Source organism: Peribacillus sp. BM1 (assembly GCF_056679975.1).
On record NZ_CM155259.1, the window covers coordinates 3,114,264 to 3,229,606 of the forward strand.

The 115,343-nt window shown below is 35.9% G+C and carries 106 protein-coding genes, 5 pseudogenes, 3 riboswitches and 1 other annotated feature (2 of these 115 cut by a window edge); of the genes and pseudogenes, 35 read left to right on the forward strand and 76 right to left on the reverse strand.

Translation table 11 applies throughout. From position 1 onward, the window contains the following. Positions 1–572 carry the 3' portion of an MBL fold metallo-hydrolase gene (locus AC1MGI_RS15065; RefSeq protein WP_480345950.1) on the forward strand. 355 nt of this gene lie to the left of the window's left edge, so the window shows 572 of its 927 coding nt (coding positions 356–927); its start codon lies off the left edge, out of view; it ends in the stop codon at positions 570–572. Positions 573–665: 93 nt separating this feature from the next. Then, on the forward strand, positions 666–1,817 hold the full coding sequence (locus AC1MGI_RS15070; RefSeq protein WP_480349801.1) for an acyl-CoA dehydrogenase family protein: 1,152 nt from the start codon (positions 666–668) through the stop codon (positions 1,815–1,817). A gap of 602 nt (positions 1,818–2,419) precedes the next feature. Here AC1MGI_RS15070 and AC1MGI_RS15075 read toward each other — a convergent pair. The 7 genes from AC1MGI_RS15075 to AC1MGI_RS15105 all read right to left on the reverse strand — a co-directional run bounded on the left by AC1MGI_RS15075 (position 2,420) and on the right by AC1MGI_RS15105 (position 9,216). Beyond that, positions 2,420–2,707: a hypothetical protein gene (locus AC1MGI_RS15075; RefSeq protein ID WP_480345951.1), complete on the reverse strand. Its 288-nt coding sequence runs from the start codon at positions 2,705–2,707 to the stop codon at positions 2,420–2,422. 899 nt (positions 2,708–3,606) lie between these two features. After that, entirely contained in the window at positions 3,607–4,503 is an 897-nt protein-coding gene (locus AC1MGI_RS15080) for a carbohydrate kinase family protein (protein ID WP_480345952.1), read from the reverse strand. A 1,019-nt stretch (positions 4,504–5,522) separates the two neighbouring features. Further along, positions 5,523–6,539 carry a ThiF family adenylyltransferase gene (locus tag AC1MGI_RS15085; protein ID WP_480345953.1) on the reverse strand — a complete coding sequence of 339 codons (1,017 nt, stop codon included), beginning with the start codon at positions 6,537–6,539 and terminating at the stop codon, positions 5,523–5,525. Beyond that, complete coding sequence (locus tag AC1MGI_RS15090; protein ID WP_480345954.1) at positions 6,536–7,303, reverse strand: thiazole synthase; 768 nt, start codon at positions 7,301–7,303, stop codon at positions 6,536–6,538. The genes AC1MGI_RS15085 and AC1MGI_RS15090 overlap by 4 nt, the downstream gene beginning before the upstream one ends. A 3-nt stretch (positions 7,304–7,306) precedes the next feature. Next, positions 7,307–7,510, reverse strand: coding sequence for a sulfur carrier protein ThiS (thiS, locus tag AC1MGI_RS15095; RefSeq protein ID WP_062179599.1), 204 nt, complete (start codon positions 7,508–7,510; stop codon positions 7,307–7,309). A gap of 4 nt (positions 7,511–7,514) precedes the next feature. Then, positions 7,515–8,633, reverse strand: coding sequence for a glycine oxidase ThiO (gene thiO, locus AC1MGI_RS15100; RefSeq protein WP_480345955.1), 1,119 nt, complete (start codon positions 8,631–8,633; stop codon positions 7,515–7,517). Then, complete coding sequence (locus AC1MGI_RS15105; protein ID WP_480349802.1) at positions 8,617–9,216, reverse strand: thiamine phosphate synthase; 600 nt, start codon at positions 9,214–9,216, stop codon at positions 8,617–8,619. Before AC1MGI_RS15105 ends, thiO begins: the two co-directional genes overlap by 17 nt. A gap of 164 nt (positions 9,217–9,380) precedes the next feature. Then, positions 9,381–9,491: riboswitch (TPP riboswitch) on the reverse strand. Positions 9,492–10,185: 694 nt separating this feature from the next. On the opposite strand from AC1MGI_RS15105, the gene AC1MGI_RS15110 reads away from it, so the two are divergent. After that, positions 10,186–10,446 (forward strand): transposase, encoded by a 261-nt coding sequence (locus tag AC1MGI_RS15110; RefSeq protein WP_480345956.1) that lies wholly within the window; start codon positions 10,186–10,188, stop codon positions 10,444–10,446. Positions 10,447–10,680: 234 nt separating this feature from the next. Beyond that, entirely contained in the window at positions 10,681–11,544 is an 864-nt protein-coding gene (locus tag AC1MGI_RS15115; RefSeq protein WP_480345957.1) for an IS3 family transposase, read from the forward strand. A gap of 572 nt (positions 11,545–12,116) precedes the next feature. Here the strand turns inward: AC1MGI_RS15115 and AC1MGI_RS15120 are convergent. The 6 genes from AC1MGI_RS15120 to AC1MGI_RS15145 form a co-directional block, all read right to left on the reverse strand. Next, complete coding sequence (locus tag AC1MGI_RS15120) at positions 12,117–13,700, reverse strand: SagB family peptide dehydrogenase (RefSeq protein WP_480345958.1); 1,584 nt, start codon at positions 13,698–13,700, stop codon at positions 12,117–12,119. A gap of 24 nt (positions 13,701–13,724) precedes the next feature. Continuing rightward, on the reverse strand, positions 13,725–15,665 hold the full coding sequence (locus AC1MGI_RS15125; protein WP_480345959.1) for a TOMM precursor leader peptide-binding protein: 1,941 nt from the start codon (positions 15,663–15,665) through the stop codon (positions 13,725–13,727). Further along, the gene (locus tag AC1MGI_RS15130; RefSeq protein WP_480345960.1) at positions 15,665–17,605 is read right to left on the reverse strand and encodes a putative thiazole-containing bacteriocin maturation protein; all 1,941 of its coding nucleotides are present in this window, start codon (positions 17,603–17,605) and stop codon (positions 15,665–15,667) included. Before AC1MGI_RS15130 ends, AC1MGI_RS15125 begins: the two co-directional genes overlap by 1 nt. Then, positions 17,544–17,897, reverse strand: a complete 354-nt coding sequence (locus AC1MGI_RS15135; RefSeq protein ID WP_480349903.1) for a hypothetical protein — start codon at positions 17,895–17,897, stop codon at positions 17,544–17,546. The genes AC1MGI_RS15130 and AC1MGI_RS15135 overlap by 62 nt, the downstream gene beginning before the upstream one ends. After that, positions 17,779–18,021 carry a heterocycloanthracin/sonorensin family bacteriocin gene (locus AC1MGI_RS15140; protein ID WP_480345961.1) on the reverse strand — a complete coding sequence of 81 codons (243 nt, stop codon included), beginning with the start codon at positions 18,019–18,021 and terminating at the stop codon, positions 17,779–17,781. The genes AC1MGI_RS15135 and AC1MGI_RS15140 overlap by 119 nt, the downstream gene beginning before the upstream one ends. A gap of 567 nt (positions 18,022–18,588) precedes the next feature. Next, positions 18,589–19,305, reverse strand: a complete 717-nt coding sequence (locus tag AC1MGI_RS15145; RefSeq protein ID WP_480345962.1) for a YczE/YyaS/YitT family protein — start codon at positions 19,303–19,305, stop codon at positions 18,589–18,591. Positions 19,306–19,423: 118 nt separating this feature from the next. Here AC1MGI_RS15145 and AC1MGI_RS15150 point away from each other — a divergent pair, with 118 nt between their 5' ends. Then, positions 19,424–20,299: a LysR family transcriptional regulator gene (locus tag AC1MGI_RS15150; protein ID WP_480345963.1), complete on the forward strand. Its 876-nt coding sequence runs from the start codon at positions 19,424–19,426 to the stop codon at positions 20,297–20,299. A gap of 309 nt (positions 20,300–20,608) precedes the next feature. Further along, positions 20,609–21,328: a class I SAM-dependent methyltransferase gene (locus AC1MGI_RS15155; protein WP_480345964.1), complete on the forward strand. Its 720-nt coding sequence runs from the start codon at positions 20,609–20,611 to the stop codon at positions 21,326–21,328. 941 nt (positions 21,329–22,269) lie between these two features. On the opposite strand, the pseudogene AC1MGI_RS15160 reads toward AC1MGI_RS15155, so the two are convergent. Beyond that, positions 22,270–22,404 (reverse strand): annotated as a pseudogene (locus AC1MGI_RS15160) (LLM class flavin-dependent oxidoreductase); the annotation flags it as partial. 19 nt (positions 22,405–22,423) lie between these two features. Between AC1MGI_RS15160 and AC1MGI_RS15165 the strand changes: the two are divergent. Then, positions 22,424–22,717 (forward strand): hypothetical protein, encoded by a 294-nt coding sequence (locus AC1MGI_RS15165; RefSeq protein WP_480345965.1) that lies wholly within the window; start codon positions 22,424–22,426, stop codon positions 22,715–22,717. A 345-nt stretch (positions 22,718–23,062) separates the two neighbouring features. Here the strand turns inward: AC1MGI_RS15165 and AC1MGI_RS15170 are convergent, their stop codons facing one another. Further along, on the reverse strand, positions 23,063–23,389 hold the full coding sequence (locus AC1MGI_RS15170; RefSeq protein ID WP_480345966.1) for a MazG-like protein: 327 nt from the start codon (positions 23,387–23,389) through the stop codon (positions 23,063–23,065). A gap of 421 nt (positions 23,390–23,810) precedes the next feature. Here AC1MGI_RS15170 and AC1MGI_RS15175 point away from each other — a divergent pair, with 421 nt between their 5' ends. After that, entirely contained in the window at positions 23,811–24,029 is a 219-nt protein-coding gene (locus AC1MGI_RS15175) for a hypothetical protein (RefSeq protein ID WP_049681469.1), read from the forward strand. Positions 24,030–24,317: 288 nt separating this feature from the next. Here the strand turns inward: AC1MGI_RS15175 and AC1MGI_RS15180 are convergent, their stop codons facing one another. Continuing rightward, the gene (locus AC1MGI_RS15180) at positions 24,318–25,109 is read right to left on the reverse strand and encodes a hypothetical protein (protein WP_480345967.1); all 792 of its coding nucleotides are present in this window, start codon (positions 25,107–25,109) and stop codon (positions 24,318–24,320) included. A gap of 1,108 nt (positions 25,110–26,217) precedes the next feature. Here AC1MGI_RS15180 and AC1MGI_RS15185 point away from each other — a divergent pair. After that, positions 26,218–27,336: a tyrosine-type recombinase/integrase gene (locus AC1MGI_RS15185; protein ID WP_480345968.1), complete on the forward strand. Its 1,119-nt coding sequence runs from the start codon at positions 26,218–26,220 to the stop codon at positions 27,334–27,336. Between the two features lie 774 nt (positions 27,337–28,110). Here AC1MGI_RS15185 and AC1MGI_RS15190 read toward each other — a convergent pair. Further along, positions 28,111–28,791, reverse strand: a complete 681-nt coding sequence (locus AC1MGI_RS15190; RefSeq protein ID WP_480345969.1) for an HAD family hydrolase — start codon at positions 28,789–28,791, stop codon at positions 28,111–28,113. A 515-nt stretch (positions 28,792–29,306) separates the two neighbouring features. Here AC1MGI_RS15190 and AC1MGI_RS15195 point away from each other — a divergent pair. Together AC1MGI_RS15195 and AC1MGI_RS15200 are read left to right on the forward strand one after the other, a co-directional pair. After that, the gene (locus AC1MGI_RS15195; protein WP_480345970.1) at positions 29,307–30,281 is read left to right on the forward strand and encodes a hypothetical protein; all 975 of its coding nucleotides are present in this window, start codon (positions 29,307–29,309) and stop codon (positions 30,279–30,281) included. Positions 30,282–30,339: 58 nt separating this feature from the next. Beyond that, on the forward strand, positions 30,340–30,525 hold the full coding sequence (locus tag AC1MGI_RS15200; RefSeq protein WP_480345971.1) for a hypothetical protein: 186 nt from the start codon (positions 30,340–30,342) through the stop codon (positions 30,523–30,525). Between the two features lie 35 nt (positions 30,526–30,560). Here the strand turns inward: AC1MGI_RS15200 and AC1MGI_RS15205 are convergent, their stop codons facing one another. Continuing rightward, complete coding sequence (locus AC1MGI_RS15205; RefSeq protein WP_480345972.1) at positions 30,561–30,731, reverse strand: hypothetical protein; 171 nt, start codon at positions 30,729–30,731, stop codon at positions 30,561–30,563. Positions 30,732–30,870: 139 nt separating this feature from the next. Between AC1MGI_RS15205 and AC1MGI_RS15210 the strand changes: the two genes are divergently transcribed. Further along, the gene (locus AC1MGI_RS15210; protein WP_480345973.1) at positions 30,871–30,987 is read left to right on the forward strand and encodes a transposase; all 117 of its coding nucleotides are present in this window, start codon (positions 30,871–30,873) and stop codon (positions 30,985–30,987) included. Positions 30,988–31,100: 113 nt separating this feature from the next. Continuing rightward, positions 31,101–32,441 (forward strand): branched-chain amino acid transport system II carrier protein, encoded by a 1,341-nt coding sequence (gene brnQ / locus AC1MGI_RS15215; RefSeq protein WP_480345974.1) that lies wholly within the window; start codon positions 31,101–31,103, stop codon positions 32,439–32,441. Between the two features lie 599 nt (positions 32,442–33,040). On the opposite strand, the gene AC1MGI_RS15220 is transcribed toward brnQ, so the two are convergent. Genes AC1MGI_RS15220 through AC1MGI_RS15235 form a run of 4 tightly spaced genes read right to left on the reverse strand, consistent with a single transcriptional unit; the run spans position 33,041 to position 36,129 of the window. Then, positions 33,041–33,607: an NADPH-dependent FMN reductase gene (locus AC1MGI_RS15220; RefSeq protein ID WP_480345975.1), complete on the reverse strand. Its 567-nt coding sequence runs from the start codon at positions 33,605–33,607 to the stop codon at positions 33,041–33,043. 12 nt (positions 33,608–33,619) lie between these two features. Continuing rightward, positions 33,620–34,678, reverse strand: coding sequence for an LLM class flavin-dependent oxidoreductase (locus AC1MGI_RS15225; protein WP_480345976.1), 1,059 nt, complete (start codon positions 34,676–34,678; stop codon positions 33,620–33,622). A gap of 15 nt (positions 34,679–34,693) precedes the next feature. Continuing rightward, a complete protein-coding gene (locus tag AC1MGI_RS15230; protein WP_480345977.1) occupies positions 34,694–35,635 on the reverse strand; it encodes a ring-cleaving dioxygenase in 942 nt (313 codons plus the stop codon). Positions 35,636–35,685: 50 nt separating this feature from the next. Beyond that, a complete protein-coding gene (locus AC1MGI_RS15235; RefSeq protein ID WP_480345978.1) occupies positions 35,686–36,129 on the reverse strand; it encodes a MarR family winged helix-turn-helix transcriptional regulator in 444 nt (147 codons plus the stop codon). A 304-nt stretch (positions 36,130–36,433) separates the two neighbouring features. On the opposite strand from AC1MGI_RS15235, the gene AC1MGI_RS15240 reads away from it, so the two are divergent. Continuing rightward, entirely contained in the window at positions 36,434–37,687 is a 1,254-nt protein-coding gene (locus AC1MGI_RS15240) for a DUF445 domain-containing protein (RefSeq protein WP_480345979.1), read from the forward strand. 62 nt (positions 37,688–37,749) lie between these two features. Here the strand turns inward: AC1MGI_RS15240 and AC1MGI_RS15245 are convergent. After that, positions 37,750–38,186 (reverse strand): annotated as a pseudogene (locus AC1MGI_RS15245) (SRPBCC family protein). A 267-nt stretch (positions 38,187–38,453) separates the two neighbouring features. Between AC1MGI_RS15245 and AC1MGI_RS15250 the strand changes: the two are divergent. Then, a pseudogene (locus tag AC1MGI_RS15250) lies at positions 38,454–39,575 on the forward strand (RNA-guided endonuclease InsQ/TnpB family protein). A 156-nt stretch (positions 39,576–39,731) separates the two neighbouring features. On the opposite strand, the pseudogene AC1MGI_RS15255 reads toward AC1MGI_RS15250, so the two are convergent. The 17 genes and pseudogenes from AC1MGI_RS15255 to purT all read right to left on the reverse strand — a co-directional run bounded on the left by AC1MGI_RS15255 (position 39,732) and on the right by purT (position 59,004). Further along, positions 39,732–40,687: pseudogene (locus AC1MGI_RS15255) on the reverse strand (DMT family transporter). Between the two features lie 638 nt (positions 40,688–41,325). Beyond that, positions 41,326–42,525 carry a phosphoglycerate dehydrogenase gene (locus tag AC1MGI_RS15260; protein ID WP_480345980.1) on the reverse strand — a complete coding sequence of 400 codons (1,200 nt, stop codon included), beginning with the start codon at positions 42,523–42,525 and terminating at the stop codon, positions 41,326–41,328. A gap of 170 nt (positions 42,526–42,695) precedes the next feature. Further along, positions 42,696–42,774: riboswitch (ZMP/ZTP riboswitch) on the reverse strand. A 383-nt stretch (positions 42,775–43,157) separates the two neighbouring features. Further along, on the reverse strand, positions 43,158–43,859 hold the full coding sequence (locus AC1MGI_RS15265) for an ABC transporter ATP-binding protein (RefSeq protein WP_480345981.1): 702 nt from the start codon (positions 43,857–43,859) through the stop codon (positions 43,158–43,160). A 12-nt stretch (positions 43,860–43,871) separates the two neighbouring features. Continuing rightward, entirely contained in the window at positions 43,872–44,711 is an 840-nt protein-coding gene (locus AC1MGI_RS15270; protein WP_400628258.1) for an ABC transporter permease, read from the reverse strand. Between the two features lie 25 nt (positions 44,712–44,736). After that, the gene (locus AC1MGI_RS15275) at positions 44,737–45,720 is read right to left on the reverse strand and encodes an aliphatic sulfonate ABC transporter substrate-binding protein (protein ID WP_480345982.1); all 984 of its coding nucleotides are present in this window, start codon (positions 45,718–45,720) and stop codon (positions 44,737–44,739) included. A gap of 130 nt (positions 45,721–45,850) precedes the next feature. Next, a riboswitch (SAM riboswitch) is annotated at positions 45,851–45,960 on the reverse strand. A gap of 669 nt (positions 45,961–46,629) precedes the next feature. Next, a complete protein-coding gene (locus AC1MGI_RS15280; protein ID WP_062179528.1) occupies positions 46,630–46,935 on the reverse strand; it encodes a hypothetical protein in 306 nt (101 codons plus the stop codon). Beyond that, positions 46,936–48,003 (reverse strand): EamA family transporter, encoded by a 1,068-nt coding sequence (locus AC1MGI_RS15285; protein WP_480345983.1) that lies wholly within the window; start codon positions 48,001–48,003, stop codon positions 46,936–46,938. Between the two features lie 322 nt (positions 48,004–48,325). Further along, positions 48,326–48,886: an NADPH-dependent FMN reductase gene (locus AC1MGI_RS15290; protein ID WP_062179523.1), complete on the reverse strand. Its 561-nt coding sequence runs from the start codon at positions 48,884–48,886 to the stop codon at positions 48,326–48,328. 455 nt (positions 48,887–49,341) lie between these two features. After that, positions 49,342–50,562, reverse strand: a complete 1,221-nt coding sequence (locus tag AC1MGI_RS15295) for an acyl-CoA dehydrogenase family protein (RefSeq protein ID WP_480345984.1) — start codon at positions 50,560–50,562, stop codon at positions 49,342–49,344. Positions 50,563–50,652: 90 nt separating this feature from the next. Further along, a complete protein-coding gene (locus AC1MGI_RS15300; protein ID WP_480345985.1) occupies positions 50,653–51,420 on the reverse strand; it encodes a hypothetical protein in 768 nt (255 codons plus the stop codon). 96 nt (positions 51,421–51,516) lie between these two features. Beyond that, on the reverse strand, positions 51,517–51,930 hold the full coding sequence (locus AC1MGI_RS15305) for a cupin domain-containing protein (RefSeq protein WP_480345986.1): 414 nt from the start codon (positions 51,928–51,930) through the stop codon (positions 51,517–51,519). 68 nt (positions 51,931–51,998) lie between these two features. Next, positions 51,999–52,412 (reverse strand): cupin domain-containing protein, encoded by a 414-nt coding sequence (locus AC1MGI_RS15310; RefSeq protein WP_480345987.1) that lies wholly within the window; start codon positions 52,410–52,412, stop codon positions 51,999–52,001. 29 nt (positions 52,413–52,441) lie between these two features. After that, a complete protein-coding gene (locus AC1MGI_RS15315) occupies positions 52,442–53,329 on the reverse strand; it encodes an adenylyltransferase/cytidyltransferase family protein (RefSeq protein ID WP_480345988.1) in 888 nt (295 codons plus the stop codon). A 633-nt stretch (positions 53,330–53,962) separates the two neighbouring features. Then, positions 53,963–56,053 carry a sensor histidine kinase gene (locus AC1MGI_RS15320; protein WP_480345989.1) on the reverse strand — a complete coding sequence of 697 codons (2,091 nt, stop codon included), beginning with the start codon at positions 56,051–56,053 and terminating at the stop codon, positions 53,963–53,965. Between the two features lie 43 nt (positions 56,054–56,096). Continuing rightward, entirely contained in the window at positions 56,097–56,792 is a 696-nt protein-coding gene (locus tag AC1MGI_RS15325; protein ID WP_480345990.1) for a response regulator transcription factor, read from the reverse strand. 436 nt (positions 56,793–57,228) lie between these two features. Further along, positions 57,229–57,678, reverse strand: a pseudogene (locus tag AC1MGI_RS15330) (ATP-binding cassette domain-containing protein); the annotation flags it as partial. A gap of 168 nt (positions 57,679–57,846) precedes the next feature. Then, complete coding sequence (gene purT, locus AC1MGI_RS15335; protein ID WP_480345991.1) at positions 57,847–59,004, reverse strand: phosphoribosylglycinamide formyltransferase 2; 1,158 nt, start codon at positions 59,002–59,004, stop codon at positions 57,847–57,849. Between the two features lie 523 nt (positions 59,005–59,527). Between purT and AC1MGI_RS15340 the strand changes: the two genes are divergently transcribed. From AC1MGI_RS15340 to AC1MGI_RS15355, 4 genes are all read left to right on the forward strand, one after another. Then, on the forward strand, positions 59,528–60,679 hold the full coding sequence (locus tag AC1MGI_RS15340; RefSeq protein ID WP_480345992.1) for a DUF2515 family protein: 1,152 nt from the start codon (positions 59,528–59,530) through the stop codon (positions 60,677–60,679). Continuing rightward, positions 60,606–61,061, forward strand: a complete 456-nt coding sequence (locus tag AC1MGI_RS15345; protein ID WP_480345993.1) for a CBO0543 family protein — start codon at positions 60,606–60,608, stop codon at positions 61,059–61,061. Before AC1MGI_RS15340 ends, AC1MGI_RS15345 begins: the two co-directional genes overlap by 74 nt. A gap of 401 nt (positions 61,062–61,462) precedes the next feature. After that, positions 61,463–62,386, forward strand: a complete 924-nt coding sequence (locus AC1MGI_RS15350) for a MerR family transcriptional regulator (protein WP_480345994.1) — start codon at positions 61,463–61,465, stop codon at positions 62,384–62,386. Between the two features lie 615 nt (positions 62,387–63,001). After that, complete coding sequence (locus AC1MGI_RS15355) at positions 63,002–64,153, forward strand: glycosyl hydrolase family 18 protein (protein ID WP_480345995.1); 1,152 nt, start codon at positions 63,002–63,004, stop codon at positions 64,151–64,153. A 264-nt stretch (positions 64,154–64,417) separates the two neighbouring features. On the opposite strand, the gene AC1MGI_RS15360 is transcribed toward AC1MGI_RS15355, so the two are convergent. From AC1MGI_RS15360 to AC1MGI_RS15370, 3 genes are all read right to left on the reverse strand, one after another. Further along, a complete protein-coding gene (locus tag AC1MGI_RS15360; protein ID WP_480345996.1) occupies positions 64,418–64,756 on the reverse strand; it encodes a hypothetical protein in 339 nt (112 codons plus the stop codon). Positions 64,757–65,061: 305 nt separating this feature from the next. After that, entirely contained in the window at positions 65,062–65,304 is a 243-nt protein-coding gene (locus tag AC1MGI_RS15365) for an indolepyruvate ferredoxin oxidoreductase subunit alpha (protein ID WP_480345997.1), read from the reverse strand. An 894-nt stretch (positions 65,305–66,198) separates the two neighbouring features. Further along, positions 66,199–66,504 carry a monooxygenase gene (locus AC1MGI_RS15370; protein WP_480345998.1) on the reverse strand — a complete coding sequence of 102 codons (306 nt, stop codon included), beginning with the start codon at positions 66,502–66,504 and terminating at the stop codon, positions 66,199–66,201. A gap of 637 nt (positions 66,505–67,141) precedes the next feature. Between AC1MGI_RS15370 and AC1MGI_RS15375 the strand changes: the two genes are divergently transcribed. The 3 genes from AC1MGI_RS15375 (at position 67,142) to AC1MGI_RS15385 (ending at position 70,028) form a co-directional block, all read left to right on the forward strand. Then, positions 67,142–67,549, forward strand: coding sequence for a VOC family protein (locus AC1MGI_RS15375; RefSeq protein WP_480345999.1), 408 nt, complete (start codon positions 67,142–67,144; stop codon positions 67,547–67,549). A 316-nt stretch (positions 67,550–67,865) separates the two neighbouring features. After that, the gene (locus AC1MGI_RS15380) at positions 67,866–68,993 is read left to right on the forward strand and encodes an MGDG synthase family glycosyltransferase (protein WP_480346000.1); all 1,128 of its coding nucleotides are present in this window, start codon (positions 67,866–67,868) and stop codon (positions 68,991–68,993) included. Between the two features lie 12 nt (positions 68,994–69,005). Next, positions 69,006–70,028, forward strand: coding sequence for a metal-dependent hydrolase (locus tag AC1MGI_RS15385; RefSeq protein WP_480346001.1), 1,023 nt, complete (start codon positions 69,006–69,008; stop codon positions 70,026–70,028). 242 nt (positions 70,029–70,270) lie between these two features. On the opposite strand, the gene AC1MGI_RS15390 is transcribed toward AC1MGI_RS15385, so the two are convergent. Continuing rightward, positions 70,271–70,843: a protein kinase domain-containing protein gene (locus AC1MGI_RS15390; RefSeq protein WP_480346002.1), complete on the reverse strand. Its 573-nt coding sequence runs from the start codon at positions 70,841–70,843 to the stop codon at positions 70,271–70,273. A gap of 605 nt (positions 70,844–71,448) precedes the next feature. Here AC1MGI_RS15390 and AC1MGI_RS15395 point away from each other — a divergent pair. Further along, positions 71,449–72,054: a DedA family protein gene (locus AC1MGI_RS15395; protein WP_480346003.1), complete on the forward strand. Its 606-nt coding sequence runs from the start codon at positions 71,449–71,451 to the stop codon at positions 72,052–72,054. 156 nt (positions 72,055–72,210) lie between these two features. Here the strand turns inward: AC1MGI_RS15395 and AC1MGI_RS15400 are convergent, their stop codons facing one another. Together AC1MGI_RS15400 and AC1MGI_RS15405 are read right to left on the reverse strand one after the other, a co-directional pair. After that, positions 72,211–72,567 (reverse strand): GIY-YIG nuclease family protein, encoded by a 357-nt coding sequence (locus tag AC1MGI_RS15400; protein WP_480346004.1) that lies wholly within the window; start codon positions 72,565–72,567, stop codon positions 72,211–72,213. A gap of 23 nt (positions 72,568–72,590) precedes the next feature. Further along, on the reverse strand, positions 72,591–73,346 hold the full coding sequence (locus AC1MGI_RS15405) for a DUF2087 domain-containing protein (RefSeq protein ID WP_480346005.1): 756 nt from the start codon (positions 73,344–73,346) through the stop codon (positions 72,591–72,593). Between the two features lie 183 nt (positions 73,347–73,529). Between AC1MGI_RS15405 and AC1MGI_RS15410 the strand changes: the two genes are divergently transcribed. Further along, positions 73,530–73,826: a hypothetical protein gene (locus tag AC1MGI_RS15410; RefSeq protein ID WP_480346006.1), complete on the forward strand. Its 297-nt coding sequence runs from the start codon at positions 73,530–73,532 to the stop codon at positions 73,824–73,826. A gap of 464 nt (positions 73,827–74,290) precedes the next feature. Here AC1MGI_RS15410 and rocF read toward each other — a convergent pair whose 3' ends face one another. The 8 genes from rocF to AC1MGI_RS15450 all read right to left on the reverse strand — a co-directional run bounded on the left by rocF (position 74,291) and on the right by AC1MGI_RS15450 (position 84,875). Beyond that, complete coding sequence (rocF, locus tag AC1MGI_RS15415; protein WP_480346007.1) at positions 74,291–75,190, reverse strand: arginase; 900 nt, start codon at positions 75,188–75,190, stop codon at positions 74,291–74,293. Between the two features lie 193 nt (positions 75,191–75,383). After that, positions 75,384–76,580 (reverse strand): ornithine--oxo-acid transaminase, encoded by a 1,197-nt coding sequence (locus AC1MGI_RS15420; protein WP_480346008.1) that lies wholly within the window; start codon positions 76,578–76,580, stop codon positions 75,384–75,386. 491 nt (positions 76,581–77,071) lie between these two features. Continuing rightward, complete coding sequence (locus AC1MGI_RS15425; RefSeq protein ID WP_480346009.1) at positions 77,072–78,799, reverse strand: glycine betaine ABC transporter substrate-binding protein; 1,728 nt, start codon at positions 78,797–78,799, stop codon at positions 77,072–77,074. A 4-nt stretch (positions 78,800–78,803) separates the two neighbouring features. After that, positions 78,804–80,009 (reverse strand): quaternary amine ABC transporter ATP-binding protein, encoded by a 1,206-nt coding sequence (locus AC1MGI_RS15430; RefSeq protein WP_480346010.1) that lies wholly within the window; start codon positions 80,007–80,009, stop codon positions 78,804–78,806. Between the two features lie 886 nt (positions 80,010–80,895). Continuing rightward, on the reverse strand, positions 80,896–81,537 hold the full coding sequence (locus AC1MGI_RS15435; protein ID WP_480346011.1) for a hypothetical protein: 642 nt from the start codon (positions 81,535–81,537) through the stop codon (positions 80,896–80,898). Between the two features lie 176 nt (positions 81,538–81,713). Next, positions 81,714–83,237, reverse strand: coding sequence for an osmoprotectant update ABC transporter permease/substrate-binding subunit OpuFB (gene opuFB, locus AC1MGI_RS15440; protein ID WP_480346012.1), 1,524 nt, complete (start codon positions 83,235–83,237; stop codon positions 81,714–81,716). Continuing rightward, on the reverse strand, positions 83,230–84,195 hold the full coding sequence (locus tag AC1MGI_RS15445) for an ABC transporter ATP-binding protein (RefSeq protein ID WP_480346013.1): 966 nt from the start codon (positions 84,193–84,195) through the stop codon (positions 83,230–83,232). The genes opuFB and AC1MGI_RS15445 overlap by 8 nt, the downstream gene beginning before the upstream one ends. 50 nt (positions 84,196–84,245) lie before the next feature. Next, the gene (locus AC1MGI_RS15450; RefSeq protein WP_480346014.1) at positions 84,246–84,875 is read right to left on the reverse strand and encodes a flavodoxin family protein; all 630 of its coding nucleotides are present in this window, start codon (positions 84,873–84,875) and stop codon (positions 84,246–84,248) included. Positions 84,876–85,177: 302 nt separating this feature from the next. Here AC1MGI_RS15450 and AC1MGI_RS15455 point away from each other — a divergent pair, with 302 nt between their 5' ends. Beyond that, complete coding sequence (locus AC1MGI_RS15455; protein ID WP_480346015.1) at positions 85,178–85,822, forward strand: YczE/YyaS/YitT family protein; 645 nt, start codon at positions 85,178–85,180, stop codon at positions 85,820–85,822. Positions 85,823–85,926: 104 nt separating this feature from the next. Here AC1MGI_RS15455 and AC1MGI_RS15460 read toward each other — a convergent pair whose 3' ends face one another. Next, positions 85,927–86,529 carry a branched-chain amino acid aminotransferase gene (locus AC1MGI_RS15460; protein ID WP_480346016.1) on the reverse strand — a complete coding sequence of 201 codons (603 nt, stop codon included), beginning with the start codon at positions 86,527–86,529 and terminating at the stop codon, positions 85,927–85,929. A gap of 147 nt (positions 86,530–86,676) precedes the next feature. Here AC1MGI_RS15460 and AC1MGI_RS15465 point away from each other — a divergent pair, with 147 nt between their 5' ends. Beyond that, positions 86,677–87,795, forward strand: coding sequence for an NAD(P)/FAD-dependent oxidoreductase (locus AC1MGI_RS15465; RefSeq protein ID WP_480346017.1), 1,119 nt, complete (start codon positions 86,677–86,679; stop codon positions 87,793–87,795). Between the two features lie 140 nt (positions 87,796–87,935). On the opposite strand, the gene AC1MGI_RS15470 is transcribed toward AC1MGI_RS15465, so the two are convergent. Both AC1MGI_RS15470 and AC1MGI_RS15475 read right to left on the reverse strand, forming a co-directional pair. Next, positions 87,936–90,056 (reverse strand): ATP-dependent Clp protease ATP-binding subunit, encoded by a 2,121-nt coding sequence (locus AC1MGI_RS15470; protein ID WP_480346019.1) that lies wholly within the window; start codon positions 90,054–90,056, stop codon positions 87,936–87,938. Between the two features lie 294 nt (positions 90,057–90,350). Then, positions 90,351–90,743: a thiol-disulfide oxidoreductase DCC family protein gene (locus AC1MGI_RS15475; protein ID WP_480346021.1), complete on the reverse strand. Its 393-nt coding sequence runs from the start codon at positions 90,741–90,743 to the stop codon at positions 90,351–90,353. 299 nt (positions 90,744–91,042) lie between these two features. Here AC1MGI_RS15475 and AC1MGI_RS15480 point away from each other — a divergent pair, with 299 nt between their 5' ends. From AC1MGI_RS15480 to AC1MGI_RS15490, 3 genes are read left to right on the forward strand one after another with little or no spacing between them, the layout of a single operon-like run. After that, positions 91,043–91,810, forward strand: a complete 768-nt coding sequence (locus AC1MGI_RS15480) for an SDR family oxidoreductase (RefSeq protein WP_480346023.1) — start codon at positions 91,043–91,045, stop codon at positions 91,808–91,810. A 19-nt stretch (positions 91,811–91,829) separates the two neighbouring features. Continuing rightward, the gene (locus AC1MGI_RS15485) at positions 91,830–92,264 is read left to right on the forward strand and encodes a hypothetical protein (RefSeq protein ID WP_480346025.1); all 435 of its coding nucleotides are present in this window, start codon (positions 91,830–91,832) and stop codon (positions 92,262–92,264) included. Beyond that, positions 92,251–93,297, forward strand: coding sequence for an alpha/beta fold hydrolase (locus AC1MGI_RS15490; RefSeq protein ID WP_480346027.1), 1,047 nt, complete (start codon positions 92,251–92,253; stop codon positions 93,295–93,297). The genes AC1MGI_RS15485 and AC1MGI_RS15490 overlap by 14 nt, the downstream gene beginning before the upstream one ends. A gap of 31 nt (positions 93,298–93,328) precedes the next feature. Here AC1MGI_RS15490 and AC1MGI_RS15495 read toward each other — a convergent pair whose 3' ends face one another. The 5 genes from AC1MGI_RS15495 to AC1MGI_RS15515 form a co-directional block, all read right to left on the reverse strand. Beyond that, entirely contained in the window at positions 93,329–93,733 is a 405-nt protein-coding gene (locus AC1MGI_RS15495; protein ID WP_480346029.1) for a sensor histidine kinase, read from the reverse strand. A gap of 161 nt (positions 93,734–93,894) precedes the next feature. Further along, entirely contained in the window at positions 93,895–95,754 is a 1,860-nt protein-coding gene (locus AC1MGI_RS15500) for an ABC transporter ATP-binding protein (protein ID WP_480346030.1), read from the reverse strand. Beyond that, the gene (locus tag AC1MGI_RS15505; RefSeq protein ID WP_480346032.1) at positions 95,751–97,475 is read right to left on the reverse strand and encodes an ABC transporter ATP-binding protein; all 1,725 of its coding nucleotides are present in this window, start codon (positions 97,473–97,475) and stop codon (positions 95,751–95,753) included. The genes AC1MGI_RS15500 and AC1MGI_RS15505 overlap by 4 nt, the downstream gene beginning before the upstream one ends. Continuing rightward, positions 97,472–97,954 (reverse strand): MarR family winged helix-turn-helix transcriptional regulator, encoded by a 483-nt coding sequence (locus AC1MGI_RS15510; protein ID WP_480346034.1) that lies wholly within the window; start codon positions 97,952–97,954, stop codon positions 97,472–97,474. Before AC1MGI_RS15510 ends, AC1MGI_RS15505 begins: the two co-directional genes overlap by 4 nt. Positions 97,955–98,172: 218 nt before the next feature. Then, positions 98,173–99,426 carry an MFS transporter gene (locus AC1MGI_RS15515; protein ID WP_480349803.1) on the reverse strand — a complete coding sequence of 418 codons (1,254 nt, stop codon included), beginning with the start codon at positions 99,424–99,426 and terminating at the stop codon, positions 98,173–98,175. A 485-nt stretch (positions 99,427–99,911) separates the two neighbouring features. Between AC1MGI_RS15515 and AC1MGI_RS15520 the strand changes: the two genes are divergently transcribed. Continuing rightward, on the forward strand, positions 99,912–100,316 hold the full coding sequence (locus tag AC1MGI_RS15520; RefSeq protein ID WP_480346036.1) for a phage holin family protein: 405 nt from the start codon (positions 99,912–99,914) through the stop codon (positions 100,314–100,316). Between the two features lie 373 nt (positions 100,317–100,689). On the opposite strand, the gene AC1MGI_RS15525 is transcribed toward AC1MGI_RS15520, so the two are convergent. Beyond that, the gene (locus AC1MGI_RS15525; protein WP_480346038.1) at positions 100,690–101,571 is read right to left on the reverse strand and encodes a LysR family transcriptional regulator; all 882 of its coding nucleotides are present in this window, start codon (positions 101,569–101,571) and stop codon (positions 100,690–100,692) included. A 146-nt stretch (positions 101,572–101,717) separates the two neighbouring features. Between AC1MGI_RS15525 and AC1MGI_RS15530 the strand changes: the two genes are divergently transcribed. Then, a complete protein-coding gene (locus AC1MGI_RS15530) occupies positions 101,718–102,725 on the forward strand; it encodes a YeiH family protein (RefSeq protein WP_480349804.1) in 1,008 nt (335 codons plus the stop codon). 234 nt (positions 102,726–102,959) lie between these two features. Here AC1MGI_RS15530 and AC1MGI_RS15535 read toward each other — a convergent pair whose 3' ends face one another. Then, positions 102,960–104,525, reverse strand: coding sequence for a 2-isopropylmalate synthase (locus tag AC1MGI_RS15535; RefSeq protein WP_480346040.1), 1,566 nt, complete (start codon positions 104,523–104,525; stop codon positions 102,960–102,962). A 57-nt stretch (positions 104,526–104,582) separates the two neighbouring features. Then, positions 104,583–104,821 (reverse strand) — a binding site (T-box leader). 253 nt (positions 104,822–105,074) lie between these two features. Here AC1MGI_RS15535 and AC1MGI_RS15540 point away from each other — a divergent pair. Continuing rightward, complete coding sequence (locus AC1MGI_RS15540) at positions 105,075–105,197, forward strand: hypothetical protein (RefSeq protein ID WP_480349905.1); 123 nt, start codon at positions 105,075–105,077, stop codon at positions 105,195–105,197. A 182-nt stretch (positions 105,198–105,379) separates the two neighbouring features. On the opposite strand, the gene AC1MGI_RS15545 is transcribed toward AC1MGI_RS15540, so the two are convergent. The 4 genes from AC1MGI_RS15545 to AC1MGI_RS15560 are packed head-to-tail and all read right to left on the reverse strand — an operon-like array spanning position 105,380 to position 107,390. Beyond that, complete coding sequence (locus AC1MGI_RS15545; RefSeq protein WP_480346042.1) at positions 105,380–105,982, reverse strand: hypothetical protein; 603 nt, start codon at positions 105,980–105,982, stop codon at positions 105,380–105,382. Between the two features lie 32 nt (positions 105,983–106,014). Continuing rightward, entirely contained in the window at positions 106,015–106,653 is a 639-nt protein-coding gene (locus AC1MGI_RS15550; RefSeq protein ID WP_480346043.1) for a hypothetical protein, read from the reverse strand. Positions 106,654–106,665: 12 nt separating this feature from the next. Next, complete coding sequence (locus AC1MGI_RS15555; protein ID WP_480346045.1) at positions 106,666–107,064, reverse strand: permease prefix domain 1-containing protein; 399 nt, start codon at positions 107,062–107,064, stop codon at positions 106,666–106,668. Next, positions 107,061–107,390 (reverse strand): PadR family transcriptional regulator, encoded by a 330-nt coding sequence (locus AC1MGI_RS15560; protein ID WP_480346047.1) that lies wholly within the window; start codon positions 107,388–107,390, stop codon positions 107,061–107,063. Before AC1MGI_RS15560 ends, AC1MGI_RS15555 begins: the two co-directional genes overlap by 4 nt. 367 nt (positions 107,391–107,757) lie before the next feature. On the opposite strand from AC1MGI_RS15560, the gene AC1MGI_RS15565 reads away from it, so the two are divergent. Further along, a complete protein-coding gene (locus AC1MGI_RS15565; RefSeq protein ID WP_049681663.1) occupies positions 107,758–107,976 on the forward strand; it encodes a hypothetical protein in 219 nt (72 codons plus the stop codon). A 152-nt stretch (positions 107,977–108,128) separates the two neighbouring features. Here AC1MGI_RS15565 and AC1MGI_RS15570 read toward each other — a convergent pair whose 3' ends face one another. From AC1MGI_RS15570 to AC1MGI_RS15590, 5 genes are all read right to left on the reverse strand, one after another. Then, entirely contained in the window at positions 108,129–109,376 is a 1,248-nt protein-coding gene (locus tag AC1MGI_RS15570; protein WP_480349805.1) for a multicopper oxidase family protein, read from the reverse strand. Positions 109,377–109,390: 14 nt separating this feature from the next. Continuing rightward, positions 109,391–110,230 (reverse strand): hypothetical protein, encoded by an 840-nt coding sequence (locus tag AC1MGI_RS15575; protein WP_480346049.1) that lies wholly within the window; start codon positions 110,228–110,230, stop codon positions 109,391–109,393. Between the two features lie 318 nt (positions 110,231–110,548). Then, positions 110,549–111,103, reverse strand: coding sequence for a thioredoxin family protein (locus AC1MGI_RS15580; RefSeq protein WP_480349806.1), 555 nt, complete (start codon positions 111,101–111,103; stop codon positions 110,549–110,551). Positions 111,104–111,444: 341 nt separating this feature from the next. Beyond that, the gene (gene speD / locus AC1MGI_RS15585) at positions 111,445–112,254 is read right to left on the reverse strand and encodes an adenosylmethionine decarboxylase (protein ID WP_480346050.1); all 810 of its coding nucleotides are present in this window, start codon (positions 112,252–112,254) and stop codon (positions 111,445–111,447) included. Positions 112,255–112,617: 363 nt separating this feature from the next. Beyond that, positions 112,618–112,830: a hypothetical protein gene (locus tag AC1MGI_RS15590; protein ID WP_480346052.1), complete on the reverse strand. Its 213-nt coding sequence runs from the start codon at positions 112,828–112,830 to the stop codon at positions 112,618–112,620. A 469-nt stretch (positions 112,831–113,299) separates the two neighbouring features. Between AC1MGI_RS15590 and AC1MGI_RS15595 the strand changes: the two genes are divergently transcribed. Both AC1MGI_RS15595 and AC1MGI_RS15600 read left to right on the forward strand, forming a co-directional pair. After that, complete coding sequence (locus AC1MGI_RS15595) at positions 113,300–113,503, forward strand: hypothetical protein (protein ID WP_403071250.1); 204 nt, start codon at positions 113,300–113,302, stop codon at positions 113,501–113,503. After that, on the forward strand, positions 113,503–113,700 hold the full coding sequence (locus AC1MGI_RS15600; RefSeq protein ID WP_062179375.1) for a YwbE family protein: 198 nt from the start codon (positions 113,503–113,505) through the stop codon (positions 113,698–113,700). Before AC1MGI_RS15595 ends, AC1MGI_RS15600 begins: the two co-directional genes overlap by 1 nt. 40 nt (positions 113,701–113,740) lie before the next feature. Here AC1MGI_RS15600 and AC1MGI_RS15605 read toward each other — a convergent pair whose 3' ends face one another. The 3 genes from AC1MGI_RS15605 to AC1MGI_RS15615 form a co-directional block, all read right to left on the reverse strand. Continuing rightward, positions 113,741–114,190, reverse strand: a complete 450-nt coding sequence (locus tag AC1MGI_RS15605) for a GNAT family N-acetyltransferase (RefSeq protein ID WP_480346054.1) — start codon at positions 114,188–114,190, stop codon at positions 113,741–113,743. A gap of 201 nt (positions 114,191–114,391) precedes the next feature. Continuing rightward, a complete protein-coding gene (locus AC1MGI_RS15610) occupies positions 114,392–114,790 on the reverse strand; it encodes a cytosolic protein (protein WP_480346056.1) in 399 nt (132 codons plus the stop codon). Between the two features lie 55 nt (positions 114,791–114,845). After that, a protein-coding gene (locus AC1MGI_RS15615) for an exodeoxyribonuclease III (RefSeq protein WP_480346058.1) crosses the window boundary here: on the reverse strand, positions 114,846–115,343 show its 3' portion. 261 nt of this gene lie beyond the right edge of the window; 498 of the gene's 759 nt are visible here — the last part of the coding sequence; its start codon lies beyond the right edge, outside the window; the stop codon is at positions 114,846–114,848.

A 115,343-nucleotide genomic window follows, 5' to 3' on the forward strand; every position in this document is an offset into this window, starting at 1 on the left:
TTGGAACAATTCGTAGATTGCCAGGTAATCCGATTTATTACGTTCCCTATGGTCTGAAACAGCTTTTTTTGAAAAAAGGGTACAAGAATGTTATTGAGGCGAATTGGTGGGACTCGTTTCAGTGCCAAAACCTGAAACTGAGTTTCGTTCCTGCGCAGCATTGGACACGTCGCAGTTTACTCGATACAAATTCATCACATTGGGGCGGTTGGATTATCGAAGCAATTGAAGCGGACCATTCTATCTATTTTGTAGGTGATACTGGTTATTTTCGTGGGTTTAAAGAAATCGCTGAACGATTTAATCTCAAGCATATATTAATGCCAATCGGAGCATATGAGCCTGAATGGTTTATGAAAGATTCTCATATTAATCCGGAAGATGCAGTGAAAGCTTTTCAGGAACTACGAGGCATTTCCTTCATTCCAATGCACTATGGTACTTACCGTCTTGCTGATGATACAGGACCAGAAGCTTTGGATCGATTAAAGTGGGAATGGAGAACGAAAGAGCTACCCGAAAAGCAATTACAAGTATTGGATATTGGTGGAACACTTTGGTTGGAAGTTTAATCAAAATGTACGGATTTTACTTAGGTGAATGAAAAAAAACATCAATACAATGCAATGCGCTAACGTGAGGCAAAGTATAATAGAGGAGAGGGAATACCGTTGTCATTTTTTCAAACTGATAAACAAAAAACATATATTGAACAATTAGGCGAATCAATTTCGGACTTTGCTTCACGTGCAGGAACGTTAGATGAAACGAGAGGATTTCCTTATGAAAATATCCAGGAATTAAAAGATTTCGGTTACACCAAGCTAACATTAGGGAAAGAATATGGAGGACATGGAGGTTCGTTATACGACTTTATTTTGGCACAGGAGCGGATCGCGATGGAATGTGGTCCTACTGCGCTTTCTATTGGTTGGCATGTTGGAACAGTTCTTAGCTTAATGGAAAAAAAGTCTTGGGATGAAGTCGTAATGGATGAATTTTTTAAAGAAATCGGTAACGGAGCATTAGTAAATACCGCAGCAACTGAACCAAAAACGGGAAGCCCAACGCGAGGAGGGAGACCTGAAACAACTGCTGTAAAGGATGGGGATAGCTGGATTATTACGGGGAGAAAAACGTTTACGACATTATCACCTGTCCTAGATATTTTTCTCGTTACTGCCTGGGTGCCGCAAGAAGAATGTGTGGGAACTTTTTTCATCCATCGAAATCTTACAGGTGTTCGAATTGAAGAGACATGGGATATGATTTCTATGCAAGGAACAGGTAGCCATGATTTAATCCTTGAACATGTGAAAATTCCTGACCGTTATTTTGTTGAACATAAGCAAACAGCCAATAAACCTGGAACCGGTTGGATGTTACATATTCCGGCATGTTACATAGGCATTGCAACTGCAGCAAGAAACTATGCAGTGCAATTTGCCAAAACTTATGCTCCTAATAGTATAAGTGGACCCATCAGAGATTTACCCAATGTACAGCGCACAATCGGTGAAATTGAATTGGAATTAACGGAAGCTCGTCATTTTCTTTACTCAGTAACGAATAAATGGCAATCACAACCAGAAAATAGAGAAATACTAGCAACGGATTTAGCGGCTGTAAAAGTAGCGGTAACAAATAAAGCAATTCGAATTGTTGATCTAGCCATGCGTGTTGTAGGAGCAAAAAGTTTACAAAGAACGAATCCTTTGCAACGTTATTATCGAGATGTCCGAGCTGGCCTGCATAATCCGCCTATGGAAGATATGGCAATAATCACATTAGCTAAACAAGCATTGTATGATAAATAAAGTTAAGAAGTCTGTATAAGAGGAATAATTCCTTTATGCAGACTTTTTTTGGACAAACACTTTATGTATGAGTAGGACGTGTTGGATTAATTAAATCGTATCAATTACGTTTTGATTACGGAATATATGAAATAGATATAATATAAGTAGACTCAAGATAATTATCATTGAATATGCAATTCCGATCGTAAATCAGGATTAGATTTTCGGTAATTAAAATACATGATTTAAACTTAATTACAAAATATCATGTTTAATTAAGGAAGAATTTTATTAAATAAGTTTCAATTTTTCTTTCCGTTGTATAGTTAATTTATTTTGCAATTGTATAAAATGATTTGAACTTAATAAAAAGTAATTTAGTACAAATCACAAACCATTAGAAAATTAGAAAAAATTCTTCTTCCGTCTCATTTCATTAAGTATTCTTAGTATATGAGACGGAATACAAAGAAATAAAATGACTTCCTATAATATATATTATGTAAACTAGAAAAAATAATTAAAGTAAAAGTAAACCCCTTTATCTATGTGCTTCCCTTTTTATAGCTAAATGCGCCATTTGGTAAATAAAAAAAGGAATTGATTTATTTACTTATAAATCAATTCCCAACAACTGCTTCTTTATCCAGATCAACAAACACCGTAAGTTTTCCTGAAGAATCTGTCTCGGTATTATTAAATGTAACAGAATAAACTTGATCTTTGTCATAGTCCTTATCAATTTTTGAATCTTTTGGACTTACAGGAATTAAATCCTGTTCTTCATCTGTAAGTCCATTGAATGCTATCATTTCAATCGACAAATTGTTCTTAGATGGAATCAAATTACAACCCATCAAAACAATAAATAAAAGAATCAACATTGGAGTTAATACTAACTTTTTCAATATTTTCTTCCTCCTTTCCAGAATTGACGGATATACTTGTTGTTTAGTTACTTTATATCTAATAACATTTACAACGTTCGTGTTTTTCCTAAAGTATGTTGTGTTCCGCTGGTGAAGGAATCGCATTTTTGATATATAAATACGAATGTTATTATTATATATTGTAAATTTAATTCGTTATTTTTTTGGAGCTATGTTAAACAATCAAATAAAATCATTCATTTCAAGCAAACTTAACAATATTAATATTAATTAGGGAAACCTGGTTGTAATCACACAGTAATTTAACTATATTCTAAAATCTATTCATAAAAAATCAGTGATTTACTGCTATTTCTTATGACGCTAACATTCCTCGTTTCAGATTAAGATTTAACTACTTGAATTCACGAAAAAGACAAAAAGGAACGGTTATTGCCGCTCCATTCGAACTTTGTACCAATTTTGAAAGCTTACAGAGATTCTTTTTTAGCCAATTTAAGTCCCTTATGTAATTCGTTTTGTAGAAGTAATAACCTATAATACAGTTATTGAATTTGAACATTTCACACCAATATCTAGATTTATGTTTCTGAAAAATTGCTTAGGACCAATTTTTCTCTATGTAATACGGTTACTTCGAGAGTAATCGTAGCCAATGCTCATTTTCATTTGGATAATGAATGTGATATTTCTTGCAACGCAAAGGCGTTTATTTGAACTTCTTGGTTGTGATGGTTTTTGATTTATTTTCAACGATAAGAACACATCCTTTCGCTTTGTTGGTATAACTTATTCTTCATCCTTTTGGCAGCTAGATCTATAAGGAAAGCTGCCCTTTAGTTTGAATGTAATACTTTATCATTAGGTCGTGTAGAAGAAATCCCTTCAATAATTAGCCTTTTCCTTGATCAGTATAATTACAATGAACCAATTTTTGTCGTCGCAATTGCACCTATTTCATTGGCAAAACGAACATACTCCTTTAATTGGCTATCGTCCACTGGCACTCCCTCTTTGTGAAAATGAGATAAAATAGCTGCAAAAAAAGCGTCTCCCGCACCAGTTGTATCTACAGCCTTAACTTTGATTCCTGGAACATCCATTATGTTTCCATCATGTAAAACACATGCTCCCGCTTCCCCCATTGTAATGAACAGAAACGGAATGTTCAGGCTAGACATTTTAACTAGACCTTCCTCCATTGTTCTTGCTTCTGTCAGGAACAGCAATTCATCCTCCGTCACCTTCACAAGATCAGCTCGTTTCATAAAAGAAGAGACCCGCTCTCTGCATTCTTCTTCACTTTCCCAACGCTTTAAGCGAATGTTCGCATCAAACGCCACCAGCATGTGATATTCTTCTGCATATGCTAACGCCTGTTCTGTCGTTTTTCGTGCTTTATCATTGAAAAGTGTCCCAGAGCTAAAATAAAAGATTTTCCCAGCATGAAAAAGTTCTTGCTCTAATTCATCAACGGTTAACCATTCATCCGGAGTCTCGTTCACATATTTATGAAAATATCTGTCACCATCCTCGTTAAGATGTATATACACACTACATATCTTTTTCTCAAAGGAAGAAACACAATAGTCAATATTGATGTTTTCCTTTTTCAGTGCCTTTGCGACAAACAAGCTGTTGGCATCTGTTCCTAATTTACATAAATAATAAGAAGGAATGCCAAGTCTACTTGCCCTCACTGCAACATTCACTGTTGCCCCTCCTACAAACTGTTGATACCTTGTATTTGTCTGATCAGCGGAAATAAGATCAACAAATGCCTCACCTAAAGAAATGATTCCTTCTTTGCTCAAACTACTAGTCCCACCTTTTAAACATTCTATAAATTCGATGATTATCATTCTACCAGCATTTTTAAAATTATTCATTATAATTCTGTATCAATATCGGCACGCCTATTGTAAGCGAATTTTACTGACCTATAAAACGAGTGTCTATGAAAGGGTCATAGGCATTCTTCAGAGTTATAAATGCAACCCCACTATAGTAGCGCTCAAGTAGCATAAAATAAAAAAAGCTATTCACACGTATCAGGTGAGTAGCTAAATTCTTTTTCTAAAACATTCATTGATCATAGATGTCTAGATGATTTTTCAATCGCAGGAATATATGCCGGTGCCCAATCCAATGATTTCAACTCATCTGGTGACAACCATTTAATTGATGTATGCTCAGTTCAGCTACTTCTATCTTCCCGACTGGAAACTCCCATTTTAGCGATAATGATTTAGTTAGCTTTTCTTTATTAATTTGGCTCTACATGGACATAAACATCGTATACTCCATAATCTTTTAATAACTAACGTAGAATTAACAAGGATCACAAATCAATAATCACAAGGAATTTGATCCTTGCTAATACTTCCACTTTCCTTCACTAACATTTCCTCGTTTCGGTTAAAGTAAAACTTTGACGGGGTATATTTATCTTCTAGTTGAATGAAAGAAGAATAATCCTTTATTTGTAATTGCGACATTTTAACGCCCTTAACTACACTTAATGAAGATATCACCTTCTGCATCTCTTCAGTGAATGCTATTGTTTTATCGCGAGGCTCACTAAACCCCCTTGAATCATCTTTGTTTAATCGGATTAAGGTCGCCTTCTCATTATTGATAGGTCATTCTTTCAAATGGATATCTAATAATGCCAGGAGTATTAAATTCTACACCTAATTCCATATATACAATCTTCTTTCCCTCTGAATCCTGAAGGAAAATTCAGGATTTTCCATGCTAGCTAGCTAACTACATGGGTAAAAAGCATTCTCCAGCGGTTCCATTTCGCCAACGTTAAACCAAATAATAAACCCTAATAAAATTGAATGAATCGGTTATAGACAGCTCGCGCTTTTTTTGCTTCATTCGTACTATGAATAATCGCACGGCCATCCTTAAAGAAAACGATTCGATAATCCTCAAATTTACAGGATAGCAAATAACGATTTAATACAGGATTAGTAACATGATTCCCCAATCTCTCTAACAAGTGAGGAAGGGAATAAGTTTTCTGCTTCAGCCCTGGTCGAAGCTGGACGGCATCTCTTCCACATAATACATCTGTTTTTATTTGGTTTTCAAACAGTAAAAACGGATAGGATGGATGTTCTCCACATGTTGGACAAAGTTTATTTTTTAACTGAGTCACATTGATCTCCGCTTTTTCATTTTTCCAAATATCCATTGATTGAAGCATCGGAGAAAGTGTTTCTCCTGAAAGAATCTGTAAAACTTGTGTAACTTGTAATGCCGCAGTAATTTGAACGATCGGACTTATCACGCCAACGGTATCACATGTCATCCCATCCATTGGCAAATGATTTAACAAACAGTGTAAACAAGGTGTTTCTCCCGGAATAATCGGATATGTAAGTCCATAACTTCCAACACATGCTCCAAATAGAAATGGAATCCCATGTTTCACAGCTGCATCATTCACAATTAAACTAGTTTCAAAATTATCAGTAGCGTCCACAATCACTGAATGATCTTTTATCAATTCTTCAATATTCAGTCCGTTAACATCCTCTATGAAACTATTAATAATAATTTCGCTGTTGATTTGTTCAAGTCTTGTTTTGGCAGCAATGGCTTTTGGTAATTGATTTCTTACGTCTTCTTCCGTATATAATTGCTGCCTTTGTAGATTACTCAGCTCGACATAATCTCGATCGACTATCGTCAGACGCCCGATCCCAGCTCTTACTAACATTTCAGCACTTGCAGATCCAAGAGCTCCAGCACCAATGATGATTACACTCGCCTCTGTTATTTTGGCATGTGCCTTACTTCCTAAAAATAACTCCTGTCTTGAATACCGATTCGTCAAGATGTCACCATCCCAGTTGTTGGACTGCTCGCTACCGCATACTCTTTTTCTTCTATTCTTCCAGCTTCGAATCCTAATCTCCCTGCTCCTACTGCCAGCTTCATTGCCTGAGCCATTTTAACAGGATCTTTCGCACCTGAAACAGCTGTATTTAGTAACACTCCGTCCGCACCAAGCTCCATCGCAAATGCTACATCTTTAGGAGAACCAATACCCGCATCAATGATCACCGGAACCTGCGACTGTTCAATAATAAACTTTAAGTTAAGTGGGTTGATAATTCCCTTACCAGAACCAATCGGTGATGCACCTGGCATAACAGCGTGTACCCCAAGTTCTTCAAGACGTCTTGCTAACACAACATCATCGGATGTATAGGGCAAAACAATAAATCCTTCTTCCAATAACATTTCAGAGGCTTTTAATGTTTCAACAGGATCTGGTAAAAGTGTTCGATCATCTCCAATTACCTCTACTTTAATCATGTCACATAATCCAGAAGCTTTTGCCAGTTTCGCAATCCGCACCGCCTCTTCAGCTGTTTTTGCACCAGCCGTATTAGGAAGAAGCGTATATTTAGACAAATCTAGTTGTTCAAGAAAATTGGGCTGCTCATCTGAAAAAATATTCATTCTTCTAACAGCAAAGGTTAAAATTTCTGCTTCCGATACTTCTACCGCCTTTTTTTGCATATCAAATGATGGATATTTACCAGTTCCTAATAAAAGTCTTGATTGAAACGTACGATCGGCAATTTTTAACATGTTTCATCCTCCTCCTACAAAATGAATAATTTCAACGACATTCCCATGTGAGAGACTCATTGTTTTATAGTTTTCTTTCATGACAATTTCCTTGTTGACCTCAACTACGACAATACGGTTTTCTAAATGATAGTGGGAAAGTAATTGTTCAACCGTATTGACTCCCTCTTGAAGATCAATATTTTTTCCATTTAATGTAATGGGCATTTTTTCACCTCCTTAACAGCAATGGCTGGCGGCGGTCGATTTTAAAGGCCTCCACCCATTCGTTTTTTATTTGTCTTTTAAGTATCAAATCACGAATCATTTGCCCCGTTGCAGGAGCAAGTAGGATTCCATTTCGATAATGCCCTGTAGCAAATAAAATCCCTTCTTCTTCAGGATGGTGCCCGATGAATGGTTTTTGATCAAATGTTTGCGGACGTAATCCAGCCCAAAAAGAATCCATTTTCATATCTGCAACAGTCGGAAGCATCGTTTTTGCCTTCGCAATTAAAGTGTCAATCCCACTGAGACTAACTTTTTCATTCCAATCATTTTCAATCATGGTAGCTCCAATCACAAGTCTTCCGTTATTTCTCGGCACAATATAATAGTGATCATGAAAGATTGTATATTTTAAAGTCGCTTTTTCATCTATTACAGAAAGACATTCCCCTTTTACAGGAGTCAATTGATGGTCTAACCCAAGCTGTTTAAAAAATGTTGTACTCCAAACCCCGCTGGCAACCACAACATGCTTAGCCTCCACATGACTTGTTGCTGTTTGAATCAAGAAGCTATTATCTTTCTTTTGAATATCTAGTACAGGGGAAAATTCGAATAGAGAAGCCCCAAGTATTTGGGCACTTTTGGCAAATGCCTGACAAACAGCAATTGGCATAACATTGACATCGTCTTCCATGTAGGCTGCTCCTAATAGATTGGAAGAAACATCAGGTTCCCTCTCCTGTACAGCCTCTTTATCGAGCCATTTTACAGTCGGTTGAGATAAGATGGACCGAAGCCCATTTCTATCAGATTCATTGTAAGCAAGCTTTAAAATCCCTCCTTTTCTGTACCCTATATCGAAACCGCTCAAATGATTTAATTCTTCTTTAAGTTGGGAATAGGCATGCTGACTGCTTCTTGCAAAAGGGAAAAATACTTCAAAATCTCCGTCACATTCAGAGTGAGCTCCAAGCATACCACCCGCAGCACTTGTCGATTTCGAACCTATTTGATTGCCTTCAAACAATGCCACATTCATCTTTTCCTTTGCTAAATAATAAGCAATTGAACAACCAATTATTCCGCCGCCAATTATGGCTACTTCAAATTTTTGATTCATGATTTATCGCCTCATAATACTGTTTTGTTGAAGAGAATGTTTTTTCTGCGGAAAAAATCCCTGACATCACCGCTATGCCATCTACTTTCACTTGTTGCAAAGTATCTATTTTATTCAATGTAATACCACCAATAGCATAAACAGGGATCCTTAGCTCCTCTTTCATTTCGAGAATAGGCTGAATGCCATTTGGAGTCTTTCCTTTTTTACTGTTGGTCTCAAAACAATGACCATATAAAACATAGTCCGCGCCATCTCTTTCCGCTTTCTTTGCTCCCTCATAAGAATGAACAGAGCGTCCAACCCTTATATGAGGAAAATTTTGTTTAACCATTTTTACAGGAAGACCTTTTTCTGGTAAATGAACACTTGGGATACCCATTAACAAAGCAATATCCAAACGGTCATTTAGGATGATTTTATCTTTTTCAACACCACCATCCTCCATATACTGGAGCAAGGTAATGATTTCTTGAGCTGTTTTTGTTTTTTCCCGTATTTGGACAATATCGATCTTATCCTTTATCCTAATGATCTTAGATGCCAGATCACGAACTGATTGCATATCATCTGTTACAGCCATTAGCTTCACCTTTATCTCTCCTTAAATCCAATTAAAAAGCAGTTAGAACACCTTCTTCTAAAATCATATAGTATCAATCCTATTCAGCATTTTTTGTCCATAAAAAAACCACTCTCCTAAATAGAAAAGTGGTTTGGTTTGAAATTTGTTCACATGCAAACAAGTACAAACATTCGCTACTTTCCTACGCAGGTTCTAACCTGTTCAGGTTTTGAGGGTTTAAAAAGTAACTACTTTATTCTCAGCCCTTATCAAGGGATCCCCTAGCAATTTAATAATTTTATTTATTTGATTATTCTGATTCTAGTTGTAATTCTAATACAATAATTAGAATGTTTCAAGTGAATTCCATTCTATTTTAATCCAGTTTTAAATACTATTTTCTCAGATTATAATCTATCGTTGATAAATCAACTTTAAATTGATATATAGAAAATATTGGGATGTCATTTATAAGCAAATATTTTGCATGTATGATTTATGCAAAAATAATAGGTTATAGTTAGGGAGAATCCAGTGCTATAGGGGCTTTAATGAATAAACGGGGATTAATGATCTTAATATTTGCCAACATAGGTTTAAGTAGTAAATTAATTTCTAATACTGATTATAGTATTTTGTTCCTTATTGCGGTTATTACCACTGCCCTTACTTCCCCATTAGTAAAATGGTCTTTATACCGTAAAACAAAGGTTCAGATATAAAAAGTTAGTAACAAACGGTATTCTTAATCAAGAATCTAGTCCTACACATAAAAAAAGAGCGCAATTTTTATACTGGAATTGCTCCCTATAATGGAATAACCTATTAGTTTCTATGAGGTGTAGGTAACTTAGTAGAAGATCATTGCTTGAACCTTAATCAAATTAAGCACTAGTTAGTTCAACAAATAATGAATGTAGTATAGATGTATGGACACAACTTGGTTAAGTTATTAATATTGAACTAACGAGAGGACGTGTCCGAACTATGAGTCACAAACGCTATAATCAAGAATTTAAACAAACAGTAGTTGAGCTTTATCGCTCAGGTACACCAGTCAGTCAACTATCTAGCGAATATGGTATTTCTGAAGTGACAATTTATAAATGGATTAAGCAACACTCGCCAATTGAAGGTACACAAGAATTAACTGTGACAGAAGTAGATGCCATCCAAAAGGAAAATCTCCGATTAAAACAGGAGCTTGAAATCCTAAAAAAGGCTATGACCATATTCGCGAGAAAATAGATAGCGAAGAATTGATCGACTATATTACAAGTGAAAGCGAACATCATCCAGTACAGCTGATGTGTCGTGTTTTAAATATAAATGGATTAAGCAACACTCGCCAATTGAAGGTACACAAGAATTAACTGTGACAGAAGTAGATGCCATCCAAAAGGAAAATCTCCGATTAAAACAGGAGCTTGAAATCCTAAAAAAGGCTATGACCATATTCGCGAGAAAATAGATAGCGAAGAATTGATCGACTATATTACAAGTGAAAGCGAACATCATCCAGTACAGCTGATGTGTCGTGTTTTAAAGATGCCTAAAAGTACGTATTATCAATCTTGTCATAAGCAACCGAATAGCTATCATGTCGCCAATGAACAGCTACTTGAACGAATTCGTGTCATTCACCATGAAAGTAAGGGGCGATATGGTGCACCCAAGATCTTTGAGACACTCAAGCAAGAAGACTACACGGGCACGATTAATCGAATTCAACGCATCATGAAAAGAGCAGGCATTCAATCAAACACTACAAAAAAATACCGTCCTACACCGACACAGAAACCAGTAGAAGAACGAGAAAACGTACTGGAACAAGATTTTACAACAACGAATATTAATGAAAAATGGGTGGCCGATATTACGTACATTCATACAATTCGTCATGGTTGGTGCTATCTAGCATCTGTACTAGATTTACATACGAAAAAAGTGGTAGGTCATAAATTCTCTCGTAAAATGACAACAGAAATTGTACTGGAAGCTTTAGAGAATGCCGTACAAGATCAAAGCCCTGGGCCAGGACTCATTGTACACACGGATTTAGGTACCCAATATACAAGTGAAGCGTTCCAAGAACGCCTAAAGAAATACAAAATGATACCGTCATTTAGTCGAAAGGGATGCCCTTACGACAATGCTTGTATTGAATCATTTCACGCAACACTAAAAAAAGAAGAAGTATATCAAACGCATTATGATAGCTTTGAGACTGCGAGAATCGCCCTCTTTACATACATAGAAGGTTGGTATAATCGCAAACGAATTCATGGCAGCATCGGTTATGTAACACCAGATTCATTCGAAAAAATATGTCGAGCAACTGCATAAATAAGGGGATTCAAAAGTATTCCCCTTTCACATTTTTCATGTGCAAAATCTATGATTGGTTGTTGTACAGATCAAAAAACTTAACTTTTTTGTGTCCAAAATCTTGACGTAGATCCATAAATTTAAAATGAAAGTTAGTTTTTAAATTTATTCAGGTCAAATCTTACTATTTCTTCATTTTCGATAGTTACTACTAAAAAAGCAGTAATTGGATATTCAAAATTGTATTTTAATTCAAAACTGACTATAGCTTTAACAAATACTAGGTCATGAAAGTATTACGTCAACAGAAGTCTATACCCATGTAGAATTTGAACAGAAAAAGAAAGCGATTGATTCGTTTAACATTTTTTAAACCTTATTTAAAATTTAAATGAATCCACACAGCCATTAAACAACGACTCTAGGATTCATTCCTTTTCTAAATATTAAACTATGGAATCAATAAAGAAAAGCGAATCAAAGTAACATGATCTAGTTCTGCCCCGTTGTATTTGACATTGTGCTCTAAACAACAAAAAGACCCCCAACCAAAATGGTTGAGAGCAAAATAGAGCGTACTCTTGTCTCTCTTAGCTAAGCAAAATCCCTTTTAACCAGGTACGGGGACGGTATGGACCCACAGGGATTTGAATCAAGCTGGTTTTTCCTTTCGATTCGATTTCATAAAGCTCATCACATTGGTTCGCATCGAATCCTAGCAGTGGATGCCCCCCCATCCCTAAGGCACACGACACCAAGAGCAGTCGTTGTACGAGAATGCCCGCTTCCATCTGTTGAATGCGATATCCTCTATATCCTAATTTCTCTTTGAGGTGATTCTTGTCTCCAACGACATGCATACAGAGCGGAACTTGATACAGATTCACATTGGGCATTGTTAATCCTAATTGTAAAAACTGCCGGTAATCTCCCTGGGTTATTCCCCGAAGTGCATGAGCGTTTTTGTCATAAGAGTAGACACCACTTGGAACTCCCTCCACATTATATAAACTGCCATACAAAGAAACACGAGCTTCATCATTCCCATGTGTGTCGTCAAGGTCATTCGGATACGTGAAGGAACATGTCTCTTTTAACAAAGTGGCTAGTTGTGTTTGACTCACTTTTCCCATCATAAAATCGCTATCAGGAGAATATCGCTTCCTGCAAACCGTTGCGAGATCGTACGAAAAGTATTCCGTATCTGGAAGAAAAATCGACTCCATACCTAAGGAAGGTTTCACATTATTCTTTTTCTTTATCTTTACAAATGACTGCGTTGTTTCAAACATGGATGCTTCGTTAAGTTTTCTCAAACTAGGATAATCAACAATCCTCTTTGAACGGTTATAAGAAACATGCTTCAACAATGGCACTTCCCGGCACAATTCTGTAGCAGAAACAATTTCTTCACTATTATGATTGTTGTCAACACCATGGATAGATGGATTAATAGATAATGGGATAACCGCATATACACTTTCATCCTGTTCAGATAACCCAAGCAAATGATTAATAGCCCGATCAAGAAATTGGTAGCAGACCTCTGGAGAGAAACCTATCTGATTGGCTACTGCTAACGATTGCCCAATTAACACACCTGCATCTAACCCTTGCAGCCTGTAGGAAAAATTATTGTATTTATAGAAATTTTTCCAAAAAATTGTCGAGACAAAAACAGTGCAAAAACAGTCAGAAATATGAGAGTTATTTCCAAGACTTTTTGATAAGTAGACATCGTAATTTCCTTCTCGCACCAAGACGAGGCGGTGATGTGCCACATCGTAATGGTAAATTCCTGTTGGAGCGTCATCCAGCTTTATATACACATATAATTCATTGGGATATAACGCCCCTCCAGAGGGAACAAATCTCCGTACTGACTGGGCAAAGCTCACAGCTTTTTCCTTGCTTCCCTCGTTTAAAGCGAGTTGAGAGTATTGAGTAAGACCGTATACATACCATAAGAAATGACCAAGCTCCACCAGACTGGGTTTTAGATCAGCTTCTCTTTTCTGGAGTGCTAACGGTACATCTGCAGTAAGAGGAAACTCTGGTAAGCCTTGGTACAGTTTATAGGGAAGTGGTGCGTCTTCCCAGTCCACCTGCCAATCGGGTGGACTGATTTTATCCGTGTCAAAATGTAAATGGTGTATAAATGTTTCTAGCTCCAAATCTTTTGTCCTCCTACGCCTCAATTATGGGAACGGATGGGGATATGGATTTAACTGTTCAAACGATAACGGCATCTTCCTAAATCCTAGTTGCATCGGTACCCTGAGTACCCTCTCCAGCCCTTTCACACGGGTAAGGTGATGCCCAAATGTCATCGGTAACATTCCAGGAATCAATACCTTTACACAGAATAATCCGTTTCGTTTGGTTATAGGTGTTGTTTGGTCAACCACAATGACTTCGAGGTTTAATCGACGGAATCTATTAAGAATATCCTGAAGATCATCTTTCAAATCAGTATTTGCCGGCGACTGTTTGAATTCTTCAGCAAACGTACGCAATGGACGATGTTCATCTAATAAAAAATTCAGTCGTTCCTCTGCTTCTCGCAGACCATACATCATGCCATGGTCCTCCATGGTACGTACTGCGAATGGATCTTGTAGCATCCTTTCATATTTCTGCCGGTTTTCCTCCAATTTTTCATCATCCCTAAACATCATTCCTGCCAGCTCATAAATCGCACTTTTTACAGCCCGCACTGGATCAGGGTTAGCGCCAGCGGCACAAATAAGGTTTACACCTTTGGATTTTTTATTTTTTGCCACTGCCCAAACGCTTGGAATCTCATGTTCCATCGTAGAATTGTAAAAATGAAGGTCATATCCCGCTACCTCACGTATACGGTCGACCATCAGCTGTAATTCTTTATCGTTAGCAGAACTCAGATCAAGACGCGGAAGCGGGAGCCGGGCATACCAGGTTAATAAGAAAGAATCTCGCTCGACGACCTCCATAATAGCATGGAAAATGGCTTCCTCTAAACTCCCCCCTAATGCACATCCATTGGAGGTTTCATAAACAAAGCCCTCTCCATAGCCCAAACTGTAATAGGCGAGTAATTCAGGAACCAGAATAGGACGTTCTTGTAAGAACGAATAGCCCCAAACCCAATTCATTGGGTCATCAGGATTAAACGGTTTAAACGGAAAATGAGGCTTTTCATATTGATCCTTTTCATGTAAACCTACTGTTGCAGGATTTAGTGCTTGATTTTCTAAATGATGATAACTATCCCGAACCACCTTTCTTTTGCCTCGAGGCTCAATTCCGCAATATCGCTCCAAACCTTCTAAAATAGCAGTTAACTCACTCATTTCATAAGAATTAGACCTTCCTGCTACTCCCTCATCCGCTCCAAACAGTGGCATGTTCACTAAAACATCAGCAAAGGGCAGCGTGAAATCTTGGATTTTTCCATTCATGATCCCAGTACGATAATCAAGATAATCTTTGACAAGCACTGTTTTCAATTCATCCATTGAACGGCAGCGATAACCATCACCATTCAATTTAGGACTAGATTCTAACTTAATTTGAGCTAGTTCCGGTGTGTCATCAGGTATTGAACTGCACAACGGGCACAATGGATCAGGCAAAAAAAGGTGACTTGAGTTCTTTAACGTCTTCAGGTTAATAATGAACACTCTTTCTTCTAAGGTGTTGGGTTCTCCTTGAAGAAACTGTTGTACTTCTTTACATATCAAAGTTGCCATATGCGATAGTCCCGTTCGTGATGCCCATGCATCTCGCAGTATACCTTCTCCTGATGCCAAACTCATTTGAAAATCCCACATTTCTTGGCGGTCAGGACTAGCCAAAATGCGCCGTATGTCAGCACAGCGAGAACATCCCATCGTATCAGGATGTACGAATGGGCCAATGATTCCTTCGCCAAATGAAACAAAACCTCGAAGCCACGAGATACCTGTATCCCTTAACCTTTCTTCCGCTTTTTGATGAACCGATGGATGCCATGCATCGTGCAGCACCAGAGCTAATTCTATTTCTTTGGGAACCTCTTCTAATATGCTTTGACGCGTTACGGGATAGTTGCCGGACAATTGATCATAGACAAAATCCGCCAATAAACCATGTCCGTCAATTAGAATATGGGCAGTCATTAGGATTCCTCCTCTCGTACCTGCACACCAAACACCCCTGCCAGTTCCTTTTTTAAAAAAGGTTCAAATACAAGATCATAGACAAAGAGCCTTTTGCTGTTTCCGTTCAGGATTTGAACAGAGGATTGTAATAGTTCCAATTGTGTTATTTCTTCACAAGAAGGGATTTCGAGTTTACCTTCCTTTTCTTTTGGAAAAACAGCTGACTCCGCTTCCCTACCTGTTGAATTCACCTCGTTTTGAGTATCCATAAGCGCTTGTTGCAATGCACTCCGTAAGGCCAACGTTGTATTTAAACCAGCGCTAGTGTATCGACGGCTCTTAGACCTTACCCATATCACAGGGAAGCCTAGCATTTCATTTTCCAAACCGATTGTTGGTGCGCCATTTAAGGTAGTCAGGGCATTTAAATAAAACCTGCAGCGAGGATCTTTTATCTTTTCCAGTTGTACGTGAAAAATCGTATTCCGCTGATTGATCCTTCTGTTTTTCAATTCCTCCTCTAAATAGGCTTGCAGGCCACGACAAACAGCATCTTCAATTGTTTCTCCTGCACCAATGCCGATAAATCCTTCTGCTATGTTCACATCATCTTTATCTTTCTGATCGCCCAATCCCTTGATCATTTGTGAAACATACATTTCAATACCAGTCAGTCCGGCTTCCCTTTTTACCTCCTCATGTGTAAAACCCGAACAGACAACCTCTGTCAGAAGGTCTGCCGGTCCCTCCGACACTGGATTTACTGCCTGAACATAGCACTGCGAAAGAGGAAGCTGTTTCAATTTTCGTTCCTCCCAGGTATGGAAAATCCCTGTTTCTTCCGAAGTTAATCGACTGAAATATTCCAAGATGTTTCCAGACGTTTCCTTTTTACCCCGTTCTTTCTTGAGCAGTATATCAAGATCTTCAACCAATCTAGGCGAAACACGTTTATTCTTAACCAATGGATGTGTGATGAATGAAATCCAGTTTCCTTTCAGCGTTTCAAGATCAAGCAGGTAAATTTGATTACTCTGCTCTGTAATTCCTGTAGCCTTCTTGAAAAATTCGAATACAATGATATTCGCCAAAATCGCCCCCGCTGTTGAAGAGTAGGCTTGATTCTTTCGATCTTCTTGCAATGTAGATTGATGGATGCGGCGCCATGCGGACTCCCAGCATCCATCTGATTCCGGATGCACCAAAGGACCCGCAAGCCCCACTCGGTCTAAACAGGTAGCGGGTAGAAATACCTTTCTCTGTTCTTTGCAAACCATGTTTAGATTCCTAAGTTCTTTTACATTTCCATCCTGAGAGACATATAGAATCCAATCATATGGCTGAACAGCTTCTTGCAAAAAGCCTCTGCCCTCCCTTTTTTCAAATGGTACCTGTTCTACCTCCACCTCTGAATCAGCCTTGTTGGCATTGTGTACCAACTCATTAATCCTCAACAAATTTGTTGATACTGAATCCGTCACCATGAAATGGAATTTGGGCAGTCCCGATTCAATTAATGCAGAGACCAATGAAACCATAAATGGTCCAGATCCGACAGCTAGTACTTTAGACTGACGGTATTCTTGAAAACGATATGCACCTGAATCTACAAAATTCTCGATAAATTCAATTTGCGAAGCATACTTTTCGAGAACTTTTGCTTTTAATCGATGTGGACTATCTTGACTTGTATCACGAACAAAGCCATTCTTGTACAATGTTTCTACAATCTCATATACCCTGCTCTGATACGGGGCTGTTAATCCCTCTGTTAATTCTCCCAATGTATGCTCCCCGTTGAACATCGGTACCAGCTTTTCAATCCACTGATAGATTGTACCGCCTTCCATACGGAATGAGCTTTCGTTATTCCGAAAATACACACCACCTTGTGGATCAGGTAGATAAAATGTATCCCTTTTTACCTTGGGACGTGAGTATGAGTTCAGTTTCTTCATTCAGCTCCTCCTTAATCTCTAATCGCTCCTGATTATGCACTACCATTTTATGTTCTTTTATTTGTCCATTATGATTAACAAAAAAAAGAAGTGCTCCTGCGGCTTGCAGAGGCACTTCCCCTTCATAAAATAACCCAAATTTTTTTGAAGAACTACCACCAATCTCCCAACAGCTAAATAAAGAACCCACCAAAACAGCCGAGACCAAAACAACCGCCACAACGAAAACCGAAACCGCCACAACCGCCGCAACGAAACCCGCCACAACCGCCACAACGACCGCAACCGCCACAACCGCCACAACGGCGCATATCGCTAAACTGGAACGGATCTTGGCGATAATCTACAGGCATTACCTCACCAACTTGATAATTACCCATTTCCAACATTTGTAGATCATTATGAAAATTATACATTTTATTCTCTCCTTTATATTTAATAATCAGGATAAGTACCTGAAAAGAAAGCTGAATGAAGATAATTTGTGTTTTTTATAGATGAAACCATCAGATACTACGTGTGCTCTCTTCAACAAATTATGATTTTTTTAGGTTGTTGTTACTGAATTAAGCGCCTATTTCTCGTTGAAAGTAACTTAGTAGGTTGCGTCCTTTAATTTATATTTGTAACAGATACGATAAATGAGCAATCTACACAAAATCTCAAAGGTACATTGAGTTGTACTATGTAGTCAGATGTGGTCATAGTATTTTTCAGGCAATAAACAAACTCCCAGCCAGAATGGTTGAGAGCCTTGAAAGGTAGATATTAACGTGTTAAGAACTAAGGAGCACGACGTACACCTATAAGTCTGTATTTTTTTACGTTCTTTTATAAACGTTGTTTTATCTTATTTCATATTTAACGTTTACATAGAAGCCGCTGAAAAAATTCAATATCAAATACAACAACGACGATATACTACTAGATGTAGCGTATCGTCGTTGTTAGCTTATCTATATTTTGTGTTTCGAAAGTAACATTTAGACTTCTTCAGTGCTCTCACCTTTATGTAGCAAGGCTCTTTTAAAGGGCTTTAATTTTTCATTTTGGTATACCCACTGTTGAAGAGGCCGTTGGCAATGCTTCATCATCCATCCTAAGATTTTTCCGATGAAATATGCGGAAACTAGTGTTCCAATTCCGATTGAGCCAAATGATTCAATGAAAATTAAACAAACTACCCCAGACACACAAACATTAATTAAATCACTTGTAATTTTCGCTTTACTAAATTTTAGCTTAAATCGTTCGCTAACTACATACGTTAATGCATCGTAAGGCATTAATGGAAGTTTTGCTGTAAAATAACCGAGTAAACCAACTGATACAACGAATAAACTAATAATTACATATACACACCGAACAATGATTGTTTCAGGTGTTGGGAGAAGTTGTACAATGAATAGTGTAGCATTCATAAAGAATCCAAATAAAGATGCGATAATTAATTGAAGCACAAATTTTCTTAAGTCGATGTGTTTATTTAAAATCACTTGAACAATAATAAATAAAACATTTGCAAGCACCGTTGTAATACCGATTGATAAGCCTGCCGCTAATGAAAATGCATACGCTAGTGAAGACACGGGCGATACGCCAAGTCCTGCTTGAATCGAAAAGCTAACGCCAAGTGACAAAAAAAATAAGCCGAGCACGTACAAGATGAGTCGTTTCATTGTTGTATTTATATGATTCATACTATCCTTCGCTTTCTTTTAATGATTTTACTATTTTATAATAACATCGAATTCAAGATATGAAAAATATATATATGATAAACTAATCATATGAAAAAACATATAATGGAGATGTGAAATGGATATTAGACAATTATATTACTTCAAAGAAATTGTAAAACAGGGCAGCATTTCAAAAGCGGCAGAAGTGCTTCATATCGCACAACCACCGCTTAGTCAATTGTTGAAAAAGCTTGAGTTGGAGCTTGGTACGACTTTAATTCATCGTTATCGTCAAAAATGGGAGCTGACAGAAACGGGTGAACTGTTGTATCAATATGCCGCGCAACTGTTAATGAAAATGCAAGATGTGAAGCAGCAAATTCAAGAAATTGAACAAGGTACCGCGGGAACGGTGCGCATTGGTGTATCGTCTGCATGTTCGAATATGCTAATTGACTATGTCAGTATGTATAGAGCGCAATTCCCAAATGTCAAAATCAATATTATCAACGGCAACTCGGATGAATTATTAAAACGACTCGAACAAAGAGAAATTGATGTTGCATTGCTTTTACGTACGAACAATAGTGAACAATATAATATGAAGATCTTAAAAAAACAACCATGTGTCGTCATTATCCCGACTAGCTGGTCTTCCTCTTTTCCATCACAGCACGCGACGTTTGAACAGATCGCCCAGTTCCCATTCATTATGCTAGGAGCGATGGAAGGACACCCCTTCAATAAAGACATCCTCAAAGCGTTTGAGGAACATCACGTGAAGCCAAATATCATTATCGAGTGTAAAGATATAACGATGATTGTAGCACTTGTCACTAGAGAATTAGGCTTATCCGTTATTCCAAGAATGGATTATACATCGCCTTTATTAGAACGTACTACGCTTTTTGAACTGAAAAAATTTGATTTTAGTGTAGAGCCCGTCATCGTAAAAATAAAAGACGAACGAATTTCAAAAGCAGCATCTCAGTTTTGGGAAATTGTTAATTAGATTAAGAAAGGGTTTGAAAACGTTGATATATAAGTAATATAAACGTTTTGATAACTGAGGAGTTCTACGTGCGCCTTTAAGACCGTGTTTTTTACGTTCTTTAATATGTGCATATAAGAAATATGAAATAAAATAATCATTTCAAAAACGAGGTCCTATTTTCACTAAAATCCACCACAACCACAAGCTTACCAGACATACTTTCACTCCTTTTTGTATACCTTTGAGGGGTTTAAATATCTTTATGCCATTCTCGGATGAACATCTTATTTGTATTTTCATATTTTATAAAAATAAGAATTGAAGAAGGTGATTCTAATTGGTAGGTCAATATATTTAGATTTTTTGTCCAAATTTGGTGTTGGAGGGGCACACCCTGGTGGCATTGGTCTAACCAAGGAAATACTTAAGACTGAAGAAATTAACAAAACTTCTCGTATTTTAGATGTAGGGTGTGGTACTGGCCAAACAGCTGCCTATCTAGCTGAACAATACGGAGCAAAAGTAACGGGGATGGATATTAACCCTATAATGGTGGAAAAAGCAAAAAACAGAATGAGGAAATACCAATTACCGGTGGAAATTGTTCAAGGCTCAATAGAGAAATTTCCAGTAAAGGATGGGAAGTTTGATTTTATTATTTCCGAATCTGTTCTCTCTTTTGTAAATAAGCCAACAGCTCTTAAAGAAATATTTCGATTATTAAAAAGCGGTGGTCGTTTTATTGCAAATGAACTTACCACTAATAAACGGCTTTCCCCAACTATTGAGGAAGAAGTTAAACAATTTTATGGATTAGATTCCGTCCTTATGGAAAAGGATTGGATCACTTTACTTGAACAGACTGATTTTAAAAATATAAACATTCGTATGCAAAAACAATCTATGCTCCAATACAATACAAATCCAGAATTCCAGTACTCAGAGTATATTGAACCTGAACTTTACGCGGTAATGTATGAACATTTTAATATAATAGTAAAGTATGAGGATGTTTTGGGCTATAGAATATTTTCATGTACTAAATAGTTTTTTTAGAGATTTAAACAGAAACTGCTAAATCTTTTATTCATTTTAATATCACTTTATAACCTTCATAAAACCGGAATTGCTGCTGATTAACATATATAATATCGCATCCAGGATGTTCAAGTTCTTCTATATTTTATTGTTCTATTCCGTCAGAATTCAAATCAAGGTATAATAAATAAGTTGGGCTACTCATTTCTAAATAGGCTATCTTTTAGAAGCGTTAATTTGTTTTTTATCAACTAAACTATTCTCGTATTGACCTTTTAAGAAAGGTAGAATTATTCTTAAATCATGCTTCTTTTTGAAAGCTTCAAATATAGTATAAAAAAGAGTACGATAATGGCTAACTTCTAAGTGTTCAGATAATGTGGAGAAAACACAAAAAAATTTACTAAATCGCAACATAATTTGAACAGCAATTAAAAATATATATGAATTCACTAGCGTTGCATTAATTTTTCTCTAACCGGACCTTAAATTCTTCCTTTTTACATGATCACCTTGAAAAGAGGGGCGGTCTTCGTGCGATTGCAAATGATGCCTGCAGGAGGAATTCCTTAAACCAGAGAAAAATAAAGGGCCAATAAAACGCAAAAAACGTACGCTAAGCAAATTACAAATTACAACATGAATAAAGCCGATTTTTCTTACGCTAAGGAATCATCGGCTTAATTTTTAAATTGGATTAAATTAACATGATTAGAACAAGCTTGTTCCATCTACTCTTTGCTGAAAGGACACTTCATCCGTTTGAGCTAGATTATCTAATAGTATTGTGTCTTTTTTAGGCCTCCAATGAAACTCAAAAGGTTCATTTTTATTTTTTGGAATAATAATTAAATAGAAAGATATGTGCTCGATACTAAACGGAACGGTGTAAAATATTATACCTTTTCGTGCGTGCAAAGACGCAATTCTTAGCCAATTTTTTAGATGTGGTAGAGTATTTTTTCGATAATTTGTTGCGGACTACCAATCATTAAAGTAACACGATAATTTGTAGACTGTGCAAATTGTTGTTTGGGATAACCACCTTTACGTAATGCCTGCATACCAGAATTAGCATGTGGATAAGTAAGCGGTGTCAATGGCGTGGCTAATGCTTGTACTACGATGGATGAGCTCCAGCAAATTACTAAACCGCTTGAAAGATTCCTGCCGCATCTGGATTTAATGTTGTCTGTTACAAATGATTATGATGATATCATGAATATGAAAGCAACGCTATTGGACTTGTTTGTGAATGGTTTAAACCATAAATCAATATACTTATTAGTGATTGCGCTCTCAAAAAATGAAACACTATCCCAGTTGCAAAATTTCATTTTCCCTATTGAATACTGGGTATCTGTAATCAAGTCTAAAGAAATGCTTCAGACCGCATAGAACACTTGTAAAGTCATTCCCCAAACTGGAATACTCAATTGATATCACCATCCTAACTCGTTAACCCCTATGAAGAGTGTAACAAATAATTGTCATTCACTCTCTGCTGATAATTGAAATTCCTTTATTCAACTAACCTGCCCGTTACTTGAATAAAAAAAGCGATCTTCGTTATTGAAGAATCGCACCCATTAGTTCAACAAGAAAAAACGTTTCTCCTTCTGGAAGAAACGCCTATTTCTGTGTATAGTGTAATTGATAATCTTTGTATGGATATGGGTTTGCGTTTTTTTAAAAGGAGACGGAATAGTCCTTGATTGCCTCTCTTCCAACAGATTTATTATCTCAATCCCCTAATTTTTTTTCGGTTTTGGTTAAGAATTTTTCCAATGCTTCACTGCTATCAATATTCATACGTTCAGCCAAAATAATCAACCACCACATGCATTCACCAATCTTATGTTCAAGTTCAGATGCAGTTTCCCCATCTGTTGGCCAACGACCTTGTTGAGACATTGTTAGACGACCGATCAAACCAGCATCTGTCAGGAAAGCTAACGCATCTTCTTCAACTGTCCATTCTTTTTCATGATACTGTCGTTCTAAACGATGGTAGACTTTTCTTAATTGTATAGAACGTTCAACGAATGCACTAAAATTCGTATTTTTCATTTTGATTCCTTTCTTTTATAGCCATTTATTGTTCAACTGTTAGCAAATTGGTAAGAGCTTCTTTTATCTCTAAAAAAACATACGTTCTCATTCGTATTGTAACCTTAATCTAAAAGAAAACACAACAATAATCTCCTCAACTATTCTGCCTCGTTAGTGCAATAAGTACAGCTTTATAAATATGTATAAATATTTGTGTGCATACAATTCCTCTCTGAGTAATGAAATGACCATCCATTAATTACTAAATTGACTTTTTCAATATATTAGGGAAATTTAATAATAAAACCTTAAATTTATAACTTCGGTCTAAATTTAAGGTTTACCCAATATTTTATAAAAGGGTGATGAATACTTTTACAAAAAAGTATCTTGGCCTCTCTATTGTGAATAAATTCTAATAATAAGGAGAGTACAAAAGATGGTTACAATTCATTTTTTTGAAAATAAATCTATAGTATTAAGTCAGCTGCTAAAACATATTCCTTCTGTGGATGAGGATATAAAAATTAAAGGTCGCAAAGGAAAAGTTTTAAGTGTTAAGAAAATTGAAGAAAACATAGTTCATGTACATGTAATTTTTGAACAAGTTAATAAAAATCAACCAATATCAAAAGATACTAAAAAGAAAAAACGATAATTTATTAAAATTCCTCTTATCTTTGTAGAATAAATATAAAAAGCCCCACCTTACAGAAATGTAAAGTGGGCACAGCAACGAGAAATTTGTGATATTTTCACACTGCCGTTTTCATATTCATTTTGCTTCTGTTTCATATGTTCGAAAAATAAATATTCTTCCATTTTTATAAATACGATCAATTTAACTTTTAACGATTTCATGTAGCAATTAGGACCCGATTTTTCAAAAAAAACACATAGCACGTCATTCCAAGTCAAAAAAGGTATGAGAAAGATCTCATACCTTTTATTTAAAAGTTACAAGCCAATTGAGTGTTTTGTCACCAAAGTCTGTTAGCGTATAAACGAAGTTTTGTTTTTGCCATTTTGCAAAGCTACCTTTATGTTCTGCATCAATATGCAAATGCCCATACTGCTTTGGAATTGGCATCATATGCGTTTCCAAAAATTCTACAGTTTCTTTTGCTGTCGCTAAGCTTGCTTCTGATTTTTCTGTTGTTGAACGTGCGATGATGGCCCAGCGTCCTTCATTCCAACTTGTAAATAATGAGCCCGCTCCTGCATCTTGATACCCAGTTATGCCATGGCCTAAATTAACAGTTTCACCATCAGCGAAAATGCTTTTATCTATTTCTTCACTTGCAGCTTCTGCCGTTGCATATTTATTAATTACTAAATGTCCAATCAATTGCCCAGTTTCTTTTATATTCGGATCGTTTAAAGCTAGTTCTTTATCTGTTTCATAAAATTCAAAAGTTACTACATCTTGTTGTAAAGATGCAATAGCAGTTAAATATTTTCCTTGTGTGACAGAAAAATCTGTAGGTAACGTAATGTCCCATTCACTCGGAATAATGCTTTGGAAATTTATTGGTTCTGAATCGTTTTCACTTGTTTCATTTTTATTTGTTTCAACGTGTTCTTCATTTTCTGTCCCTTGTTCTTCCGTCTGACCATGATATGTTTCAACATCGTCTACTATTTGTTCTTGATTTTGCGTTTGCAACTTTGTTTCGTCTTTATTTCCACAAGCAGTCATTACCACAATAATAAAAGTTAGTATTAGTAGCTTTTTCATCGCATTTCCTCTTTTCTTTTTTATTCTTCCCTTTTAGTTTATGACAAATATTCTTCCCTTTCATTATTTTTAGAAAACTTATTTTCACTCTTACTACAATCGTTTCTTTAACTACTGAGAAGTTCTCCTTAAAATCGATAAAACTTTTTAGAGCTACACTTAGGTTAATGCAATAAGTATTTCTTCACAAGTTTGTATAAAAATTAGAGATTATACAATAACTCACTTTTAAAATATTCATAAAGCATTAGAAACATACTGCCAAAACATATATCAATTAAATGCTAGTAAAAGTAATTGGACAATGAAGTATTGATAAGTATTCCGTTATTATATGAGCCTCAATTGTATTTAGTAGTACTTGACTAGCAAAGGATTACAGCAACCTTTGGGGCATATACCGTACAAATAAACGGTATACTAAATTTTTAGTGGATTTGCTTTGAAACCATTTCCATCTGGTCAAAATATCTCTAGAAAAGGTTACGGAAAATATATATAAATGATTAAATTATTATATAGGTATATTTAAATATAGATAAAATGCCAAAAATTACGGGTAATTACTGATAATAAAATATATCAATATACTTTTTGATTGGTTGGATTACATATGCTGTTGAATCCGTTATGATAATAACTGTTGTGCATAAATGACAGTTTTGGTTTTTTTATTTGCCATTTGAATGTTCTTCGATAGTCTCTGATTATAGCATCTGCGTTTCTTCATCATTCACTCCTATTTGAAAGCTATCTTCGTAGTCCACATGAATATACTTCACAACTATTAATTAATCAAGGCTAACATAAACCTTTCAAAAAAAGAAATTCATTCATTCTTCTTCACTACCAAGCAGAAACTTTTTGGAATAATTTACAAAAATACTAAGGGGCCACTGTAATGAAATGAATGACCAATGGTATTAAAAAAGAAAACTAATTTCGTCTGAGAGCGAATCTCAGACATTAGGAAAATAGATATTTTTGTGAAAGAATCCCTATATAGAACGAATATTCTATGTTAGAATAGAAGTAAAGATAATTAGATCTTATCTTTACTATACATAATAAAATTATGATAAATCTAATACATATAGGAGACTAACTAATGAATGATTTAACCCTTCTTGATCATTTGACGAGTGAGCACTATTTAACGCAGTTGCAAAATAAATTAGAGCATCGACACTTACTCGATGAACATCGAAATCTTTCTCTTTCGGATAGTTCTGAGCAAGATTTTTTGGAATTATTTTTTTCAGAAAAAATATTTACTCCAGATAAGTCGCTGTCCCCCCACACGATAAGAGCTTACCGTTCGGATGCCAAAACGTTACTACAATTTTTAATGGAGCATTCCCTGACTTTTCGAAATATAGGTTTTCCAGAAGTAAAAGCTTACAATAAATATATTAAAGAAAAGTATGCCTCTAAATCTGCTATAAGAAAACTAGAGTTTTTTCGAAGACTATTAGACTTTGGATATGAAACGCAATTTTACAAAGCACTTCTTTCCACTTGGATCTCCAAGCCAACATCTAAAAAAGGACACTATATAATAGAAGAAACTCGTTCAGCAGCGGAGCAAACTCGGGTCCAAGTCAGAGAATTGAATCAGAAAGATGCGGAATATCTGATTTCCTGCTTCCCTAAAATTGTAAAAGCAAATACGAATCGTGAACAGTTGGAAAAACGTAATTTATTGATTGGCTATCTTCTCTATACCACGGGTCTTCGTGCCAGTGAGCTAGTAAGTTTGAATTGGGGCAGTTTTCGTTACAATCGTCAAGGTCATTTATATGCGGATGTGATTGGTAAAGGGAAAAAACCGCGATCCATTCCCGTCAAAGAAGAGACTATAGAGCTACTATTCGATTATCGCAAAAGTCTTGGAGAATCTGTTGAGATAAATCAAGAGGATGTCAGCCCGCTATTTTTCGCTTTATATAATAAGAAAGAACCATGTAAACATAAAAAACGGTTAACCTATCCAAGCCTTTATAAGATTGTCAAGGAAGCCGTTCATTTGGCAGGAAAAAATTCTAAAGTCTCACCTCACTGGTTTCGACATACCTTTGTCACGATGTTACTTGAAAATGATGTTCCGCTTGCTGTGGTTAAGGATTGGGCCGGTCATTCTGATATTTCTACCACAAATATATACTTGGAACGTGTGAATCAGGATAATACGTATATTCATTTAAATAAAGTGAATGTGTTTAAGTGACTGATTAATAAATTCCCCGCAAACCTTACAATGTGGGGAATTTGCATTGACTTTGAAGTCTATGGATATAAGTCTGGTACATAGGTCATAATGCATGAGATTATACAAAATAGGAAGATACTTTTCACAATATTCACGTCTAGAACAAAATTAATGAGTAGTATGCAAAATTAAATTTAATTTCGTCTGAGAGAGAATCTAAAGCATACTAACTCGCTGTTTTCTTGGTCTACACTACGTTTTAATAGAATTCCAACATATTACTGACCACAATCGCTTAATAATTTTAAATGGTGTGTTAACGTTGCATTCCCTTGAATATCTAACTTATTAGTCATTACTGCACAAGCTATTTTTGGTTCAAAAGCTAATTACATGGATGGCTATAACAAGGTGTTTTAATTCGATAGCGCGACCACCAATTTGGTGGTCTTTTCAATGTACGAAAATAACTATAATCATACATTTCCCCCCTTCTTTAACGAACTGGTTCAACAACCCTTTGATCTTCCACAAACGGGCCATATTATTGAATAAGTAGATATTTTTGAAAGAGGTTAAAAAGTGACTTTAAAATGATCTAATTTTTAATGTTTGATAAATAATAACGAAAGGTGAGCAAACCCGTCTACAACCTTTAAAAGAATTCTGTTTCACCACAGATTATGTAAGAAAATATCGTTCTTACATGATAGAAGAAAGCATGCAGTTTAAACCCGCTCCTGTGTAATCACTAAATGTTTGAAAGTTTTCATAGTTCTAATGCTTCTTCCGTTACTCTTTGAGAATACAATTCCGTTGTTTCATTTTAGGTAATATTGTTTTTAGCTCAATTAAGTCATCTATTATTAAATCAGCCTGAGCGAGTTCATCTTCCTGTGCAAAATCAAAATTACATCCAATTGCAATTAAACCATTATCTTTGGCCGCATTAATATCAGATAGACGGTCTCCGACTACAGCTGCTTTTTTTATATCATATTTTTTTATAATTGTTTTAACTAAATCTCCTTTATCGAGTGTTTGAATTTGTTGAATACTAAATGTTTCAGTAACCCAATTATCCAAATTATAATAACTCACAATTGCTTTTAAATATTCCGTTAAACCATTACTAGCTATGTAAATGGAACAATTATTCTCTTTTAAATAACTGAAAACTTCCTTTACATGAGGATATAAGGCACCTTTCCCACTTCTTATGTTTTCAACTAATCTATCCAGAAAATAATCATCCGTTTGATCCCTTACTTCATTGGAATGGTTAGGCAACAAAACTTCCCATACTTTCGGTAAAGGTACACCCATAATTTCACGGTATTTATCAATAGGGGTTACTGTATCCCATATATTTAGTGACCGTAAATGGTTAAAAGTATCATCAAGTGATAATTCTAAAATTTTATCTGTTTGAAATAAAGTTCCATCCATATCAAAAATCAGTGATTGTAACATTGCTTTCTCTCCCTTTCTCTCATTGCTAAATAACTTCTAATAAAGTGTAACATATAGGCAGAATCACTTAACCATTTCCTTAGGTTTGTCCCCTCCACATCCCATTGCTCTAGCTATCGTCAATCCATCTTTCGTTCTTTCGCTTAATGATATCGCGTTTTAATTCAGTTATGCTGGCCAGCGATCTGAAGAAAGATCTTCCTTTAGCCGTTGATATGCCTGATTGAAGATTTATAAACATTTACCAATAAAACATCATTTGGTCTCAACCCTAACTCTTCCGTACAAATAACCCCAAATAATAAACTTTTAATATTGAATAGTTTACAATATTATTAGATAGAAAGCATTTCGATATAATAAAAAATATCCATGAGTGCCTACACGCAACCAAACGTTGAAAAAGGTTTAGGTTCTCCAATTGTATCACCTTATAAAGGTGGCGGCGCGGAGCTGGTTTTGCGAAGCCCCGCCCCTTTTTCACAGAAAAGAGGAAAGGAAGAATTGTGCCTTACATGAATAATAAAAATGCGGAAAGAAGATCATTTTTTCAATGGATTCATTTTTTAATTCCTTATTTATACACTACGGGAATTGTTCTGATTATAATATGGATGACGGTTGCCTCCCTTCTAATTGGCATTAAGACTATCAATGAGAATCCAGAGAAACTCTTTTTACAGTCAGAAAAGAATGTATCCTCTGTACATAATCCTTCTAATACACCGTCTTTAAAAAGCGATGAAACAAAATCGGACGTTATAGCAGTTGAAAATTCTTTAAGCAGCAATACTCAAGAGAAGGAAACGTGGTTAAATATTTTAGTTAAACCTATTGTAGAATCAAACTTTAATAAAATTATCTTTCGAGGCCTCTTTTTACTTTTAATTTGGATGCTTTTATTTTTGATCATTCCTGTTGCCTTTAAGCGCCTAAAACGATTTAAGTTTTTCAATATGGAATTTGAGGTAGATGATATTGAACAAGCAGCAATTGAAACTGTTGAAATCAGCGGAACTAAAGCTAAACTAATGGCCTATTTAGCTAGTGATCATGCAGCTGGAAGAACACTAGACTATTTAAATGATTCAATGATTGATTTTAAAGAGGTATTAGACTATTTTTTAGCAGAGATTCAAGCGGGATACAAAAACCACCCACTACATGCTACGTTTTCATATAGTGTATACAATGGATCTGTACCTGAGGAGTTAAATGAATTAGTCGAAGAAACTAAAGAAACAGGGGAATCTGCAATTTTCAACAAAAATGATCAAGATAACTTATTTAAAAAGAATTATCTTGTTTTCTATTTTTGTTACGGCGTAGATGAATATGTTACTGTTATTAGCAGTTATACGTATCCTTTTGACATTTTAGATAGATACCTTTTCGAACTATTACATAATACAATCAGTAAGAATATTGAAAATATCGAGTATATGGTAGCTTTGACAAGCAATGATAGTAACGTTGGAAACGGAACATGAGTCTAGTCTTGACGAATGAAAGGTTATTCATATATCATTGAATAAAGGAGTGATCTATATGGAAAGCGCTAAAACTCCAATTAGAACACAAGATATTAGAGATCGGGCAAAAAGAAAATTGGGTGAAACAAGTACTAATCGAACTAATAAAGTAAAAATAACTGGTAGTATAGTTAGACCCATTCATGTTAGTAAAACGGATCCCTTAGTAATAAGAATGACGCAATACAAAAAAATCAACTAATATGAACCTCCCCGTTTGTACAATTAAACGGGGTTTTATTTATTATTTAAATGTTTTGAATGTTTCTTGGCAAGTTCTCGCATAATTGGTGAAGGCCCCACTAAATCAGCTGGTCGTTTTATAGGTAAATACCCAAGATTAATGTCACGTATACTCTTAAATTCCTCCCCTTTTAAATACCTTATATATATCTCAGATATCTTCATAATTTTCCACTCCCGTTCTTAGTAAGCATGATCAAATTTATTATCTTATTATATTCAACCCACTTCCCTTTCTATTCACATTAACAAAGAAAAAGTGGTCAGTTTCCAATGACACATCTTGAAGCTTCTGAACCCTTTTTTGGAGGAGAACGAAAATCATCTCCCCCTTCTCTTTTTACCGCCGTACTCACCGAACTTGAATACTGTAGAGCGTATTTGGGTTAAGGAATACAATAAAAATATATTGAAATATTAAATTTATATGGTTATAATACAATACGGTCTTATATATTTGCTTGTATGTAATTATTAGAAAAATTAATATTTTTTCTAAATAGTAAATTTTAGATATTTCATGGAGGGTTTAATTTGTCTAATAAAGTACCATTTTCATTTATAGTGGTTATTGGTTTAATGTTATTTGCTTTATTCTTTGGGGCAGGAAATTTAATTTTTCCACCAATGCTTGGTCAATCAGCAGGAATAAATATCTGGTCAGCTAATGCAGGATTTTTAGTAACAGGAGTTGGATTACCATTACTTGGTGTGTTAGCACTTGGTTTTTCGGGGAAAGATGATTTACAATCATTAGCAAGTCGTGTGCACCCTGTGTTTGGGATTGTATTCACAACGGTTCTTTATTTAGCAATTGGTCCTTTATTTGCTATGCCAAGAACAGGAAATGTTTCTTTTGAGATAGGTGTTAAACCTTTTTTACCTGAAAATTCAGGTTCTGTACCTTTACTTATTTTCACAATTATCTTTTTTAGCATCACGTGTCTTTTTTCGCTCAATCCTGCGAAAATTGTCGAAATTGTAGGGAAGGTTTTAACACCAATTAAGTTAACGTTTATTGGAATCCTAGTAATAGTTGCATTTGTGCATCCTATTGGAGATTTTCAAGCTCCTGTTAAGAATTATACAGTTCAACCGTTTTTTAATGGATTTAGGGAAGGTTATTTAACCATGGACACACTAGCATCTTTTGTCTTTGGCATCATTATCATTCATGCTATTAAAGAAAAAGGGGCAAAAACAAAAAAACAAATTATGATTGTTTGTGGAAAAGCAACTGGTATTGCTGCCATTATCCTAGCAACCATTTATTCTGCTCTTTCTTACATGGGTGCTTCAAGTGTAGAAAAACTTGGACATTTAGATAACGGAGGTGCTATCCTAGCAAAAGTTTCGGATTACTATTTTGGTGCTTATGGTGGGATATTATTAGGATTAATGATTACAGTAGCTTGTTTAACAACGAGCGTAGGACTAGTTTCATCTTGTTCTTCTTTCTTCCATAAACTGTTTCCAAAGGTATCTTACAAAACCATTGCGATTAGTTTATCTATTTTTAGTGCAATAGTTGCTAATATTGGGTTGACACAATTAATTGCTATTTCTGTCCCTGTATTAACAGCGATTTATCCTTTAGCTATAGTATTAATTTTCTTAACATTTTTTCATTCTTTATTTAAAGGGAAAGCTGAAGTTTATCAAGGTAGTTTACTTTTAACATTTATTATTAGTTTATTTGATGGATTAAATGGAGCTGGCATACACTTTACGTCCATTGATCATTTCTTTAAGGAAATTCTTCCTATGTATGAGGTAGGACTAGGGTGGATTATTCCTGCGATTGTTGGAGGATTCATTGGGTATGGCAGTAGCATATTACGAGAGAGATTCGGACTTGATCACCAACTAGATTAATTAACTAAATAATCTAGTATTAAAAGCGGCCAAGTGATTGAAAGGTAACCTATTTTTTACACAGTTTAAAAAAGACCTTTAAAAGTACCCTATAGATTAGACGCTTAAAAAAGTCTATCTTTAGGGTACTTTTTTGTACTTCTGCAAAAAAGATGTGCGTTACAGTAGGTTTTTGTTAAAGGTCAAATCTACTTTTCCCTTATTATTTAACACATGCATAACCTTTTATGTTATAAGTAAAAAAACAATATGTGGTTACTTTTACCCATAGCCTAACCTATTTTACTTCAAGAAAAGACTAGTTGTTGTAACACTTCCCTACCCGAATGAAATTAAGTAAGATTCATCTAATTGTTGTAGTGGTAATGAACAACTGACAATAGAGACAAGAATCTTCCTTCAGGAAAGAATATGGCATACAGAGTTCACGGGATGAATGGTCAAATTCAAAAGGAAGAAGACTTTAAGAAGTGCGACCTAAAATGAAAATGAGTGCTAATCTATGTTATAGGAAAATATCATTTTAGTTAAATAACTATGTTTCTATACTGTTGTCAACATCGGTGCTAAAATACCCGGTTTCAACTGACTTAACCTTTTTAAAAATCATATTCCGCATCTTTTGCTTGGCGAATGTTCGAGTATGCTTGAACAAGTAAAACTGTGTCTTCCACTAAACGCTCCATACGGAAAAGGATATCATCATTGATTATTTCTTTTCGTTGGAAATCCTTCTCTTCGATAAATACGTAGGTTTGGATAATATGTGCCTTCATATAAGCTAAAATTGGTTTTAACTGTTGTTCCACCATTAAATAATGCTTAGCAGTTCCAGCTGTAACAAGCATACTCACTACTTTATCTCGGAAAGCGTTGATTGGTAATAAATCAAAAATATTTTTTAATGTCGCTGGAATAGATGCTTGAAATACGGGTGTACCGATAATAATCGCATCTGCTGCCATTATAGTTTCTGTTACATACTTAGTATCCCCTTCGTACTCCCAATAATTTCGTCCATCACTAAACACCAATTCATATTCTGCAAGGTCTATTAATGTGATTTCTGCATTCGGATAGTTTTTACCTGCTAATTTTAATGTATAATCCATTGCTGTTCGTGTCTTAGAGCCTACATTAGAACCTGAGATTCCTACAATTTTCATCCTAATCATTCCTTATTTTTTAGCTGTATGTTTCTTAATTGCTGGCATAATTTCTCTTGCAATCAGTTCAATATTTTTTGCAATCTTATCGAATGGCACACCACCAAAATCGATCTGTGCCATAAAGCGTTGTTGACCAAATAATTCGTATTGGTAGAGCATTTTTTCAATAATTTGTTGTGGACTACCAATCATTAATGCATCACGATAATCTGTAGATTGCGCAAATTGTTGTTTTGGATAGCCACCTCCACGTAATGCCTGCATACCAGAATTAGCGTGTGGATAGTATTCACGAAGTGCATCCTGTGAATTTTCTGCTGTATAAAATAAACTCGTTGTTGCGATTGGTAATGTTGCTGGATCAAAACCGCTTCGCTCCGCTGCCTCACGATATGCTTCAACTGAGACCTTGAAGTTAATAGCAGGACCACCAAGTGTTGTCAACATCATCGGTACACCTGCATAACCAGCCTTGATCGCACTTGCAGGTGGTCCACCTACCGCACGCCAAATTGGCATCTGACCATTTTGAGGTTGTGGCAAAATAGATGCATTCTTCAAAGGAGCGCGGAATTGACCTTCCCACGTTACTTTTTCCTCGTTATTTAACTTTATCAGAAGCTCCATTTTTTCTTCAAATAATTCTTCATAATCATGTACATCAAAACCTAGTAAACTATAAGCTCCAACACGTGAACCACGCCCAGCAACAATTTCAGCTCGACCTTTTGAGATCAAATCAAGTGTGGAAAAATCTTCATACACTCGTACAGGATCGGATGTACTTAACACCGTTGCTGAACTGGCAATTTTAATATTTGTTGTAGCTTGAGCGATGGCCCCTAAAATGACCGTATGCGCTTGTGTTGTAAAAAACGTTTGATGGCTTTCACCAACAGCAAATACGTCAAGTCCTGCTTGATCAGCTAGCTTACTTGCCTCAATTAATTCCTGAATCCGCTGCTCAGCACTAATCATTGAGCCTGTATGTGGATTAGGTAAATGATCCCCAATTGAATATAAACCGAATTCAAGTCCTTTTTCTGTATCAATACGATATTGCTTCATGTTTGCTCTCTCCTTTTAATCAAGTGGTGTTAATTTTGCTTCAATTTCAGCACGTCGTTCTTCTAAAAATGGTGGTAAATCTAAAGTTTTACCAAGTTCTTCGACCGTCGAATCGGCGGTAAATCCAGGACCATCTGTCGCAATTTCAAATAAAATACCGTTTGCTTCACGGAAATAGAGACTTTGGAAATAGAAACGATCCACAACCCCAGTTGATTGGAAACCACGTTCTTTAACGATCTCATCCCAATAGCGCAGCTCTTCTTCATCTTTCACACGAATGGCTAAATGATGAATACTTCCTCTTCCAGGTTTTTCACTTGGCCCAACTTTTTGTTTGACGACAATCTCTCCGAATGACTGACCAGCAACCGATTGATAAATGGCTTCGTTGTCCGACCGAGATACTTCTACATAACCAAACATGTCCTCTAATGTTTTCGCTAAACGTTCTAAGTAACGCACTGTGATTTCAATTGTTCCGATTCCTAAAATGCGATTGTTTCGCGTGATGATGGAGCCTTCCCATCCAGACCATTGTTCAGGAACCTTCTCACCGTTATTATTTAACAAAACCATTCGTAAGCCTTCTGAATCTTCAAAATGTAAAGCATCTCGACCGGCATATGTCGTTAATTCACCATGCTTTACATCTAATGACTCGAAACGTTTTTTCCAAAATATAAGACTGTCAAATGACGGAACTAGTAAACCAATTTGTGTAATTGCGTTTGTGCCACGAACTGTTCTTCCTACAATGGGCATTTCAAAAAATGACAGCTCTGTTCCCGTACTACCTGTTAAATCTCCATAAAATAAGTGATACATAGTAGGAGTATCTTGGTTCACCGTTTTTTTCACTCGGCGTAGCCCTAATACATTTTGATAAAAATCATGATTCATTTGTGCATTTTTTGTAAGCATCGAAACATGATGATGTCCAGAAATTGTATACATGTTTATTCCTCCTTTTATAACTTGACTAATCAAATGATACTGTAAAAAAATTACTCAGGCGGTAATTCTCTTTTTTGGCTATATTTATGGACACGTGTCATTAAAGTATATAGTGTTTTTTGTTCTTCTTCGTTTAATATATCGTCAAAAAATGACGATTGAAAGGCAAGTTGTTCAGGCATTGCTTGTTCTAAAATAGTTTCCGCTTTCTCTGTGAGGCTAATCGTTTTTGTTTTCCAGTCTTGCTTACGTACAATATAACCTTCTTTTTCAAGACGTACGAGCATACGCGAAATACCACCTTGAGTTACTGTCACTTTCTCGGCTAACTCCATTTGCGTGAGTGGCTGATAAATGCGAATTTGCATGAGAACATCAAATTGAGCAGTCGTTAGATCAAATCGTTTTAAGAAGTCATTCGATATTTGGTTACTTTGATTCGTAAACCGCATTAAACGTAACCAAATTAATGAACCTAGCGTATTATTCCGCATTTTATTTCCCTTCTCTTCGTTAATTTTCTTATCACTTTACTACTCAAATGATAAGAAAGCAAGCAAAAAATCTCAAAAAGGTTAATAATATGGACATGGATGTTGAAGTTCTAATAAGAGATAATATAACAGTAATGACACTTTACCTATGGAGGGTTAATTTTTATTGATGGAACTGCTATACTACTAAATAGTAGTAATACATATTTAGATATTAAATTTTAATTATTAACATGAGTACTATTAAAATTAGCTTATGATATGGTTGAAGTACTCGTACATTATTTAAGGATGAGGGAATTTAATGACAACAAAAACAAAATCAAAATCATCGAGAAAAATTGCTAGGTATTCACTAATTATTATGGGGGGAGGATTTATTGCAACTGCCCCTTTTCAAGGTTCATTTTGGGTAGAATTATTACATGGAGGATTTGAAGCGGGGCTTGTTGGTGGATTAGCCGATTGGTTTGCTGTTACTGCACTATTTCGCCATCCGCTTGGAATACCAATCCCTCATACTGCACTGCTACCCAATAATCGAAAAAGAATGACAAATGGGCTTGTTTCGATGTTGAAAAATGACTGGCTTTCGAAGGAAAGTATTCAGGAAAAAATAAAACAAATTCCTTTAACAGAAAAGCTGATCGCCATTTTAGGTAAGCAGATACACACAGATAAGTTTAGAGAAGGGATTATTAAGCTGATCACGAAATTGATTGGATATATAGAAATTGAAAAGATTACTCCTTTCGTTAAAAGACAAATCATATCGACTCTTTCTAAGATGGAAATAAGCAAATTAATTCAACTTGTAAGTTCACAACTGCTTAACGAACAGTTTGATAAAAAAGCTTTGGATCATATTTTGAAAAAAGCGGATTCTTGGTTAAAAAAAGAACAAACTAGTCACCGATTAGGAACAGTTTCCATGAATGTACTCAGCAAAATTGAAGCAGATGGTATGCTTCAATTTGCACTTAAATCCATTCAAAGTCTGCTTACCGAGGAAAAACTCGGCAATATCGTGCAGAACCTTTTATTAAGTGTGATAAAGAGTTTGCAAAATGAGAAAGAGCCGAATCGAGAAGCTTTAATCTTATATATCCGAAACGAGATACAAGGTATTAACGATAATAAGGACGTATTAGTAAATATTGAAAAATGGAAAGGTCAACTTCTAGATAAATGGGAACCTGATCAAACAATAACCGAGGGTCTTCAACAAATTCAAAAAAATGTAATAGATCTCGTAGCAGATCATGATTTTATTGATATGCATCTTATTCCATTAATGAATCGCATACTAGACAATATGAAAGAAAATAGCGCGGACATTGATAATTGGATACAAAAACAAATAATAGTTCTCGTTGAAGATAATCATGAACAAATTGGTAATCTTGTGCAAGAGAATTTAGATAAGTTAGACAATGATACACTGATTGATATGATGGAAAATAATATTGGAAAAGATTTGCAGTGGATTCGCGTGAACGGAGCAGTTTGTGGTTTTATAATAGGGATTTTCCTAACAGGTGTACAAGCTTTGTTTTAGGTTAGCATAATTCCCTTAAAATATTCATATCTAAAAAAAGAGCCAATTGGCTCTTTTTTAGATTAATCCTTCACGATTCCTGTTCTCAAATTATTTACACCAAATTCTAAATAGCCCTTTAAACAGGTCAACATAAAAACCCAACCTTCTTTATTGTCAACTAGTTTATGTACTAGCTCATCATCATTTTCATTAAATCCTTGTTCGTTCACTTCAATAATTGTATGCGAATGATCCAATTCATTCAGCGTTATTGTAACAGTATGTTCGTCCTCATTTAATCCCCATTTGAAGGCGATTTTCTTACTTAGTTCGACTTCTATGACTTTAATATCCAGTTCTGCCTCGTATTCAGCGTACTTTAACGTAACCGTCTTACCTTGTTCCCATTTTTCAGAGCTTGACGAGAAACAAAAATTGCCGATTTTGAAGGGTCTACGAAAGCTTCAAATATTTCATCAGCTGGTTTTAATATTTTAAATTTTGTAATGTTGTACATATACGATATTCCCCCTCTTTCGATTTATTTAATATTTTAATATCTCACATGAAGTATACCTTATACTTCCTTCTTTTAAATAATGATAAAATCTCGTTCTTACAGTGATTATTTTTAACATCTTTCCGAAAGAATTCCCCTTCCTAAAAGCCTGTGAAGGGTGAAACCCAAGGGTAGGAAAGGGATGAATTTCGGTTGGCGTTAGCCAAATGCTTTTATTTTAAGAACAAATGTTCTATACTAGAGTCAGATACAGTAAGGGAGGTGATGGCCGTGTTGATCAATCAAAAATATGAGATTTTCCCAACAGATGAACAAAAGGAAAGGTTAGACCGTTGGTTACAATACTGCCGTCAAACCTATAATTCTGCCCTTTTAGATAAAGAACGTAAATATAGACAAAACAAAGAAAACTACAACCGTTACGATATGCAAAGACAACAAACCTTGGATAAAAAGAAGTACCCGTTTCTAAAAGAAGTTCCTTCTCAACCTTTGCAGGAAGTTTTTGTGCGATAAAAAAAGGCGTTTGATGGTTTCTTTCGCAAGGATACAAAATACTCAAAACAGAAAACATACAAAGAGTATACGAGTATGACATTTCCTCAATTTGGGATCAATGTAAAAGGCAACAGAATGGCGATGTCTTTTTCTGATAAAGAAAAGTTATTCAATACAAAACTAGGTGAAATAGACATTCTACTTCATAGACCATTAGAAGGAACAATCAAACAACTTGTCATCAAGCGTCAAGGAAAAAGATGGTATGCTATTTTCTGTGTCGAAAGACAAGTGATACCAGCTATTATTGATTCAAATCATGCAGTAGGAATTGACGTGGGACTCAATAAATATGCAGTTCTCTCCAATGGTTCAGAGTACGATAATCCTAGATTTCTTCGTAAAAAAGAAAAGCAATTAAAGAAAGCACAACGAAAACTTTCTAAAAAGAAAAAGGGTTCCGCTAACTATATGAAACAAGTGCAACAAGTTCGGCAATTTCATGGGAAAGTAGCGAATCAACGAAAAGATTTTCTTCACAAACTAAGCTACAACTTAGTGAAAAACTATTCGGTGATCGCTGTGGAAAATCTAAATATCCGAAATATGATCAGAAATAGAAAGTTATCTAAGTCTATATCTGATGCTGGTTGGGGGATGTTCCGAAACATGCTTGCTTATAAATGTGAAAAAAATGGCGGCGTACTAATCAAGGTAGAACCAAAATTCACTTCACAAGACTGCTCTTGTTGTAACAATCGAGTAAAAAAGTCTCTTTCTATTCGTACTCACATTTGCACGAAATGTGGAACGGTGCTTGATAGAGACTATAACGCTGCCATAAATATTCTACAAAAAGCTATAGATGAAATGCTTGTGACAAACTAAAATACCAAGAACTGTAGGGCAAGGTTGTGTCCGAACAGTATAATCTACGCCTGTGGAGATTGTGTAAGACATATTGGGAAACCCCACTATGCTACGGTTGATGAATCAGGAAGCCCCTTCTTCAAACAACCCGAAAAGGTGTTAAGGAGGGGTCATTCACGAGCCCAACTCTTCTGTTCGAATAATTCGTAACCTTTCCTTTTCAGATTTATCTTTGAAAAACGATAAATATAGAACCATAAATAATATAAGGCTAGCGCCTAAAAATTGATAAGTTCCGAATGGGATGTGTAGCCACAAGACTGAAGTGATTATGGCTGTTAAAGGTTCTAAACTACCTAATAAAGTCGTTTCTTGCGGTTTTAAGTATTTAAGACTTTCAATGTAAAACCAAAAAGCAATCATCGTTCCAAAGAAAATGACAAACCCTAAATATAAATATGTCTCAAGTGCCCAATTACTAGTGTCAACTGACCAAGGAGGCTGTATGATACTCATTCCAATTCCACCTATAATCATTGCCCAGCCAATAACGTTCAGTGAACCCCACTTTTTCAATAACACCCCTGCATATAAAGTATAGAAGTATAGAAGGCAAGAGCAATACCTGATAGTATTCCCCATATGACAGAAGATACAGGCACCGAAAGACTAGCTAATGATCCATTCGTTAACAATAAAAATGTACCTGATAAAGCTAAAACTACCGCAAATAGATCTCTAGCTTTCAATTTGCTTACTTTAGCCAAAACTAGATAAAGAATAATAAAAACAGGAGCTAAATATTGTAATAATGTTGCGACTGCTGCATTCCCTAACTGAATGGAAGCCATATATGTGTATTGAACGGCAAGCATCCCTAATAAGCCGAATATCACGATTTGTATCCTTGCTGTTTTATCTGACCATATCTTTAAAACTTGCTTTCGATCTCTTATGAATGATAAAACAAGCAGTAGAATGCCTGCTATTAATAAGCGAATGGATACAAGCCATTCAACTGTTATACTTTCTTGTTGAAATAAGCGTTGTGCTACCGTACCTCCAATTCCCCAAAAACTTGCGCCCAGTATGACGAATATAAATCCGGGCCATCGCAGTTGATTATCCATAAACCATCCCCCTCAATCTGCTTCATACGTTATAAACTGTTCTTCCAGTTATTTTGTATGGATTATTTTGATATACATAGATACCTACTCTTTTTTCTTGTATAGATTTTGATTGTTTTATTCGATAAGTGGTCAATATTCAGAATAAAATAATAAGAGTTGGTAGTTACCCAATTTGTACAGCTACTTAAAATTCGAACCTTGTCGACTTACTATGCAATTTTGAAGATGAAAAAGCAGTAGAAAAGTTAAAGTTTTCATTATTAATTATATTAATATATTAAAAATTGACTAATATTATAAAAATAACGGGTTATCACTTTGTGTATGTTATATCAAAATAATATAATCACCTTATCTACTGTCTAAGAAACTATCATTTAATACATGCCTCCCACTAGCAAAAACACCACTATTCCTACTGTAAAAATAAACTTTTTCATATTTATCTATCTCCTCCTTCTAACTTGTTAACACTAATCAAGTTGTTCTTGTTTTACGATTTGTTCACACTGTTATATTTCCTTCTCAAATGAAATGGCCTCAATTCCTAAAAGGAATTGAGGCTTCACTAAAATTAATTCAATTGATCATCAAAGAGGTCTTCCATGCTTACTCCCTGTTCAATTAAAGTATGCTTAAATAACACGGATTGTAACGATGCCTTCGATTTGCTTGATTTTTTCTTCCAAGTCAGGAATGATATCGCCGCTTATTTTATTGTCAATATCAATCATCGTATACGCGTATCCCCCACGGCTTCTGTTTACCATGTCAGCAATGTTTAAATCATGGCTTGATATTGCTTGTGTAATCTGCCCAACCATGTTTGGAACGTTTTGGTGGAAAGCTGCTACACGTTGTTTTCCTGTATAAGGAAGGGTGGTATTTGGAAAATTCACTGAGTTTTTGATATTTCCTGTTTCTAGAAACTCCTTCACTTGGCGAGCTGCCATAATGGCACAGTTTTCTTCTGATTCTTGGGTAGAAGCACCAAGATGTGGGATTGGAATTGTATTTTTCATTTTCAATACATTTTCATTTGGGAAGTCTGTAATATATCTTCCGACTTTCCCGCTTTCAAGTGCAGCTTCCATATCTGTTTCATTCACAAGCTCACCGCGTGAGAAATTCAAAATATGAACTCCTGGCTTCATGATGCTAAATATTTCTTCGTTAAACATTCCTGCAGTGTCATCTGTTAACGGAACGTGTACAGTAATATAATCAGAGTTAGCGAACAATTGTTCAATCGTCATAGCGCGCTGTACATTGCGAGACAAATTCCAAGCTGTATCGACAGAGATGAATGGATCAAAGCCAATCACATCCATGTCTAAATCAAGCGCATCATTCGCTACAAGTGCACCAATCGCGCCTAAACCAATTACACCTAGAGTTTTCCCTTTAATTTCTTTTCCAACAAATTGTTTCTTTCCTGCTTCTACAAGCTTTGGAATTTTTTCGCCTTCTCCTTCTAATGTCTTTGTCCAAGCCACACCGGCAAAAAGGTTACGAGATGAAGCCATTAATGTTGTTAGTACCATTTCTTTTACAGCATTAGCATTAGCACCTGGCGTATTAAAAACAACAATACCTTGCTCTGTACATTTGTCAACCGGAATATTATTAACACCAGCTCCTGCACGTGCGATTGCTTTTAATTGATTGCCGAATTCGATTGTATGCATATTAAAACTACGAACAACAATTGCATCAGGGTTTTCAGTATCATTGTCGATCGTATAGGTATCGTTATTAAATACATTTAGCCCACTTTCTGTAATATTATTTAAAGTTTTGATTGTTTTCACTTTGTCTAAAATTAATGTGCTCATATTATTTACTCCCCTTTTTATGTATGATAGTTTTCAAATTCCCCATAAAGAAACTTGTCACTATTCAAATTTTATGAAAAGCTGCATTTTCTATAATAATAGCATTTAAAAGAAGCATCTACTTCAATATTTTCTCCTAATATACAGAAAGAGGCAAGGGGAATTTCCCTTACCTCTGCCCAGGCGAACGGCTACGACACTATATGCTCCCTCACGGTTATCCGCGTTTCGCCAGTTACATATAGTCTTTTCATTTATTACATTTTATCAAATTATTCAGCAATCTTCAACTATCATTTTAAGATTAATCCACTTTAGTTCTTTTGAATGAATTGTTTGGTACAATTTTCTCGTACACTTGATATGGTTTAACTCAATTTATAATAAACAACCATGTAACAGAATTCACTTCAATCCAATTCTAATTCCCTTCCAATACAACTTGGTCGTTAGCAACTAAAATATGAATCACACATCCTATAGAAAACTATATCTCTTGATATTAAAGCGTTCTCAAACACTTTAGGTAATGTAACTTTACTTCCGATTCTCTCATGTAAAGATATCTTCATTCGTCAAATCAAAATACACAAGTTTTTAATTATCCCCAAATTAATATGCAGGTATTCATTTTAAACAGTTTGTTTTAAATCAAGTAAAGAAAGGATTTCAGCCTTCCTAGTAGTTAATTTAAAATCGCCGCGATCTCGCGGTTTAGGTTCCGAAATTATTATCGTCTCATACAATTCACCAGGTTGGCCTCTAAGGATGAATATCTTGTCACATAGAAATAATGCTTCATCAATATCATGAGTAACAAGCAACATGGTTGTATTCTGTTGTTTCCAGATGGAAAGCAAAAGCTTCTGTAGCTGCATTTTTGTAAAAGCATCAACCGCACTGAATGGTTCATCGAGTAATATAACCTTGGGCTCAGTTACAAGTGCCCGTGCTAGTGCTGTCCGTTGGGCCATCCCCCCTGAAAGATCCTTAGGATAAAGCTTTTCAAATCCCGCTAATCCTACTAGCTTGAGCAGCTCTTGAATAGTAGAGTTGCTATCACCCTTCATTCCAAAACCGACATTTTGTTCCACTGTTAGCCACGGCATTAAACGGGGCTCCTGAAACATCATCCCGACCTGCTCCTTTTCCCATGTGAACTTGCCCGTATAGTTCTTGTCAAGCCCTGCTAGAACTCGAAGCAATGTACTTTTCCCGCAGCCGCTCGTGCCTAGGATACCGATGACTTCCCCTTCCTTGACGGTGAACGAAACATCTGTAAAACCAACCTGTTTATGATTAAATGTTCGCGAAACTTGCTCTACGGACAACATTCTAAGTCCCTCCTAACGTTGATTTGCATAACTATCTTGCCATCTTAGTGAGCGTTCTTCAATAAATTTCAAAAGCCAATCAGTGAATTTCCCAAGAATGGCGAATAAGATAATACTTCCGATAATAACATCAGGAGAATACGTATTCTGTCCCACTATTAGCAAGTATCCGAGTCCTTTTGAGGCTCCCATGATTTCAGCAGCGACAACAAACATCCAACCAAGTCCGAGGCCACTTCGGATTCCTGTTAATAATGAAGGAAGCGATGCGGGAAGAATAATTTTGCTGACAATTTCAAAGGACGTATATCCATAAATTTTACCGACTTCAATCAGTTTTCTGTCTACACCCCGTATCCCAGCGACCATATTCAGATAAACTGGGAAAAACACTCCGACTGCGATCAATATTACCTTAGAGGATTCCCCGATGCCCATCCATAAGATGAATAATGGAACCCAAGCAAGAGATGGGATGGAGCGAAAGGCCTGAATAATTGGATCTATTAATTCTTCGAAAATCTTCATATAGCCGACTAGTGATCCAATTATAACTGCTGTGAATGTTCCGATAAGAAAACCGGCAAATACCCTAATTAAAGTTGTTCCGATATGACCCCAAAGAGTTCCTTCCAATGCCATCTGATACAGCCCTTCTACTATTACTGAAGGTATAGGAAGAAGGTGCGATTCGATTATCCCCATCCTGCCGGAAGCTTCCCAGATAATCAACAGTGTCAACGGCAGGATGCTACCAAGCAATACTTTGCGATTTATCTTCGGCTTTGTGAAACGTGATTCTTTTGTTTTATTCACCTTACTTAAAACTGCATGTTCTCTATGCTCCAACATTCTATTCTCAATCCCTTCTGATCCATCATTTGAGGATTTTTTCGGAAAATTTAGAATTAAATAGTTTATCAGTCAGTTTTTCAACATCAGTCGAACTTTTTAATAAACCATTTTCTTTTAGAACTTCACCTGACCCTATAATGATAGTCTTTTGTTCATCACTTGGAATCGGTTCTGAAAAGTCATTTCGTTCCAATTCCTTTTTTGCTACTTCTAATGAAATGTTAGCTTCTTTAGCAAGGATTTCTGTCGTTTCATCTGGATGGGCAATTGTCCACTGACGCGCTTCTTCATATGCTTCAAGGACTTTCTCAACATAAACGGGGTATTTCTCAGCGAATTCCTCGCGAACATCAAGTGTGCTAAAGCTATTGAAATTTGGGTTACGATAAAAGATTTGAATGTCTGACTCCAATTCGACCTTTGCCATATGAGGGTCAAGACCAGCCCAGGCATCAACATCACCTGATTGTACGGCTAGGGCACCGTCACTATGCTGTAAGTTGACAATTTCGACATCTTTTGAGGAAAGACCAGCTTCCTTCAGGGCTCTCAACAGAAAAATATAGGGGTCAGTACCAAGTGTAGCTGCAATACGTTTGCCTTTTAAATCAGATACAGAATTGATTGTACCTTTTTTCGCCATAAGTGCTGTCCACTCTGGTTTGGAAGAAATATAAACGGTTTGGATTGGTGTACCTTTTTCTTTGGCTAATAGTGCAGCCGCACCGGCAGCGGAACCGAAATCAACACTCTCTGAGCTAAGGAATTCTAACGCTTTATTTGATCCTTGACTAAGTACAAATTCAACTTCAATGCCTTCATCTTTGAATTTTTTTTCAGCAATGCCCTGATCCTTTAATACCAAGCTGACCGGTGAATAATACGCATAATCGAGGATAATTTTCTTTGGTTTAGCATCTGTCCCAGTACCACTTACATCATTCGAGCAACCAGAAAGCAATATTAATCCAATTAGTGCCAGTGTACTTCTAAGCCTATTCTTCATTTTAATACCTCCACTTTTCCCTATTTTTTCTTCTACCCATAAATTAAACAGTCCCCATTTGTTTACTTGGTTTAATAATCATAAAAAAACCCTCTTTCTAGTAAGAAGAGGGTTTTAATAAAAAAAACCTCCCTCATCTTTCAGATCACATGATCTGCAGGATTTAGCACCTTTTTAAGCATTCACTTAATGGTTGCCGGGCTTCACAGGGCCTATTCCCTCCGCCGCTCTCGATAAGAGTGTATTTATTATTTAATTAGGGTGTTCATCTATTTTGAAGTATAAATCACCTGAAAATGGATGTCAACAATTTTCTGAATTTTCAACTTTCATTTTAATTAATTTAAAATCTTAGAGAAAACTTGCATTTTTTTCACCACAAAGATCTATGTAAATGAATTATCTGTCGAGTGAAAATATACATAAAGTTTAAAAAGTCATTTGTCCTACTGTCACATTAAATTGAGGTTAAAATAAAAGCACATAACTACCATTTATTTTGGTCATTCATTTGGGATTACCGTAGAAAAGAGGAATTAATCCGTTATGATCTATTTACCTTTCGTTTTTAGCAAAACAAATACTTCTAAATTAATAAAGAAAACTGTTTGAAAATATCTATTCAATTTATACTGAATCAAGATAATATAATAGATCTTCTTGTTGGTAAAAAAAAATGGCTACGAGTTTTCGTACTCGAAGCCATCGAACCATCGATCATCATTAATAAAATATTTTAGACCTTAAATTCTGACACAATCAAACCAATTCATAATTTCTTCACATACGTCCTAGCTGTAAAAAGACAAAATAGCGCCAAGGCAGTTATTCCAAATATCGAAATATATGGAGCTAATTCAAAGCCCCAAAACTCGCTCATTTCAGGCATATAATCCACTCCTTAGTTAGTTAAATGATTCCTGTATCACGCATCCTGGCTTCACCGAAGCTTGTAAGAGAATATTTAAATAATAACTTACCCTTACTAAAGTGCTCACCCTTGTCTAACTTTTCATCAATGGTTTCTATAAGCGCTCCTGAAAACAAATCAGTTAATGTTACTCGGACATTCCCTAAGGCATATGCTCCAGCCAACCCGTATTCTTTCAGAATTTGCTTGGCAATATCATAATCCCATATTCCTTTGTCTGGTCTTTCCATCGTATGCTCACGTATGATTTGTAGAATCCTTCCTTTAATATGAATTTTCGGCATTTATATCGCCTCCTCTTTTTCTTTCTTGTCTGAAGGTACGGTACGGATGACTTCTAGTACATCCCGTTTTTCAGTAAACATGACAAACCCGCCGATTATTACAACCAATGCTCCCAAAACGAAATTCCATTCTGGCGGAGTAAGGGTGAAGATACTGATAAAAATGATGGCGAAGATTCCATATAAGTCTCCGATTGCTTGACCCCTTCCAACGCCAATTAATGGGAAGGACTTGTACCATGATACGTAGCAAAAGCCAAATGTAATGCCGGCTAAAAGCAGCCAAGTTATCGGTAACAACGTCATCGTTTTTGCGATCATTGGAACAATGGGCACATCACCAAATAGGATAAACAGCGGAAAGATTACCGCTACCCACCAGAAGACTTCACCCGTAAATCGAAGTGTTAAGCCAATATCAGGATCTGTAACATCCAGTGCTCGTCCAGCAATGGCGCCTTCAATGCCCCAGCCAATGGCAGCCATTAATCCGCCTAAGTATCCTAACCAAGCGCCTGAGCTGTCTTTGAGCTCTCCTAAAATACCAGGAGCAAATACGACGATCCCACCGATAATAATCATAGCGATACCAATAGCAGCCCTCCGAGTTATCTTTTCACCGTACCATTTGTACGCTAGTATAGAACCTACGATGGGATACATTAATGCTGCCACTGCCGCAAAAACACCGCCAATAAAGCCGATCGCTAAAAAGCTTCCGAAAATAGCCATCGGTCCGCCGAAAATTGCGGCTACAAAATACCATTTCGTCACTTTTTTAAACTGAACAATCGTCCGTCCGTAATCTTTCCATTTACCTAAAACGCCTGTCCACACAAACATAAACAATAAAACAGCGATTGCATTTAACCCGGCTATTACGGCTGCCGCTGTCACATATTCAGAATTTGTAAGAAAAGGCATGGAAACGAAAGGAAACTCATACCAAATCGCTGATCCAGGTACATACCATGCTCCCCACAATATAGCTGCCCATAAAGCCCACATAAAGCCCAAACGTACTGTCTTCTCTTTGTGTTTAGTTCTAGCAATATCCACTAAACTCATAATTGCCCCTCCTAATGTAATGATTACAGCTTCATTTTCATATCCTAATGCTCGCTGAAATTCATTACCGTTATCATCTAAGAAACTATTCGTATATCCAACAACTTCCATAGGCTAAGTTCAGTTGAGAAGAATTGCACATTTAACACTTTAATAATCAAGAAAATCATTGTTTCGGCTATTCCTAAATAGTTAATGTTTCTAAAAAGAAAAACTCTCTTTTCCCTAGTTGAATTCTTAGAAAAAAGAGGTTATTCTACACGCTGTTCATTCTTTTTTTCATTAATGATTCGTTTAATGTTTGATCACCTCAACTTGCCCTTCAATTATATTGAATAGCGCTCTTTGAAGCTTTTAGTGCTTTCTGCATAAGGACGACTTCTTCACTTAAAGCGGTCACACGTTCTAATACTTCTTTATCAACTAGTTCATTTTGAGGACTAAAATGGTCATTATGAGCATAAACAAATCCTGGTGCAACAAATGCACGGAAATATCCGGCAATTGGCTTCAATTGATTTTCAATGACTAAATAATGTTGATATGTTCCCCCTGTAGCAATAAAGCCCATTACTTTATTGCGAAAATCTTTCGGATGGATTAAGTCGAATAAGTTTTTAAGAGCGCCAGTAATAGAACCTTGGAAAATTGGAGTACCAATAATATAAAAATCTGCTGTGGAAACAATATCGATCACTTTCTTCGTATCCCCCGTATACGATGACGGATTACGGCCATCACAGAACTGAATATTATAATCCTTCAAATCGAGCAATTCTACTTCAATTTCCGGGTTGTTTCGCTTTACTTCGTCTAATACTTGTTGAACGACAACTCGTGGTTTCGATCCAGTAATTGTTCCTGATATCCCTAGTAACTTCATGCTAAATATCCTCCTTATACTAATATAATCCTGTTGGCATATGTCGAGTTAGCGGAAACAAGGATTTACTTGTACCATCTTTCGACTTTCAAAACTAAATGGTCTTGATATTTTTTGGTTATTCAAAAGATTAAAATGCAAAATATTCCGAAAATTTAACTGGAAGTATTTGACTCATAATAACATCATACTAATCTTCGATGAAGGGTGGCTTCCTTTCTCCTATTATTGAGGTGAGTCCAAAGAGGATTTATTATGTGTGCCCCTATAACAAATAAATGAAGTACCACTCCAAAAAAGAAAAACTTACGGAATCCCAGTGCCATTTTTACCGAGAAGATGTTAATTGTTTTAGGTTGAAATGGGCCATACCCTTTCAAAAGAGGTATATACCAGAACCAAACCACTTCGTTTCGGTCCTGGAATATAAATGGAAATTTAATTTCTTCTATAATTTACTCAAACCATGGAACATCGATTAATGTATTACCAATCCACTCACGTAAAATTTCATTTGTAGGTCCCATTATTGCACCAGCGCGACCATCACGTAAATATTTTTCTACTTGACCTGTCAAATAGCCTCTTCCTCCTGAAACTTGTAGTGCTTGGTTCGTTACTTGAATAACGATATCAGCTGCATGAGTTTTTAATTGCCAAATTGGGAAGAGGCATTCTCCTAGTGGCGTCCCATTTGCAATAGCTTTATCCAGACCTTCAGCTGTTCGATAAAGCATACTTCTTGCACTGTCCACCATTATTTGCGCTTTCGCCAATTCATGACGGATGACTTGATAACTAGCTACTGATTTTCCGGTATCAGCATGAACCTTTTTCTTCGCACCATTAATTGCTGCATTAAGAGCACCTTGTGCAATTCCAGTCCAACAAGCAGCTGTTCCTAATAAAAACAGTGGATCGATGGTATTATCATTGTGATAATTCATCCCACCTTCACTGCCGAGACGGTTTTCAGCCGGGACATATACATCTCTAAATTTCATTGGTCCACTAGAATTTCCGCGAAGTCCCATTGCAGAGAATGGAAATTGCGTAATCCCCTCTTGCCCATTTTCTACAAGTAAGAACATTAATTTATCAGAATCTGTACTTTCTGGATACGTTGTCGCCACGACATACCAATCAGCTTCTCCAGCACTTGTAACAAATGATTTATCTGCATTCAATGAGTAGCCATTTCCGAGACGCGGGGCTTCACTAACTACATTCCAAAAGTGACTTCCAGTTGCTGGTTCACTAAAAGCTAACCCGCCGATTTTTCCTCGAAGAACATCAGGAATAAAACGCTGACGCTGCTCTTCGTTACCAGCTGAAAATAGTGTTTGAACAGCAGCTGTATGCATAACCCAACACATCGTTGAAGATGCACAATATTGTGCGAAACTTTCAGATAATACGGCAAAACCAGTAAGTCCAGCTCCAAGTCCACCATACTCTTTCGGAAGGGTAACAGCGCCAAATCCTGCTTCAGCAATTTTACTTATACTTTCACGAGGATAGCGGCTTTCCTGATCAGAAATTGCAGCTCTTTCTAGCAATTCATTTTTTCCAAGTGCGTGTGCCTTCGCTTGTAATTCTTCATAACCTGGAGGGCAAGTCCACCAGCTTGGAATTTGCATAATACCTTCATTTAATACTGTGTTAGAAACTGACATGAATCTTCACTCCTCAGCAATTTTTATTTAAATTAATAGGATATCAATATGATTTAATATTGATGTAGATTAATATAGGTGTAGATTCAATTAAATGACTTTGTCTTTCGAAATCCCATCTTCCATTTCAAGCATTTTAAAATAGCTTCGGGTAGTAGGACCCGGTTCAGTATTTTGAGTAAGCATGTTCAAAGCATTGGATACTTCGATGCGGCGATATGTTTCAGTTACACGCCCATTCGTTTTAAGAGAGTTCCGTCGTTCTAGTAATAGAGCCATTTCTTCATTCGAAAGATCTTCTGAAACTTTGATAGTGTCAAGTACATTTTTTTCTGCAGCTTCACAACTGGTGATCTGGACATCGCTATTTTCAACACGACCTGTCGGAGAATAAGCCAATGCGCTAACAACTCGATGTTTCGCACTATTTAATGTTTCTCTTAAAAAAACAGGTTGGATAGGCGTAATGTCTTCCACGAGCAACCGTGTAATGCCGCGGTCATTAATCGCTTCTAAAATTTGTTCAGGATCATCCTCAACGATAATCTCTTTATGCGGCGGCCAAATATCCATCCAATAATGGGTCATATGCAGCTTCCCTACATGGAAGATAAAAAACTCGGGATAAATAAACTGTTGCCCAGGCTCAACACCAAGATTAGGTCGAAAAAAATCATAAAATCTTGTAAGTGCCGACATTAGTAAACTACTCGCACCAGTTCCGCCACCTGTTTCTCTTACGACCACTCCAACGCGGTCATATTCATTGAAATTCGGGAAAATATCTTCTAACAGTACTTTCTGACCTTCTAATTCAAAGTCAAAGTCCTGATAGCTCATGGCATTGACTGTATGCATCGCTGGATCCCCCCTTTTTTCATTTAAGGTAAATTAGAATATTTAAACGTTATTCAGTTGGGGTCATACTGTTTTTTGTTTATGTTCCAGCATGTTTTACAAAAATGATGGTTCAGGTATACGATGGGCTGTATAGAAAGCTTCTCCATCGCTTTCAGCATCAAAAATCACCGGTACATTAGGCGTAAAGATGATTACATCTCCTGTTTTTGCTACATATTTTTTTCCTTCTATATCCCGTAATATAAATTGACCTTTGATGACGAATTTCACTTCTAAAAACTCATAGACAAATTCAAATTCTTCACCTGGCTGCATATCGAAGTATCCCATTGAAATGGCATTTTCTTCTGATGTAACAGGAACATCAATGATTTGGCTTTTTAGTGCTGGGATTCCTAGCAGACCATTCAATTCTTTCTTTTGGTAAGTGCCTGCTTTAATAATTTGGAAACCAGGTGCTTTGCTCAAATAATCATAGTTTTTTGCTTCTGTTGTTGATTGACTCATGTTTACCCACTCCTAACAGTTTTTTTATTATCATATATTCAAATTCTATTACTCACTATTTTTATTACTTAGATAAACGAGGGTTCAGGCAGACGATGTGCGGTATAAAAAGCGTCTCCGTCGCTTTCACCGTCAAATATAACGGTTGTAGTTGGGCTGAAAACGAATACATCTCCTTCTTCAGCGATATACTTTTTCCCGTGCTCGTCACGAACAATTATTTTCCCTCTATAGACGATTTTTATTTCTAAAAATGTGTACATGAATTCGAAATCTTCTGAATTTTGCATAGAGAAGTAACCCATTTGTAAAGCATGCTTATCTGTGCAAACTGGAACATCAATAATTTGGCTCTCAAGATTTGGAATACCAAGAATACTATTTAATTCCTTCTTTTTATATGTCCCAGCTTTTATGACCTTAACACCTGGTTTATCATTTAAATACGTTAATTCATCTAACCATGTAGTTTCTGTACTCATTTTTGTTCCTCCATTATTTTTATATTTTTTTATAATAGTCCGGAAGTAAAAACCGGTTTATTCATCATGTTATATTTAGGGTGTTGCTCCAATATCGTGAACAATCCAGGAGACAAACGATTTATCCAGCTTATATGAATGTCTTCTTGGTTTTCTAATAATCGCATGCTGTGTGCAGGAAAAATTATTTTAGCAGCATCTTGTGTGACTAATACGACTTGGTCGTATGATTCACCCCCTTTTAAAACAGATACTTCATATACTCCAGGGGGAGGAAGTAGATAATAAGGGCTCGGTACTACTTCAACACTTGTATTATTTGAAAAAACCTTCCCTTTGATCTGATAATGTTCGCCTAAGTAACGATGAATGATGTCCATTTTTCCGGTAGAAATTAAATTTCTTATTAGAGTAGAGCTTATTTTTTCGCCTTCAATCTCCACTTTCTTTACTTTTATTCCTTCAATGACGTGGTTAGAGTCCGCTTTTATTCGATCCATATTCCCTTTGCCAAATTGTCCATAAGTAAAGTCAAATCCTGCAACCGCATACTTTACTCCGAAATCAAGGAGATATTTTTGTACGAATTGCTCTGGTGTTAACGAAGCAAAATCCGGATCGAATTGCACGATGTAAAATTTTTGCACACCTAACTTTTTCAAAATTCTTTGCTTGGCTAACATCGGCATTAAATATTGAATTTTTTTCTTATCTCTTTTAAGTACTTCTTTTGGATGGGGGAAAAAGCTCATACAAGCGAGTTGCAGTTGCTTTTCATCAGCGATTTTTATAGCTTCGTTGATGACTTGTTGATGACCTAGATGAACCCCATCAAAAAATCCTAAAGCAATCACACTTGGTTCAGATTCTGCTAGAAACAAATGCCTGTTGCTTTCATTTACATAAATGACTTCCACATATCCGCCTCCTAACCGTTCAATTATAGAATTGAAGGTTTAAGTCAGTCGATTTGCTAACAATAAGCAACTCCAGCGCTTTCACCGTCAAATGTAACTTTATAGTTGGTCTTTAACACGAATCGTTCAACTGCTCCGGCATTATGTTGATCTCTTGTTTGTTAGCGACAATCATTTCTTCCCTGCATACAAATATGTTTCTAATTGTTCTAGGTGGATGATGATTACACGTGATAACGCTTACACTATAAACGGTCAAACAATCTGAATTACGATAGTAGCGTTCGTTTCATTCAAACTGTGCATCTCTTCGCTGTAACTTTTTTCTATACATGTATCATAATATTTATTTATAAAGTTATCCTAAAGTCAATCTAAACTAACGATAAATTTTCAATAACATGAATTTGCACTATTTTACCCACATCCTGTCGACAAACGGAATAATAATGACTTCCTTATGCAAAAAAAGAGGGTGTCCCCAAGGATCAAGATCTCACACCCCTATAAACCGTTTATAAACGATATTATAGTAAATATGAGTCTGACCTTTTGTTTAGGACACCCTCAAGTTCTTCTATACGTTAGAGCGAACTTTAATTTCTACTAAATACGATAAAGCGAGTTTGCATACTAGACAATGTCTGATGTTTCTACTAAAGGCAACACAATGGTAATCGTCGTTCCTACGCTTACTTTGCTTTCCACTAAAATATGACCTTCGTGTGCCGCAATAATTTTTTGAACAATAGACAGACCTAATCCATTGCCTTGGATTTTTTCAGTTCTTGTCCTTTTCTCTCTATAAAATGGAAGAAATATTTTTTCTTTATTTGTTTCCGATATACCTATTCCGTAATCTTTGAACTTTATGACCAGGTTATCATTTTGTTGATAGGCAAAAATATCTATTTTTATTTTCTCATCATTTATTGATTTTGAATACTTAATAGCATTTTCCAAAATATTAATAAAGGCGCGATTCATTTTCTTAGGATCAACAAAAATGAACAATGAACCTATTTCATAGTTTTCAGTAATTTCAATATCGGACCCTTCTGATCGGATCGCAATCATGTTTAATGATTGCTCTATTAAGAAATCAAATGGAATGACTTCTTTTATGTAATCTCCATCATCATCCGTGTTCATATCAAATAAGTCATTTATTAATTGGATAATATGATTACTTCGTAGTAGTATGGAATTCATAATTTCTTTTTTCTGGGCTTCAGGAAGTAACTGATGATTAACTAAGATTTCTGTGTATTCCCGTACGGACGTTAACGGCGTTTTTAAATCATGAGATATCTGTGACATAAATTCTTTTCTCCGTTTTTCTGATTCTTGAAGTTGTTGGTTTATATTAATTAACCGTTCATTAGCATTTTCCAACTCTTTTGTTCGCTCTAACACTTTGTCTTCCAGTTGATGAGCTTTTAAGTTTAATTCCCCAATTAATTCTTGGATTTTTTGATTCATAAAATTAAACGCTACCGCCAAGTTACCAATTTCATCTTCTTGCTCAATATGAAGTTCTTTCACAAAATTGCCGTCAGCACTTTCTCTTAGCGCAGTAGTTAACTGATCAATTGGCTGGGTGATTGTTCGTGAAAAACGGTATGTCAAATACAACAGAATAATGATTCCGAATAGTAAAAATACTAAAAGATGAGATAAAAAAAGCAGCATATGCTTATTCGTTTGTGCCTCTGTACTTTTTACAATCGGTTCGACAATATCAGACTCTGAAATGATAAAATTGAGACGCCATCCGTTATTTAATGATGAAGATAAAAGATACGCCTTTGAATTGGAATAGGTTATTGGCAAGATGCCTTCTTTATTTTTTAAAGCGCTATTCATAAGAGGTACGTTCTTTTGGATCCCTTCTGCTTTATTTTGTCCCGAAATAAAAGTACCTTTATCATCAATTAAAAAGGCAAAGGCGTTAGGTTCACTGAAATTGACGTCCATTAATTTGTTTGTTATGTTTTCAATAGGAACATCTAAACCTACCATCCCTTTGAATTCGCCTGTCGTCAAATAAACAGGTGCTCCAGCTGAAATAAGCCAATCCTCTTTCGTTACATCCCCCATCGGTTTAGCCGACCATATATAAGGTTTCGTCCACTTCACTTTCCGTTGTGGATTTAAAGCAACTGTATAAAATTCATACTCTTGAAAACGCAGATTAGGTGCAAATTTTTTTGAAGAAATGGCTGCCTCTACGTCTAAAAACGGATAATACAGCCAAGAAGAACTTGGTAACGCTAAGTAAACGGCATTGATCATCGTTTCATTTTCCATCGTTTGAACGAACAATGGTTCAAGTTGCTTTGCGATTTTCAGTTCATTTATTGCTGTATCAACCAAATCGCTTGATCTCGAACTAATAAAAACATTTGTTTTTTCATATTTATCGTCAAATGTTTCCCACAAGTAACCTTCTTTTCCCTTTGTTACATGTAATTCATTTGAAAGAGCTAGGTTAGGTCGACTATAAATAGTTTCAGCTTGTTTTTGAATTAATCTTAATGTGTTTTCGAGATTGTGCAAATCTGTATTCAAATTTTGAGTTTCTTTTTGTAAATACAAGAGTTTTTGTGATAAAACTTCTTTTTTTGTATTGGCTATTTGGTCTTTCAAGATTTGGTTTGATAGATTGCTCCCTTGATACATACTGTATGCAGCGATCATAACAAAGGGAATAAAAGAGATCATTGTTGTAAATGCTAATATTTTAAAATAGTGGGATTTTTTTATCTTAAAGAGACGTTTGAACAAACTTGTATCCGACCCCCCTCATTGTAATAATGTAGGATGGGTTTACTGGATAATCCTCAATCTTTTTCCTCAAGTTTGAAATATGAACGATAATCGTACTTTTCTCACTAAACGAATCATATCCCCAAATTTGATTTAATAGCTGTTCTGCTGAAAATACTTGATTGGGGTGTTGGGCAAAAAAAGTAAGCAATTCGAATTCCTTTGCTGTTAATTCAATCACTTGGCCATTTCGCTTTACTTCCCGAGCTGATAGATCGATGACGATATCATCAAAAGTGATTTGCCTTTTTAACGTATTTTGATTGTGATTAATTGAATTTCGTCTTAAGTGGGCTTTAATGCGGGCGATTAGAACTCTTGAGTTGAAGGGTTTTTCAATATAATCATCGCCTCCCATTGCAAAAGCAAGAATTTTTTCCTTATCTTCATTATTACAGGTTACATACAGGATGGGTACGGCTGTCATTTCTCTCAGTTGCTGACATAAATCAATTCCATTCATATCGGGTAATTGAATATCCAAAAGAATAAGATCTGGTGTTTTTTCCCGAACCTTTTTAATAGCATCCATTCCAGTTGAAGCAATCGTATAAGCAAACCCTTCAAGAGATAAATTCATCGATAAAATCTTCTGAATATCCGCATCGTCTTCAACAATTAAAATTTCATCCAAGTATGATGACCTCCAACTTCCTAATTTTAACCCATTATCTGAATTTTTCATCTATGTATCTTCTATAAAGATTACCAAAAAATAAAAGCGCTTTCAATACCTTTAAAAGAAAACCTGACGTTTTGAAATGTTTAGTCAAAACACCTTTACAATGAAGTACACAAATAACCGTTTATAAATACCATCTCTATCATTTTCCTTTATTTATATATTTTAACACAACAAAACTAGTATTATTTGATTATGTTTTCGGCTAAAAATCGTTTTATAAGCTTTATTAGGTGAAAAAAGCAGAATTTCCCTTAGTGAGAGGTTCTGCTTAGCAGAGTGTGTCATTCAATTTGAAAACCGTCCATATAGTTTAGTATTAGTAACTAGAAATCCCATTTCTTCAGCCGCATTTAAGTTCACTATGAGAACTATACTATTAATAGAGCTATGTTATGGATTTTTTCAAACTAAGGTTTAAGAAAGCTTTTGTTCGGTCAAACTTTGGATTCGTCAACAAATCGGCCGGATGTCCTGATTCGATAATGTCCCCGTTTGCTACTACCTTAGCGAACTCCATCTCATGGATATCGACAATCATAGTCATGGGTTCTGCAGCCAAGTGCTTCATTACTTGCAGTATTTCACCTGTCAATTCCGGATCCAAGGCGGAAGTTGGTTCATCAAACAGCAGAATTTCAGGATTCATCATAAGAGCTCGGGCAATGGCTACTCTTTGTTTTTGACCACCCGAGAGATTTTCTGGGTAAGCCGTTGCCCGATTAGAGAGCCCAACTTTCTCCAGGAGCTCAGCACTTCATTGTTAGATTACACTGGATGGCTCTTTTTTCAACACTCTAGGGGCGGCCTCCAGATTATCTTTGACTGTCATGTTTGGGGATATTTAATGTATTAGCAAACTATAGTATTTGTTTGTTATTTGATTCTATTAATATTACATGATCTTAACTCCTTCAATGATTGGTTAATCATTGAAGGAGTTGGATCTTGCCACAACCTTGCTTTTTTATTTAGCGCGTTTTTTTGTGTCTTCTCTAACGTCAAACTACTTTAGGACATTCAACTTATCCAATACTTGTTTCGCATTCTCCCGCGCTTTTTTCGTGCTATCTGCAGTAGCTAAAGCAACTGCAACCCTACGACCTACCTTTGTTACTGGTTTTCCAAATACTCGTACTTCTGTGTTAGGTACAGCTAACGCCTCATCTAACCCACCAATTTTGTAAGTATTTAATTCTTCTCCAGCTTTTAGCGGGCGGCTGGCTCCTGGTGTAACCTGAATAATAGCAGGGATTGGGTATCCTAAAATCGCTCGAACGTGTAGGGAAAATTCCGATAGATTTTGGGTAACAAGAGTGACTAAACCGGTATCATGCGGACGCGGAGATACCTCACTGAAATAAACCTGATCTCCCGAAAGGAAAAGTTCTACCCCAAATATTCCATATCCCCCAAGCTCATCCGTAATGGTTTTGGCAATCTTTTTAGCTTCTTGGATTTGTTGTTCCGTCATATCATGTGGCTGCCAGGATTCTATATAGTCACCATCTTTTTGAATATGACCAATCGGTGCGCAAAAGATCGTCCCTCCTACAGCACGTACAGTCAGAAGGGTAATCTCTGAATCAAATTGAATAAACTCTTCAATAATCACCCTTCCATTTTGCACTCTGCCCCCATTCTGCGCGACTTTCCAACATGCTTCTAACTCCACTTCAGAGCGGCAAACACTTTGCCCTTTACCTGAAGAACTCATAAGAGGCTTTATCACGCAGGGAAAACCCATTTCTTGTGCCCCTTGTACAAATTCTTCATATGTGTTGGCAAATTCATATTTAGCTGTAGGAAGCTTAAGAGTCTCTGCGGCCAAGCGGCGAATACCTTCGCGATCCATCGTTAGCATGGTCGCTCGTGCAGTAGGAATTACACGAAAGCCCTCTTCTTCCAATTTTATAAGTTCAGATGTAGCGATGGCTTCGATTTCCGGTACAATCAAATCTGGTTTTTCAGTTTCGACAATCTTTCGAACTTGCTGTGGGTCTAACATATCAATCACATAGCTTCGATCAGCCACTTGCATAGCAGGTGCATGTTCATATCGGTCAACAGCAATCGTCTCAACGCCAAGTCTTTGCGCTTCAATAATGACTTCTTTTCCTAATTCACCAGATCCTAATAATAAGATTTTTTTCGATTGATACATATGAATTTCCCCCTCTGTTTAGTTCAAATCATTATAAACGAATCCTTTTATAAAAAAAAGTAATTTCATTCGGTTTTTATCCTATTATTCAAGAATAATTATTCACTTACTGTAGTAAAATCCAGAATTCCCGTATAATCAGACGAATCTATTCGTCTGAATCCCTATAACTAAATGATAACCAATAGTTCAACGCCACTATATGCTCAGCTATCACTAGCGTAATATATTTCTATAGCTAATGTTAGTTCCACGCGAGTTCATCATAAAAAAGCATTTGTTCTTGTTTGCTTTAAATCCCGCACCGTAAGCTGTTTCATTAAATTTTCATCATGAATTTCTAATGTCCTTAATAGAATGATCATATAACAATTAGTGGATATTCCGGTTTTCAAGGGCTAATTCCACGATTTATCGGGATAATGCCAGCCCTCAGGTTACTGCTATATCCATTCCTTACCTTTAAACATTCCACATTAGCTATATATTCATAGATGTTCGAGTGAATTTGCCCAAGGAGGTAATGATCATTTGGAATAAGATCATGAATCAGAAAAAAGTAATACTCCCTGAACCTCTTATGGAACTAAAGAAAGAATTGAAGAATAAAAGCAAAAAATCCTTCAAAGATGAAAATCTTTCACCGAAAGAAACAGCTCTTGTCCAGAAAATCAAAGATCAAACATGTATTCTGAATAAAAATAATGTCACAAGAACGAAAGCCTATCTTGACTTTTATAATGTGCATCCGGAAATCCATTGGGCTTTTTTAGGACATATGGTTTCTCGAAATGGCGGATGGAATATGACGGATTTAAAAGGTGGATTACTCCCAAGACTATTGACAAAGAATGAGGCGGATTCATTTTTCACGTTTTTAGAACGAGGAAATTGGCTGATTTTTCAAGATGCGTTCCCGCAATTTTTGGTATATGAAGAAAGTAAAAAAAACGGACAGAACTTATTTTATCTGTTAAAGCATTTACACGTGTCAACTTTTATGGAAACGATTTGGCATCATTTTTGGCGTGAACATGATCCATATATATTAACTGTTAGTCTTATCATTAATGAACAAAGCTATCTAGAATCAAGAGTGCTTGAAAATCCTACTTTTAAAAAAGAAGTTTTCAGCAAATTAGAATTTAAATTACAGGATTTCCTTTCCATGAATCATATTCTATTTCCTTATGTAGTGGATGGGAAGGTGAAGCTAGCTGGTCAAACGCTACATCATTTTGAGAATTTACATAAGCGGATCATACTAGGGAAACAATTGTATGCCATTTTGTTTAGTGATGACCAGCGCTTAAAAATGACAGAAAAATGGGCGAATTCAACTCCTCATACTGGTTCTAGAATGGATTATTGGCCCCATATATTTAATTACGTAGATGAAGAAACTCCGAGTAGACTATTGAAAACAAGGATAAAATCATGCCAGCTGTTACCAGGCTCAACGAGATTCTATAGCCCTAAACTAATATTTGTATGGAAGAATCGAATGCATATACGTGCAGGAATTGCTGACTGGTACAAAGATTGGCGGATACTCTATTACTTAATCAATTCTAAAGAAAATATAGTTGGAGAGATTAAACATGAATATTGTAAAACACTTGAAAGACTTGAGTTCGCGACAATCACAAAAAAGGCGATTTCCCTTTTGGATTAATAATAGTTCAAATTTCCTGCCATCAGTCCTGCTTGGCTCATTATTAGGAACGTACCTCGATCTATATTTTATAGGAAAAGGCTTCTATTTCTTTCCTATTAGGCCTGTGTCTTCGGTCTTTTCAATCAATATAGTGTTTACTTTGATTGGCCTCCCCTTGTTAATTGGTGTCTTTCTTTATGCCTGTAATAAAGTGAACGCATGGAAAAAAGCAGGGCTCATTATCATTTTTAGTATGTTAATGTCTGTTGGTGAAAAACAAGCGGAAGTCTATGGTCTTTTTGTTCATAGCGTTTCATGGAAGCATATTTATTCATTGATCGGATATACCCTCTATTTAACTTTAATCTATTCTTTTTATAGTTGGTCAAAACGTGACTGACCCCCATTTGCTAATCGATAAACAGAGGGCCACTTTTTATTTTTTGTGTGATGAATGTTTTTGCCATACCTCATTCTCCTGCATTATTATGAAAAATGTTTCTTAATATTCCCCTTCTTAAACGATCATCTGTTTAAATCAGGTGGTCGTTTAAGTGGTGGTCAATTATGTAAAATTTATTATGTCTAATGAATTGATTGGTTATAAATGTTCTCTAATCTGGGCCCTTTTGGTGAAAAGTTATGAAAATAAGCGGCGAATTTCGCATTAAATCAATACTTTTTGTTGAATCCCCCCTTCTTTTGATAACTTTTGTCAGGTAGCAGGAAAAAGAGAACCACAATAAAGAATATAACTTAAATTAGCCCAAATTAAGTTGCAAAATAGAAAGGAATGGAGATATGAACAATAGTCAGATTTTAAGAGCCTATTCGATTAATGAGGTTTCTAAGCAAATAAATATTCCAACAGGGACAATTAGACAGTGGGAAAGAGATTTACAAGGTCTTCTTATTATTCCTCGTACGAAGCAAGGTGCTAGATATTATACAGAGAAAGAGATCACACTGCTTAATAAAATAAAAGAGATGCGTGAACAAGATGTAAGTAAAGGGATGATTCGTTCATTATTAAAAAAACATATAAAAAACGATTCGGAACCTACTTCCGAATCGTTCGAAATGACGATTCAGCCAGCAGAAGAGACATCCATTCAGACATCACAGAGTCGTCAGACAGACAATATGCTGGAGTTTAATACTGCTTTGGAAACATTTAAGGAGAATCTATTATCAGAAATCAAAAATGAGATGGTGGTAAGCCGTAATGTACTCATTGAAGAGATCAAAAATGAGTTTATAAACGCCTCATTTCAAACTGTTGAAGATATTTCTAAATCAATTCAGAGATCTGATGATAAGAGAAAAGTGGAAGTTCATGCAATTTCGGAAATGGTTATGAAAGCTTCGGAACGTACTTCTGAAACATTCGCAACCCTTTCTAGTGACATTGTGAAGGATTCGAAAGCTACTTTCGAAAAGCTTTCAAAGCGAATGGATCTGACTGTAAAAGTTACTGAAATAGAGAATCAGAATGTACTAGAGAAAGTTTCTCAAACAGTTAATGAAGCAAAGGATGATATAAGACATATCACACAATCATTCGATACTAGACAGGATGATTTAATTGAATCTCTTAACGAACTAAAACAATCGACAGGTGAAATACAAAAAATTGAAGAGGTCTTTAAAGTGATGATATCAACCTATCGTGATGCCGCAGCAACTAAAGAAAAGAAGAAAAAATGGTGGCAGCTAAAATCTTAAGAAAAAGGCTAGGACTCCTGTTTAGTTTGATCGAGCTTATTTATTTTTAGGCTATGTTTATAATGTTTTTGATTTTGGTCTCATTCTTCTGAAGCTGCGGTTTCAGAAGAATGAGACCAAAATCGTTTTATCAACAATATTGTTTAACTTAGCTTAATTTTAAAATCTAGGCGAAATTCCCTTATTATTAGTACCGTGTTGTTTAGTTATTGGAAACACATAGAGAAATTAAATAAAGTAAACACTCTTTTCTATAGCAGATACACCAAATTGAGCGCAACCCATTAATGAGTTCTAAGAAGGAATAGACAATTTTAGATACAATGATATTGCCCATTTCTATTTATCATTGTTCCACACTAGAAACACCTAAATATTTAGGATAATGAGTATCTGAATCTGCAGCACATACTCCGTGGGCGGATGCTTTGCTTAAATAACGTGCAAGATTAAAAACGAATTTTATTATATTGTATAATTCATTTCATTTTTTCCTATTCGCTTACACTCCTTCTATTACTCTAAACATATGTTATGTTTGATTTTACCATCCCCTACGTATCAACTTTCTTGATACAATTCTTATGTTGAATAAGTATAGGGAGGTATACATCTATGAATAATCTTAAATTCCTTCTTGCTCTAGTATTGGTCATAGCCTTCACAGGAGGATTTTTTGCAGGTATATTATTTTCTACTAACAATCAGCAAGAAAACTTGAAAATGAAGCAAGCAACCGAATCAGCAAGAAAGCCGGGACCTAAGCAAATGCCCAGGTTAGAAATGGAACAAGCAAAAGTGTTAATTGGCTATGTTCAGGATTTTCGAGATCCAAATGCGGTTGATTACGACAATTTGACACATATTATGTTCTCCTTCGCCCATCCGACAAAGGACGGTGATCTTTTGCTTAACGGAGAAGTGGCTTTGAATAAATTACGGATAATGGTGACAAAAGCGCATGAGCATGATACAAAAATTATGCTAGCCGTAGGCGGATGGTTTCACATCCAGGGTGGAGAATCCTATGAGTATTTTAAGACGGCGATTGCTAACCCGACATCGCGATATAAGCTTGTCAATGAGCTTGTGAGTATAACAGTCCGGGAAAAGTTAGATGGCATAGATATCGATTTTGAACACCCACGTTCTTTGGAAGATGCTCAACATCTAGCTAGTTTCATCAAAGAACTAAGTGATAAGCTTCATCATAAAAATAAAGAACTGTCCATTGCAGTTCAAGCTAAAGTGAACAGTGTTACTGGTGCTGAAATCAATAGTGTCCTGTATGAACCATCAATGTTCGAATATGTCGACCATGTAAATATTATGGCTTATGACGGTCAGTGGGATGGTGGGTATGACGCTGCCAACTTGTCTCCTTACCCGTTTAATGAGAATATCGTAAACTATTGGACTAGCCTGTTCGATACTCATAATCTTTCAAAAGAAAAACTTGTATTGGGCGTTCCCTTTTATGCTCAGCCAGAAGATCCTTCCGTTAAGCAGATCTCCTATGCGGCAATCATCAAAAATAATCCAGATAATGCTGAACACGATATCGTGAATATGAATGGAACGACATACCATTATAATGGTGCCAAGACCGTGCAAAAGAAAATAAAGTTAGCACTTGATCATGGTTTCGGTGGGATGATGCTATGGGAGGCCGGACATGATGCAGAGGGATCACACAGTTTGACGAGTGCTATTTCAAAAGCACTGGGAGCTGAAGATATTTATGTATTTAAACAAAATACAAACTAAGAGGAATAGATTAATCCTTCCCTTTTGTACCGTATCAATGTTCCTCTAAATATTTGAAAAGACCAAGTGAGGATGACCCAAAGAGACTGACCCTTTTGAGACATCCTCACTCAACTAAAAGAACTGTTGAATCAACTGTCTATCACATGTTTTCGCAAATACGAGCAAAAGAAGAATTCGTGTTTTTTAGGAGATAAGATTCAACGATTAGATATCCCATTTAAAAATATTTTTCAGTAATACAAATAATTCCTACTACTTTACTTATATGACTGAAACATAAGGCTTTCCTTCTTCTTTTTCACATACCTTTTCAATTTTATCAACAAACATCTGAAATACTTTTTTCTTTTCTTCCAGTTCTTTTATGGATTCTTTCAATTGGCTTACTTTTTGTTCGAAGGGCTTATGATAGAGATCGCGTATGTCTCGAATAATTTCATCATTAATAGTAGATTGTACTACTTGTTTAGTAATATTGAATTTATAAGAATAAACTTGAAGTTCACGTTTAACTTCTTCATATTCTTTTTCAATCACATTTAATAATTCACTAATTTCTTTTTTCCACTCGCTTAAAGCATTTTTTATGTGTGACTCCATCTTTCTCCCCCTCGAATATTCACAATATATCCCATAAAAAAACCACTTCTTAAAATATTACCAATGATTTTTTTCAGTTTTATTTCTAGGAAGTTACATAACAAATAAGTTTTGTTAAAAAGGGATAACAACTTAATTGAAACTTAAAAAGGATAAGGTATTATTGGTATAGACCAAAAATATAAAAAAACTGATCCGAAAAAATATTACTTTTCGAAACAGCTACTTTCTTAATTAATATTTACTATTTGATCTTCAAATTATTGTCAATTTTTCATAATTGGTGTTACGCGAGTATTCACTTATCATGATTTAGTTCCAAAGAATGATTTTGCTTTTTGAATATATTCACTTTCTTCTTCAGGTACATCATCTTCATAAAATATAGCCTTTACAGGGCAAACTGATTCACAAGCACCACAATCAATACATATATCTGGATCAATAAAATATTGATTATCACCTTTTGAAATACAATCTACTGGACATACATCTACACATTCCACTGCAAGCTCTTTTATGCATGGTGAAGTTATTACAAATGTCATTTTACATTACCTCCAAGATTGAGTATTTGGTTCCGTAAATATGTCTTTGTATCGGAAAATATCGCTTGTACATCAATATAATGTGCTAACATAAATAATTCTAAATTTTTTTCACGGTATCGTGCCATTTAATCTTTAAACCCTTCAATATTATTATTATATAAATCTTACATATATACCCAAGACATACTGTACACCTTTTAATATTTTGGAAGTCCATTATTAAAATTCACAAAGATATATCTCATCGTATAATCAAGATTCTTTGATTGTACGACATATAGTTTTTTAAAAAATAAACAGTAAGTGTCATAATGGAATGATGAGGTTATGAAAGGGAATGTATGGTTGAATTAGAGCAGGATCATGGGAGGACTATTTTTGTTCGTTTCACCTCAAAAACGAATTACGTTATAAAGATTTTATAACAGCTTAAATCCTTTGAATTATTAAATTATGAGTGATTTTTATGGGAATTATTATGTAGAAGTGAGTGATATGAACTTGTGGTATTCAAGAGAGAGAAAGCATTTTGAAATCTCCCTGAAGTAACAGTTATGTTTTATTTATGAAATACGACCTTATATTAGTGATAAAGACATAAATAGAATCTATTGAGTTAATTAAATATGAAATAGATAACGAAATTCTGCCATTTATGCAGAAAACCTTGGTCCGAAGTGCAGGCCAAGGTTTTTAGATAATTATATACCTTTGTGATATGGCTAATCAAAAGCAAATGGGCCAACTCTCACATTGCAATCAAGTATATGAAGGTTGTTTATCAATTCTTAGCTAGATAATTTTGCGAGTGTCCTCTAATCTTATTTCGAGTTCTTTGTATTCACACAAATGGGTTCAGTTACTATCTTCCTTAATTGGTGCCTTAGTTGATTATTTTAAAGGTGATTGAGTAATCTGAGAAAGCTTGTCATTAATTTCAAAAATTTTCATATTCGCATTTGTGATTCCGAAACCACTCAATCTTTTGGTATGTTTCTCTACATATTTTTCAGCATCTTCTTTAGTCTCAAAAATATAAATTCCGCCTGCTTCATTCGATTGCTGATTCTCTGTCCATATTTTCCAAAGAAAACCTGGTTCTTCATTGATACTTTTAGCTAAATCAGAATAAGCATCTGCCATTTCATCCCCATAAGGTCCTTCATGTTTAAAATCAACTTGTAATAAGTATGCCATTTTCCAATCTCCTTTTTATGTGAAAGTTACTAAAAATACTTATTTCCAAAAATGGGCTTTCCAATTTAAGTAAAGGTTAAATGATGTATTATTAAACCATCAAAATTCCCATTAATATTAATTTTTGAAAACATCATATTTATATACTTAGTATACTACATATAAAAAGTATATCAAATATAATGTATTTTTCGAAATTACTTATTTCTCATTCAATTACAAAAGCAAACCTTCTGTTACTAGGAATATTCAAAAGGAGATTGTACTCTTGCACACCAATCCTATCCTCTCAATGTCATTGATCTTTGTAAATTCTAAAGCATTAATTAATAATGGCTTACTATCTATCTGAAGGAGCAATATAAAGTGAAGCTTCAATCGGTTGGTATTTTACTACACGTTCATGCAAGATGCACTGCGTGAACGTACATTCTGGTGCTTTCGTTATTGTAGTTGTTATAATGGTATTATGCAGGAAAAATGTACAGGTGAAGGTGCTATTTTGCCAGTAAGTCTAACTTTGGGAATTGAATTTACTTTCAAAAGCAAAAAGCATTAGTGTTTTTAAGATGACGCTAGTGTAAAAGATTCGTTATTGAACGAATGCGTAAAAATTCAAAAATAAGGAGCGGTCATTATGAAACAGATAACGCCATATCTTAACTTTAGCGGAAATGCTAGAGAAGCATTAGATTATTACAAAGAGATTTTTGAGGGTGAAATCTTAGGTATTCAAACCTATGGTGAAGCAGACTTCCCAACGCCACCAGAAGCTGATGATCGCATTATTCATGCTCAATTTAAAAAAGATGATTTATTTTTCATGGTTTCGGATACATTTCCCGGTAATTCAGTTGAAACCGGAAATCACATTTCATTGACAATTGAGTTAGAGAATGAAGCAGAAATTCAAAAAATTTATGAACGACTAATACAAAAAGGTACTGTCATTATGGAGCTACAAGACACTTTCTGGGGAGCAAAATTTGCAAAAGTAAAAGACTCATTCGGTATAATTTGGGATCTTAATTATACCCAAACTTAAGTAAAGTTTACTTCCATGAAAGTGTTGTCCAGGATATTCCACTGTTGATTTGAAAGTGGAGTTCACATAAAAAACATTTTAATATATAGCCCCTATGCAAGAAATACAAACTCATATTTACATGACTTTGTATTTCTTGTTCTACCCATTATGGGATATCCTTATTTTACGGATTTAGCAACAAAGTTCTATTAATCCGTAACTTCCACATTAATCTAATCAAATATTTTCATTTCCTTTACAAAACCTACTTGTCCCTTCATATTTCCTTAAAAAAGCCATGTTATTCTAAAAAAAACAAGAGGGGGTTTTAGTTTTGCGACATCCTTCCGCTTTGATCCTTACAGCCCATTATGGGAATGGCCATCTCCAGGCTGCTAATGTCATTGCAAGAGAACTTAAACAAAAAGGATTCGATCCTATTGTATCTGATTTATTCGGTGAGTCTTATCCTGCATTCTCTACATTTACCCAATCATTACTTGTTAAAAGTGTTTCTTATAGACCCTCTTTTTACAAATGGTTTTATTATGGGACGAAAAAAGTAAATTCTAAAGGACTCTCTCAATTTTCTCGATATTTAGGTCGAAAAAGGTTGCAAGAACTTATTAACGAACATCGTCCCTATTTTATTATTACTACTTTCCCTCTTCATGCGGCACCTTTTCTTAGCAAAAGAGCTGGATTTCTCATTCCAACTTACACGATCATAACGGACTATTGCATTCATCCTTATTGGATGAATCCATTAATCGATCATTACTTTGTAGCTTCCGAATCGGTTAAAAGCACTTTATTAAATCAAAACATTCAGGAAAAATGTATTACAGTAAGCGGGATACCCATTCGTCCAGAATTTGAAATGTTTTTTGATAAGAGAGTTTTCTACCAAAAATACCATCTCAACCAGAATAAAAAAGTCATTACGGTGCTTGCAGGAGCCCTAGGCGTTTTAAAAAACGTAAAAGAACTTTGCCAGCTTCTAGTGTGTAATCCTTCCTATCATATTGTGGCAGTTTGCGGAAAGAACAAGAGTTTGTACGAAAAGCTTCTGCCGCTTGCTCTTCGGTTTCCCGAGTCTTTTCGTTTATTCGGATATGAAGAAAAGGTCCATGAGCTTATGGCAATATCTGATTGCCTTATTACAAAACCAGGAGGTATAACCCTTACTGAAGCCACAGCATTGCAAATTCCTTTAATTCTTTATAATCCTGTGCCCGGACAAGAAGGGGAAAACGCCCGGCATTTTGAGGAAAATGGTGCGGCTCTTGTTTCCCATACTATATTGGAAACGGTTAAGCAAGTACATGAGTTATCAAGTAATGAAGAATTGGCGAGAAGGATGAAAAAGGCACTACATATAATTCATAAGTCACAATCTTCCACACTTATCACCGATTTTGCTATCAATCAGATCGAACAGCAAGATTTAATACTTCGCTGAGGAGGTATGGAAATGGATACAACTTCACATATTATCATTGGCTTAGGTTTAGGAGCTCTCTCACATATTGATCCAATGGTGGCTGACAATCCAACGTTATCAAACGCAGTTCTTATTGGTACAGTGATCGGTTCAAACGCGCCTGATTTTGATTATGTTTATAAATTTAAAGGAAATAGCAGCTATTATCGCCATCATAGAGGGTGGTCGCATTCACTACTAGCACTACCACTTTGGGGACTCGCCGTTTCTGGATCTATATATTTCTTTTTTTCAGAAGTATCCTTTTCACATTTGTTTTTATGGACGTTTCTCTCTGTGATTTTACATGTCTTTTTAGATTTATTTAATGTGTATGGAACTCAAGTTATCCGTCCATTTTCTCCAAAATGGATTTCCTTTGATTCGATACCGTTAGTAGATCCGTATATTTTATACTTTCATATTATTGGATTTTTTCTTCTTCCTTTTTATGAAGCAGGAAGAGTTTTTATCATCATATACATGCTAATGTTTTTATATCTATTTCTTCGCACAATCTATGCCAGCTTCACCAAAAGATATTTGCAAGACCACTTTCAAAATGCAATTCGCATTAAACTCATGCCAAAAGCAAGGTTCCTTTATTGGGACTTGTTGATAGAAACTGAGGATGATTTTTTATTTGGTGAATATTCCAGAAAAAGTCTTATTATTGAACATACACTACAGAAAAAACAGATAGACTCTGAATTGATTTTGGAAAGCATGAATGACAGTCTTGTATCAGATTTTCTTTCGAGCACAAATTTCGCCTATCCTTTTGTCCAGAAAAAGAAAAATGGAACCTTTGTTTACTGGAAAGATCTCCGTTTTCGCAACAATAAATTTTTTCCTTATCTAGCTGTTGTGTTTATTTCCACTGAATTAAAATGCAAGGATTCCTATACGGGGTGGGTTTATTCTTTGAAAAAATATAAAAAGGTTTTGAGGAAATTAGAGAATGCTTCAACTTCTTCTTATGATGGAAAGAAGAAATCCTACTTAGAGGGGTGACTGCTGAATAAGTGACTTTTTAGAAAAAATAAAGATGTGTAGAAGGAAAAATGAGCCTTAGAAACGATTCTAAAGGCTTATTTTTTTAGTTTATATGTCATTTTTAGAGATACTTTAGGTGTCATCTATTGAAAGCCGGTCTCTTCAATTTATGAAAGTTAAGTAAAGCTGCTTGATGCTTTCCTCCTATAAGAGGATATAATGCACTTGTTAAAAAGCAGTACTGTTGAAAAAATTCATTGTTATAATAATAGTTTTTTATAAAGACCAGCAATAGTGTTCAAAATGAATTCTGGGATTTTCTTTGGGAAATAACGCTTTTTGTAAAAGCGGTAGAACGCTCTTTCTAAATCACCCCACTGCCTGCATGTTTTATTTTGTCTAAATCGAGCTACGTCGATTATTTTGATTTCTTTATCCGATGTGAGAAAGATGTTTCGCAAATGTATATCAGATGGATTTAACCCTTCTTGTCTAGCTAATCGTAAAGCACGGTTAACTTCTTTTACATGATCTTCGGAAATGGATATACCCTTTGTTAAACATTCAAAAAACGTTTCCCCCTCTATATAATCAATGACTAAGTAATTGGAACCAGCTTCAGTTAAAGATGGAAAGTAAGGAATATGTTGAATCTTTCTGTATATATTGGCCTCTTCCATAGCGATATGTACGTAATTGGGGTAAAATACCTTTATTGCTTTATTTGATTGTTGTATTCTGAATACGTACGCACTTCTACCCTTTCCAATTAACGTTAATGTTTGATCATAATCGAGGAGTACTTGCATCTTTTTAGCAGATTTTATTTGCACACTGGCGGCAAGTTCATTATATTGAATAAAAGACAGCTCCTTTCTATCGCTAGTTGTTAAGAATATTAAAAAAGACGCACTAACCGATTACCTAATTACAACGTCTTAAAAATTTGGTGAGGTTTCTCAGCAACTCATGTAAGCTATCAATAAATCCAAGATTAAAAACCTGGATTGGCGACTTTACTGCCCCCTCTATATATGGAAGTGAAATAGATTTTATATTATTTTCTTCATCGTAATATCTTCTACTTGCTACGTCAAATAGAACATTCTTTTTGCATATCTATTTATTTTTTACAGAGAATAATAAACGAGGCTGTCCAAAACTATATTTTTTGGACAGCCTCGTTTTTATACTAGTAGATGTTGTTCAAAAGATCCGGACAAGATTCCTCAAAAAGAAGATTTTTTTTATAACAGCCATTATTATCCCAAACGGATTTAGTATGACCATTTAACTAATTGTTTACAAGTCAAAAACGGAATGTAATACTAAAGCAGGACTGTCTATTGTTTGATGATGAAATTTATCATTTTTAGAATGTATTCGATAGCTGATTTGTAACAATTCCTTATTATCAATACTAGGGGGTGAATCCAGGATGCAGCATTTGATGTATCTTCTAGGACATTTTGGGTACTTTGGTATCATAATAGCTTTAATGGGAGGGATAATAGGACTTCCAATACCAGATGAGGTTCTTTTAACATATATAGGTTATTTAGTTTTTAACGATCAATTGTCCTACCTTGTTTCTTTGGTAAGTGCAGTAACAGGTGCAATCGGTGGTATTTCGATTAGTTACCTTTTAGGGATTAAATTAGGTTTGCCGTTTTTAAGGAAATATGGACCAAAGTTTCATCTTACTGAGAAAAGGATTAATAAAACGAAGGTATTTTTTTTGAAATTAGGACCTTTTCTCCTATTTATCGGCTATTTTATTCCCGGAGTCCGTCATGTTACCGCTTATCTAGCTGGTATAAACGGTCTTTCCTATAAAAAATTTGCTTTGTATGCCTATACTGGAGCCATTGTATGGTGTTTTACCTTTATTACTTTAGGGACAAAGCTCGGGAAGGAATGGAAAAAAATCGAATTTTTTCTAGCGGAATATAGCATTTACGTTATTATACTTGGTGTCGTTCTTAGTTTAATTATTACATATGTATATTGGAAGAAGTACAAAAATAGTGGAAGATTTGTGTAATCGCATTTAAATTACTTGAAATCTTGTATTTCGATTGTCCTTTATAAGGGGATACCAAAAAAAGTGTAGTAAAGTAAAGGTTTGATAATCAATTGAGTAAATGAAGCTGTTTGTTAAAAAACGAAACACACAGCTTCATTTGGTAGTTGCACTTTATTAACAAGATTTCTTGGAGTTATATCCTCGTTCTCCATACGGTTGAAGATGTTCTAACCATTTATTCTCTAATTCTAACAATGCTTCTTTTTCGTTAAAATATGGGTCGTCTTTCTTTTTGAGTGTTTCCAATATGTCGATACTGAAAGCGGAGTTTTCAAATTGCGTCCATTCTTCTTGAAGCACTTTGTTATTATGTGTACCTGTTTCCAGAGTGAATTTTACCCCGTTTAACGTTTTAAAATTTCTAGTACTTCCGATAAAAATCTTTTCATTTTTAATATTTTTAATTTGGTAAATGCCAGCTTCGATTGGTGTCTCTTTATATAGCTGCTTTAGTTCCTTTTTACGATCCATTTGTATTCACTCGCATTCTTTCGTTATTTTTTTAGCCAATATTGGCTCCCATCTGACTTTCGATCTAAAAAACCGTATTCGATTAAATATCTTCTGATTATGACATAATCATCATACATTTCATTTAAAAGCTGATTCATTTCCTTTTCAGTATAGATCATATTACTTTCGAATCGTTTTGTGATTTCCCGAAGAACAATCAGTCGTTGTTTTTCTTTCGGAGGAAATTTCTTTAAACGTCCACTTAACCCTTCAGGTAAAAACTTCTTAATAGTTTCTTGTTGTTCCTTTTCCGTAACAGCGTATCGATCATCGACCATTTCGGCTGTTTTATGTGGCGGGATAAAGGCAGGGGCATATTGATCTTTTTCTTTTAGTAATTCCATGATTGCTAAAAAGGTCTTTGCTTGACGTTCCTTCTCTTTCAACGCAAAACGGTGATGCCTAATCGTAGAGGTACTTCCAATACCCATCTCACCTTGAACCTCTTTATCACTTTTCCCCTGATAAAATAGATGAAGGAGATGATTCTGATGGTCTGTAAGACCTGTCAATTTCTTATCAAGTCCGATTAAGTATTTAAATACTGATTGGTGGGTACTTTCGATATGAATACGCATGAACCTTTCAGCTTCATGAAGAATACCCCCGTGAGGGTAAATAATCCCTTTCTCAATATTCTCACCGCATAACAGGCATCTATAAGAATCAGACTCTTGAATATACCCCCGTTTAAGTTCTTCTAATGACGCGTTCCAAAAGTAATCTGAAATATCCATGATTTAAACACACCCAATCGAATTTTGGTTATCTGCAAACAAATTTAAAATTTGTTTACCCTTCAACAAACATAATAATATAAAGTTTGTATAAAATCAATAAGTTTTGCTCAAATAGGATTATTATCACTCTTTATTGGTAAAAACATATTTTATAGAGAATTAGAAAAAAGGAGGCCCTTTATGAATACTGAATTAATAAATCATATGGATGCAAATAACTTGAGAAGACCGTTTGGGTTTGGAGGTTTTGGACACGGATTTGGTGGATTTGGAAGATTTAGAAGGCCGTTTGGGTTTGGATTCGGTAGACCTTTCGGCTTTGGATTCGGAGCTCCTTTTCTCGGAGGATTGGTTGCTGGTTCCTTATTAAGCGGCCCTTATTACGGTGGGTACGGCTATCCGTATGATAGTGGGTACGGCTATCCGTATGATGGTGGGTATCAATACTATGGCGATCCGAACTACCCATATTATTAATCAAATGAGAGCTGTAAGGTATGTATCCAATGATCATTAGAAAATACTGATTGTTTGACTATATTTAAATAATAAAGAGGCTGACTCACGAATCAGCCTCTTATGCTTGCAATGAAATTAGTAAATGCGCAGATTTGTCAATTGATTAGAACAGTATCTTACATAAGAATAACGATTAAGGAACAGGTCGGTGATTTACTATTAAAAATGTTTGTTATACGATTTTATCATAAGCTCGATATGCGACGATTACCATAATTATAGTACCTATAAGGTATAATACAGTACCTCCCAATGTAAAAAGCCTTCCGATCAATGTTTCTTTTGCTTTTAAAAATTGGCCATTATTCATCATGGCCATCCCTGTTGATGCCTATCTCCAATCTATGCAGCATAGAAAATTAGGTTCTATAATTATTTTTTAAGAATGTATGATGAAAAAACGTCGTTCGCTTATTTTTATTTTATAGAAGCTTCTCACCAAATAACGAACCCATCAATGCTACAGCAGTAACCGCAGTTTTATTCTTCTCATCTAAAATTGGATTGACTTCGACGAATTCTGCTGACGTTATGATGTTTGCTTCTGCCAACATTTCCATAGCTAAATGGCTTTCCCTATAAGAAATGCCTCCCATAACTGGTGTTCCGACTCCTGGGGCATCGGTTGGGTCAAGACCATCTAAATCTAGTGAAAGATGAACATGATTTGTTCGGCTTCTAAAGTGTTCAATTGTTTCTTCAATCACTTTTGTCATGCCGATTCGATCTATCTCATGCATCGTATACACTTTGATCCCCTTTTTTATTATTAACTCTTTTTCCCCTTCATCCAATGCGCGAGCACCGATAATCACAATGTTTTCAGGCTTGACTTTAGGCGCGTACCCACCAAGATGTGTTAGTGCAGGATGTCCAAATCCTAGACTCGCAGCTAGCGGCATTCCGTGAATATTACCTGAAGGTGATGTTTCGGCCGTATTCAAGTCACCGTGTGCGTCATACCAGATGACGCCAAGATTTTCATAATGTTTAGAGACACCAGCAAGCGTTCCAATTGCAATACTATGATCGCCGCCAAATACTAATGGAAAAGATCCATTTTCAATTGCTTTATGTACCTCTTTGGCTAAAAGTTCATTCTTTTCGGCTATTAATTCTAGGTTTCGTAGCTTTGAATCTTGATCAATGCTCATTTCAGGTCGGCCAATATGAATATCTCCAGTATCATGGACTTCGTAATTCAAACCACTAAGCCTCTCTACCACGCCAGCATAACGAATGGCACTTGGTCCCATATCTACTCCCCGTCTCATTTGTCCCAAATCCATCGGCATCCCAATAATCGTAATTTTTTTATTCATCTTAATTCTCCTTATCAAACAAGCTTAGTCATAAAGACCATCATAATCGTTCGTAATAGAAAGAAATGAGGGAGAAATTAATATATGCATTCTCCCCCATTTCTTTAGGGCTATATTGAATGGGAATGGTACTTCATTGATTGATTAATAAATTATTCGATTTTACTCTAGTTTAATCCTTCTTGAAAACCATTTATTTTGAAAGAACACTTTGGATTTTGGCAATAGCCCAATCAAGCTCTTCTTGTGAAATCACTAAAGGAGGAGCAAATCGTATAACTGTATCATGTGTTTCTTTACATAATAGTCCCGCTTCCATCAACCTCTCACAAAAAGGACGTGCAGATTCCGTTAACTCAAGTCCAATGAATAAACCTTTACCGCGTACTTCGTTAATGATTGGATTTTCAATTTCTTGGAGTTTTTCTTTAAAATATACTCCTAACTCCAATGAACGCTCAGATAGTTTTTCTTCCTCTAAGACTTCAAGTGAAGCTATTGAAACAGCGCATGCAAGTGGATTTCCTCCAAATGTTGAACCGTGTGATCCCGGATTGAATACGCTGAGAATATTTTTATTTGCCGCTACACATGAAATCGGGAATACGCCTCCACCTAGTGCTTTTCCTAAAATATACATATCGGGGGTAACATTTTCCCAATCACATGCAAACATCTTTCCAGTCCGGCCAAGACCAGATTGGATTTCATCTGCGACAAATAATACCTGATTTCTATTACAAACTTTTTCAACTTCCTGTAAATAACCATCTGGTGGGATGATAATACCCGCTTCACCTTGGATTGGTTCAACGATAAAAGCTGCCGTTTGCGGGGTGATTGCTGCCTTTAGTGCCTCGATATCTCCGTATGGAATCAGTTTAATTCCCTGCAGTAAAGGGCCGAATCCTCTTCTGTATTCTGACTCTGAAGAAAGTGAAACAGCCGTCATCGTCCTTCCATGGAAATTTCCGATACAAGCAATAATTTCTGCTTGGTTTTCTGCAATGCCCTTCACATCATATGCCCAGCGTCTTGCTGCTTTAATTGCTGTTTCCACTGCCTCAGCACCCGTGTTCATTGGTAGAATCATATCTTTTCCAGTTAATTTTGCGACTTTTTCATAAAACGGTGCAAGCTGATCATTATGAAAGGCTCGTGATGTTAAAGTTAATTTATCTGCTTGTTTTTTTAGCGCTTGAATAATCTTAGGATGTCTGTGCCCTTGATTCACCGCCGAATAAGCACTCAACATATCCATGTAACGCTTACCTTCTGGATCATTTACCCATACACCTTGTGCATATGAAATCACAATTGGCAGCGGATAATAATTATTGGCACCATATTCAGAAGTTTTTTGAATTATTTCTTCTGATTTCGAACTCATTTCTTCATTCCCCCTTATAAAATTGCTTCTAGTTAATGTTTATACAAGATATTGGCTCAACTGTAGCACTTTCTTTATTTTTTATTTGCTGAAAACTGTCACATGTCATGTCTTATTTATATAGTAATTAACATAGGAAATTTCATTACGAAAAGGTGAAGAAATGAAATTTATATTTATGTACGTAGCGTTAAATATTAGTGGATTGGAATAATACTCTTAAATATAAAATTATTTATTTTTTGCTATTTTGGGATTGAGAATATATTATATATTCTATCGAGGTGGTTATTGAAATAAAAGATTCCTTAGAATAAGTTAAATCCTTATTATTGAAGGGTTTTTCACCTTTGTTCCTTCTTAATATGATTTACAAAAAAAAGAGTCAGACCACGTTCTCTATACACAGCGCTTGTGGTACTAACTCCCAATTTGAGCTGTGTATTTTGATTGCGGGTCTGACTCTTACCTTATTAGATACTTTGATCTTTTTATTTTAATTCTTCTATAGAATTAATATCGACATATTTTGGTACAACTAAGCCCGTCTTCGTTCCTTTAAGGTTGGGTCCTAGGTCAACGAAATTATTTTTATAAGTATTATAATATTCGAGATGGGTACTTGGTAGCCACGCACTAACGGCTGCATCGGCACTGCCATTGGCAATACCAGCAAACATTGGTCCCACTTCAACTTGACTTAATGTAACCTTGTATCCATTTTGCTCAAGAACTTTGCCAATCACATTTGTACTGGCTATTTCTGTGTCCCAGGCAACATAGACAAGTTTGATACTTTCACCATTTCCTGTTTGAGCACCTTTTGTCCATTCAGCTACTTTATCTTGATTCGCATTGATCCATTTTTCAGCAGCTTTAGATGGGTCCATACCTCCAGTAACATCAACCATCACCTCTTCCATATCACTTGTTTTCCAAGCAAATTGATCAAGAATGGTATAAGCGCCCGGTGCATCTTGTTGGAGTCCTTTTCTAACGATTGTATTAATGTTTTCGGCCCCACCATAAGAATTATTTGGGTCTTCGAGATATTTCAAATCGTATGTTGAGAACATCCAATGTGGTGACCATCCAGTAACAATGATTGGTTCTTTCTTATTATAAGCTTTCTTCAATTCTGCAACCATTGCCGCCGATGACCCTTCAACAAGTCGCCAATCATCCAATCCGTATTTTTCTATTGCATCCCTAGACTGATTCATTATTCCAGCCCCAGGTTCAATACCGATAATTTTATAATTCGTTTGCCCACCAATACTGTTTGGATCTCCTTTCACAGCATTTTCCTTTGTAAAGGTACCAAATAATGCTACGATTACCACAAGTACAGCTAAAATTGATATGACAATTTTTCGGCTAATAATATGCTCATACGCTGGTTTACGCAAGTTCTGCGTAATACGATCGAGAATAATTGCAATGAAGACTATGGATAATCCAGCTTCAAAGCCTTGACCTACATTTATTTGACTTACAGCTCTGTAAACATCTGCTCCAAGTCCAGGTGCTCCAACTAATGAAGCAGTAACAACCATTGATAGAGCAAGCATGATACTTTGGTTAACTCCTGCTAAAATCGTTGGGGTTGCCAATGGTAATTGGACCTTAAATAATTTTTGACTACTAGTCGAACCAAATGCATCCGATGCTTCTATTAGATCTTTAGGTACTTCTTGAATTCCAAGATTGGTCATGCGGATTGTCGGTGCAATCGCGAAAATGAACGAAGCGATAATCCCGGGCACGACGCCAATTCCAAAAAATAAGATGGATGGAATTAAATAAACAAATGCAGGCATTGTTTGCATAAAATCTAAAATGGGTGTAATAATTTTTCTCACTGTGCTACTTTGCGCACACCATATTCCGATTGGTATCCCAATCAGTATGGTGAGAAATCCTGATAATATTACGATTGCAAGTGTTTGAATACTTGATTCCCAATAACCAAGGTTATCAATCAATAGTAAGCTAATTAACGTAAAGATTCCTAAAGGCCATCTACTTGTATATGCAACCAAAAGGGTAAAGACAATAATTAATACGATAGAAGGTCCTACACTCATTACATCCACTAGGAAATTTAATAGCCCCTCAATCGCACTGGTTATAAGAGAAAATAATCCAGCAAATGCAATCGTTATCCAATCCACTAGAGAATCTACCCAAGCTCCTAGGGGAATTTTCGGCATATTCATTTAATCAATCACTCTCCATCTCGTTCAAAGAATCTTTATTACCCGCTAAAGCACCTATTACAGCTCCACGAATAATAATTCCTTTAATTCTATTCTCTGCATCTATGACCGATATCGGCAGACTTGAGGTTGCCATCACGTCCATAAGATCTACAAGTAATGCATCTTCTGTAACGGTTGGGATATCAGTTGTCATCACTTCAGAAATGGATTGATTCTGATCAATTGCCTGACGTGCTTCTTCGGCAGTCAACGCCCCTAATAGCTTCTGCTTACGATCCACAACAAATATGCTGGAATATCCTTGTTTTCGCATAATTTCCAGTGCAACCCTTGGTCCTCGGTCTACACCGATTTTCTCTGGACGTTTCATAACATGTGATGCCGTTAATACTTTGGATAAGTCCACATCTTCAACAAATTTTTCAACAAATTCATTTGCAGGATTCATCATTATTTGTTCAGGTGTGCCTAACTGAATGACACTGCCATCTTTCATCAAGGCAATTCTGTCACCTATTCTTAACGCTTCATCAAGGTCATGAGTAATAAAAATAATCGTTTTTTTGTATTGCTCTTGTATCTCGAGTAATTCATCTTGCATGTCTTTACGAATTAATGGATCGAGTGCACTAAAAGCTTCATCCATCAATAAGACATCTGTGTCGCTAGCGAGTGCCCGTGCAAGACCTACCCTTTGTTGCATTCCACCACTAAGCTGTGATGGAAGCTGGTTTTCATACCCTTTTAAGCCAACGACTTCAAGCGCATTCATCGCCTTTTCTTTACGAACATTGGGATCTACTTTTTGAATTTCGAGCCCATATTCGGTGTTTTCCAAAATCGTTTTATGAGGAAATAGTGCAAAATTTTGAAAGACCATGCTTATTTTCTTTTGCCTTACTTCTCTTAATCGATTTGCGTTCATCTTCACAATATCTTCATTTTCAATCAAGATTTCTCCAATTGTTGGATCAATCAATCGATTAAACATGCGAATTAGAGTGGATTTCCCACTTCCTGATAACCCCATAATAACGAAAATTTCACCGGGGTAAATTTCGAAATTAATATTATTAACCCCGACAGTTTGACCTGTTTCTTTCAAAATTTCCTTTTTTGATTTGCCTTGCTTCAATAAATCAATGGCTGCTTTTGGAGATTTTCCAAATATTTTCGAGACATTCCTGACTTCTACATACGGATTCATCAAGTCACCTCATTCTAATAGTTGCCCATATCGTATTCAGTTTTGCCGAATTTTTCTCGTTTTATGATGATTAATCATAAAACGTGCAAGCGCCTATATGAAACTTCGACTAGGAATTGCTACATCCATTCAGACGTCGAAGTCAGCACACACGAGATAATAGAAGAAGCGCTAAGTGCCACCTCCTTATGTCTCCTTCGTTCTGACCCACATGTTTCGATTAATATTTCGAATAAGGAATACCGCGTCTTTTGGAATGACGAACTCAGGGGATCCTGTGCTTGCCGTCAAGGCTTTGCTTGACGCGACTCGAGAGGTCAGCTGCTTGCGCTAGACACCAAAATTGAAAAAAAGATTCCCGTAAGCAATTTTTGCTTTAAGTAAGTTTGTGATTAAATGAGCATTTCGAGTAGGGAAAAGAGGTACAATCACAATTGAGGAAACTAGCAGATACAGCATACATCAACTGATATATAATGGTTATTTTTACTCCCAAGGTTTTACTTAGTCCATAATTTACTAATTGTGTAACCCGGAAGTACTTGTTTACCTTAACAAAAAGTGAATAAAGATTCAAACGAAGAGGGTCGGAAATTAAAAAATACTTATATTTTGTATAAAACAAGACCTAAAACCAATCAAAAAGACTTCTGTAAAAGAAAAAACAACACCTTAAATGTGCTGTTTCTAAATTTTTCATATTCAATAGACTATTAGTTATTTATCTCGCATTAACGGGCAGTATTTCCCTAGCCTCAAGGCTTAGAGGAATCAAAGAAGCGTAGGTGGGAGATAACTGCCCGTAAAAGCCCGATGGAGGTTTCACTTTATATTTTTTTATACACTACATTTATACACTACCTATGTAGTTTTTTATTAAATATCTTTAAAGTGAATCCCAAAGAGCTGCAACTTTTGTTTGTTTTTGTTCTTTTTTCAGCGTTTCAATTGTTTTTATTTTTTCTTGTGCTGATTTTATCAGTGTTTGGTATTCAATAAAAATAGATTTCATGTCTTGGGGGATAACTATTGCATACGGGAATATCGGTTTCTCATCCAGATATTTATTTCCACTTTCGATCCACGCTTTATATTTATGCTGCCCGATAGCAGATGAAACATTTATAAATCCATCTTTGGAAAGAACAACTCCTAATTGCCCAAATATATATTTAATTGCTTTTTCAATATCATCAGGGATTCTGTTATTTTCATAATATGATCTATCCTGCTGATCATCTAAATGCCACCAAATAGTTTGATTATCGAGATGTTCATCAACTAAACTATCAGCATTTTCAATTAAAGCGTTAACTTCAGACTTTAATTCTTTGAGTCTTTCTTCTCCAATTTTTTCTGCTAATTCTGCATTTTCTTTAATTTCATTTCTGGCTGTATTTCCTATCCACTCTTTTACATATGGAACAGCTGCTCTTTTAAATCTTATTCTAACTTCTTCCATTTTATTAACCACACCATTGACAGCGCTTTCAAAATCAGAAATTGATATTTCGTGATTTTCGGACATTTAAATTACCTCCCTTATATGTTTAACATTATTGTATCACAATTCTGAAAATATGGACAATATTTTTCCTGAAATCTTATCTTAAATAATTAAATTCTAATTCCATCAGTTACGTACAATTGTTTAAGAAAAAGAGACCTTCAATCTTATTAAAAAGAAGGTCCATTCTAAAAAATTCACTTAAGCAAACCATGTTTATTCAAATATTCCTTTGCTATTAGTTGAGGAGCTATGCCATTTACGTTTACTTTATAATTCATGTCTCGCATTTGGGCATCGCTGATTTTCCCGGCAAGCTTATTTAACGCTTTGACAACTTCAGGATATTCTGTCACTGTTTTTTTTCTTAATAACGGAGCACCTTGATAAGGTGGGAATAAATGTTGGTCATCTTCTAAAACGATGAGCTGATATTGTTTTAACTCGCTATCTGTTGAATAAGCATCTACAAGATTGATATCCCCTTTTTCGATCGCAGCGTATCGAAGTTTTGGTTCCATAGTAACTAAATTTTCAAATGTGGTGCCATACAAATTTTGTATCCCAAGATAGCCATCTTCCCTGTCTGCAAATTCTAAAGTGAAACCTGCATTGATTTGCTGCTGCACATCCTTCAAGTCAGAAATGTTGGCAAGTTTATATGTATCTGCGGTTTTCTTAGGCACAGCCAGAGTATAGGTGTTGTTATAGCTCATCGGTTTCAACAATTCCATATCAAACGATTCACTCAATCCTTTTTTCGCTTGCTTGTATACTTCTGTCCGATCTGTACTAACTGCCGTTTCTTTCAAAAACTCGGAAATAGCTGTACCAGTAAATTCAGGATATATGTCAATGCTGCCTGATTTTAAAGCATTGAAGACAAAAGACGTTTTCCCTAGGCCGGGTTGTAATTCTACATGTAAATCTGTCTCATTTTCGATTAGCAACTTATACATATTAATTAAAATCTCTGGCTCTGCACCCAGTTTCCCGGCAATCACAATTGTTTTCGTCTGTTCTTTATCTTGAAATGCTAATGGTGCAATCGTTAGTAAGAAAAACGCAACAATAATCGCTCCAACTGCAGTAACCGTTTTTTTGAATGATAGATGTTCAACCTTTCGTAGTAGGACATCGAAAAAAATCGCCAGCAGTGCTGCAGGAACAGCACCCAAAATAATGAGAATCATATTATTTCGGTCGATCCCAAGCAAAATAATTTCGCCAAGACCACCTGCTCCGATGAGTGCTGCAAGTGTAGCTGTCCCAATAATTAATACCATTGCTGTTCGGATTCCTGCCGTTATAACAGGCAGTGCCAGTGGAAGTTCCACTTTTATTAACCGCTGCCAACTATTCATTCCCATTCCACTTGCCGCTTCAAGTAATGAATAATCAACTTCTTTAATTCCCGTATATGTATTTCTTATAATCGGAAGCAGTGCATAAACAATAAGGGCAATAATCGCAGGTACTTTGCCGATTCCAAACAGTGGAATTAACAGTCCTAGTAGTGCAAGAGATGGTATCGTTTGGAGAACAGCTGATATACCAATAATCGCTTCTGCTTGTTTTTGCTTTTTTGTCAAGTAGATCCCAAGAGGTATAGCTATTAAGGCAGAAAAAAAGAGGGCAATAAACGAAATTTGCATATGTTCAACAAGTGCGTGATATAGCTGTCCCTTCCTCTCGCTAAAAACATCTGTGAACCTATTCATGGCGTTGTCCTCTTTCTCCCATTTTATCTGCCAAATATTCAATGATAATTTGCCTGTTTATCATGCCAATTATCTCTCCATCCTTCTTTACAGGCAATTGTTCGTTAGCGATTAACCGAGCAAGTATATCTTGTAAAGAATAATCTACGGAGATGGCGTCTTCTAGGCTTGTAGAAACTCCATCAAATGGAAGAGACGCGATTTTTTCAAGATTAATGTTTTCCATTGTTCGTTCATTACGTGAGCCGACGAAATTACTTACAAAACGATTGACAGGATTATTGATAAGTTCTTCTGGTGTCGCAATTTGAATCGCTTTGCCTTCTTTCATCACACAAATCCGGTCACCAAGCTTAAGGGCTTCATTCATATCATGAGTAACAAAAACGATGGTTTTCTTAATCTTTCTTTGCAGATTAATGATATCATCCTGAAGCTTTTCCCTACTTATCGGATCGAGGGCACTAAATGGCTCATCCATAAGTATGATTTTGGGATCTGCGGCCAAAGCTCGGGCGACACCAATCCGCTGCTGTTGCCCGCCTGATAATTCCTGAGGTTTACGATTACGATATACATTAGGATCTAACCCAATCATGTTTAATAATTCATCCACACGATTTTGAATTTTTACTTTTCCCCACTTTTTTAATTCTGGTACAATGGCAATGTTTTCTCCATTCGTCAAATGTGGAAAAAGGGCAATCTGTTGTAATACATATCCGATATTCCAACGAAGTTCATTCACATCATACTTCGTTATTTCCTTGTTTCTAATCGTAATCGTTCCTTTCGTACAATCAATTAATCGATTCATCATCTTCAATGTCGTAGTTTTCCCACAGCCGCTCGGGCCAATTAATACAAAAAACTCCCCCTCCTTTATGGTTAGGTTAAGGTTATCGACCGCGAGTGTTCCGTCTGGAAACGCCTTTGTTACATTTAAAAATTGAATCATCGTATGGCTCCTTTTTTGTGCTTGTTCTGCTCTTTAAATTTTTAAAAACCTTATTCTTCAATCACATTCCCTTCAATAGGAATCGGGTGTTCTTTTAACAGATTGGCAAAATGGTAAAGATTATAAGCCATGATTCTCGCATGCTGTTTCGTAAATTTATTTTGATTTCCATTAGCTTCGATGAATGATGGTCCTGGGCCTGCTTCACCTACCCAATAAGTGTCAACATTGGGTGGAATTGTAAAACCTATATGGGACAGAGAGTAAATAATCGATCTAGAAACATGCTTAGCACCATCTTCATTTCCGGTTACAATCACTCCACCTACTTTATTATAATAAAGATATTGTCCTTTATCATTTGTTAAACTACTTCCCCCATATAATCTTTCAATTGCTATCGTTGCAACACTACTTTGTTCTCCAAGCCATATTGGTGACGCGATAATTAAGATATCTGCCAACTTTACTTTTTCGAAAATCTCTGGCCATTGGTCATCGGCATCAATCGCTTCATGTGTAATACCATAGCCAATCTTAAAATCAGCCAGTGTTAAGATTTCCGTTTCAATATCTTTACCATTGAAATAGGTAGTCACTTCTTTTACCAGTGCGAGTGTATTTGATTTTTCCGAGCTTTTTTTCAATGTACAATTAAGTACAAGTGCTTTAAGTGTCATGAACATTCCAACCCCTTAAGTATATGTTACTTCCCTATTTCCCCAACGTATTCTAAGGTAAACCTTTAGATAAAGACTATCGATAATTCACATCTTATCTAGATATATACTGCTACAAGATTTAATCTTACAGAAAGAGTAATAAACACTAAGTGTGGTTTTTCAATCATGTATTTGGCTTGGTTAATTTTTAATTCAATTCAATTATTTGTATATTTCAAATGTTAGTTTGTAAATCACTTGTTCTTTTCCTTCTGATGTTTTAAAGTAAATGGATATATATACAAGTCAGAGGTGAGGTAATGGGTTTGCGGCTTTTCCGCTATTTTATTTTTTTTCTAGGCTTAACATTATTTGGATTGGGGAATGCGATTGCGGTCAATGTCAAGTTTCTCGGCTTGCACCCATGGGAAGTACTTAATGTTGCCATGTTTCAACGGTTCGGCTTGACGATTGGAACGTGGAATGTAATTTGTGGTCTTATGCTGGTACTTGTTGTTTTTCTTGTTGATAGAAGATATATTAGTGTCGGTACATTTTTTAATGCATTACTTATTGGACCAATCATGGATTTCTTCTTATGGCTTGATATTCTTCCCCATGCAACTGAGTATTTGTGGTTGAATCTGCTAATTCTAGTGTCTGGTGTTACAATCACCGGAATTGGTGGGGGGATGTATGTAGCTTGCAGGTTTGGAGCAGGCCCGCGGGATGGATTTATGCTTTCGGTGTCTGATAAAACTGGCTTGTCGGTAAGTCGTGCAAGGATTGTTGTAGAAACTTTAGTTTTGATTATTGGGTTTATTCTAGGTGGACCAGTGTTTGTAATGACATTTATTTATACGTTTATTCAAAGTCCTGTATTTCAGTATTCAATGAAAACAATTCGCACATTTATTGATACCTTAGATAAAAAACAGAAAGAACAAGTTGACCTACCTTTTTAAATATGAAAAAACAGCCTTTAAGGCTGTTTTTTCATATTTAATGGGGATGGAAAACCAAAAGTGTATCAACACATCCCTCTCTTTCCATATGGCCAATCTTTCTTTTACTTTGCCAATTCGACTTCTGCTACTAATGTAAATAAGAAATGGTATATAAGTTGGAGTGCTTTCTCAATAGATAGTGACTCTTTAAAACCTGACAAATGATTTAATGAAAAATTCAGATCCCACATACCTTCTCCTTGGTTGAATAATAAATCAAAAGACTTGGAATCACCAAGATGTTTTTCCAATAAATTTTTAATTACTGGACCCATTTTTTTCTGTTGCTTTAAACCAAGCATTACATCGTATGTACCAAAAACATCATCAAGTTCAAGTGAAACGGATTCAACCCCAATGAGATCGAACGAAGCGGAATCAACATACATAAATTCATTCCGATTTATTTTCAGATAATCAATAGTTTGATTTAAAAAAGAATGGTTTTCTTCTGCAATGAGATCTTCTGTTTCTTTATCGCTTCTTTCAATATAAACATCATTAAAACGCAAATCAGCATTCTTCTCTTCTACTTGAATTATATTTGGATCAATTAATTGATGTGTTTTAGCATACTCTTTTTCTTCCTTGTATAATTCAATCTTCTTTGTATCACCCTTGCTTAATTCTGCCGCTATATATTGTTCTAATTTGTTTTTTATCAAAATGGTAATCCTCCTCGTATCGCTGTAACCTTGCAACTGATTATACAATACTTTACACGAGAAACGGAATGATTTTCGACTCAAACTGTAGGATTCCAACTAATAGGTATATAATAATATTGAATTTGTAAAAAAAGGATGGTTTATATGCAAAGATTTATAATTGTTGGAGCTGGAATTCTAGGTGCATCGACCGCTTATCAACTGGTAAAAATGGGTGCGGAAGTAATCATTGTCGATCGCAAAGATCGTGGTCAAGCAACAGATGCGGCTGCAGGAATTGTTTGTCCTTGGCTATCGCAACGCCGCAATCAAGCATGGTATCAGCTCGCGAAGTCAGGAGCGCGTTTCTATCCTGAATTAATTGACGACCTAACAAAAGACGGTGAAACAGAAACCGGTTATGCACGCGTTGGAGCTATTAGTATACATAAGGATGAAGAAAAAATTAATGCCATGGAAAAACGTGCATTAACAAGAAAAGAGGATGCACCAGAAATCGGCGAAGTCATTAAACTGTCTGAAATTGAAACAAATCATCGTTTTCCTCCGCTATCTGAGGAATATGCTTCTCTACATGTCAGTGGAGCGGCTCGAGTAGATGGACGTTCACTTCGAGATTCATTACTTCGGGCGGCAAAAAAAAATGGAGCGCAACTTATTTCTGGAGATGCTGTTCTTCAATTTGAAGGAAAGCAAGTTATTGGAGTTCAAGTAAATGGTGAGAATATGGTAGCAAATAAAGTGATTGTCTGTGCTGGTGCATGGGCCAATCAATTGTTAGAGCCTCTAGGGATTCGCTTTCAAGTAAGCTTCCAAAAAGCTCAAATTGTTCATTTAGAACTGCCAGAAACAGAAACAAGCGCTTGGCCGGTCGTTATGCCACCGAATGATCAATATATGCTCGCATTTGATAATCAGAAAATTGTGGTGGGTGCTACACATGAAAACACAGTGATGTATGATACGCGCTTGACGGTAAGCGGCTTGAAAGACGTGATGGACAAGGCACTGGATATTGCACCTGGTCTATCGGATAGTACGTTTTTAGAAGCACGGGTCGGTTTTCGTCCGTTTACACCTGGATTCCTTCCAATTATTGGACCGATGCCAGGTTGGGATGGACTAGTAGTCGCAAACGGACTAGGAGCTTCAGGACTGACGATGGGGCCTTATATCGGATTGCAATTGGCCAAGCTCGCACTCGATTTACCATTGGATATTGAATTAGAGCTTTACAATGTGAAGGGTGCAATAGAAGACTGATTTTTTGAACTCAAAAACGAGGTTGTCCCAAAAGGATCTAACCTCACACTCTATAACCGCTTATTATGTCTTTTACACATTATATAAGCGATATCTAGTAGATGTGGGGTCTGATCCTTTGGGACATCCTCGTTCATTGTTTATTTTGCTACAATTTTCAGTTGATTATCTTCTACTATCGCCTTAAAGTTTCGTATTTCAGGTTGTTCAAAAATTAAGTCTGCAATTCCATCTTCCAATTGTTCTTGAATCATTCTGCGAAGAGGTCGAGCCCCGAAAGCTGGATGATATCCAAGATTAACTAGTTTTTCTTTCGCTTCCTCTGTCACTTCTATTGAAAGATCTTGTTCTGAAATGGTTTCATACAGTTCCTGTAACAGTAAGTCGACAATTTGCAATAGATTATCTTTTTTCAGTACTGCGAATTCAATAATGCTGTCGAAACGGTTTAAGAATTCAGGTTTAAAGAAGCTACCGAGTGATTGAAGGATACTTGCTTCCTCAAGAGCAGTACCAGTTCCAAAGCCCATGACATTTCGTGTTTCACTAACACCCGCGTTACTTGTCATGATTATGACTGTATCTTTAAAGTTAACGGTTCGCCCTTGACTATCCGTTAGGCGTCCATCTTCTAAGATTTGTAAAAACATATGCATCACATCAGGATGAGCTTTTTCAATTTCATCAAGAAGAAGGATGCTATACGGTTTACGACGAACTTTTTCGGTCAATTGTCCAGCCTCTTCATGCCCTACATAACCTGGAGGTGAACCAATTAGTTTTGATACACTATGTTTTTCCATGTATTCGCTCATATCTAATCGAATCATCGCATCTTTAGTGCCAAATAACTCGTATGCTAGTGATTTTGATAATTCGGTTTTTCCAACACCAGTAGGTCCTACAAAAAGGAAGGATCCAATCGGACGTGTTTTTGACTTCAATCCAGCACGGCTTCTTCGGATTGCTTTGGCCACTTTTTTCACAGCTTCTTCCTGACCAATGACTTTCTTCGCTAGTTCTTCTTGCAAATGTAACATTTTCTGCTGTTCATCTTCCTGTAATTTGCCGACAGGAATACCGGTTTTTTGCTCAATAATGGCTTGAATGTCCTCTACTGTGACAATTGGTCTCTCCGGATTTTCACTTTGTAGGAGCTTGTCTAATTTTCCTTCCTCGTCACGTAATTTAGCAGCATGCTCATAATTTTCCTCTTTAAGTGCTTGTTCTTTTTCTTGGAAAATTTCTGCCAAACGGGCTTGAATATGCTTTTGATCCTTTGCTTCTATCTTTAAGTTCAATTTTGAACCTGCTTCATCCATTAAATCGATCGCTTTATCTGGAAGAAAACGGTCTTGAATATAACGATGTGATAGCGTAACCGCTACTTTAAGCGCTTCTTCACTGTATTCAACCTCATGATAGTTTTCATAGTTTGGTTTTAGACCTTGTAAAATCGTTATAGCATCAGCAATACTAGGTTCGTTTACAGTTACAGGTTGAAAACGACGTTCAAGAGCTCCATCTTTCTCGATCTTTCGATATTCAGATAGAGTTGTCGCACCGACAAGTTGAAGTTCTCCGCGTGCTAGAGTTGGTTTTAGTATATTACCAGCATCCATAGAGCCTTCTGCAGAGCCTGCACCGACAAGTTGGTGAATTTCATCAATAAATAAGATGACATTTTTTCTATTCTGTAATTCAGAAATTAGCTGTTTCATGCGCTCTTCGAATTGTCCACGTATTCCAGTGTTGGCTACAAGCGAAGCAACATCAAGCATATACACTTCTTTCGTTCGTAATTTTACCGGAACATCCCCTTCTACAATTTTCAAAGCCAATCCTTCTGCAATCGCCGTTTTACCAACTCCTGGTTCCCCGATCAATACAGGGTTGTTCTTATTCCGGCGGTTTAATATTTCAATAACACGTTTCACTTCTTCTTCCCTACCGATGACTGGATCAATAAGACCAGCTTTTGCTGCATCCGTTAAGTTTCGACCATATTCGTCCAGTAATCCTCCACCTTTATGTTCCGTTTGTTTCTTAGCTTGATGATGACCATCTATATGATTTGCGTGTTGATTGAATGCTTTAAAGAAATCTGGGTTGAACGGAGGCATTTCCCCATTCATCGCTGATAATTTACTTGATTCTTTTTTATAACAAGTGGAGCACAATTTCACATCATGCTGCTGACCATTGACAACCATATGAACTTGAATATTAGCTTGTTTATCTTGACAAATTTCACAGTACATACTGTACTCCTCCTTAAATGTTTCGAATTTCAACTTTGACTATCTTTGACCTTATTATACCTTGACCTTCTTTGACTTTCAAGATTTTTGCTTAAATGAATGATTAGATTTGAAAAAAGAACTCTAAAATATTGAGAATTTCTATCACATTTTCATTTCCGTTTCGATATCATTCTACAGCATCCATTTTCTATTCTAGTGTAAATTTTGCCATAAAAAACTGCCCTCCAATTGTTAGATCACATCTAACAATTGGAGGGCAGTTCACGACTAACCTGGTTTTTCCCCTTCCCCTTAATCTAAAAATCGTTCTCTAATTTCTGGAGACGGAATTACACATTGATCTTTTTTTCCGAACCATTTATATCTATTTTTCGCGATAATCTCATATACCCAATCTCTAAGTGGTACAGGAATAAGAATTAATGGGTAAAGAAATTTCCAGCCCCAGCTTAAGTTTTTGGTGATCTTTAGTGCAGCGGTGGACTTTTCATAAGCTCTATTATGTTCTATAAGGACAAAGCTTTCCATGTTTGAATCAAGTTTGTACTTTTTTAACAGATTTTTTCCTATTTCACTTTGGAGTGATGCGAAATTGTAATGCCCTTTCGGATCACGTTTGACGATGAACTGCACACTTTTATCACAAAAATGACATTCTCCATCAAACAAAACGATACTCTTCATCTTCTCACCTTCTATCGCCGACATACGATTTTGTTTTGGATCTAAGAAGTTTCTTTCATTTATCTATTTTTTAAAATTGTTTGAACTATACTGATGTATATTGAGCTTTCTTATTTTTTAACATTAGCGTTTCACTACTCATATTGCAACATATGTGTTTCTGTCTTTAAGTGCGTAAAGTCATTCACTGACCTCATATTATACAAAAAATTGGCGGGGGCAGATGATTATTTTTACGCACGCGTTGGGGTTTGCTTGTCTATACTATTAAGAAAGGCAAATGGATTGGGGGTTTATAGATGAATCGATTCGATTTAACTGGAAAATCAGCTATTATTACAGGGGGTGGTCGCGGTCTTGGATTACAGATTGCGAGTGCCTTAGCTGAAGCTGGTGCCAATATCGTAATTGCCTCCCGCGACATTACCGCGTGTGAGGTTGCCAAAGAAGAGCTTAGTAGAATGGGTGTCAAAGTGCTTGCTTTTCAATGTGATATTACAAAAAAAGCTGATATCGATCATGTCGTGAGTGAAACTGTTGCAAAATTTGGTTCAATCGATATTTTAGTGAACAATAGCGGTACATCATGGGTATCACCTGTGCTTGATCTTAAAGAACATCAATGGAAAAAAGTAATGGACGTTAACGTTACAGGTACTTTCTTATTTTCACAAGCGGTCGCTGCAGTCATGATCAAGCAGCAATCTGGAAAAATTATTAATATAGCCTCTGTAAACGGATTTGGTGGTACTGCTCCTGAATTATTAGACACTATTGCTTATAACACAAGTAAAGGAGCAGTAATTACCTTTACGAAAGACTTAGGTGTCAAACTTGCAAGACATGGGATTCAAGTAAATGCGATTGCACCGGGTTTCTTTCCAACAAAAATCACACAAAAAATTATTGAACAAACAAATGTTGATATTCTCGGGAACATGCCGGCAGGACGTTTCGGCAATCAAGAAGATTTAAAAGGCGCTGCCATATTCCTCGCCTCAAGTGCATCTGATTATGTGATTGGTCATGTATTGGTTGTCGATGGCGGAATTACAGCACTCGTGTAAACTATATGAAAGGAAGATCATGATGGCTAAAAAACGGGATGCTTATGATGAATTGAAGAAGCATGGAACGAATGCAGAACGAAAGATTAATAAGAAAATTCAAGATTCATTGAATAAAAAAGAAATCATCGAGCTTGCAAGTTTATACTCTAATCAAATTGCTCCGCAAATTAAAAGAAACCAAGACAATATAGAAACATTGTCCATCGCTCTTAATTTTCCTACAAAAAGAGATATTGCCAATATCGCTAAAATGACCGTTCAACTCGAAGAAAAACTCGATAAATTAGACGAAACTTTGACTGCCCTTTTTCAAAAAAACACTCCAATTAACCTGGCAAATCATACAACCTCTACTATTGAAAGAAAAAAACGACTAAAAAAGATGTTACAAACTTATCTCACTTCCGGAAATACCCCAAATGAGATGGGGGATTTACGTGGCAAAGCGTAAATCTGATCCAAAAAAATTAACGAAATTGCAAAGTTTCCTAGACATCAGAAATCAAGAAATGCCACAAATAGGGATAACTCCAAGAGTAGCCGTATGGAAAAAAAACAAAGCTACATTATGGCATTATCCAGCTAAGAAAAAACGATATAGTGTACCAATTGTTATCATATATTCTCTAATCAATCAGCCGTATATCCTTGATTTGGGTCCTGGTAATAGTTTGATAGCAGCTTTTGGTAAAGAAGGCTATGACATTTATTTATTAGATTTCGGGATCCCTGGATTTGAAGATGGTAATATTTCGATAGATGAATATATATTGGATTATATTCAAAAAGGGGTACAGCGAGTTCTTAGACATTCTGGTGCAGAGGAAATTTCCTTACTGGGTACTTGTATAGGGGGTACACTGGCTGCCATCTACGCTTCCATTGCAGAAGAACCAGTAAAAAACTTAATCTTATCTGTTACTCCAATCGATTTTGCACCAGTACCCCAATTTGATCAATGGACTGAAGCATTACGTGATGGAAACGTCTCTTTTGATGAAATTTTGGATGTATTTCAAATTGTATCAGCAAAATCCGTTAAGTCAGGTATGCGACTTATGACTTCCCCTGTTTATATTTCTCCTTTGCTGTCTTTATTAAATCGGGCAGATGATGAAGAATATGTGAAAAGATGGCGTCGTTTCAATGCATGGACAAATGATCATATTCCACTAACGGCTGGAGCAGTAAAGCAAATGTCCCAAGATTTCATAATTGGCAACAAATTGATTAAAGGGACACTTAAAATCCGAGAAAAAAAAGCAAAACTAAATAAAATTAAAGCGAATTTATTAGTCATTGCAAGTCAAAATGATCGACTCGTGCCTAAAGCGATGATTGATCCGATTATGGGTGCCGTTTCAAGTCCTGATAAAACATTACATCTATTAGAAAATGGGCATGCCCAAATGCATTATGATGGAACACTTCCTAGTTATTATAAAGATTGGCTACCAGAGCGATCTGGCCCGATTCGTCATTGAAACAAGAGAAGCCAGAATTTTTCTGGCTTCTTTACGCTTTTAGCATCCATTCACACGTCATAAATAATTGATTCCCTTTCAATTCTGCAGAAAGCTTTCCGTTCATATTATTCATGAGGCTTTTAGCGATTGAAAGGCCTAAACCGGTCCCATTCCCTGACCGTGGTTGATCTGCTGTATAAAATCTGTTGAATAATAGACCTACATCCTCTTCATCTAAATGATTTGCTTCATTACTGATTGTCAACATGGCAATTGAATGAATCTTTTCGAGACTAATCGTTACATGACCTGTTGAATGTTTTATAGCGTTTAAGATAAGGTTCTCAATCACCCTTTTTACAGCGGATTCATCAGCCATAATACGAACTTCTTGTTCCGGTAAATGAATGGTTGGCTCTATATCTCGTTTGGTAAACTGGTCATAGAAACCCATCAACACTTCTTGGACCAAGTTATTTAAATTTACGGTTTCTATTCTTAATGGATAATCTATGGATAGATTAGTTCATTTTACAATTTTATTCATAAAAAATTTAATATCTGCTTCTGATCAGAAAAGGCCCATTTCCGCTTTCGAAATGAGCCCTTTCTTACCTATCCTACTTCTTTTTCAGAGAACTGACTGTTGTAAAGATCTGCGTAAAAGCCATTTTCCGCTAATAGTTCTGCATGAGTCCCTTGCTCAATCACTTTCCCTTGATCCATAACTAGAATTAAGTCTGCACCCTTAATTGTTGAAAGACGATGAGCGATAACAAAACTAGTTCGTCCTTCCATCAATCGGTTCATTGCTTGTTGAATAAAGACTTCAGTTCGCGTATCTACGCTCGATGTTGCTTCATCAAGAATCATAATTGGTGGGTCTGCAAGGATCGCTCTTGCGATTGTCAAAAGCTGTTTTTGTCCCTGTGAGATGTTCGAAGCTTCTTCGTTTAAGACTGTCTCGTATCCATCGGGAAGTGTCCGGATAAAGTGATCTGCATGGGATGAACGAGCAGCTGCGAATATTTCGTTGTCTGTTGAACCGCTTTTTCCATAAGCGATATTATCTTTAATCGTACCATTAAATAGCCAAGTATCTTGTAATACCATGCCAAAGGACTTTCGAAGATCGTTTCGAGACATAGTCGTTATATCCAAACCATCAATACTAATCTTCCCACCATTTAGTTCATAAAAGCGCATTAAAAGATTAATCATCGTCGTTTTTCCAGCACCAGTCGGTCCGACGATCGCGACCGTTTGTCCAGGTAAAACATTAATGTTCATATCTTTAATTAATAAGTCTTCGGCATATCCGAAGTCCACATGTTCAAAAGTGACAGCACCTTGCGCTCTCGTTAAATGAGCTGTCGTTCTTTCTTCGATTTCTTCTTTTTCATCAAGTAATTCAAATACACGCTCAGCAGCTGCGACCGTTGATTGAATAATGTTTGCGATATTTGCTGTTTGTGTGATTGGCTGTGTGAACTGACGAGAATAGGTGATAAATGCTTGAATATCACCTATTGAAATCGCACGTTGCGTCACTAAAATTCCACCGACAACACTAATTAAGACATAACTCAGATTTCCGATGAAGAACATTACTGGCATGATAATACCAGATATGAACTGAGCTTTTCGTCCCGCTTCATACAATTCTTCATTTACTGTATTAAATTGGGCACCAGCCTTTTTCTCGTGTCCAAATGCTTTAACGACTTGATGACCAGTATACATTTCTTCAATATGCCCATTTAATTGACCAAGTGTTCGCTGTTGAGTAGCAAAATATTTTTGAGATCTTTTTAATATAGGTCGAATTGCAAAAATAGAAATCGGTAAACTAACAATTGCTATTAAAGTTAAAACAGGACTAATTGACAGCATCATAATGATAATCCCAATAATCGTAACAATTGATGTGATGAACTGCGTCAAACTTTGCTGAAGTGTGCTTCCTACAGTATCAATGTCATTGGTCACACGGCTGAGCGTTTCTCCGTTCGGACGTCCATCAAAATATTTAAGCGGAAGTTTTTCCAGCTTTTTATTGACGTCTTCTCTAAGATCATATACTGTTTTTTGTGCAACACTAGACATAATATACTGCTGTACGTAGTTGAACAGGCTACTTATGACATACAACCCCGCCAATAGTAGAAGAATATGCCCAATTTTATCAAAGTTAATGGACGCTCCTGGTACTCCTTGAAACTTTCTATATGCCCCTTCAAACAATTCTGTAATTGCCGTCCCCATGATTTTCGGGCCAACGATCATAAAGATTGTACTTAAGATTGCAAAAAAGAATACAGCGATTAATTGATTGCGACGCGGTTTTAAATACATTAAGAGACGTCTGAGCGTTCCTTTAAAATCTTTTGCTTTTTGTCCCATCATCATCATATTGCCGCCACCTGGACCATGTCCCATTGGTCCGCCACCTTGAGGTTTTTTATGTTTACTCATGCAATCTCCTCCTCTGAAAGCTGTGACTCGACGATTTCACGATATACATCATTTGTTTGAAGCAACTCTTTATGTGTGCCTATGCCTGCGATGTACCCATTATCTAACACGATAATTTGATCTGCGTCAACGACCGTACTAACACGTTGAGCAACGAGTAACACTGTTGCGTCTTTTGTTTCATTTTTAAGCGCCGCACGAAGATTAGCATCAGTCTTATAATCTAGTGCAGAAAAGCTATCATCAAAAATATAAAGATCAGGTTTTCTGACAAGGGCCCTCGCAATCGCCAGACGTTGTTTTTGTCCACCTGATACGTTCGATCCGCCTTGCTCGACATTTGATTGATAGCCGTCTTTCATTTGCCTAATAAAATCTGCCCCTTGTGCAATCTGAGCTGCGTGTTCAATTTCATCCTGTGTTGCATTTTCTTTACCAAAGCGAATATTATCAGCAATCGTACCTGTAAACAGGACTGCTTTTTGTGGCACAAAACCAATTTTCGAACGAACTTCTTCTTGTGGTACTTCACGTATATCAACACCATTGACGCGAATTGTTCCACTCGATATGTCATAAAAGCGCGGAATCAAATTAACAAGGGTTGATTTCCCTGAACCTGTTCCCCCGATAATTGCGGTAATCTCACCAGGACGTGCGCTAAAACTAATGTTCGATAATGCAGGTTCTTCTGCTCCCGGGTAGCTAAATGTCACTTGATCAAATTCAAGAGTACCATGTTCAAGATCCGCCTTTTTTGTCCCTTCATCTAGAATGACCGGTTTCATGTCAAGTACTTCGTTAATTCGTTTTGCTGATACCGCAGCACGTGGAACCATAATAAACATCATAGATGCCATAAGTAAAGCAAACATAATTTGCATGACATATTGGATATATGCCATCAAATCTCCAATCATCATGCCGCCGTTATCTATACGAATCCCGCCGAACCAAATAATAGCAACAACAGTCAAGTTCATAACGAGCATCATCACAGGCATCATAAACGCCATGATTTTATTTACTTTAATCGAGACATCAGTCAACTCTTTATTCGCTTTATTTAGACGTACTTTCTCTTCTGTTTCACGATTAAAGGCACGAATGACACGAATCCCAGTTAAATTTTCTCGTACAACAAGATTCAACCGATCCAACCGTTTTTGCACCATTTGAAAAAGTGGCATCCCTTTATAGAGAATAAGTAGTACCGAACCAATCAATACAGGCATTGTAACAACAATAACAAGTGATAATTTAGCATCCTTCGATACAGCCATAATGATTCCACCGACTAACATAATCGGTGCACTGACAACCATACGAAGCATCATAATAACCACTTGTTGGACTTGTGTAATATCATTAGTTGTCCGTGTTATTAGTGACGCCGTTCCTATTTCATCAAATTCCTGTAGTGAAAATTGTTCAACTTTATTAAAGACTTTCTGACGAAGATCACGTCCAAGTCCCATCGCAGCTTTTGCCGAATAGTAACTTGCAAAAACAGAGGCAATAGCACCTAGTGCTGCTACTAGCATCATGAATCCACCAATTTTCCAAATATAAGGCGTGTCTCCTACTACGACCCCTTTATCGATAATATCTGCCATTAGTGTAGGTAAAAAGAGGTCAGACATGGATTGAATAAAGATTAGACCGATAACCGCTAATACAATCCACTTATATACAGTTAGATTTTTGAGGATTTTAATCATTTTGTACCCCCTCCTTGTTCTGCTACCTGTGCTTCTAAATAGGTTGTAATTTGAAGATGCGTTTTAAGTAATTCTTCAACCTGCTTTTCAGTTAGCGTTTCAGTAGCAGCTTGGAAAACTTGGTGAATGCCACCTTCTTGCAAATGGATCGTTTTTAAAAAGGTTTCTCCTTTGTCATTTAGCGTTAGTTGCATCTCCCTTCGGTTGCCTTCTACTTGCTGACGACTCAGCCAACCTGCTTGAACAAGTCCATCCACCGCTTGACTAAGTGTGCTTTTCGGAAGAAAGGTTAACTCACCAAGATTCTTTTGTGTCATTTCCTTATGAGGTGCAATGCTCATCAAGACTGAATATTGTGGCACTGATAGTCCATTCTCTATTGCTGTTTTTTGAACAAATCGCATGACGTTTTTTTGCACGTTCCAAAATGATCGCATGACTTGTACTGAACGTATGATTTGTTGATTTTCACTTTCCATTCTTACACCACCAATATCCTTGTATTTATGAACAGTTCATTTTCGAACTATTAAAATTTACTCCTTTTTTTCAGTTAAGTCAATCAGTTTGTTTAAATTAGAGTTGAAAAATTCATTCAGCTAATATATACAGCTAAATAAACTGAAAAGAGCTGTCCCCCTAGTCAGTTTATTTCCCAACTACAGGTACAGCCCTTGTTTTTCTATTAATAAATAGACTATTCTTGGGAGATTAGTTTCTCCGGTTTTACTTCCATTTTCTGATTGTATAATGGCAAAATGAAAAACATGCCGATGATAAACAAAACTGCCGCTAATTCAAAAGTAGCAACCAAAGAAAATTTTTCTTTTACTAGTCCAGCCATACTCATTGTTAATACCATCGAACCAGTAAACAGCGGCATTAAGATTCCGTTGACCCTACCAATATAAGCCCCTTCTGTTCTTTTCAAAATCATCGTATTAATACCAATCTGAATACAAGGTAACATTAACCCATTTACAAATTCGGCTGTTAATGTTAGCCAAAGATTTGTTGATAATCCCATGACCGCTAGACCAATCGCATTCACAAGCATTCCGAAAGTGATTAGTCTCTGAGGAGCGACTGTTTTGGCAAAAATCATGACAACTGCTCCGCCTAATATCATTCCAATCCCATTGACCATAAACAACCATTGAAGGTTTTCCTTCGGTAAGCCTAATTGTTCAGTTACAAGGAAAATTGAAAGTGGCTGAATGAATCCTAACCCAAGACCTGTAGCTAGAAAACATAAACCCAACAGGCTTAATTCCTTCTTATTCAAAACATATTTAACGCCACTCTTCATTTCTTGCCATAATGTTGATCCTCTTTCTTCCTCTTCCAATTTATAATCCTTTGGTAGAAATGCGAGTGCACCAGCTGAAAGTAAAAAGGCTATGCCTGTAATCATAATTGATATCTCTATTCCAAAGGATTGAAAGGTAAACGTCCCAATAACAGGGCCTAATACCATAAATACAGCAAAAATCGTTTGATAGACCGACATTCCAGCCTGAACTTGTTCTTCTGGCAAATGCAATTTAAATAATTTCATTCCGGAAGGCTGCGAAAATTGTGATAGAATCGCCGAGATTAATGTTACAAAAAATACCACTTGCCAAGTTCCAAATAAAAGCGTTAAGAGTACGGCAAATATAGAAATAGCACTTAAAATATCACACCAAACCATTGTTTTTTTCGGATTCCAGCGGTCAGCAAACGTCCCGCCAATAAATGAAAAAATAAAAATAGGAGCGAATTCCGCTACAGAAATCATGGATACCGCAAATGGATCACCATTTGTCTGTTCCATCACAAATAACAGTACCGCAAAATTCCTTACCCAAATTCCTATTTGTAAAAACAACCCCGAAACGATAATAGCCTGAAAAACCCGATTACTAAATAATTTAGGTGACGCGCCCGATGATATGTTATTTTCCAAAATAAAAACCTCCTGTTAAATATCTGGACAGGAGGCAGTACAATACAATGTCAAAATGGCATAATATCCCTAACAGAAGGAACACAATGATCTTATTGGCTTGTATGAAAAATGTACAGACTAATCCTATCCAGAAAAAAAGATCGTATTTCTAACGAATTTTTCTTAAAAATAGGATTAATTGATCATTGTTTCATCGTCACCCTTCTATTTTTTGTTAATTTTATAGTAATTGCTTCACATCGATAAATCAAGACTTAATAAAAATTTTTTTAGTAAAGAATGTAAATAATATTACTCTTATATCCAAATTCTTAAATAGATTTTTTAAAAAACTTTTATGGATAAATAATTAACTTTCATAGCTACTTTATGTTCATTCTTTCAGATGAATAATATTATTCTCCAATAGACCCTCGCTCAATCCCATTCATGTCTAAACCATATGATATTAAAAACGAAAACCTCACACGATTATCTAGGAGGCCATGATGGAACAAATCTCACTAGTTTATAAGTTGGGAACCGCTTTTTTAGGTGGATTGATAAGTTATTTATTCGGCTCGATGACTCCACTTTTGCATATGCTCGTTCTTTTTGTGATTTTAGACTATATATCTGGCGTCCTTGCATCAGCTTATGAAGGGAATCTTTCAAGCTCATTCGGCTTTAAAGGCATACTCAAAAAAATATTCATTTTTATTATCATTGTAATTGCTCATTCACTTGATAAATTTTTTGGCGGTAATATGATTAGAGATGCTGCTCTTTTCTTTTATTTATCGAATGAATTATTGTCCATTATTGAGAATGCAGGTAGATTAAACTTACCGATACCTGATGTCATTAAAAGGGCCATAAAAATTCTTAAAGGAAAATCAGATAATAAATAGAACGTGTTCACTTTTTCTAGATATTCGAATCATCTGATTTCTAGAAATGAGAATTCGTTCTACCATTCAAAATGCTTCTATCTACTCTCAAGTGAGTAAATATGTAATGCAATTGAGTGATGTATATTTGAGTACATGCATTTCCTGAACCTCTCACTACTAAAGTCACGAGTGTTCTCGGCTATTTCATAAATCTCACTTTTTTATGTATCTTTTCAGGTAATATACCTTATTATTTCCCCTTGATTTAAGAGCTTACACCTTAAATATAATCATCACTCTTTCATCCACTAATGCCGAATTTTTGATTATTTTATTATTTCTACTAATCATCCTTATGTCAAATCCCTTTCCACCTTTACATGCTCGTCGATTAAGTTCGTTCTTCTTTCAACAGATTGATAAATACTTCTAACGCTTTTATTTTAAATGATGTTCGCAATACAATTGAGAATTTCCTTTTAAAAGGGGTACCTTTTACTTGAACGATTTTTAATAGGCCCATCGATAATTCTTTTCGAATAGCTAAATGGGACAGGAGGGTAATACCTAGTCCTGATTCAACCGATTCTTTTATCAACTGGGTGCTACCGAATTCCATGATGTCATTTGGATCAATTGACATGGAGTGAAAGACTTTTTCTGTTGCCTCCCTCGTTCCTGATCCTATTTCGCGGACGATCCACCTTTCTTTTTCTAGTTCAGACATTTCCGCTTCACTATCTTGTTGAACTAAACGGTGATGAGAAGAAGCAACTACAAACATCCTATCTTCCGCAAATGCATTAATGGTAAGTTGTGTATTCTTAAAATCTCCTTCGATAATTCCAACATCCAGTTGGTTTCTAAGTACCAATTCTGCTATCTCCTTTGTATTTCCAATCGTAATACTAGGCTTTATGAGAGGATATTGATCGTGTAATCTGGCAACAAAATGTGGAAGAACATATTCCCCAAAAGTATAGCTTGCACCAATTGATAGCTGACCGCTTGCTCGATTGGATAAATCATCAATTAAATCTTGCATTTTCGAATATAGTCCTAATATTTCCTTGGCGTGGTAATAAACAATTTCTCCCGCTTTATTTAGCCGAACATATTTATTACTCCGATCGAGTAACTTTACACCATAAGAACGTTCTAATAATTGGATGTACTGACTTACCGCTGGTTGCGTCATATGTAACTTCTCTGCAGCACGTGAAAAGTTTCCATTTTCCACTACTGTTACAAATACGAGTAAATGTTGATCCATACTCCCCATCCTTCTATAAGAATTACTTATTATTAATATCATAGATAATTATTTTTCTTATCATCAATTATGATTTATCTTATCAATGAGGTACATTTTTTGGAGGTGATGATTTGGAAACAGAAAGAGTAAAAACACATGAACCTATGGAACCAAAACGGAAATCTACAGCCTTACTCTGGATTGGTGGAATTGCGTTCACCTTTTTTATCGCTTTTCTTGGTTTCTTGTTAGCTAAAGTGCCAGGTTTTGATCATGTTGGTCTACTAGCATCGGCGATTGTTATTGCGGTAGTATATCGGCAAGTGTTTAGTTATCCAGAGGTGATCCGACCTGGAATTGCGTTCTCGTCAAAGAGGCTACTACGCTTAGCCATTATTTTGTATGGTTTGAAATTAAATATCAATACGATTATACAAGACGGGATTGGGTTGCTAATTCGTGACGCTTGCGTCATTATTTTTGCAATTCTCTTAACCATTTGGCTTGCCAAATTATTTAAGGCCGATAAAAACATTTCTTTGCTTTTAGGAGTTGGGACCGGCGTTTGCGGTGCTGCCGCCATCGCTGCGATTGCTTCGATTGTCAAAACAAAGGATGAAGATACGGCCATTGGAGTAGGAATTATTGCACTAGTTGGAACCATTTTTGCAATTGTTTACACCATTCTCCGTCCTATTTTACCACTATCAGCTATCGATTACGGGATTTGGTCGGGTATTAGCTTACACGAAATCGCCCACGTTGCCTTAGCTACCGCACCCGGTGGAGAAGATGTGCTTGCAATCGGCTTACTAGCAAAATTAGGCCGTGTGTTCCTGCTCGTTCCGCTATGTTTTATTTTCATGTACTTTATGAAACGGAAAAATCCTGATCAGAATTCACAAGAGGACAAAATTGAATTCCCATGGTTCTTAATCGGATTCATCTTTATGAGTTTTTTCGGGAGCTATGCCCTTGGAAGTTATATCCCAGTTACTGAAGGAGTTCTGAGTGGAGTCTCTAATCTAACTACTTGGTGTTTAACCGCGGCTATGGTAGGTCTAGGCCTAAATGTGAGTCTTCGTGATCTTCGCACAAAAGCGTTAAAACCATTAATTGCAATGTTGATAACCTCAATTTGTCTTAGTGTTTTATCATATTTTCTCGTATGATAACACTTTATTAATAATGAACCCAAATTAGTTGCAAAGATTACTAAACTAAAAGCTAGGAGCCATTTTGTTTTCTCGCAGCATTACATTCATCTAAATATTGATTTCATGGGAATTTTTACACACAATCAAGATGAGCTTCTCATTTGAGATGACCTCACACTCTATTCTATTTATATTGTCATGTTTAGAGTGTGAGGGTCACCCTTTCTTTATCAGGCAGCCAACAACTAATTAAACTGGAAGTAAGTTTTCAACAACAATACTGTTTACGACATTAATATAAGCTAAAGCACTTGCTTTGATTACATCTGTATCTGTTGCTTTAGCGATGTATTTTTCTCCTTTATACTCCACTTGTAGCTTAACTTTACCTAACGCCTCTTTACCTCTTGATACACTGCTAATTTTATATTCTAATAATTTAATATCTAAATCAATGATTTCTTTAATGGAAGAATATAGTGCATCAATTGGTCCAGATCCTACAGTACTACTCTTAAATATTTGATTTCCCTTCTTAATTTTCACACTTGCAGAAGGGAAAATGGGATTACTAATTACTTGAAGGTCGATTAGTTCATAGAAATTGTCGCTATAATATTTGATCTCCTCGTTATTCATATCATGTCTTGAGTAATAGTTTTCGACGATGACATATAAATCATGGTTATATACTTCTTTTTTCACATCTGCTAACTCAAGAAAATGAGCAAATATATCTTCAAATTGTGGATCTGTTAACTGATTAAACCCTAATTTTTCAAGAGCATTTTTCACTGCATGACGCCCAGAACGAGCAGTTAAAACGAGTTCCATATCGCTTAAACCGACTTCTGTTGGGCTAATAATCTCATAAGCATCTCTTGATTTCAACAACCCATCTTGATGGATACCAGAAGAATGTGCAAAGGCATTATCCCCTGTAATCGCTTTATTCACCTGTACATCAAGCCCCATTAAACTACTGACAAGTTTTGATGTATTTATTATTTCTTTTGTATTAATGTTTGTGTGAACATTATAGAATGCTTGACGCGTATTAAGAGCCATTACAACTTCTTCTAGCGCAGCATTACCTGCACGTTCACCAATACCATTGATCGTACATTCGACTTTATCAGCACCATTTTTAATAGCTGCCAACGTGTTTGAAGTTGCCATTCCAAGATCATTATGACAATGTACACTTAAAAGTACCTTATCATTTAGATTTTTCAAGCGGTCGTTTAATTTGAATATTAACTCACCAAACTCTTCAGGAACGGCATAACCAACTGTGTCAGGTACATTAATAATCGTAGCTCCCGCTTTCACAACAGCTTCAATTGTTGTCCACAAGTACTCAAAGTCTGATCGAGACGCATCTTCTGTTGAATATTGCACATCAGGGAGTAGTGTTTTCGCATATTTCACTGCTTCCACACCAATGTCTAAAATTTGATTTTTGGATTTGCCAAATTTCTTTTCGACATGAATATCTGAAGTTCCAAGAACCATATGAATTAATGGTTTTTCAGCATATTTCACACTGTTATAAACAGAATCAATATCTGCTTTTACTGCCCGTGCTAACGCTGTGATTATGATATCATCTGTATTTCCCACTTTCGTTGCAATTTCTTTAACAGCATTAAAATCACCAACTGAAGATGCAGGGAAACCAGCCTCAATAATATCAACTTGCAGTTTCTTTAATTGCTGTGCTACTTCAAGTTTTTCATACAGATTAAGTTTAGCACCAGGGACTTGCTCTCCATCCCGTAAAGTTGTATCAAACACCCAAATTTTTCTTGACATTACAAAATCACTCCTTTTCAATAATTGGATATAAAAAAGCCCCGCCTCTATAGAAACTATAGAGACGAGGCTTTGCTCGCGGTACCACTCTAATTGATTAATTCGTATAATTAATCCACTTAATTCGGTGGCTGTTACCACCTACCCCTATAACGGTCGAAAACCGACATCCCCTACTATTAGTTCACGGAGTAGCTTATGGACGAGTTCAAAGGCAAACAACTACCGATTTTCACCATCCATCGGCTCTCTTTAAGATTATTTAACCTTTTACTATTTCCAATCATCGCTTATTAATTATTAAGTTTAATATAATTCTAACTTGATAAAATTGGGAGGTCAAGTTTATTTTCTGAAAATAAATAGTATTCGTAATTTTAATTAATAACGATAATATTAATGGTATAAAGACTAATCCGGTATCTTTATAAGATAAGATGAGAATTCTTGATTTTTCTAACAAAAAATTAAATAACTCGGAAATTATTTTGAGTGAATTTACTTAATACAGGGTAACGTAAAAATATAAAGATGAAAAAGAAAAAATATATGCTTGCATTAATGGCAACCGTTTTATCTATGGGCTTCTTATACGGCTATAATGGTGTGGACGAAGATGAGCCAGATCCAACAGATGAACCTTCAGACCAAAAGGAAGATAATTCTCAATAAAAGTGAAACTCCCATTAGTGGAGTTTTTTCATCCTCACTACAAGGTAGTCTCGTTCTAGTGTCGCTAAATCGTAAGCTCACAGTTGTTAGAGCAACGACTGTTAACCAAGATAAATAAGCGGGGAAAGTCTTTCTGTAGACCTTCCCCGCTTATTTATCAGAATTATTTAGTTACTATATACTTAGCTAAAATCAGCTGTATTGCCAATAAAATGGTTGCTGAAACTTAATTCTAAATCGTTTCTCCTCGCTATTTCTTTCGTCTGATATGGGTATAAATGGAGTTTTCCTTTATAAACTAATTGAAGACTATTTAGAGCCAATAAATTTTGTGGCGTTACCATATTTGGTGATTTATCAATTATATATTTTTTTTCATTCAAAACCGTTGCTACAAATTGAGAACAAAAAAAAGCATTTTTTCTCTTTAAATTTATATTTAGTAGAATAGCAAATAGGCCTAGTAAATTATATTTGTAAAGGTCTTTCTCAGCTTCAATTTGTTTCACTTTACATATCATTCGCTCATAATCCAATTCTGAAACTTTAAAACTATATATTTCACATCTAGCTTTTTTAAATAATCCTACTGCTATTTTTTCCCTTACAAAGCCACCGATAAAAGGATTATCAGGTTTTTTACGGCCAAAACTGAAAATTTCTCTTAATTCATTATCAAAAGAGATCGAAACATGGTTAAATGGTTGCTTCGTAAATAGTTTTATTAGCTTCGTAAAATACGTTCCTGTATCAGTAAATAGGAGATAGACTTTTCTCTCTTTCATTTATAAGTACCACCATTTTCTATAGTTTCGGATTACTCTTCTACTCTCCTATTATACACAAAATAATACATACTTAGCGGCCACCATAGCACACAAAAAATCGGATAGACCGCCCAAATCGTATGCGGTGAGGAAATAATATTTACACAGATAAAAAATGCAATGAGTAATATACTTGCATGGATTGAGAATTTATAGTATGTCTTTTTCCATGCATGAAATACAGATAGTGGCCACCACAACACTACGAAAGTCGGATAGATAAACCATAAATATCCGGGAGAAAGGAAGGCGTTTAAGATCGAATAGTATAGGATCATGCTCAAACTTCCAATTAATGCGACTCGTATCGTTTTCGCCTTCTTGCCTAAAAAGACAAGAATCGGCCACCAAAGGATCGGATAAACTGCATATAATGACCATGCATAGTTAGGTGAATAAAATATATTTTCAGCAATAATAAGAACGATAATAAACAGACTATAAATAATAGAAAGTAGTTTGTAATTCCCGTTTTTTCTAGAGTATAAGCCAATAGGCCATAACAGTAATAAGATAGACGGATAAATAAACCAAGGATATTGAGAGCTTGTTAAATAATTGACAAGCATGAAAAAGGTCATACTCATTACACTTCCTGCCACAGCAAAGCCAACATCATATTTCTTCATTTTCTAATCCCCCTATTTTGAACGTTGCCAATGAAAATACATCGTTAAAGGCCACCATAAAACGGCGAAGGTTGGATAGACGAACCAAATCGTGTCAGGGGAATATGAAACATTGATAAAAATAAAAAGGGCAATGATTAAAAGGCTCCCCCATATGGAATATCCTAAATTTAATTTAGTCATGTTTTTCTTTGTTGGTCGCTTTACTCCCAGTTCTTTTTTGATCTCTTCAATATCCCCAAAATCGACAATTGCTTTATTAATGGCATCTTCTTCTTCTTTCCCTTGTTCCATTAAATCCCAAACTTTTTCTTCAAGGTTTTCCAAAACTTCTTGTTTGATTGCCTTTTTTTGCTCACTTTCTGGAATATCCTTAAATAATTCTTCAACATGATTTTTCAGTCTCTTCATTTTAAGCCCTCCATAAACAAATCAATTATTTCCTTAACCTCGTTCCATTCTTCAACCAATTCTTTTAAGAAGGCTTTTCCAAGTAACGTAATTCTGTAATATTTCCTTTTGCCACCTTGAGAAACACTACCTATATAGGCTTCAATTAATTCCTTTTTTTCTAGCCGCTGAAACACAGCATATAAGGTTGCCTCTTTTATGTGAAATCGATTGTTTGTACGTAGGCTAATTTCCTTCGATATTTCATACCCATACCTGTCTTTTTCTAAGATCAAACGTAAGATAATCGAATCCAAATGCCCACGAATAATATCACTTCTAATCATTTTGCCACTTCCTTGTATCTTCACTATTCTATCTGATAGAGTAATATTACCTTTAATTGCTCTATCTGTCAAAGTAATTTTCGAGTTTTTAAACTATAAAAAAATTTGAGTATACGGGGTATACAAGGAAAAAATATAACAGAACAATAGTTCTAATGCCTATTAGTTGCTTTTTCGTGTAATTTCTAGAGGCACTATTTAAAACTTCTCCTTTCTTACTATCAATCGTGGGCCGTTGTTGTAGGAAAAATATTGTAAAGTGAAGTGGAATTGATAAAATAATTGCACGGTATTTTTTTCCACCAATAAAGCAAGCCAGCAAGGTCAAGCTATATAGGTATTTCAATTTAAAAAGGAGAGGATTAGTATGAGCCCAAATAATCAACCAATTGATGTTAATCAACTAAACCAAGCTAAAGCAAATGTTACACTGACTCAAACATTATTAAGCCAAGCAATCGAAAAATCTGCTTCAGATCCAACGTTAGCTGAGGAAGCAATCAAACAAGCCGCCAATGAAATTGCACAAGCCCAAACAGCAGTTAGTCAAGTCCAAAGTGCAATAATCGTCCAACAATCTGAATAAAAGAACTTTTGATACTGTCCCAAGAACGTTGGGGTCAGATCCTTTTAGAATAACCTCATTCCGTTTTTAAAACGCGTCAAAATGGGTTCTCATTTATGAGGACCCATTATTTAAAATGATGATGTATTATTAAAGCGATTTTTATAAAGCTCTTATTCTGGCTGATTCAACGTATCTCGACCAATTGAAAATGGTGAACTAACTCCTTCATAGGATAAATGCATAGTCATTCCTACAGATGCATGATCGAGATTGTGACAATGATCCATCCACATGCCTGGATTGTTCGCTAGAAAAGCGACTTCATAGGTTTCCCCAGGTACAACGTTCAGAGTATCTGTCCACCATGGACTACCCGTTACCGGCTTTCCATTCTTACTTAAGACAAGCATATGATGGCCATGTAAATGCATCGGATGATCCATGAAACTCTTATTCACAAATGTTATTTTTACCAAATTCCCTTCCTTTACCATCATTGTCGGGGTGTTCGGAAACACTTCCCCATTAATTGTCCATAAATAGTTTGGTTTCCCATCGTAGAAACCGAATCGTTGCCCAAGAACCATTGTGAATTCTCGATCAAAATCGCTTGAAAGATCAAAGGGTGTTTGTAGACTTTCCCCATATTCTTCAGGTTTAAAGCTTTGCATTTCAGCAGAAATAAGTGGAACGCTACCTCGACCATCTTGACTCAATAAGAGTTGCGCATCTGTTTTTCCTTGTTGTGAGTATCCACTTGTCTTTATTAACACAGGTTTATCTGGCATCGTAAATATAACATCATACCTTCCACCTGCACCAAGTTCTAATTTCGTATTTTTTAGCTCCTGTGGTTTATGGATGGATTGCCCATCAATCGCCGCTACTCTAAACTTTGAACCTTCAATAAAATATGTTTTGGTGTGATTCGTCGTATTAATTAAGCGCAAACGGACATCCGAACCTGTTGACATCCTTTTTTTCACAAACCCTTGGTCATGCCCATCAGAAACGAGCACCTCTTTTCCATCGAAAAGCCAATTGTTCCCGATGGAGATAATTTCGTTCGTTTTACCTTCTTCATCACCTGACAAAACAACAAATGATCCGAATAGTCCTCTCTTCACCTGTTCAGAGGATTGTTGATGTGAGTGATACCAGTATGTCCCTTCGTCATTCGCTTTGAAATGATACGTAAATTGCTCTCCCACCTGAACGGCATCCTGGGTCATTCCAGCAACTCCATCCATCGCATTTGGTACGTTATAACCGTGCCAATGAATCGTCACTCCTGCCTCAATGTCTTTATTAATTAAAGTCACTTCCACCAATTCGCCTTTTTGAATTCTTAATTGAGGACCAGGATATTGTCCATTAAATGTCCAAGCATCAAATGTCTCCCCATCACTTAATTGGATGCTCTTTTTCTGGGCTACAAGGGTATAGGTCCGGTCCGGTCTGGTTTGGCTGAACTGCTGTCGACAAGTTCCGTTACACTTACGCCATGCCCCTCGCTATGATGACTATGGTTATGATGAATCATTGAACCACCGCCCAATTCAACGTTGTCATGATTCACCATACTACTTTCGGCTGGTAATGTACTTCTTTCCATTCCCATAGTGATCCAGCTGATGCCGCCGATAATAAAAATAGCGATGATAGCCAATCGTTTAATTAACCGTATCATCCACTTAGGCTTTTGAAAATCTTCCTTTGTAACCTTTTCATGTATTCTTTTTTGAAGAAAAAATAAAAAACATACTAATAATCCAAATACAACAAAAAAGAGTAATAAATCAATTCCCTCTGGTAACACAGCTGACCCAAAAATCGATAAACCTAATATCAAGACTGAACCTAGCTGCATGGTCTTAATTGGGAATGAAAAGCGTGGGGAAGCGGCTATTTTCCTAAATAAGGATACACCCTCTTTATCTCCTTCCTTAATCGCTTTTATTTGGCTAAATATCGGCATCGTCCAAACCATCACCATGATTGATGGAAAAAGAATTAATGGAAGAAACACAAATACTTTATCTTCTATAAATAGCCAACCTAACATCACACCCATTGTTATTATTGAACTGATCCAAGCAAGATTGAGCACCAACCCTGAGCGAATACTAAAGAGGCTGACTCCTTTCCAAATTCTTTGCCCCTTCTTTGTTGAAGCATATATAAGGCCATTCGTTGAATAAATAGCTAGTCCCCATATAACAACAAGTAAGATGGAAATAAACTGGCCTACTGAATAAATAAATTCAAACATAAATACATAGCACTCCCTTTCAGATAACACCATTAACGATACATGAAAGGGGATATTCTAAACATGGGCTTAAAAAGTACATTTTAATAAGCCTTGAGTCTTATTTTTCATTGACCTGATAGGTATACATTGATTTTCAAGAAACAAAAAATCAAAAAACATCTCTCGAATTTCCGAGAGATGTTTATTTTTCTTTATTCAAATTGGTATCGTAATTAGCTATTAGTGCGTGTTCAAAAAGGAAATTAGAGCCGAGAAGTTCGATAGCTACTTTAACGAGCAGTAGGGGATAAAGCCCCCACTGATTGAAGTTTCACTTTATTTCAGTCTTGTTATTACACTTTCAATAACAACTCGCCACATGTCAGGATCTGTTGTAACCTTTTCTTTGAACTGACCAAAAACTTCTTTCTGCTTGTCTTTGAAGTCAGCAGCATCTTTGTCTGGGAGATTAACCAACAATGTTTGTAGAAACTCCTGCACTTTTTCTGCTCGGGGTCCCCATACTCTTTGCTCGTTTCCAGCTTCATCAATAAAGATAAATATTGGAATAGAACGCGCTGTTCCATTCGTTAAATATTGATCCATTAATTCTAAATTTTCATCGCGGATCAAAAACTTCAATTCCATATTACTTTTTTCTGAGATTCGTTGAATAATTGGGACGCAGAATGAAGCATCTCCACACCAATCAGCAGTAAGTACGACGCCTCTCCATTTCTTGTTAGCTAAATTGCTGAAAAATTGTAAGTCTTCTTCAGTAAAATCCACTTTTTCGTAAACACGAGAAAGTTCATCACGATTTACTTCCATGCTCTTTCTGTATTCATCAAACGACATTCCTTTTTCAAACCACGTATTCAATGACAACATCATCACTACTTTCATTTTAGAATGGTACTATTTCCATATTAAAAGATTTGCGATAATTATGGAAGAAATTGAACTTACTTCATAAATGGTATATTGCACTTGTCTCCTTGACTAATAAATTTATCCTATTAGTGTTCTGTATGTAAGGAATTATGAAGGGTATTTCCTATGAAAAAGATAGAATGGAAATAACAAGTTCTGTGAACACAATCCGCGAACATGTGGTATGAAACAACCACTTCCCTCCAATGAGAAATGTATAGGACAGCACCTTTTTTGAAACCTATTCAAGCTTTTATGTTTAGAAAGAATGCAGGATTAATATTAACAGTTCCATGTTTTCATTTTTCCTTCATATTTCTCCCAAAAAAGATTTCATCCATTTCTCGCTTTAATCTTCTTGTGATTTCTTTCTCTTCATTCTGTGAAATTTTATCTTTTGTATATCCGAATAAGTAATTATTTAAGTCAAATTCTCTTAATTTACATTTTGTATGGAAGATATTTTCTTGGTAAACATTAACATCAATCATATCATATTGATCTTTTACATTTTCAGGAATATAATTTTGAATCGAATTAATATCCTGATCTATGAAGAGTTTATGACCATTTTTGTCTCTTGTAAAGCCTCGAACACGAAAATCCATCGTCATGATGTCGGTATCAAACGAATGGATCAAATAATTCAATGCTTTAAGCGGAGAAATCTCTCCACAAGTGGAAACATCAATGTCTGCCCGAAATGTACTAATTCCTTCATCTGGATGATATTCGGGATATGTATGCACCGTAATATGACTTTTATCAAGATGCATGACTAGTGCTTCTGGCAAGGGACCTGGCGACTTCTCTAACGATTCTGAGGGTGCAATAATTGGACCTTCTGACACCAACATTGTAACACTTGCCCCTTGTGGATAGTAATCTTGCCTTGCCACATTTAATACATGTGCACCAATCATATCTGACACCGTTTCTAAAATGGCCGTTAATCGTTCAGCATTATACTGCTCATCGATATATTCTAGATAAGCTTCACGCTCTTCTTTCGTTTTTGTGTAACAAATATCATACATATTAAAGCTAAGTGATTTCGTTAAATTATTAAACCCATGCAACTCAATACGCTGCTCTGGTGTAAGTTTCATTTATAATCCCCCCATTTTATCCCGCATTAACGGAAAGTCAAGACCCCCACCTTCAAGATTTAGAGGATACAAAGAAACGTAAAGGTGGAGGTTAACTGCCCTTAAAAGCCCGATTGGTTCAACTAACAATCAAGTGGGGGATGAAGAAAATCCCCACTGATTGAAGTTTCACTTTATTGAAAAGGCCGTTATGTATTATCATTACCCAACCCCATCGATAAAAAACGAGAAGTTGAAACAGGCAAACAAAGTGAAAAAACAGGTCATAAGTGAATTTAATATTTTTAAAATTAAAGGAAATAAGAGTAATCGTTTAAAAAAATAAACCAGGATAACCCCTTTATTAAGAAGTTATCCTGGTTTTTACTTAATTAGCTTCCATTGATGCTGTCTTTCTACTGATTTTTCTGTTCCTTTATGTTCTAACTTAATCGTATAGGACTTTAATTCAGGTAACTCAGTTCCTTCTTTTGCTTCAATCGCTTGTGCTCTTTTGATTTTCCCTCCGCCTTGCCCAGCTTCTACATAATTCCCCGAAACCGGTGTAGTTTGATTAGATTTTACAAATGTACTCATGATAGACCTCCTTGTATTTGGTAAATATAGTTCAATCATACATAACACCTATAGATAAATGCAAGTTCTTGTATATTGAATTTTCTGTTAATTTTTAAACACTTATTGCCGAACGCAGACAGTGCTTCTATGTATTAAAGTGGACTTTTATTTCATATTTATAGATCCTTTTCTTTTTTTATGGCTCATATGATGGACAAAAGATGCCTTAAGATCACTTTGTCTTCATCATTTCTCTTGGCAGCCTGTGGCTATTATTGCAAATTAATCTACCAATCAGGATATGATATCGACATATTATCTCGTTGAACTTTTACCAATTTCATTATGTAACGATCCTTTAATTTTAGTTGAGTATAAACTTTTCTTTTTAGAAAATGTGAGAGACCTAAATCAATACATAGCTTTTATACAATAAGATGGTTTATACTAGACGTATACGACATACCTGATCAGGAGGATTTTTTACATGACAGACAATAATCAAGTTACTTCAGAGGAAACACCCAAGAAGAAAATAAGCCTTCAAGATGCAATTAAGCAGCAGCTTGAAGCGAAAAAAAATCAAGGCTCTAAAGGAAAAACAAACACGAATGGGCTACAGACAGGTCAAAAGATGAAGAGCCAGCAAACGAAAAAAGTCAGCAATACCCGCAGAAAAATGGGTGTATGATGAACGGGCAAACTAGAAAAGATATCACACCTGGAGCTGCCGTTGAAATCGTTCTTAAAGCAGACCAACGCACAGGAAAATTAACTAGTGGAATTGTGAAGGATATCTTAACAAAATCAAGTTCCCACCCTCATGGCATTAAAGTAAGGCTAACCGACGGACAGGTTGGAAGAGTGAAAAACATCCGTTCAACTTAATATCTAGAAAAAGCATCGAGAAGAATTCTCTGATGCTTTTTTACTTTCTCTCAAACCCTGACAGAAAGATACCGTCTGACACTTCAACGGTTTTTACTTTTATAAAGCCGAATGACAGGTATAGATTTTTTGCTGGGTAGTTTTTCTCGCCAGTCATGACGGTTAGTTTTTTATGGCCATTTATTGTATGTAAAATATATTGAACAAGCTCTTTTGCTATTCCTTTCCTGAAAAAATTAGGATGAACAACCATGCGGCAAATATCGATTTCTGTCTCTCTTTCTTCGAAGGATATAAACCCAGTAAGCTGATTTTCTATATAATAGCCGAAGAATTGTTCTCTACTGGCCATAATCGTCTCTACTGTGTCTTTTAAAGGAGGAATTTCATGAAAATTAATTAGTTCTGCCTCAATTTGATAGGCTGGAAGTTGGATACCTAAAACTTCACGTGCTGTTTCTTCTTGTTTTATATTCATTGCTTTGATCAATTTTAATCCCCCTACCTTCTTCATTTACTCGTTTAAATAATTTAGGGCGATGCTTCACGTAATTTTATCATTTAAGAGCATCGATTGCTTGTAACAGGATCCGTAAACATCAAATCTTCCCCCACGTTCCACCCCTTTTTGAACATCCTCATATACAGAACAAAGACCCCCTGTAAAAATAGGAGGTCAACGGCCAAAAGATTATTCTAGGTTAATCGAATTCCCTTCTTCAACCACATGGAATAAGAGATGTGCCAAGTGATGAATCGGACCATACGAATCATCTTCTTCATCATCCTCTGGGAAATCATCGACTCCTTGTAAATAAAGTGTGATGAACTCATAAAAATCTTTCATTTCAAATGAGTAACAAGCTTGTGGATCATCATTGTCTTCTTCATATTGAAGCATCAAATAAGAAAGATCCCCATCTTTGTCTTGTCCATCAAAAAATACGAATAAACCTACATTCGTATCAAGCTCAAATAATTGACGTGTTCCTCCAACAGTTGCTTGTTCGAACTCCTGCTCCATCAGTTTTTGGACAAGCATTGTATCTACATCGTCTTCTTTATGAAACGTTACATTAAATGATTTCATCCATATCCTCCTTTAATTTAGTGACTGCGTTAGTACTATAACCAATTATTGGCGATTATATGAAATCAACTTCTAGATAAATCGGGCAGTGATCACTTCCAAGAACATGGGGATGAATGCCAGCCTCCAATAAATTGGTATCTAGGCGTTTTGATGCAAGAAAATAGTCAATCCGCCAACCAATGTTCCGCTCCCTGACCTTGCTCATATAGGACCACCATGTGTAAGCCCCTTCTTTTTCAGGGTGAAAATATCGAAACGTATCAACAAATCCAACTTGAAGCAAATTGGTCATTTTCTCACGCTCTTCAATTGTAAATCCAGAATTACCGAAATTAGATTTTGCATTTCGTAAATCTACTTCCTGATGGGCAACATTTAAATCTCCACAAAATAAAACCGGCTTCTTCTGATCCAATTCGGTTAAATAAGCGCAAATTTCATCTTCCCATTGAAGCCGATAATCAAGTCTTGTTAAATCCCGTTTAGCGTTTGGCACATACACATTAACCAAATAAAAAGATTTGAACTCTAACGTAATAATGCGTCCTTC

Excerpts from the sequence above, each read along its gene's own strand:
- AC1MGI_RS15150 (WP_480345963.1), top strand. The coding sequence starts at position 19,424 with ATGGATATTAGACAATTATATTACTTCAAAGAAATTGTAAAACAGGGC.
- AC1MGI_RS15345 (WP_480345993.1), top strand. The coding sequence starts at position 60,606 with ATGAATATTGTAAAACACTTGAAAGACTTGAGTTCGCGACAATCACAA.
- AC1MGI_RS15190 (WP_480345969.1), bottom strand. The coding sequence starts at position 28,791 with ATGTTACAATCACTGATTTTTGATATGGATGGAACTTTATTTCAAACA.
- AC1MGI_RS15310 (WP_480345987.1), bottom strand. The coding sequence starts at position 52,412 with ATGAGTACAGAAACTACATGGTTAGATGAATTAACGTATTTAAATGAT.
- AC1MGI_RS15610 (WP_480346056.1), bottom strand. The coding sequence starts at position 114,790 with ATGAAATCATTTAATGTAACGTTTCATAAAGAAGACGATGTAGATACA.
- AC1MGI_RS15530 (WP_480349804.1), top strand. The coding sequence starts at position 101,718 with ATGGAACCAAAACGGAAATCTACAGCCTTACTCTGGATTGGTGGAATT.
- AC1MGI_RS15520 (WP_480346036.1), top strand. The coding sequence starts at position 99,912 with ATGATGGAACAAATCTCACTAGTTTATAAGTTGGGAACCGCTTTTTTA.
- AC1MGI_RS15375 (WP_480345999.1), top strand. The coding sequence starts at position 67,142 with ATGAAACAGATAACGCCATATCTTAACTTTAGCGGAAATGCTAGAGAA.
- AC1MGI_RS15525 (WP_480346038.1), bottom strand. The coding sequence starts at position 101,571 with ATGGATCAACATTTACTCGTATTTGTAACAGTAGTGGAAAATGGAAAC.
- AC1MGI_RS15220 (WP_480345975.1), bottom strand. The coding sequence starts at position 33,607 with ATGAAAATTGTAGGAATCTCAGGTTCTAATGTAGGCTCTAAGACACGA.
- AC1MGI_RS15370 (WP_480345998.1), bottom strand. The coding sequence starts at position 66,504 with ATGGCATACTTATTACAAGTTGATTTTAAACATGAAGGACCTTATGGG.
- AC1MGI_RS15400 (WP_480346004.1), bottom strand. The coding sequence starts at position 72,567 with ATGGATCGTAAAAAGGAACTAAAGCAGCTATATAAAGAGACACCAATC.
- AC1MGI_RS15590 (WP_480346052.1), bottom strand. The coding sequence starts at position 112,830 with ATGAGTACATTTGTAAAATCTAATCAAACTACACCGGTTTCGGGGAAT.
- AC1MGI_RS15205 (WP_480345972.1), bottom strand. The coding sequence starts at position 30,731 with ATGAAGATATCTGAGATATATATAAGGTATTTAAAAGGGGAGGAATTT.
- AC1MGI_RS15305 (WP_480345986.1), bottom strand. The coding sequence starts at position 51,930 with ATGAGTCAATCAACAACAGAAGCAAAAAACTATGATTATTTGAGCAAA.
- AC1MGI_RS15260 (WP_480345980.1), bottom strand. The coding sequence starts at position 42,525 with ATGAGCACATTAATTTTAGACAAAGTGAAAACAATCAAAACTTTAAAT.
- AC1MGI_RS15475 (WP_480346021.1), bottom strand. The coding sequence starts at position 90,743 with ATGAAGAGTATCGTTTTGTTTGATGGAGAATGTCATTTTTGTGATAAA.
- AC1MGI_RS15230 (WP_480345977.1), bottom strand. The coding sequence starts at position 35,635 with ATGTATACAATTTCTGGACATCATCATGTTTCGATGCTTACAAAAAAT.
- AC1MGI_RS15450 (WP_480346014.1), bottom strand. The coding sequence starts at position 84,875 with ATGACACTTAAAGCACTTGTACTTAATTGTACATTGAAAAAAAGCTCG.
- AC1MGI_RS15270 (WP_400628258.1), bottom strand. The coding sequence starts at position 44,711 with ATGTTGGAGCATAGAGAACATGCAGTTTTAAGTAAGGTGAATAAAACA.
- AC1MGI_RS15510 (WP_480346034.1), bottom strand. The coding sequence starts at position 97,954 with ATGGAAAGTGAAAATCAACAAATCATACGTTCAGTACAAGTCATGCGA.
- AC1MGI_RS15545 (WP_480346042.1), bottom strand. The coding sequence starts at position 105,982 with ATGAAAGAGAGAAAAGTCTATCTCCTATTTACTGATACAGGAACGTAT.
- AC1MGI_RS15365 (WP_480345997.1), bottom strand. The coding sequence starts at position 65,304 with ATGACATTTGTAATAACTTCACCATGCATAAAAGAGCTTGCAGTGGAA.
- AC1MGI_RS15350 (WP_480345994.1), top strand. The coding sequence starts at position 61,463 with ATGAACAATAGTCAGATTTTAAGAGCCTATTCGATTAATGAGGTTTCT.
- AC1MGI_RS15470 (WP_480346019.1), bottom strand. The coding sequence starts at position 90,056 with ATGTACTGTGAAATTTGTCAAGATAAACAAGCTAATATTCAAGTTCAT.
- AC1MGI_RS15500 (WP_480346030.1), bottom strand. The coding sequence starts at position 95,754 with ATGAGTAAACATAAAAAACCTCAAGGTGGCGGACCAATGGGACATGGT.
- AC1MGI_RS15595 (WP_403071250.1), top strand. The coding sequence starts at position 113,300 with ATGACAGACAATAATCAAGTTACTTCAGAGGAAACACCCAAGAAGAAA.
- AC1MGI_RS15435 (WP_480346011.1), bottom strand. The coding sequence starts at position 81,537 with ATGTCCGAAAATCACGAAATATCAATTTCTGATTTTGAAAGCGCTGTC.
- AC1MGI_RS15580 (WP_480349806.1), bottom strand. The coding sequence starts at position 111,103 with ATGTTGTCATTGAATACGTGGTTTGAAAAAGGAATGTCGTTTGATGAA.
- AC1MGI_RS15425 (WP_480346009.1), bottom strand. The coding sequence starts at position 78,799 with ATGAATATGCCGAAAATTCCCCTAGGAGCTTGGGTAGATTCTCTAGTG.
- AC1MGI_RS15385 (WP_480346001.1), top strand. The coding sequence starts at position 69,006 with ATGGATACAACTTCACATATTATCATTGGCTTAGGTTTAGGAGCTCTC.
- AC1MGI_RS15575 (WP_480346049.1), bottom strand. The coding sequence starts at position 110,230 with ATGTTTGAATTTATTTATTCAGTAGGCCAGTTTATTTCCATCTTACTT.
- speD (WP_480346050.1), bottom strand. The coding sequence starts at position 112,254 with ATGAAACTTACACCAGAGCAGCGTATTGAGTTGCATGGGTTTAATAAT.
- AC1MGI_RS15280 (WP_062179528.1), bottom strand. The coding sequence starts at position 46,935 with ATGCCGAAAATTCATATTAAAGGAAGGATTCTACAAATCATACGTGAG.
- AC1MGI_RS15395 (WP_480346003.1), top strand. The coding sequence starts at position 71,449 with ATGCAGCATTTGATGTATCTTCTAGGACATTTTGGGTACTTTGGTATC.
- AC1MGI_RS15285 (WP_480345983.1), bottom strand. The coding sequence starts at position 48,003 with ATGAGTTTAGTGGATATTGCTAGAACTAAACACAAAGAGAAGACAGTA.
- AC1MGI_RS15180 (WP_480345967.1), bottom strand. The coding sequence starts at position 25,109 with ATGAAAAAGCTACTAATACTAACTTTTATTATTGTGGTAATGACTGCT.
- AC1MGI_RS15170 (WP_480345966.1), bottom strand. The coding sequence starts at position 23,389 with ATGAAAAATACGAATTTTAGTGCATTCGTTGAACGTTCTATACAATTA.
- AC1MGI_RS15560 (WP_480346047.1), bottom strand. The coding sequence starts at position 107,390 with ATGATTAGAAGTGATATTATTCGTGGGCATTTGGATTCGATTATCTTA.
- thiS (WP_062179599.1), bottom strand. The coding sequence starts at position 7,510 with ATGCCCATTACATTAAATGGAAAAAATATTGATCTTCAAGAGGGAGTC.
- AC1MGI_RS15265 (WP_480345981.1), bottom strand. The coding sequence starts at position 43,859 with ATGTTGTCCGTAGAGCAAGTTTCGCGAACATTTAATCATAAACAGGTT.
- AC1MGI_RS15125 (WP_480345959.1), bottom strand. The coding sequence starts at position 15,665 with ATGACTGCCCATATTCTAATTGACGGACATGGTTTATTGGCGGATTTT.
- AC1MGI_RS15275 (WP_480345982.1), bottom strand. The coding sequence starts at position 45,720 with ATGAAGAATAGGCTTAGAAGTACACTGGCACTAATTGGATTAATATTG.
- AC1MGI_RS15505 (WP_480346032.1), bottom strand. The coding sequence starts at position 97,475 with ATGATTAAAATCCTCAAAAATCTAACTGTATATAAGTGGATTGTATTA.
- purT (WP_480345991.1), bottom strand. The coding sequence starts at position 59,004 with ATGTATCAATCGAAAAAAATCTTATTATTAGGATCTGGTGAATTAGGA.
- AC1MGI_RS15420 (WP_480346008.1), bottom strand. The coding sequence starts at position 76,580 with ATGAGTTCGAAATCAGAAGAAATAATTCAAAAAACTTCTGAATATGGT.
- AC1MGI_RS15465 (WP_480346017.1), top strand. The coding sequence starts at position 86,677 with ATGCAAAGATTTATAATTGTTGGAGCTGGAATTCTAGGTGCATCGACC.
- AC1MGI_RS15235 (WP_480345978.1), bottom strand. The coding sequence starts at position 36,129 with ATGCGGAATAATACGCTAGGTTCATTAATTTGGTTACGTTTAATGCGG.
- AC1MGI_RS15445 (WP_480346013.1), bottom strand. The coding sequence starts at position 84,195 with ATGATTCAATTTTTAAATGTAACAAAGGCGTTTCCAGACGGAACACTC.
- AC1MGI_RS15090 (WP_480345954.1), bottom strand. The coding sequence starts at position 7,303 with ATGTTAAAAATTGCCGATCGTACGTTTCAATCAAGACTTTTATTAGGA.
- AC1MGI_RS15535 (WP_480346040.1), bottom strand. The coding sequence starts at position 104,525 with ATGTCAAGAAAAATTTGGGTGTTTGATACAACTTTACGGGATGGAGAG.
- AC1MGI_RS15565 (WP_049681663.1), top strand. The coding sequence starts at position 107,758 with ATGAGCCCAAATAATCAACCAATTGATGTTAATCAACTAAACCAAGCT.
- AC1MGI_RS15405 (WP_480346005.1), bottom strand. The coding sequence starts at position 73,346 with ATGGATATTTCAGATTACTTTTGGAACGCGTCATTAGAAGAACTTAAA.
- thiO (WP_480345955.1), bottom strand. The coding sequence starts at position 8,633 with ATGAATCAAAAATTTGAAGTAGCCATAATTGGCGGCGGAATAATTGGT.
- AC1MGI_RS15240 (WP_480345979.1), top strand. The coding sequence starts at position 36,434 with ATGACAACAAAAACAAAATCAAAATCATCGAGAAAAATTGCTAGGTAT.
- AC1MGI_RS15550 (WP_480346043.1), bottom strand. The coding sequence starts at position 106,653 with ATGAAGAAATATGATGTTGGCTTTGCTGTGGCAGGAAGTGTAATGAGT.
- AC1MGI_RS15145 (WP_480345962.1), bottom strand. The coding sequence starts at position 19,305 with ATGAATCATATAAATACAACAATGAAACGACTCATCTTGTACGTGCTC.
- AC1MGI_RS15540 (WP_480349905.1), top strand. The coding sequence starts at position 105,075 with ATGCTTGCATTAATGGCAACCGTTTTATCTATGGGCTTCTTATACGGC.
- AC1MGI_RS15320 (WP_480345989.1), bottom strand. The coding sequence starts at position 56,053 with ATGATCTCTTTTATTCCCTTTGTTATGATCGCTGCATACAGTATGTAT.
- rocF (WP_480346007.1), bottom strand. The coding sequence starts at position 75,190 with ATGAATAAAAAAATTACGATTATTGGGATGCCGATGGATTTGGGACAA.
- AC1MGI_RS15290 (WP_062179523.1), bottom strand. The coding sequence starts at position 48,886 with ATGAAGTTACTAGGGATATCAGGAACAATTACTGGATCGAAACCACGA.
- opuFB (WP_480346012.1), bottom strand. The coding sequence starts at position 83,237 with ATGAATAGGTTCACAGATGTTTTTAGCGAGAGGAAGGGACAGCTATAT.
- AC1MGI_RS15225 (WP_480345976.1), bottom strand. The coding sequence starts at position 34,678 with ATGAAGCAATATCGTATTGATACAGAAAAAGGACTTGAATTCGGTTTA.
- AC1MGI_RS15175 (WP_049681469.1), top strand. The coding sequence starts at position 23,811 with ATGGTTACAATTCATTTTTTTGAAAATAAATCTATAGTATTAAGTCAG.
- AC1MGI_RS15340 (WP_480345992.1), top strand. The coding sequence starts at position 59,528 with ATGATCATTTGGAATAAGATCATGAATCAGAAAAAAGTAATACTCCCT.
- AC1MGI_RS15200 (WP_480345971.1), top strand. The coding sequence starts at position 30,340 with ATGGAAAGCGCTAAAACTCCAATTAGAACACAAGATATTAGAGATCGG.
- AC1MGI_RS15140 (WP_480345961.1), bottom strand. The coding sequence starts at position 18,021 with ATGTATAATTTTCATAATGATCTACAAATGTTGGAAATGGGTAATTAT.
- AC1MGI_RS15410 (WP_480346006.1), top strand. The coding sequence starts at position 73,530 with ATGAATACTGAATTAATAAATCATATGGATGCAAATAACTTGAGAAGA.
- AC1MGI_RS15485 (WP_480346025.1), top strand. The coding sequence starts at position 91,830 with ATGATGGCTAAAAAACGGGATGCTTATGATGAATTGAAGAAGCATGGA.
- AC1MGI_RS15495 (WP_480346029.1), bottom strand. The coding sequence starts at position 93,733 with ATGGGTTTCTATGACCAGTTTACCAAACGAGATATAGAGCCAACCATT.
- AC1MGI_RS15480 (WP_480346023.1), top strand. The coding sequence starts at position 91,043 with ATGAATCGATTCGATTTAACTGGAAAATCAGCTATTATTACAGGGGGT.
- AC1MGI_RS15360 (WP_480345996.1), bottom strand. The coding sequence starts at position 64,756 with ATGGAGTCACACATAAAAAATGCTTTAAGCGAGTGGAAAAAAGAAATT.
- AC1MGI_RS15105 (WP_480349802.1), bottom strand. The coding sequence starts at position 9,216 with ATGGCTGTAACAGATGATATGCAATCAGTTCGTGATCTGGCATCTAAG.
- AC1MGI_RS15430 (WP_480346010.1), bottom strand. The coding sequence starts at position 80,009 with ATGAATCCGTATGTAGAAGTCAGGAATGTCTCGAAAATATTTGGAAAA.
- AC1MGI_RS15555 (WP_480346045.1), bottom strand. The coding sequence starts at position 107,064 with ATGAAGAGACTGAAAAATCATGTTGAAGAATTATTTAAGGATATTCCA.
- AC1MGI_RS15455 (WP_480346015.1), top strand. The coding sequence starts at position 85,178 with ATGGGTTTGCGGCTTTTCCGCTATTTTATTTTTTTTCTAGGCTTAACA.
- AC1MGI_RS15355 (WP_480345995.1), top strand. The coding sequence starts at position 63,002 with ATGAATAATCTTAAATTCCTTCTTGCTCTAGTATTGGTCATAGCCTTC.
- AC1MGI_RS15110 (WP_480345956.1), top strand. The coding sequence starts at position 10,186 with ATGAGTCACAAACGCTATAATCAAGAATTTAAACAAACAGTAGTTGAG.
- AC1MGI_RS15130 (WP_480345960.1), bottom strand. The coding sequence starts at position 17,605 with ATGAAGAAACTGAACTCATACTCACGTCCCAAGGTAAAAAGGGATACA.
- AC1MGI_RS15185 (WP_480345968.1), top strand. The coding sequence starts at position 26,218 with ATGAATGATTTAACCCTTCTTGATCATTTGACGAGTGAGCACTATTTA.
- AC1MGI_RS15195 (WP_480345970.1), top strand. The coding sequence starts at position 29,307 with ATGAATAATAAAAATGCGGAAAGAAGATCATTTTTTCAATGGATTCAT.
- AC1MGI_RS15300 (WP_480345985.1), bottom strand. The coding sequence starts at position 51,420 with ATGCATACAGTCAATGCCATGAGCTATCAGGACTTTGACTTTGAATTA.
- AC1MGI_RS15600 (WP_062179375.1), top strand. The coding sequence starts at position 113,503 with ATGAACGGGCAAACTAGAAAAGATATCACACCTGGAGCTGCCGTTGAA.
- AC1MGI_RS15295 (WP_480345984.1), bottom strand. The coding sequence starts at position 50,562 with ATGTCAGTTTCTAACACAGTATTAAATGAAGGTATTATGCAAATTCCA.